This window comes from Tanticharoenia sakaeratensis NBRC 103193 (assembly GCF_000963885.1).
Taxonomy (GTDB): Bacteria; Pseudomonadota; Alphaproteobacteria; order Acetobacterales; family Acetobacteraceae; genus Tanticharoenia; species Tanticharoenia sakaeratensis.
The window spans coordinates 227,077-340,582 of the sequence record NZ_BALE01000010.1; the positions used below are offsets into that span (position 1 = coordinate 227,077).

Consider the following 113,506-nt stretch of genomic DNA (forward strand, 5'->3'; position numbering starts at 1 on the left):
GTGGCCGAGCGCGACTGCATCGTCGTCGATCCCATGCTGGCGACCGGCCACAGTGCTGCGGCCGCCATCGATCGCGTGAAGGCGGCCGGGGTCACGAACATCGTCTTCGTGTGTCTGCTTGCATCGCCGGAAGGCGTGGCACACATGAACGAACGCCATCCTGACGTGAAGATCGTGACCTGCGCCATCGATCGCGAGCTGGACGATCACGGCTATATCCGCCCCGGCCTGGGTGACGCAGGCGACCGGCTGTTCGGCACGAAGTAGGCGTGGTGCCATCCCGGCGATGGGTCAACGGCTTGGCGCATTTCTGGGCGCCGTGGGTGTCGGCGGCATCATCGCCTGTAGCGCGCACACCGATCATGACGATTGTCATGCTCTCAACGAAAAGACAGGCGCGAAGCGGGACTGCGATTGTTCCACCCAGATCGGCGGCAACGCCGTCTGGCCGTCCGGCAGGTCGCGCAATGATGACGACGACAAGGAACGCATCGCGTGAAGCGGCGAGTGACGCTGCGGCGTATTCGCGTTCTGCTTCGCCCCGACAGGGAAGCGGTGGCAGCGCGGATCAGATACGACTACGCCTGTCGCGCCGACGGCAGCCTGGCGCGAGGATGTCTGCTCCGTTTTATCGCGCCGTAACTCGGCGCTGTTGCGCAGGGCAATGAAACACTCCATTGCCTGTGTCTCGAGCTCGTGGGCGAGGCGGTTCGCGCGTCGCATGGGCTCGAGGCATTTCATATCCCGCCAACGATGCAGTCGGTCGTACGCGAGCCCTGGTGGCGACGGGATCCGTTCCTGATCGGGTGCTTCGATTTCGCGTGGAACGGCGGCGCGCCCAAGCTTATCGAATACAATGCCGACGCACACGCGACCCTGCCGGAAAGCACGCGGATGCAGTCGGTCTGGCACGCCGACAGGGCCGGCCCTTGGGCGCGCGTCGCTTGACGAACATGCGATTGCGGACCGGTTGAAACGGCTGCGTAAAAACGGTCGGGTCGGCGACGTTGTGCACGTCGTGCCGTATCCCGATAATCGCGAAGATCAGGCACGCGCGCGGGCATCGAGGCAGTGCCATGCGCATTGTGCGAGCTGCACATCTCGACCGACGGCCGACTGCTCTATCGCGGCCGGATCGCGCGCACGATGATCCGCATGTATCCGTGAGAACTGATGTTTCGTGATGCAGGCGCGCGTCATCTGCAAGACTGTGGATGCATTTTTCTCAATCCGCCTTGGACGTCGCTTCTGTCGAACAAGGCATTGCTGCCGGCGCTCTGGGACCGCCGCCCCGGGCATCCGCGCCTGCTGCGCGCCGGCGCAACGCCCAAGGGAATGGCGTCTTATGCGGAAAAGCCAATCCATGGGCGAGGTGGAGAAAATGTCGGCCTTGTAAGAGAGAGTTCCGAAGCGGTCTCGCGTGGTGGCGGCTACGGCGCCTATCCACGCATCTATCAGGCGCTGGCCGATCAGAGAGTCGATGGCGTACCCGCGTCAGTCGGCGCATGGATCGTGGGCAATGCATTCGCGGGCATCACGATGCGGGAAAACGCAGGCGGCATCGCCAGAAATGCCGTGATCTGCCACGATTCTCCGATCGTGCCGCACGTCATTCGCAGTGGGCCAGCCCGGCGTCTTATGGATATCCCGGCGCGCATGGCCAGACGCTTCGCATCGGGCGCACACTGAGCGCGCCATTGCAGGGGCCCACACAGGCACCGCGCTACCGGATGCGATCAAGAATCCACTCGAAAACCGACCGGACGATCTCCCTTCCGACCGTCACGACGCAAACCGTCAGATCACCTCGGGTTTCGCAATCGTTTCCGATGATGATGCAGCCCTGGGCCACGTCGAATTGTCTTGTCATTTCAAGAAAAAATTGTGGAGGCTGTTGCCATGTCCAGCTTATCGAGGGCGCGTCACCATGTGCGTGTCAGGGAAATATCTTGCCCACATCAGACGATTTCAAAGCGGAATTCGGATCGACCGGATCTGGCCGATACGTTTGCCGTCACGTTGCCGCGGCCGGTGGCCGATCTGCGTGCAAGCGTCGAGGCCGTCCTTGGAACGCCGCCAGGCTGGTTTCGCGTCCTGATCGGAATTCGCGATCGCATCGTGGCCCCCTTCGGCGTCGCAACATCGGCGATGCTTCGGCAGGAACTCGAAACGGCCGACCGGATCGACTTCTTTCCGGTTCTGCATGCCGGGCCCGATGAAGTCATGCTCGGTGCCCGGGACCGGCATCTCGATTTCCGTATTGCGTTTCGCAGGGTGCGGGCAAGGCAGGGCGAACTGATCGCCGCGACGACCGAAGTCTGGTGTCACAATACGCTGGGGCGCGTCTATCTCGCCCTTATCAGGCCGGCGCACCGGATTGTCGTGCGATCCATGCTCTCGCGGATGGCCCGCCAGAACCTTCAGGACGGGTCTGTCGACAGTCCGAGCCTGCGGTCGCGCGCCTGAACTGCCGCGAGGGCGGGCAGCGTTGCCAGGACGACCCAGAACTTGCCGACGACCTGACCGGCCAGAAGGTCGAGATTGCCGAATGCGAGTGTCAGGAACACGAGACTGTCGGCCACGAGGCCCGCAAGGCTGCTGGCGAGTGCTGCGATAACGAGGCCGCGTCTTTGCAGCGGCGTGTAGACCGCAAGGTCAAGCGTTTCGGAAACGGCGAAGGCCAGTGTCGATGCCAGGATCAGGGCAGGGGGCGCGAAGATCGCCGACAGGGCCGCGCCAACGCCGACCGCGACCGCCGACCAGGCAAGGCCGAGACGACGCTGCACGAGGTCGCGCAGGATCAGGGCCAGGCTTGCCGCCACGACGCCACTTGGCGCCATGAGGCCGGGTGCCACGGGCAGCACGCACGGTCCATGGGGAATGCACATCGTGCCGACATGCCCGATCAGCCAGTTCGCGAACGGCACGCAGGCGGCATATGCCGCGAACAGCACCATCCCTTCGACGCGACGACGGGTCTGCGGGCCTGTCATGACGCTGCGATGCCGCTCTGCGCACGGAACCGCTTCCAGCCTTCCGCGCGCAGTGCGCAGGCCGGGCAGGTGCCGCATCCATATCCCCAGTCATGGAGATGCGTGCGTTCGCCTTCGTAACAGGTGTGGGTTTCGCGTCGGATCAGTTCGACGAGAGCGGCGCCACCGGTTTCCTGCGCGAGCGTCCAGGTCTGGGCCTTGTCCCGCCACATGAGCGGGGTCTGCAGCACGAAGCGCGTGTCCATGCCGAGATTGAGCGCGACCTGCATGGCCTTGATCGTATCGTCGCGGCAATCGGGATAGCCGGAATAATCGGTCTCGCAGACGCCGGTGACGATATGGCGGGCACCCCTGCGGTAGGCGAGAGCCGCCGCGAAGGTTAGAAACAGAAGATTGCGACCGGGCACGAAAGTATTCGGAAGTCCGTTCGCCTGCATGGCGATCGTGACGTCACGCGTCATCGCGGTGTCGCTGATCTGCCCGAGGATCCCCAGATCCAGAACGTGGTCCGCGCCAAGTCGTTCGGACCAGTCGGCATCGAGTGCGCCCATCCGCGTGCGCACCGTATCGCGTACGTCGAGTTCGATCCGGTTGCGCTGGCCGTAGTCGAAACCGATCGTCTCGACATGGGCATGGCGCGCAAGAGCCCAGGCCAGGCAGGTCGCGGAATCCTGTCCGCCCGAAAACAGGACGAGTGCGGTATCTGAAGAGAGCATCATGTTCGCCCGGATACGATCGAAGACGTCAGCTCCGCCGCACCTTGTAGCGGGCAGCGAGCAGGGCCTGGATCTCATGCGCGTGGTCGGCGTCCCGCGCCTCGATCATCAGTTCGAGGTCGGCGGTCTGGACCGACGGGGCGGCGAACAGGCGCTGATGCCCCACTTCGATGATGTTGCCGCCGACGCCGCCGATGATCGCGGCAATGTCGGCCAGAACGCCCGGGCGATCGGGGATTTCAAGCACCAGACGCAGCAGGCGCCCGTCGCGATGCAGCGAGCGCAGCAGCGTGTTGGCCAGAATGCGGGTGCCGATATTGCCGCCGGTCACCGGCAGGGCCACGCGCTTGCCGCGAAAATAGGCCGGGTTGGCGATGACGGCCGCCAGCGCCGAGGCCGCGGCCCCTTCGCCAACCTGCTTGGCCCCTTCGGCAAGCGTCGTGATCGCGCTCTCGACCTCAAGTTCTGAGACAACGAACACGCGCGACAGGCGATCCGTCAGCGCGTCCATGCAGTGCCGCCCGACCTGCGTGACGGCGATGCCCTCTGCAATGGTGCCGCCGCCACGTGCGGCCGTCTCGGCGCCGGGGAAGCCGGCAAGCGACGCATAGGCCTCGACCTGAACGCCGATCAGCTCGAGGTCCGGCTGCAGATGGGCCGCCGCGATCGCGCAGCCCGAAATCAGGCCGCCGCCGCCGATCGGCACGACGAGGGCATCGAGCGGCCCTGCGTCTTCCAGCAGTTCCACGGCAAACGTGCCCTGACCCGCGATGACCGCGGGATCGTCATAGGGATGGATCAGCACCCGCCCTTCGCGCGCCTGAAGTTCGGCGGCATGGGCGAAGGCATCCGCCAGCGTTTCGCCGGCGAGGACGACCCGCGCGCCCCAGCTCCGGGTCCGCGCGACCTTGGCGACGGGCGTCTGGCTGGGCATGACGATGACCGCGTCGATCCCGAGCAGGCTCGCATGCCGGGCCACCCCTTGGGCGTGGTTCCCGGCCGAGACTGCAATGACGCCGCGTGCGCGCTCGGCTTCGCTCAGAAGCGAGAGGCGGTTGGCCGCCCCGCGTTCCTTGAAGGAGCCGATCGCCTGCAGGTTCTCGAGCTTGAGACTGATCGAGGCACCTGTAAGGCGCGAGAGCGTATGGCTTGCGACCGTCGGCGTGCGGACGATGTTCGGCGCGATGCGGGCGTGCGCCGCCGCGATATCGGCGAAGCCGAGCACCGCGCCTTCGGCCTGTTTCGCGGCCGACATGTCAGCGGTAGGCGACGGTCAGGATCTCGTATGTCCGATCGCCGCCGGGGGCGGGGACGGAGACGCTGTCGCCGACGCTCTTGCCGATCAGCGACTTGGCGAGCGGGCTCGAAATCGACAGCAGGCCCTGCTTGATGTCGGCCTCATGCACGCCGACGATCTGATAGGCGCTTTCCTTGTCCGTCTCTTCGTCCACGAGCTGGACGTGCGCGCCGAACTTCACCTGATCGCCTGAAAGCTGCGACGGGTCGATGACCTCGGCCGTCGAGATCAGTTCCTCGAGTTCCAGCACGCGTCCCTCGATGAAGGACTGCCGGTCGCGCGCTGCATGGTATTCCGCGTTTTCCGACAGGTCCCCATGCTCCCGCGCTTCCGCGATCGCGCGAATGACCGCCGGACGATCTTCCCCCTTGAGGCGGCGGAGCTCGTCTTCGAGACGGACGAGGCCGTTACGGGTCATGGGTATCTTCTGCACGATGTATCCTCAACAAACGGACCGGGGGCGATGCCTCTGGGAGCCGGGGCAGGCACTTTGCCCTTGCCGGACGGACATGGCCGGGCACGTGTGTAATAGCCAGAGCCCCACCAAAATCGGTCGGCAACGATATGCGAAGGACACGAAAATTTCAAGTGCGGCGCGGGTTTCGGATCGGTTCCGTGCCGATCCCGCATTACTTCGGCAGGTCATCGGCACGCGCGCAGGGTTCCGCAAGCGCGTCAATTTCGCGATGATAGGGTCCGATAAGTCTCTCGTCTTCCGGAATGTCGTGCATGGACTGGTTCTGTCTTTCCCATACGGGCCATCCGGTCGTGCTCGACCGGCAGCAGCAGGTGTTCAGATGCGTGCCCTGGGACCAGGCGGACCCGCAGGATTTGCTGCTGTGCGCGCCTCTGTCGGCAGCGCAGGGTCCGGTTTCGGTGCGCGACGACGCGGGCATTCCGCATGCCTTGGCCGGCTATCATACAATCGTGGCACAGCACGCCGGCGCGGCCGTGAGCGGACATCTGCTGGCTGATGCCCGGTTCGGCTGCGCACGTCGGCCGGGCGATGTGGTGACGTTCGATCGGGACGAGCCGCACGCGTGGGAGACGTTCATCTTCGCCCCGTGCGACTGGTTCGAGGCCCTGCGTTCGCGCCTGTCCGGACGGCTCCTGTCCATCGACCGCCACGAGTTGCTGACGATCGAGACCTCGATTGACGCGGGGCAACTGCGCACAGGGAATGCGCGGTTCGATCTGGTCACCAATCTCGAAGCGTTCGCGCAATTCGACCGGGCGCTGGTCCTGCGTCAGGAGGGATATCGGTTCTCGATGTTCCGCCGCTATCGGCCGCTGGTCTATTTTGCCTGTTCAGGCGAGCCGCCAGCGTTCGAGCTGTTGCGGGAGAGTTTGCGTTCGCTGACCCGGACCGGGCGGTATGACGGCGATATCTGCATCATCACCGACCGGATCGAACTCGCGGCCGGTCTCGCGGCCGATTTTCCCAATCCGATCACCGTCCTGTCCGTCGAGCTTCCCGACAGCGACGACTATTATTTCGCGCGCTACCGGATCTTCGACCTGCCGGATTTCGAAACGTACACCGCCGTACTTTATGTTGATACAGACGTCATTTTTCAGGACGACGTCCACATCCTGCTGCGAAGGATCTGTCTGTCGCACGGGATCTGCGTCGGCAGCGAGGAATACGAGGACATCATCGTCGTCCCGGTCTCGCTGATCGATGTCGCACCGTCTCTCGGAAGTCACCTGTTCGCAGGCGATCCTTTCCGGACCGGCTACCGATACGGGTTCAATTCCGGGATCATCGGCTTCGCGCCGTCGCCTGCCGTGGAGCAGGCGTTCCGGCTTGTCCTGGAGACGAAGGAAAGACTGCTGGCCGACGGGCGTCGGGAGCTGGACCAGCCAGTTTCGAACTACGTTTTTCGCAAATGCGAGCTGGTCGATTTCACGACCATCTCAGGCTATGTCGCCGTCGGTGCGAAGGATGCCATCCATTATCACGCACGGCCCGCCGAACGCTGCGTGATCGTGCATTTCTGGCGCGTGGCGGCAGCCGAACGCCACGCGGTCATGCAGCGCGTCAATGCGTATCTCGCTGCACGCCACGCCCTCGATGCGGATCTGGCGCTGCCGATTTTCTCGCCGCCCGCGCGGCGCTAGGGCAGTTCGGCAGATCCTGCCTGCGAACTGCCGTTGCTTCCTGTTTCGCCGACGGCGTGTGCTCCGCGGGGCGCGTCAGAACGCGCCCTTGAAGTAGGACTGGAGCGGCGCGACGTCGAGCGCTCCTTCGCGCATCGCCGAGATCGCATAGATCGCGGCACGCGCGCCGGCGGCGGTCGTGTAGTGCGGAACGCCTGCGGTCAGCGCGCAGCGACGGATGTCGAAGCTGTCGCGTACCGACTGCGATCCCTGCGCCGTATTGATGACCATCTGCACGTCGCCGGAGCGGATGGCATCCACGCAGTGCGGACGCCCTTCGAGCACCTTGTTGACCCGGGTGACGGCAATGCCCGCTTCCTCCAGACGCGCGGCAGTGCCGCGTGTCGCAAGGATTGAGAACCCGAGTTCGGTCAGCTTCCGGCCGAGTGCCGGCAGATGGCTCTTGTCGCTTTCGCGCACCGAGACGAACACGGCACCCGACATCGGCAGTTTCACGCCGGCTGCAAGCTGCGACTTGGCGAAGGCACGCTCGAAGCTGGAATCCAGCCCCATGACCTCGCCGGTCGAACGCATCTCGGGACCGAGGATCGTGTCCACGTCCGGGAAGCGGTTGAACGGGAAGACGGCTTCTTTCACGGCGACATGCGGCGCGATCGCACCACCGTCGAGGCGGAAATCGGCAAGTTTCGCGCCGGCCATGACACGCGCGCCGATCTTGGCCACCGGCACGCCCGTCGCCTTGGCGACGAACGGCACCGTGCGCGAGGCGCGCGGATTGACCTCGAGCACGAAGACTTCCGCATCCTTGATCGCATACTGGACGTTCATCAGGCCGACGATGCCCAGTTCCCGCGCCATGGCTTCCGTCTGGGCGCGCAGTTCGGTCACCAGCGCCGGCGAAAGCGTGTAGGGCGGCAGCGAACAGGCGCTGTCGCCCGAATGGATGCCGGCCTCCTCGATGTGCTCCATGACGCCCGCGACATAGACGGAAGCGCCGTCGGAAATGCAGTCCACGTCCGCTTCGATCGCATCGTTGAGATAGCGGTCGATCAGCACCGGCCCGGTCGCGATGTCATGCCCGGCAAGGCGCAGCACGTCACGCATGTAACGTGCAAGGCCGTTGCGGTCATAGACGATCTCCATCGCACGTCCGCCCAGCACGTAGGACGGCCGGACCACGACAGGATAGCCGATGCGTTCGGCGATCGCTTCGGCCTCTGCAGGCGAGCGGGCAATGCCGTTCTCGGGCTGACGCAGGCCGAGCTTGCGCAGCAGGGCCTGGAACCGCTCGCGATCCTCCGCGCGGTCGATCGCATCAGCCGGCGTGCCGAGGAGCGGAATGCCGGCCTCTTCCAGCGCACGCGACAGTTTCAGCGGCGTCTGGCCGCCATACTGCACGATGCAGCCGAGAACCTTGCCGCCCTGCTGTTCCCTGCGAATGAGCGCGATCACGTCTTCTGCCGTCAGCGGCTCGAAATAAAGCCGGTCGGATGTGTCGTAATCGGTCGAGACGGTCTCGGGATTGCAGTTGACCATGACCGTCTCGAAACCCGCCTCGCGTAGGGTGTAGGCGGCATGGACGCAGCAATAATCGAACTCGATGCCTTGGCCGATCCGGTTCGGGCCACCGCCGAGGATCACGATCTTGTCGCGCGCCGTCGGCCGGCTTTCACATTCCGGGGTGCCGTAGCCGCCTTCATAGGTCGAATAGAGATACGGCGTGTCGGATGCGAACTCGGCAGCGCACGTATCGATGCGCTTGTAGACCGGCAGCACGCCGAGCTTCTCGCGCGTCGCCGCGATGTCGAGGGCCTTGCCGTTCGTCAGCGCCGCGAGTTGCATGTCCGAGAAGCCCTGCGCCTTGATCCGGCGGAGCGAGTGCGCATCGGCGGGCAGGCCGCGCTCCGCGACGAAGCGTTCGGTCGCGACGATCGCCTCGAGCTGCCGCAGGAACCACGGCTCGAACTTGCAGGCTGCATGAATGTCCGCGAGCGGCAGGCCCGCGCGGATCGCCTGGGCCGCCATCAGGATACGCTCGGGACGCGGCTGCGAAAGGGCCGCGCGATAGGCGTCGAGCGAGCCGTCGCCCGGTGCCTCGACCGGATCGAGGCCGGTCAGCCCTGTTTCCATCGAGCGCAGGCCCTTCTGGAGCGCCTCGGCGAAGCTGCGGCCGACCGACATGGCTTCGCCGACGGACTTCATCGACGTCGAGAGCAGGGCCGGAGCGCCCGGGAATTTCTCGAACGTGAAGCGCGGGATCTTCACCACGACATAGTCGATCGTGGGCTCGAAGCTTGCGGGCGTGGTGCCGGTGATGTCGTTGGCGAGTTCATCCAGCGTGTAGCCGACGGCGAGCTTGGCCGCGATCTTGGCGATCGGAAAGCCCGTTGCCTTCGACGCGAGCGCCGAGGAGCGCGACACGCGCGGGTTCATCTCGATGACGACCATGCGCCCGTCGACCGGGTTGACGCCGAACTGGACGTTCGAGCCGCCCGTCTCGACGCCGATCTTCCGCAGGCATGCGAGCGAGGCGTCGCGCATCCGCTGGTATTCCTTGTCGGTCAGCGTCAGCGCCGGCGCGACCGTGATGGAATCACCCGTATGCACGCCCATCGGATCGATGTTCTCGATGGAGCAGATGATGATGCAGTTGTCCGCGACGTCGCGGACGACCTCCATCTCGAATTCCTTCCAGCCGAGCACCGATTCCTCGATCAGCACCTCGGTCGTGGGGGAGGCGTCGAGGCCGGAGGTCACGATCTGGTCGAATTCCGCCCGGTTGTAGGCGATGCCGCCGCCCGAACCGCCCATGGTGAAGGACGGGCGGATGACGGTCGGCAGGCCGATCTCGTCCAGCGCCGCGCGGGCCTCGGCGAGCGTGTGGGCAATGGCGGAACGCGGGCTCTCGATCCCGATCTCGTCCATCGCCTCGCGGAACTTCAGGCGGTCTTCGGCGCGGTCGATCACGTCGGCCTTGGCGCCGATCAGTTCGACACCGTGTGCCGTGAGGAAGCCGGACTTGTCGAGCGCCATGGCGGCGTTCAGCGCGGTCTGGCCGCCCATCGTCGGCAGGAGCGCGTCCGGCTTCTCGCGCAGGATGATGCGCTCGATGAATTCGGGCGTGATCGGCTCGATATAGGTCGCATCCGCGAGCCCCGGATCGGTCATGATCGTGGCGGGGTTCGAGTTGATGAGGATGACCCGGTAGCCTTCCTCGCGCAGCGCCTTGCAGGCCTGCGCGCCGGAATAGTCGAACTCGCAGGCCTGCCCGATGACGATGGGGCCGGCGCCGACGATCAGGATCGACTTGATGTCGTTACGTTTCGGCATGGGTCAGGCTCCCGCTTTCTCGTCCATGAGGGATACGAAACGCTCGAAGAGGTGGAAACTATCGGACGGTCCCGGGCTCGCCTCGGGATGGTACTGCACCGAAAACGCATCGTAGCGATCCGACCGGATGCCCTCGTTCGAGCCGTCGAACAGGCTGACATGCGTGATCGAGCAGCCTTCGGGCAGCGACTTGTCATCCACCGCGAAGCCATGGTTCTGGCTCGTGATCTCGACCTTGCCGGTGCTCAGATCCTTCACCGGCTGGTTGGCGCCGCGATGGCCGCGCTCGAGCTTGTAGGTGCGGGCACCGAGCGCCAGCGCCAGAAGCTGATGGCCCAGGCAGATGCCAAAGACGGGAAGACCTGCCTCCAGCACGCCGCGGATCGCAGGCACGGCATAGACGCCCGTCGCCGCCGGATCGCCCGGCCCGTTGGAGAGAAATACGCCTTCGGGCTTGTGCCGCAGGATGTCATCGGCGGTGGCATCGGCGGGCACGACCGTCACGTCGCAGCCGGCGCTTACCAGGCAGCGCAGGATGTTGCGCTTGGCGCCATAGTCCACGGCCACGACACGGCGGCGCACGGTACGCTCGGCATTGTTCCGCTCCCATACGCCCTGATCCCAGGTGTAGCTCTGCGTGCAGGTCACGACCTTCGAGAGGTCCATGCCCTCGAGCCCCGGCCATGCCGCGATCTTCGCGCGCAATGCATCGAGATCGAACCGGCCGTCCTGCGGATAGGCAAGGAGTGCCGTCTGTGGGCCGCCGTCGCGAAGGCGGCGTGTGACCGCGCGGGTATCGACGCCTGCGATGCCCGGCTTGCCTTCACGCGACAGCCATGTGTCGAGCGACGCGGTCGAGCGCCAGCTCGCGGGATCGGTCGGATCGCAGCGCACGACGGCGCCGAGAGCCGCGATCGCGCCGGCCTCGCAATCGTCATCGTTGGTTCCGACATTGCCGATATGAGGGAAGGTGAAGGTAATGATCTGGCCGGCGAAGGACGGATCGGTCAGCGTTTCCTGATAGCCGGTCAGCCCGGTCGAGAAGCACAGCTCGCCGACGGCGCCGTCGCTGTGCGCGCCGAACCCGCGGCCCCAGAACACGCTGCCGTCCGCGAGCAGAAGGGCAGCGGTGGCGCCATCCGGCGCCACGGTGGCATCGTCGGCCGGGGCATCGCCGGGATTGAGATCGGCCAGCGTGATCCCGGGCTGGCGCAGCAGCGTTGCCCAGTGCTTTGATGGGATCGCGCGGGCCTGTCTCCATTTGCGCACGGCCTCGAGCCCGACGCCGGTCAGCTTCGCGACCTGCTCCGCGCCACCTGCGCGTTCGATGATGATGTCGATATCGCCGTTCATCGTCGTCTGCTTGCTCCGCTGGTCACGTGGCCATAATTCACGCAGGTCATAGCGGCCTTCAGGCCGAATGGGAAGTTTTTTCCCACCGCTGCGGAGGTGGGATGTCGGGTGGGAAAACCCACCCTTTTCAAGGAATTAAGAAGATGTCTCTGCGTCAGACCATCAGCGACGACCTCAAGGCGGCCATGAAATCCGGTCAGAGCGAGCGTGTCGCCCAGATCCGCGGCATCACCGCGAAGATCAAGGATCTGGATGTCGCGGCCCGTGTGAAGGGAAATGAGGTCGGCGATGCCGAGATCGTCCCGATGCTGCGCTCGATGATCAAGTCGCGCACCGAATCGGCTGCGATGTATCGCGACGGCGGTCGTCCGGAGCTGGCGGAAAAGGAAGAGGCGGAAATCGCCACGATCCGCGCCTACCTGCCGCCGGAACTGTCGGACGAGCAGCTCGCCGAGGCCGTGGACGCCGCCATCGCCGAGACCGGTGCTGCCACGATGAAGGACATGGGTCGCGTCATGGGTATCCTGAAGACGCGTTTCGGTGCCGACCTCGACATGGGTCGGGCCAATGGCGTGGTGAAGGCGCGCCTGTCCTAAATCGATGGCGCTCGACCCCGCCTTTCTGGACGAACTGCGTGCTCGCCTGCCGATTGCATCCGTCATCGGCAGGCGCACGAAGCTCATTCGCTCGGGGCGCAATTTCAAGGCGTGCTGTCCGTTTCATGGCGAGAAGACACCGTCCTTCCACGTCTATGACGATCATTTCCACTGCTTCGGCTGTGGCGCGCATGGCGACATTATCTCCTTCGTCATGCAGAGCGAAGGTCGATCGTTCATCGAGGCGATCGAGCAGCTCGCAGGCGAAGCCGGGCTCGACGTGCCCAGGAGCAGCCCGGCGGCCGTTGCGGCGGCCCGCGCGCAGAAGACGCTGGGCGAAGTCCTGGACGCGGTTCAGGCCAGCTATCGGCGCAGGCTCTATATGCCTGAGGGACGCGAAGGCCTCACCTATCTCAGGAAGCGCGGCCTGTCGGACGCGACGATCGAAGCCTTCGGCCTCGGCTGGTCGGGAGACGGTCGCGGCAGCCTGATCGCGGAGCTGGAGGCACAGCAGATCACCCGCGCGCAGCTCGCCGAAGCCGGGATGATGCGGTTTGCCGAGGACGGCAGCCCGCGCGGCGAACTGTTCTTCAATCGCGTGACGTTTCCGATCCGCGACCGGCGCGGCCGTCTCGTCTCCTTCGGCGGGCGCACGCTGGGCGATGCGCAGCCCAAATACCTCAACGGGCCCGAAACCGCCGTCTTCTCCAAACGGCGCACCCTGTTCAATCTCGACCGTGCGCGCGAGGCCGTGCGCAAGGGCTGCGATCTCGTCGTGGTCGAAGGCTACATGGATGCCATCATGCTCCATCAGGCGGGCTTCGAGGCGGCGGTGGCGCCGCTCGGGACCGCCATGGGGGCGGAGCAGCTCGAGGCGTTGTGGCAGGTATCGCCCGATCCGATCCTGTGCCTCGACGGCGATGCGGCAGGGCAGCGCGCGACATTCCGCACCATCGAGACAGCGCTTCCTCTGCTGGGTGTCGAGAAGACACTGCGTGTGTGCCAGCTGCCGGAGCGCGACGATCCGGACAGTCTGATCGCGCGCGGCGGCCCCGAGGCCATGGCGGCGGCGCTGTCTGCCAGCGCCGAACTGGTCGATGCTCTCTACAGGGCGGTCGCGGCGGGGGCGGGGACTTCGCCGGAGGCCCGGGCGGGGCTTCGCGCGCGCCTCGTGGCGCTAGCCGGGCTTATTGCCGACAAGGGGCTGTCATCTGAATACCGGCGCGCGCTGCTGGATCGATACTTCGCGCAGAACAGGAAGCCGGACTACCGGAAGGGCGAACGTGGCGCCCGCCCGCAGGCCGATCTGCCGGTGGCGCGTCATGAGCCCGGACGGGGCAATGACGAGCGCCTGAACATGCTGACCGCCATCCTCCTGCGCCATCCCGACGTTCTGGGAGCGGTGGAGGCAGCTTACTGCCGGCTCGAGCTGCCCCCGGACCTGGCACTCCTGCGGGAGGCACTTCTGGAATGGTCGCACCAGTTTCCGCCGCCGGAGCCCGCGTCCTTCGCGGCCTGGATGGAAACCCAGGGTTTCGGCACGGCGGCCCGCGCGGTACTGGACAGCGACATGCCGCGGACGGCGCGTGTCGATGCGGATGACCTTCTGGCTATCGATCTGGCGGCCCAGTGGTGGCATTACTATGGGCTCCTCAATGTGGAGGCATTCGCGCGTGAAGTGGCCCACGATGTGGAGGCAGCCATCGCGCGGGCCTATGAGGGCGATGGCCTGGATGTCTGGCCCGAGGCGCTCGCAGCCCGCGTCCGGGCGCTCGATGCGTTGCGCCGGGGCAGCATGCCTGACGACGACGTCTGAGGGGACGTCCCGAAGCCCTTGACTTTGCGGCTCGGAGCGGCCACCTGCACGCTACCGTAATCCCATTGCTCCGGTTTTTTCGTCCCCGGCCGCTTCAAGGCGCAGTGTTCGCCTTGCTGACGTGCGTTCCGGGAGGCGTCGAGACGACACGGTGGCAGGGATCGGCGGCGTGGGACGGTGGGTTAGAGCTTGGAGTGCTAAATGGCGACGAAAACGGCCACGGGAGCGGAACGGAACGCGCAGGAGCAGGAGGGTGACACGACCCTGCTCGATACGCAGTCCGGAGCGGTCAAGCGGCTGATCGCCAAAGGGCGCGAGCGCGGATACATCACGTTCGACGAACTGAATGCGGTTCTCCCGCAGGACCAGATGTCCTCCGAGCAGATCGAGGACATCATGGCGGGGCTGTCCGAGATGGGCATCCAGGTTGTCGAGAACGAAGACAACGAGGAGCAGGAGGCCCCGCGCGAGGAGAAGGAAGCCGCCGAGACCGACAACGAGGAGCAGCAGAGCGGCAACGTCGATGCGGAGAGCGTCGGCCGCACTGACGATCCCGTTCGCATGTACCTGCGCGAGATGGGCTCGGTCGAGCTGCTCTCGCGCGAGGGCGAGATCGCGATCGCCAAGCGCATCGAGGCCGGCCGCGACGAGATGATCGGGGGCTTGTGCGAAAGCCCGCTGACCTTCCGCGCGATCATCTCCTGGCATGACCGTCTGAAAGACGGCGAGATGCTGCTGCGCGATATCGTCGATCTCGAGGCGACCCAGAGCGGCGGCGTCACGCCGGGCGAGGGAAATCCGGAAGCGGCGGGCGAAGCCGAGGCGGCGGAAGACAATTTCGATACCGAGACATCGGGCGAGGAGGGTTCGGAGCAGGAAGGCAGCGGGCTGTCCCTGTCGGCGCTCGAGGAAAAGCTCAAGCCCGAGATCCTGGCGCGTTTTGAGGCGATCGAGCCGCTCTATCACAAGCTGCGCAAGCTTCAGGTCAAGCGCATCGAGACGCTGACCAGCGGCGAGACGAGCTCGGACAAGTCGGAAAAGTCCTACGAGAAGCTTCGCGAGGAACTGGTCGGAATGGTTGAGCAGGTTCACCTGCATAACAACCGGATCGAGGAACTGGTGATGCAGCTCAAGCTGAATTTCCAGCAGCTCAACGGGCTGGAAGGGCGGATGCTGCGTCTGGCGGAGAGCTGTCGCGTCTCGCGCGAGGACTTCCTGATCAAGTATCGCAACCACGAACTGGATCCGAACTGGGTCGAGACCGTCTCGGCCCTGCCGGCCAAGTCGTGGAAGAATTTCGTCGCCCGCCATATGGATCAGGTGACGAACCTGCGTGCCCAGGTTGCCGATCTCAGCCATGAGGTTGGCCTGCCGGTCGGCGAATTCCGCCGTGTCTATGCGACAGTGTCGCGCGGCGAGCGTGACTCGACGCGCGCGAAGAAGGAGATGATCGAGGCCAACCTGCGTCTCGTGATCTCGATCGCCAAGAAGTACACCAATCGCGGGCTGCAGTTCCTGGACCTGATCCAGGAGGGCAACATCGGCCTGATGAAGGCGGTGGACAAGTTCGAGTATCGTCGCGGCTACAAGTTCTCGACCTACGCGACATGGTGGATCCGTCAGGCTATCACGCGATCGATCGCCGATCAGGCGCGCACGATCCGTATCCCGGTCCACATGATCGAGACGATCAACAAGCTCGTCCGCACCTCGCGGCAGATGCTGCACGAAATCGGCCGCGAGCCTGCGCCTGAGGAGCTTGCCGAGAAGCTCGGCATGCCGCTGGAGAAGGTCCGCAAGGTCCTGAAGATCGCCAAGGAGCCGATCAGCCTCGAGACGCCGATCGGCGACGAGGAAGACAGCCACCTGGGCGACTTCATCGAAGACAAGGCGGCCGTCATTCCGCTGGATGCCGCGATCCAGACCAATCTGCGCGAGGCGACGACACGTGTTCTGGCGTCGCTCACCCCGCGTGAGGAACGCGTGCTGCGGATGCGGTTCGGCATCGGCATGAACACCGACCACACACTCGAGGAAGTCGGTCAGCAGTTCAACGTGACCCGCGAGCGTATTCGCCAGATCGAGGCGAAGGCGCTGCGCAAGCTCAAGCATCCGAGCCGGTCCCGCAAGCTGCGGTCGTTCCTCGACGACAACTGATCGCCGTGCGCGGTCGCATCGCCGAGCCCGCCACGCGGATCGCGGTAGACGTCACGTTCCTGCGGATGCGTCATCCCCCGCGAACCGCGCCGAGGCCGCTGCCGCCCGGCTACACGGTGGAACGGATCGCGCATCCGTCGGTCTCGTTCTACCGGCAGCTCTATGATGGCGTCGGTGCGCCGTATTGCTGGTGGCTGCGCCGCGTCCTGAGTGACGCGGCACTGTCCGACGTGCTGAATGCTGCCCGCACGTCGGTCCATGTGCTTTGGCATTCGGCTGCGGCGGCTGGTTTCTACGAGCTCGATCGTCTCCCCGGACGCGAGATCAATCTCGCCTATTTCGGCCTGTTGCCGGCGGAGATCGGGCAGGGGGTTGGACGAGCCTTTCTCGATCATGCCATCGCGACCGCCTGGGCCGAAGAGCCCCGGATGCTTCGGGTCAACACCTGCACGGCCGATCATCCGCGCGCGCTTCCCACCTACCTGCGCGCGGGGTTCGAGCAGATTTCGCGAGTGCGCGAAATCTGGGACATCCCCGATGCGCTGGGTTTCGAGATCCCGGCCCGTCTCCGCGTGAAGTGAAGGCCGGGTGCTGCTGATCGTGCCGGCATTCGCATGCCAACAGTCAGGTGCGTGATGGTTTCCCGCAGGCAGTCCATGTCGATTGCCCGGCGCCTGCGAGGAGCACCACCTGCAGGCTGTGTCGCGGGGTCCGATCCGCTGCCCGCCGCTGCGAATGTTCCTTGCATTCCAAGGTCTGCTGTGCTTTACGGCACCACTTCCCTGCCGGGGCGATATGGCGTCGCGCCGGCTATACCTGTTCGCCTGGGAAGGCGAGTCGATCGGCACCCTCCGGTGCATCGACGGGGTTGAACCGATCCGAAGGGACATAGCATGCCATTGTACGAAACCGTGCTGATTGCGCGGAATGACGTTACGCAGGCTCAGGTCGAGAGCATCGTCGACGAAATGAACACCCTGCTCGAGCAGGATGGCGGCGCGATCAAGAAGCGCGAATACTGGGGCCTGCGTTCGCTGGCCTATCGCATCAAGAAGAACCGCAAGGGCCACTACATGCTCCTTGGCATCGATGCCAAGCCGGAGCAGGTTCGCGAGTTCGAGCGCCAGCTCGGCCTGAACGAGGACATCCTGCGTCTGCTGACGCTGCGCGTCGACGAGATCGACGAGGCGCCGTCGGCGATCCTGTCGCGTCGTGGTGACGATCGTGGCGAGCGCAGTGGCGGTGGCGGCGGTAATTTCCGCGGCGGTGCCAAGCCGGCTGGTCGCTTTGAAAGCGGTCGCGGCCCGCGTCGCAGCTACGACGATCGTGAGGAATACCGCGCGCGTGATGACGCTCGCGAGCCCGCGCCGCAGACCGCGAACTGATCGCAGCGCAGGAGGGAACAGTCATGTCCGAGACCACCACCGAGATCAATCCCGCCGCCCGCCGCACTGCGGTTGGAGCGCGCCGCCCGTTCTATCGTCGTCGCAAGTCCTGCCCGTTCTCCGGGCCGAACGCGCCGAAGATCGACTACAAGGACGTGCGTCTGCTGAGCCGCTTCCTGTCGGAGCGCGGCAAGATCGTGCCGTCGCGCATCACCGCCGTGTCGGCCAAGAAGCAGCGCGAGCTGGCGCAGGCGATCAAGCGCGCCCGCTTCCTCGCCCTTCTCCCCTACGTCGTGAACTGAGGAGGGCCTAGTCATGCCGCAAACAGAACTGATCCTGCTGCAGCGGGTCGAGCATCTGGGCCAGATGGGCGACGTCGTGCGCGTCAAGCCCGGCTATGCCCGCAACTATCTCCTGCCGCAGGGTCGCGCGCTGCGCGCCAATGCGCAGAACCGCGCCCGGTTCGAGACCGAGCGTGCGCAGCTCGAGGCGCAGAACATCAAGCGCCGCGAGGAGGCCGAGCGCCTCGCCGAGCGGATGCACGGTCTGTCGGTCACGATCATCCGCCAGGCGGGTGACAGCGGCAGCCTCTACGGCTCCGTCACCACGCGCGACATCGCGCAGGCGGCGACCGAGGCCGGCCTGACCATCGGCCGTCAGCAGGTCGAGCTCGACCAGCCGATCAAGGTTCTGGGCCTGCACGACGCGCGCGTCGCGCTGCATCCGGAAGTCTCGATCGGTGTGACCGTCAACGTCGCCCGCTCGGTCGAGGAAGCCGAGCGCCAGGCGCGCGGCGAGACGATCGGCGAGGAAGACGAGGACGAAGTCGAGACGTTCGGCGCCGAAGTCGAGAGCGACGAGACGCCGGCCGAGGACGCTCAGACCGAAGCCTGATCGTCTTTTCGACGCGAAAACCGGAAAACCCGGCATGGCGCAAGCCATGTCGGGTTTTTTGCGTTTCGGCGCAGGACTTTACGATACCCGGGCCTTTGGGCCATCATCCGCGCGCCAGAACAAGGGAGTTGGTCAATGCGTCGCGTCGTGGATGCCCTCATGCGTCGGTTCATCATGTTTGGCCGGCTGGACATCCTCTACAGCGACGGACAGCGCGTCACCTATCAGGGTCGTGGCGCGGAGCCGGCTGCCGCCATGCACCTCATGACGCCACGCGCTGAGCGGGCCATGGTCATCAATTCCGGGCTCGCATTCGGCGAGAGCTATATGGATGGAGAAATCGCGCCGCTCGACTGCTCGCTCGAAGAGCTCCTGTCGGTGCTGATGCTGAACATCAACCGGACCGGGCATATCGTGAACCGCCTCGAAGGGGCGACGCGCTATGCCACGCGCAAATGGGCACAGTTCAATACATTGGCCGGGTCCCGCCGCAACGTCGCCCATCATTACGATCTCAACGGTCGTCTCTACGATCTCTTCCTGGATCCTGATCGGCAGTATTCCTGCGCCTACTATGCACGTGACGACATGACGCTCGAGGAGGCGCAGGTTGCCAAGAAGCATCATATCGGCGCCAAGCTGAACCTCGATCGGCCGGGCCTGCGCGTTCTCGATATCGGGTGCGGATGGGGCGGCATGGCGCTGACGCTTGCACGCGACTACGGCGCGCAGGTAACGGGCATCACGCTGTCGAAAGAGCAGTTTGAGGTCGCCCGTGCCCGTGCCCGCGAAGCCGGCCTCGCCGATCGCATCACGATCGAGCTGCGCGACTATCGGGACGTCCGTCATCAATACGACCGTATCGTGTCCGTCGGCATGTTCGAACATGTGGGCGTCGGTCAGTTCGACCGCTTCTTCCGCGCCGTGCGCGAATGCCTGCTGCCGGACGGGGTGGCGCTGCTGCATTCGATCGGCCGCATGGATGGCCCGGGCTCGACCAATCCGTGGCTCGATAAATATATCTTTCCCGGTGGCTATTCACCCGCACTCAGCGAGACCATCGCCGCGATCGAGCGTGCGGATCTGTGGGTCACGGACTGCGAGATCCTGCGGCTTCATTATGCGAAGACGATCGCCGAATGGCGCCATCGGTTCGAAGCGCGTCGGGATGAGGTCGTCGAGATGTACGATGCGCGGTTCTACCGCATGTTCGACTTGTATCTCGTGGGCGCCGAACTTTCGTTCCGGGTTCAGGGCCACATGAATTTTCAGCTTCAGCTCACCAGATCCCAGACGGCGGTGCCGCTGACACGGGATTACATGGTCGATCGCGAACGCGCGGCCCCAGCACAAGGCTGACGGCGGCCGGTTCAGCGAGCCGTCAGGGCGGCGAGCGTTGCGAATTCCGCGACACTGAGCGTCTCCGCGCGACGTGTCGGATCGATCCCGGCGCGTCCCAGAAGCGCTTCCCCGCCGGCGGATTTCAGGGACGAGCGCAACATCTTGCGTCGCTGTCCGAAGGCGAGGGCCGTGACGCGTTCCATGGCCGCGAACAGGGCCGGAGCGGGCTGTTCGGCGTGCGGTCGGATCAGGACCACGGCCGAGTGAACCTTGGGCGGCGGTGAGAACGCGCCCGGCGGCACGTCCATCACGACGTGACACTCCGCGCACCATTGGGAAATGACGGCAAGGCGGCCATAGGCGGAATCGCCCGGGGCGGCGCAGATCCGCTCGGCAACTTCCGCTTGGAACATCAGGGTGAGCGCTTCCCACGACGCTGCCTGCCGCAGCCAGCCGATCAGAAGCGGCGTGCCGACATTGTAAGGCAGGTTGGCGATGATCTGCCGCGGCGCCGGGCACAATGCCGTGGCATCGAGGCCGACCGCATCCGCTTCGGTGATGCGCAGGCGACCCGGATAATGGATCGCCAGTTCATCCAGAAGGGGAATGGCGCGCTGGTCGAGTTCGACCGCATCGACCGATGTCGCCGACGTAGCCAGAAGCGCGCGTGTCAGGCCGCCCGGCCCTGGGCCGATTTCCACGATATGCCGTCCGGCAAGGTCACCCGGAAGCGAGGCGATGCGGGCGACGATCGTGGGATCGAGCAGGAAGTGCTGCCCCAGCGACTTGCGCGCGTCCAGGCCATGGGCGCGGATCGCGTCACGCAGGCTCGGCAGGGTGGCGGATGCGCCGGCTGTCACGGTCAGGAGGGGGCGCCATGCATGTTGATGACCGCCCGACGCTGCAGATCGCGGGTCAGCTGCCGCGATTCCTGCTCCACGCGATCGTTGACCAGCTCGTCGGCAATTTCGCTCGGCGTCTGTTGCGCGATGTTCTTTTCCTGCTTGGCGCAGATCATGAGGATCGCGATGCCTTCGCCGGACACGAGCGGGCGGCTTGGCTGACCCGGCGCCAGCGTGGCGAGAACCGAGCGCATCTGCGGGTTGAGACGCTCGAGCTGCACCGTTCCCGGATCGGTCTGGTGCTTCTCGCCGAGCTGCTTGTTGAGGGCCGCGAGCTCGTCGCAGGAATGGATCGAGCTGGCTGCCTGCGTTGCACGCTGGAGCATCTGCTTCTGCTGATCGGTCGGCGCCTGCGGGTTCAGCGGGGCATCAAACGGGAAGAAGGCCTGACGCAAGGACACCATGGTGCCGATCTGGTGGCCGATGGTGCGCTTGGCGGCGAGGGTCGCAATCACGTAGCCGCCCGCCACGCGGATCGGGTTCGAGATCGCGCCTTCCGGCATCTGGCGTACGATCGACACGACCTGGGGATCGAGCGCGTCTTCCTGCGTCCAGCCCATCTGACCGCCGTCCAGCGCACTCTCGCTTTGCGAGAACTCCGCAGCCACGATGGGGAACGGTGCGCCGTCACGCAGCTGCTGGATGATGGTCTGCGTGAACTTCAGCTCGGTTTCCGGATGACGCGGGTCGGCGACCGGGATGAAGATCTCGCTGATGAGATATTGCGGCTGGCCTTCATCGGCATGAAGGGCGGCTTCACGCTGGGCGATCTGTTCGGACGTCACGTGCCCGGTCGATCCGATCTCCTCGCGGAGCACCTGCATCCAGCCGAGCTGCACGCGGATCTGGTCGATCAGGGTCGTCAGCGACACGCCGTCCTGCGCGAGCTTGTCGCGCAGGGCGTTCTTGGGCATCCCGTTGCGGCTCTCGATGTTGCCGATCGCATCCGCAATCTGCTCCGGCGGGATATTGATGTGACGGGACAGGATTTCCTGCACCTTGAGGCGCTCGTCCACGAGCTGATGGACGATCTGGGGACGCAGGCGCGACATCAGCTCGGGGCTGATGTCCTGTCCGGTGGACAGCGCGAACAGGCGCCCACGGCTGTCCACGTCGCGCTGGGTCAGGACCTGCCCGTTGATGACGGCGACGATGGCGTCTTCCGGAGGATCCTCCGGAGCCGGGCTGGCAGCAGCCTTCGGCTGGGTCTTCGCATGCGCATGGTGATGATGGGCCGGCGTCTGGGCACGGGCGTGCTGGGTTGCCGCTGCGAACAGCGACGTGCCGAGCAGGAGGGCCAGACGGGCGGTGCGCCCCATGCGGCGATGAGGGCGAAGGCTGGGGGCAGGAACGGTCGTCATCACTCGCGTCATCTGGTCGGGCATGGTCCGGGCCGGCATCAGCCGTTGATCCCGAATGTGCCGATCGTCTTGAAGGTAAAGTTGAACAGGATCGTCATATTGCGCTGCTGTCCGCCGATGTACGTATATTGCTTGATCGCCAGGATGTCCAAGCCAAAGCAGTCGTTCGAATATCCCAGATCCCCGCCGACCGCGACAAATGCCTTCCGCGAGAGGCTGCGTCTCGCATAGGCGGACACGTGGTATTCCTTGTAGTGCGTCGAGAATCCGGCGGTCACCTCATTGGTCGGCGTGTAGTAAATGCTCGTCGGGCCCGAGACACGATAGTTCGTCGCATAGTAGTAATATGGCGTTACAGGCTGGTAGATGTAGCCGGCATTGACATGGAGCAGCGGAACGCCGGCGCTGAGAAGCCCTTCGCCGAAATCGACGCGCCCGTGCCAGGGATCGTAGCGCCCGCGGGCGGTCAGGTCGACGAAGCGGTTCGGCGTGAACCGTATGCGACCGACGGGATCGGACGCGTGATGCATCAGGCCGGAATAGGGCAACTGGTTGTGATCGATATGCTCCTGCAGACTTTCGCCGACCAGCATGTCGATGACATGTCCGCGCCAGGTCCAGTTGGTATGCAGGCCCACATTGCCGCGCAGGCCACCGTCGAGCCTGTCCGTGCCGAGATTGCGGTTGAGCGAGAACAGCGTGCTGTCCGTGAATTCGTAGGACAGGCTGTCTTCGTTCGGCAGATAGTCGTTGGCACTGTTGCCCGTGTTGGGTGCCGCGATCGCCTGCACGATAGGCTCGAGGATCTGTGTCCCGTTGCCGTGCGCGAAGGTGCGCAGGAACGGCCAGTTCATTTTCAGCGCGACCGTGGGCAGCACCTGCCCGGTGGTCTGGTTATGGCCCGTGCCGTAGTAGAGCGGCTGCTTGTAGAGCTCGTTGGCGCGGTAGACCATGGAATCCACCCGCAGCGTCAAGAGCCATTGCTGGCCGAGCCTGTTGTGGAACGGGCGGTTCCAGTTCATCTGCAACTGGGCGCGCTGATCCGACACACCGTCCGGCCGATACAGGTCGAAATCTGTCGACTGCGCGCTGAACCGTCCGCCGAGTACATCGGGCTGGCCCTGAAAGGCGTAGGTGAAGCGCGGCAGCACGAAGGGCAGGGCGCTGTCTGAAATGACGCCCTGGTTCAGTCCCTGGTAATACTGACTGTCGAGCCGCGCATAGGACCCGACGCCGAACCCTTCGAGATAGACGTTCGAGTTCAGCGTCTGCGAGCCGTATCCGGAGATGCGGTAATCGCGCATGTAGTTGGCGGAACTGGCAAGATTGACGTTGGCACCGGCCCGCCAGTTGCGGTTGATGTCGAACATCCCCTGCGCGAAGACATAGCCCTGCAGGCCGCGGTCGTCCTGAGCGCTGACGGAGTTGCCGAACGTGTTGGTGAACGCGCCCTGCCGGTGCGTGTCGTAGGCCACGGCACCCAGCACGCTGAGCGAGCCGAAATTCATCAGGTTGCGATACTGGCCGGTGATCTGCGGCCCGGTCCGGGTCGAGACCAGTCCCTGGACCGTCAGGTCCGACTGCTTGTCGATCGCCCAGAAATAGGGGACCGTCAGATAGGTGCCCAGGTAACGGTCATGCGGGCTGATGCCCGGCATGAGGAAGCCACTCTGACGCTTCACCGACGGATCCGACATCGAGAAGATCGGCATGTAGAACACCGGGTAGCCGAAGAATTCGAGCCATGCGTGGCTGAATTCGAGGCGCTGGTGCTCGTGATCCTGGGTCGCGTCGAAGGCCTGGAACTGCCAGAACGGCGCGCGTTCGGGGTGCTTGAGGCAGATCTCGCAGGCCGTATAGACCGCATGCGTCATGTCGTTGATCTGGCCCGCCGTCCGGCGCGAGCCGTTGGCGGCGAGCTTCGCGTTGTTCTGCATGCGGGCATACATCTGGGTCGTGATGCCGTCCTTCATGCCGTCGGACAGCTCGACATAATCGGAATAGGTCGTCGATCCGTCCGGTTCGGTGATCGCGACATGGCCCCGGGCAGCCAGAACGCCGGAATTGCGATCATAGGTGATCACGTCCGCGCGCATCGCCTGATCGCCCTGCCAGACCTGCACGTTGCCGGTCCACGTGGTGATGTTGGTCTTGGTGTCGGTCTGGACCTGATCGGCGACGAAGGTATCGGGTGCGTTCTTCGATGTCGGCTTGCCGACCACGACGATCGGCTGCTGCGCACGCTGCATCGCGGCATAGGCGTTTCTGTCCGGCAGGATGAGCGCCAGCGCGGCAGACACGCCCGCGAGCGTCGTCGCCGCGGCAAGTGCGCGCCGAGAGTCGATCGCGCCCGCGCGACGCCCCAGATGGGACATGACAAGGGCCGCGCCGATCAGCCCCCGGGACGGCGCGTGCGGACGCTCGCTCCGCGCGTAGGACGACGCGAAGGGAGGGGTCTGCACCTGCGTCTCCGCGCGGTCGTGTCGCACGGATCGGCGGCGCCTGCCATGCCGGCGGCCGGATCGCCTGGATCCCATCACCCATCCTCCAGATGCAGCAGCAGCGCCACCGCCAGACATAAACCAGCACCCGTCGGTGCCCACGCGGCCAGGATCGGCGGCAGGGCACCCGAATCACCGAACTGTTCAGCGATCTTCGAAACCATGAACAGCAGGAAGCCCGCGGATACGCCCGAGCCGATCATCCGTGCGACGCCGCCTCGGCGCGTCGGTCGCATGGAAAAACCCGCCGACACCAATGCCATCGTTCCGGCCAGAATGGGAAGCGCTAGAAGTGACTGAAAATGCAGGCGATGGCGGATCGAGGAGAAGCCCGACCGGTCGAGGAGCGAAATAAAGCCCGGCAGCATCCAGACCGAGAGCGTGTCGGGTGAGGCGAAGCTCTCCTGCACGCGGTCAACCGTCAGGTCCGTCGGCAATGTTATGTCACCAACCGTTACCGGAAGATGGTCGGGACGGATGGTCGATGCGGCATCCAGAACCCATTCATGATGCCCCAGATGCCCGTGAGGCGCCTCGATTCGCACCAGCAGGTCGTCATGATCGTCGAGCCGATAGACGCTGACCCCGCCAAGCTGGAGCACGCCGCCATCCATGTGGACGTTGGACGCATGCAGGATGGCAACGCCGTGCGGAACCAGAGAATGATCGACCTGCCGCAACCACAGCGCGCCGCCATTCAGCGTCAGCGGGCCGCCGCCGGTACGCAGATAGATCTCGTCGAGCGTTTCGGCCTGCCGATACATCGACGAAGAGAGCGGCGAGATCGCGGCGGTCGTCACGCCGCCGATCAGCAGCGCGCAGGCAAGGGGGGCCGCGAGAAACTGCCAGGCGGAAATGCCCGCCGCCCGCGCGACGATGAGTTCCGAGGTCCGGGTCAGCCGCCAGAAACAGACGATCCCGCCGATCAGCACCCCGAACGGCAGGATCATGATCATGTAGTACGGCACATGCAGGCCCGCGATTTCCATCACGAGGCTGGTCGGCACGTTCGGCCGCGTCGCGACGCGCCGCAGCAGGTCGATCGTGTCGAACAGCGAGACCATGCCGGTAAAGGCCGCGATCATGGCCAGCACCGAGAAGGTGAACTGGCGCGCGATATAGATGGACAGCGTGACGGAGACGCCGCCGCCGAACGATGATCTCGCGGAGCCGCGCGTAAGGTGCATGGACATCAGTTCGTCTGCCGCCGGCCCGACAGCATGGCCGCACCGATCTCGGCGCCGAACAGCATGATGCAGCAGACCGTGCCAGGCAGCAGGGCCGCGACCCACATCAGGGGCACGAGACTGGTGTTGCGTGACGCCAGGTTCTGCAGGGTCAGCGAAACGGCCAGAAGACCCACGACGCCCAGGATCGCAAACAGCGGACGCGTGATGCTGCCGTGGCGCGAGAAGGCGCCGCGCAGGATGGCCAGCAAGCCGATCATCGCAAACGAGAAGGCGGTCAGCGGCGAGGTCAGCCTGTGCCACGCCTCGACGGCGAACTTGCCCCGGTCACGCGGCGCGACTTCGTGCGGATCGGGGTGCAGCAGTTCGTGGAGCGACATCTCGGCCGCGTCGCGCAGTTCCGTCTGGTCGTGCTTCTGCCCGGTCAGATCCACCGTGTTGCGCGTGAACGTCAGGACGTTGAGCCGGCCCGTCTTGCGGTCAATCTCTTCGCGCGAGCCGTCATAGAGCACGACACGCGGCTGGTCGTGCACGATCACGATCGCCCCGTGGCGCGCGAGAATGGTGGCGGGGCTCTGCGGATCGCGGTCGTCCTCGACCAGCACGCCGTGCAGCGTGCCGTCGTTGTCGCGACTGCGCACGTAGACCGTCATCTGCCCCGAGACCTGATTGAACACGCCGTCCTGCAGCATGAAGGCGGCCATCCGGTTGCGGATCTGGAACTCGTACTGCCGGAATGAATGATAGGAGTCAGGCGCGATCCAGAGATTCAGCACGAAGCACAGGGCGGTTGCGACCATCGCGCAGACAAGGCCGGGGCGCGCCAGTTCGAGGGGCGACAGGCCAGCTGCGCGCATGACCGTCAGTTCCCGGTCGCCCGCCATGCGCTGATATCCGAACAGCACGACGAGAAACGTCGTGATGGGCAGGATGACGGCCACGAAGCCCGGGATCATCAGCGACGTGAGCTGCAGGAACACCCGCAGGCTCAGGCCGTGATCCACGATCAGCGGCACGAACCGCAGGGATTGCGTGAGCCAGATCAGCGCGACCAGACCACCCGTGCTGGCGAGCAGCCCGACGAAGAGCTGGCGCAGCACGTAGCGATCAAGTGTCGGCGGGCGGATCAGTTTGGCGAATGGAGAAGCCATTCCCGCTCATCTAGCCCATTTGCGCGTGCAGCGTCAGCCCGCCTTCGGCGACGAGGCCGGATCGGCAGGCAGCACCTTGCCGGGATTGAGACGCGAGGCCGGATCGAACGCCGTCCGGATGGCGCGCATCAGCGCAAGTTCGGTGCCGCCGCGCCAGTCTGGCATCATTTTCGTCTTGAGCTGTCCAACCCCGTGTTCCGCCGAGAACGACCCGTTGAGTGCGCGCACGACATCGTTTACGGCCGCCATCAGCGACGGGCTCAGCGCCAGAAAATCGGCACCGGCCGCGTCGGCAGGCTGGACCAGGTTGAAGTGGATATTACCGTCGCCCATGTGGCCGAACGGCACGCAGCGGATGCCCGGGCAAAGCGCCTCGCACGCGGCAGTCGCCCGCGCGATCAGTTCCGGGATGGCGGGAACCGGCACGGAGACATCGTTCTTGATCGAGGCGCCGGCCCGCTTCTGCGCCTCGGTATGTTCCTCGCGCAGACGCCACAATCCCTGGGATTGCGTCTCACTCTCGGCAAGAACGGCGTCGATCACCACGCCTCGATCGAGTGTGTCTTCCAGAACGGCTTCCATCAGGGTGCGCAGGTCGCGCGAGGGATCGCGCGTTCCGAGTTCGATCAGGACGTAATCCGACGTGCCGGGCGTTTCCGACAGGGGCCAGCCCACTTCCGGGATCATCTCGCACGTCAGCGCCATGCCGGCGCCGGACATGAACTCGAACGCCTCGACCGCCATTGGGTCGCGGGCGCGCAACGCTGCAAAGAGGTCGAGCGCCGCGCCCGCATCCGGGACGGCGCACAGTGCCACTTCGGTATGGGCGAGTTTCGGCTGAAGCTGGATGATGGCCCGCGTCACGATGCCGAGCGTGCCTTCCGATCCGATCAGAAGATGCTTGAGCGCGTAGCCCGTATTGTCCTTGCGCAGCGGGCGCATGAGATCCAGCACGTCGCCGTCGGCCGTGACGGCTTCGAGCCCAAGGGTCAGTTCGCGCATGTTGCCGTAGCGCACGGTCCGCGTGCCCCCTGCATTGGTCGCGATCAGGCCGCCGATCTGTGCGGTTCCTTCGGCTGCGATCGACAGCGGCAGCATGAGACCCGCATCACGCGCGGCATTCTGCGCGGCCGCGAGCGTCACCCCGGCTTCGACGACCATGGTCTGCCCCACGGGATCAATCGAGACGATCCGGTTCAGGCGCGACAGGACCAGAACGACATTGAGGCCATGGTCCGGCGGCGTGGCGCCGCCGCACAGGCCGGTGTTTCCACCTTGGGGCACGATCCGCGCACCATGAGCGGCACAGATCGTTACCGCGCGGGCCAGTTCCGCCGTATCGGCCGGCCGCATGACGGCGCAGGCCTCGCCATGGAACAGGCCGCGCCAGTCCGTGCAGTAGGGCGCGACGTCGCCTGCTTCGGTCAGCAGACCGCCCGGGGAAAGGTTTGCGGCGAGGTCTTCGAGCAGGGAAATGGAAGCAGGCATCGTCGTCCTGGTCACGGGTGGAGATAGGGAAGGTTGTCGGTCTGCGGCGGCAGTTCGAGCCGGTGGACGAACTGCGTGCTTGCGATGCCGACGAGCGTTCCGACCACGAACGCAATCGCTACCAGCGAATTGCGCAAGGGTGCGCGGTTGCGCATCGCGCTGAGCTGGCTCTGCAGCGTGGCGCGGGCCATGCGGGTCTGATCGAGTTCCGCGCGGAGTGATTCGCCTTGCGCGCGGGCGGTCCGCAGGTCGCGATCCAGCCGGCGCAGGTCGTTGGTCAGGGTCGTGATCTGGGCACGGGCGGCGGTCGACATGCCGCCGTCGCTGCCCGCGCTGTCGGCGCGCGCGCGGGCTCGGGTGCGGGCCGGCGGTTCCGGGGCGATGGCAATGAACAGGTTCTTGAGCGCACCGCCGGTGATCGCGTTGCGCCGGGCGCGCTTGCGCAGGGCGTCGAGCGCGTTGGACGAGGATCCGGGATGCTCCTCGAGGACGAGCGCCAGGATGTCCGCCAGAACCTTCAGTTCGCGTGGATCGAGCGCATTACTCATCGCACAAGCCCTCCGGTCCCTCTCCCGATCGCCGTGTCATCCCGCCGAACGCGGGCCCGCGGCGCGGCGCAGGCGATCGAGGATCGCAAGGCCCAGCCCGGTACGTGCGATGGGCTGTGCCGCGATGCCGGTCAGGCCGCGCCGCCGACCCTCGCCATCCAGAAAGCGCAGGCCCGCATACAGGCGCGAGGCCGCTTCCTCGAGGTCGCCGCTCTCGCTGAGATTCCAAGTCAGCCCGGCACCGGGCAGTGCGCGCCCGAAGGCGAGAAGGCCTTCCTGCGGAGAGACTTCATGGGCCTCCAGACGCAGGGGCAGATCGGGCGCATAGTGGGAAGCCAGACGACCGGGCGAGACAGGCGCCGCATCCTCATGATCGTCGGGATGGACGATCCGCCCGCAGACGTGGCGCAGTTCCTCAAGCGTCACGCCACCGGGACGCAACAGGACCGGCACCGTCCGGCTGAGGTCGAGCACCGTGCTCTCCAGTCCGACCGCACAGGGGCCGGAGTCCAGCACCGCGTCGATCCGGCCTTCGAGCGAACGAAGCACATGATACGCATTGGACGGGCTGATCAGGCCCGAGCGATTGGCCGACGGTCCAGCAACCGGCACGCCAGCCTCACGCAGGAAGCGTTGCGGCACGTCGCCGCGCGGCACACGGATCGCGACCGTCGGCAGCCCCGCCGCCGCCAGATCGGAAATGGTGCAATTCTCGCCGCGTGGCAGCACCATCGTCAGCGGGCCGGGCCAGAACGCGTCAGCCAGCGCGCGCGCCAGTGGCGTTTCCACAACCTGCGCGAAGGCTGCATCAGCATCGGGAAAATGGCTGATGAGGGGATTGAAGCGCGGGCGGCCCTTGGCTGCGAAAATCCGCGCAACCGCGGCGTCCGAGGTCGCATCGGCGCCAAGCCCGTAGACCGTCTCGGTTCCGAACGCGACGAGGCCGCCCTGGCGCACGAGGGCGGCTGCCTGCGCAATCCCGGCGTCGTCCGCGCGCAGAAGCTCCGTCATGATCCGGCCCCGTCGCTGCGGCCCATGCACAGGAAGTGCGGATTGCGCCAGCCCGTCTTGCCATAGCGCAGGTCCTGACCGTCATCCGTGACGATGCGTCCTCCGGCCGCCTCGACCACGGCCTGGGGGGCTGCGGTATCCCATTCCATCGTAGTGCCGAGGCGCGGGTAGAGATCGGCGGCACCCTCGGCGACCCGCACGAACTTCACGGAACTGCCCAGGTTGCGCGTCCAGGCGATGCGGCGCGCGCCGATCCAGGCGGCAAGCTGCGGATCGTCGGCGTAATGGCGCGAGGCGAGCACGCGCGCGCCATCGGCCGGCGGCACGCAGGCTTCGATGGCATGGGTTCCGTCCGCGTCGATCCGGAAGGCGCCGAGGCCTGCGCCGCCGTAATAGGTCTGCCCGTAGGCCGGAAGCGCCACGGCGCCGAGGACGGCGCGATCACCGCGCACGAGACCGATGTTGACGGTAAAATCGTCCCGGCCGGCGGCGAACTCGCGTGTGCCATCGAGTGGATCCACGAGCCAGAACATGTCGCCCGGCGCCATGGTCACGCCGGCTGCGAATTCTTCCTCTCCGATTGCGGGGATATCCGGCCGGGCGGCCCGGAGGCGCTGCAGGATATGAGCCTCCGCCGCGTGATCCGCCTCGGTGACCGGCGAGCGGTCGGCCTTGATCTCGGTTTCGAACCCGCGGGCACGGATCGTGTTGACGATCGCGGCAGCTTCCTGCGCCACGGTGGTCGCGAGCGACAGCAGGCTTGCGTCATCGGGATGGGGAGAGAGGCGGGCTTCGGTCATATCGGGATGAGGCGTTCGTATCGTTCGGGCCGGAGCACGTCGCACGGAGTCGCCGGCGTGCCTTGCAGGCCGTCGGGCTGATGTGACGCACCAGGGGAAAGGGGCGATTGGCAATCATACCGCAATGCCCCGGCCGCGTCATGTCCCGCCTGCCATCCGCCATGGCCGTCTTTCGGGGTGCAAACTCCGGCGCAACTTGTCAGGGGCGTTTGCGGGGCGGATATAGGCCACAACAGTTTCAGACGGATATCCTGCCATGCTCGACATCGCCCTGGCCCCCCGAACACTGCTCGATGCGGCGGCGGATCCGCAGGCTCCGCATTCGATTGCCCTTCTGGTCGATACCGCCTTCGCGGAAGCGCCAGCCTTTCGCGCTCTGGATGCGCGTCTCGGCGGTGCGCTGACGCGGGCAGCGCGCGTCGGGCGCTTTCTGGGCAAGGCTCGCGAGATCTGCAGCGTGCTCGCACCTGTGGACGGGATCGATGCCGTCATTCTGGCCGGATGCGGTCAGGCCGGGCATGTGGATGCACCAGCGGTCGAGGCCGCGGGGGCCAAGGCGTTGCGCGTGGCACCGCCGGCATCCGAACTGCTGATCGCAGGCGACGGGAGCACCGCGCCACTCGTGCTACGGGCCGGCTTCGGTGCCCTGCTCGGCTCATACCGTTTCACCCGCTATCACGGGAAAGCCACGGAAGACGGGGCCACCGCCGTCAGCCGGCGCGTGCGCATTCTGGTGGACGATCCGGAAGCGGCGCGTGCGGAGTGGACGGCGGCCGAGGCCCTGGCGCGTGGCGTGATCGCGGCGCGCGATCTGGTCAACGAGCCGCCCAATGTGCTGACGCCGGGCGAATTCTCGGATCGTATCGAGACACTCGGCACGCTCGGGGTCGAGGTGGAAGTGCTGGACGTGGCGGCGATGACCCGTCTCGGCTTCGGCGCGCTGCTCGGTGTCGCGCAGGGAAGCGCCAATGCGCCGCGCACCGTCATCATGCGCTACAGGGGCGCCGGTGCCTCGGGCGCGCCGCTCGCGTTCGTGGGCAAGGGCGTGACGTTTGATTCCGGCGGTCTGTCGCTCAAGACCGCGTCCGGCATGGAAGAGATGAAGACCGACATGGCGGGAGCCGCCGCCGTCGTCGGTGCGATGACGGCGCTTGCGGCGGCCAAGGCGCCGGTCGACGTGATCGGGATCGTGGGGCTGGTCGAGAACATGGTGTCCAGCCGCTCCCAGCGTCCGGGCGATGTTGTGCGCAGCCATTCCGGCCAGACGATCGAGGTGCTCAATACCGACGCCGAAGGCCGCCTCGTGCTGGCGGATCTGCTGTCCTACACGCGCGAGCGGTTCTCGCCGGCGCTGATGGTCGACCTCGCGACGTTGACGGGCGCCATCGTGGTCAGCCTCGGTGCGCATCACGCAGGCCTGTTCAGCAATGACGATGCTCTGGCGGACGATTTGCTCGTCTGCGGTCGCGAAACGGGGGAAGCGCTGTGGCGGATGCCAATGGGCGAAGCCTACAACCGCGCGCTGCGCTCGCCCATCGCCGACATGAAGAACATCGGCGGCCGCCCCGGCGGCGCCATCACGGCGGCCCAGTTCCTGGCCCGGTTCGTCGGCGACACGCCCTGGGCCCATCTCGATATCGCGGGCACGGCATGGGCGAGCGAACAGCAGGCGCTCTCGCCCAAAGGCGCGACCGGCTTCGGTGTTCGCCTGCTCGATGCGCTGGCCCGTGCGCGGACGCGCGCATGAGCGTCGCGTGACGGAGATCGGCTTCTACCATCTGACGCGCAGCACGCCGGAACAGGCACTGCCGGCGCTGCTGGGCCGGACATTGGACACGGGCGCGCGGGCCGTAGTGCGATGCGCGTCGGCCGAGCAGGTGCGGGCCCTTGATGCCGCCCTGTGGCGCTCGACCGATCCGGTCTGGCTGCCGCATGGTGCCTCGGGCGGTCCCAGCCCGGGCCGCCAGCCGATCTGGCTGACGGCCGGAGACGACGTGCCGAACGGGGCCACGTTCGCGTTTCTGCTCAGTGGCGTCGGCGAGGTGGCAGCCCTCGATGGTTTTGCCCGCGTGTTCGACCTGTTCGACGGTGGCGAAGAGGCGCAGGTCGCAGCCGCGCGCACACGCTGGACGGCGGCCAAGGCAGCCGGCTTCACTCTTGCCTACTGGCAGCAACAGCAGCGAGGGTGGAAACGCGCGCGATGATGGTTCTTGGAATGATGGGCCGCAGCATCGTGGCCGCGGCGCGCATGGCGTGGGTCCTTTGGCCCTGGACGCTTGGTCTTCTGGCGCTCGATCTCGCTCAGTCGTTCGCCGGCTATGTCGGCAAGACGCCGACGGCCGTCGCGCTGGTTCAGGTCGCAGGGTTTGCAGTGACGGCCCTTGTGACGCTGCGGTTCTATGCCGGTCATCTGGATGTCGACTGGCGCGCGGTCCTGGCCGACCGGGCGCAGAGAAGCCGGTTTGTCGCCTGGTACTGTTTTATCGGCCTTCTGGATCTGATCGGCCTGCCGCAGGGTCTCGCCGGGCACGTGCCGCCGCTGGCGGCGCTCGTGTGCGAGTTGGGCGCGTATTACTTCCTGCTGCGTCTGATCGCCGTTCTGCCGGCCGTCGTGGCGTGGCGTACCTGGCCGGGGGTGGATCGCATCTGGAATGCCGGCGGCGTCCTTGCCTGGCGGATCGCCCTGTTCTCGTTCGTGATGATGTTGATCGCGGGTACCCTCGTGACGCTGGCAGCCCTGGCGGTGCACCCGGACATGCATGCGCTGACGGCCGATAGGCAACGATTGGCGGCTAGCCTGGACAAGCTGGGCCCGACATGGCTGCTGGTCATGTCCGTCGTGACCGCTTTGATCGAGATGGTGTCGTTCGCCTTTGATGTCGCGTGTTTCCGCGTCGTGAGCAGCACTCCCACTCAACGCGCAACGTGAGCTTCCGCGCCGGCAGCGCTGTCGGCATCCGAAGGCGCGTGGGCTGGATCCAGCGTTCGGAACCTGCGGTGGTGCAGGCCTGTAATGTCGCTCATCGCGCCTGTGGTCCCGCTCCAGCCGGGAATCAAATGCGTATGGGCTTTCCGGACGGATACGTGGTTCAGGGCTATGTCCGCTGACCGATGGGGCCGGCATACCGTCCTGCCCGAACGGGTGGATTGCGCATCTGAAAATTCCTGGCCTCATGTCGTTGCCGAGGCGGATTCCACGCATTTTGAAGGGCGCCATTGGCCGCCTTTTTTTGTGCAATGCATGCATCATTCTGAGCGGCCGATTCATGGTCTGAAGAACCACGCCAAACCCGGCCTGACTCAGGCGCCGTGCGGAAAAGCCTCGGCTATGGCGGCATAAATCCGTGCGCGATCGGACCGACGACGGCTGGAACGGGCTGTCTGAGCTTCAACGGCGCCGTGGTCAGCGAGCGGCATGGCATTCGCAGCCCTGCGTGAAGGCGGCCCCGAATTCTGATGCCGGTCGCCGGCTTTTCCGGGAGCAGGGCTGTCATGCCCGAAAAAGACATGATCCGTCGTGCAAAACCGTTTGTCTCTTCATGCGCTGGAAACTCTGACATCGAATGACATGAAGAGAAAGGCGCCGGACCATGCCGGAAGACATCCAGAAAACCGTAAAGCTCAAGAACGGCACTGAACTGCCCGCGCTCGGCATGGGCACGTGGAACATCGGCGATCGGCGCGACCGGCGCAGCGACGAGATCGCAAGCCTGCGGGCCGGCATCGATCTGGGCCTGCGTGTGATCGACACGGCGGAAATGTACGGCTCCGGCCGGTCCGAGGATCTGGTGGGCGAGGCGATCGAGGGACGGCGCGACGACGTCTATCTCGTCAGCAAGGTCTTGCCGTCCAACGCGTCGTTCCAGGGCGTGCAGAAAGCGTGTCGCACGTCTCTCAGGCGCCTGAAGACCGACGTGATCGACCTCTATCTGCTGCACTGGCGCGGCGGCGTTCCGCTTGAAGAGACGGTGCGCGGCATGGAAGCGCTGCGTGACGAGGGCCTGATCCGGGACTGGGGCGTCTCCAATTTCGACACGGACGACATGGAGGAAATCGAGGAGGTGGGCAGCGACTGCATGGCCAACCAGATCCTCTACAGCCTCGAATATCGCGGCACGGAATACGATCTGCTCGAACATGATGCGTCCCGCGGCATTGTCACGATGGCATATTCTCCGCTGGGGCAGGGCGGCGACCTTCTGAAGCATCGTGTCATGCGCGAGATCGCCTCGCGGCATTCGACCAGTCTGGGCGAGGCCACCACGGCACAGATCGCACTCGCCTGGGTTCTGCGTCGCGAAAACATCCTCGCCATTCCGAAAGCGAGTTCGCCGGCACATCTCAGGGAAAACGCAGCCAGCCTCGAAATCGGCCTGACCGACGAGGATCTGGCAGCACTGGACGAGGCCTTTCCGCCGCCGCATCGCAAGACCCGCCTCGCCATGCTCTGAGGCGTAGCCCAAGCGATCAGGGATGATAACGCCCTTGTCCCTGATCGTGCAGCATTGACGCGATCGCGAGGCGTCGCCACAGGTAGGCTGCGTTCAAGCAGGGCCTCGTTTCGTCACGCCGTTCCACCGGCCCCGCATAGTTCAGGGAGGCCGCAGAACTGGCGATCGTGCCCGATATCGCGCTGATCGGCGGTGCCGTTGCGGTCTGCGCGAGCCTGCGCGGTCTTGCTGCGCTGCGTCTGGGTGCATGGCTCGCCGTCGCAGTCTGTGGCGTCGTCGGATTGTGTCTTGCCGGTCATCTCTCGACGGATCTGCCGGGCGAAGGCTGGTTGACGCTCTGGCCGGGCGCCTCGTTTGCCCTCGTCCTCGGCGGCCTCGTCGGGGCCCATTCCGCAATCCACATCGTGCCGGCGACGGAAGAGGGCATCTCGGGCCCATCCGCCGATCTCGCGCTGGCGCTTTCCCTTCTGTCGGTCGCGACCGGTGGACTGATCGCCTGCGCCGGTCTGGTGCTGGGTGCAGTCCTCGTGGTGCAGGCGGAGGGGCGCCGATGGGCTGCCCTGATGCTGGCCGGGCTGATGCCATGTCTGGATGGCGCGCAGGGCGTGTGGATGGGAGCGGCCCTCCTGTCCGCGACGCTCGCCTTTCCGGGCACAAGCCCAGTTCACGGGGGACGAACCCGAGGCATGCTTGCCGTGGCAGCCTGTCTCGTGGCCTGGCATGTCGGGTCTCCGCCTGTCTGGGTCGGCGTCATCGGAGCGGCGCTTGCCGTCGGTGGCGTATCGCTTCTGTTCAGCGATGCCGTGCCCGGGTGGCACATGCCTGACCGGTTGGCGATCGCCCATTCCCTCCTGTTGCTGGGGCTGGGTGCGGAAACCCGCGACACGATCGCGCCGTGGGTACTGTTCGTGCTCGGCTGGGGCGTATGGCCTGCGGGGCGTCCCCTGTGGCGGCTCGTCTGTCCGCCGATGCTCGGTGGCTGGTCGCTCTGGCTCGCACTGCATGATGCGCATGGCGTGGGCGATCCGATGGTCCGCGCGGGCCTGCTGGGTGCCTTGTTGGCGTGCGTCGCGCTCGAATGGATTGCATGCTGGCGTCTGATGGCCCGTCCTCAGGCTGCTGACCGGCCCTGGGACATCTTCGCAGGCTGTGTGTGCGCCGTGCCGGGCCTGGTTCTCGTGCTGGCGCGACCTCTGACCGGCGGCAGCAGACAGGATCCGTGGTCATTGACGGCTGTCGACGGGGCGGTCGTTCATCCCTGGCTTTTCGTGATGGCGGCCGCCGCTATCGGGTTCGGGCTCTGGCGGACAGGACATCTGGGTCCCGTAATCGTCCCATCGGGCGAGGCGCGGATCGCGGGTCCGCTGCCGAACGACCTGTTGCGTCTTGCCGTCCGCGTCCGGCGCGGTTGGCAGGCGGTCCGCAAGACGGGGACGACATTGGCTGGCTGGCGCGCAGACCGGCGTCCCGAGCGGTCCGCACTGCTTCTCTGGCTTGCGATGCTGGCGGCAGGATTGCTGTGGGAGACCGGGCGATGACCGGAGCGGCATTCGCCCGCGAGGTGGCAACGCTTCTGTCTCTTCTGATCTGTCTGCTGCTGGCGCCGTGGTGCGCCGGGATTGCGGCCGCCATCCGCGCCGTGCTGTCAGGCCAGTCTCCGGCGCCCCTCAGCGCGCCGGCCCGGGGTCTCAGTCGTGCGTTGACGGAGCTTCGGCGCGGCCGTTCGACGCCGTCCGGTATGTCGCCCGGGCTGGCACTGGGCGCGACTGCAACGCTTGCCGCGCTGGCTGTCGACGTGATGCCCGGGATGTTCGATCCGCTTCTGGCCGCGTTCCTGCTGTCCGGCGCGCGCGTGATGATGTGGCTCGACGTGCGGGATGGCCCGGCCCTGTGGTTTGCCCGGGCCCGGGAGCAGCGAGGGGCTCTCGTGGTCCTCATGCTCGTGGGCATGATGGCCGGATTCTCGACTGAAGACGGTCGGGCCAGCGTCGGAGACGTGCTCCTGGCGGGTGGCGTTCTGATCGCGCTTTCCGATGGCGTGCTCGGAGCGCGTGATCCGGTGCGCGTTTCGTCCCAAGGACGCGCATGGGCGCGCGGCGTGGCCGATCTGCTCGTGCTGGGATGGATATTGTGGCTGGCGCGGCTGGTCTGGCCGCATGTCACGGGCGGCCCATGGATGATGCCCGCATGGACGATCGCCCGCGCAGTCTGCATGGCCGTCGTTCTCGGGATTGCTCAGGGCATGTGGTTTCCGCGGGCGTCGGCGCGCCCGCTGGCGTCGGCCCTGTTGCTGGGAGGGCTGGCGCTCGTGCTGCTCGATCTCGGGGAAACCTCGGGATGAATGTGGGCATCGAGGGCATTCTCCTGCTCTGGAGTGTGGGTTCGCTCGGCCGCGACGGGCGCACGCTGCCCGTCCATGCGGTCCTGTGTGCCCTGTGCATGGCGCGGACGGGCCCGATCGGGGCTCTGGCGGGTGCCGTTCTGGTCGGTGCCGGACTGCTGGCCTGGGGCGCTTTGCGTCAACTCGCGCCGCAGGACACGGGAGTGACACATGCGCGCTGGTGGCCGGTCGTCTGCGCCGTGGTGCTGTCGGCGGCCGTGGTGAGGGGCGGTGTGGGCCTGCCACAGCAAGGCGCGCTCGTTGTCGCATCTGTCCTCGCGGGCCTCGTCGGTGTCGCGACCGCCTCGGAAGCTCTGGCAGGATGTGCCGCGATGCTGCGGACGCTGAATGCCTGCGTGGTGCTGGCCTGTCTGGGGGGGCATGTGCCGACCCTTCTGGTGGCCGGTGGCTTGTGGGTCTCGGTCGCGGCCGTGGCTCTGCTCGTGATGCCACGCCTGTCCTGGCTGCGGAGTAATGACCCGCATGAATGAGGCGCCTCTCTGGACCCTTCTGGCGGGCTGGCCGCTGCTGGCTGCCTGCGTGCTCGCACTGGTGCCGACCGCGCACCGCCGCGCGAGTGCCGCGACGCTTGCGACTACGGGTCTCGCGGCGACACTCGTCCTGGTGTGGCGCATGCCGGCTGATGCCGTGGCCAAGGCGGCGTGCGTCGGTCTAGGTGCGGCACTTGCGCTGCACTGGACGCTTGGACACGGTGCCTCCGCGCGGGCACGCGTCCTGCCGGTCTTCGCATCGGCCGGCATTCTGGGCCTGCTGGCCTGCGGGGCAGACCTGGCGATCTCGGCAGGTTTGCTGGGCGCTCAGGCCGTCTGCGTCGCAGCCGTCGGCTTGTCTGCCCGCAGGCGGGCCCGGCCCGGCTGGGAGGCGCTCCTGTCCGACCTCTCCGGCGCGGTCCTGCTGCTTGTCTCGTCAGGCGCGCCCGCCGCATCGTTCGCACCGGTCTGCGCATCCCTCGGCTTCGGCATGCTCGGCGGTCTCGGACCGCGCCCGCGCGGGGAAGAGCGCGACGACGAGAGCGAGGCGAGTCTCGCCCGCGCATTGCTGGGCGTGGGCGCCGTGATCGCCCTCGGGCGCAGCACGATGTTGATCTCCACCGACATCGTGCTCGGCCTGGGTGTCCTGACCGTCTGGCTGGCGGCCGTCTCGCCTGTGCCGCGTGGCGTGCGGATCCAGATCGCGCTTGCCGCGATGGCCGCTGTCCTCCCGCACGGTGCATGGGCGGCAGGCGTGTCATGCCTTCTGGCTCTGGGCCTCGGTGCGGCCAACTGGATGCCGAACAGGCTGGCAAGCGCCAACATGGTGCCGTGGCCGGGCTTCGTCGCGGCGCTATGGGTCATCGATGCGTGCTGGCGGCAGCCTGGCCCCGGCACCCTGATCGCGGCGCTCCTGCTCGCCGGGCTTGTTCTCGCGGCGCTGCGTCGAGGCGTCGCGCCGGTGCGTGCCGATGCCATGACGATCGGGCTCATGATGGCGTCCCTCGGGGCCGCTGTCGTGCTGGAGCAGGCGGGATGAGGCACGAGATCAGCCTCATCCGCAGTGGCGAGCGCGTGGCCGCCCGCCATTTCCGGCTGGACGAGGAGACATGGCGCACGCTGTGCGAAACGGCCCCCGGCCTGCCGCTCCTGGGTCTGTGGTGCGACGACGACGCGGTCTTCGCCCTGTTTCTCGAGGCCGATCGTCCGTTGCTGGCCAGCACGGCGCTGATCGGGGGACGGTATCACGCGCTCTCCGCCGTGATCGCCCCGGCTGCCCTGCACGAGCGGATCGCGCAGGATCTGTGGGGCGCGGAACCCATGAACGCGCGGGATGTCTCCTCGCTGTTCGATATCGGCACATGGCGGGCGACATGGCCTGCGAGCGCGCGGTCCGTCCCCGCACAGGCCGGGGCCCCCGCTGCTCCGCCTGATGCATCGCGGCCCATCGCGTTTCCGCCTGACGGGGCAATCGGTGCGCCATTGATGGCGCTGCAGGCGCGGCCGTGGTCCACCGGCCTTGCCGGTATGGCGATCGGTAGCGGTTACGCCCATCGAGGCATCGGTTCCCTGCTGCGCGGGCGCGCACCGGACGAGGCCATGCGTCTGATCGGCCGCGTGTCGGGTGCGGCCTATGTCGCGCATCCGCTCGCCTTCAGCCGCGCCGTGGAGCGCGCGCGCGGGCAGGCGGTCTCACCCGCGTTGCAGCGGGCGCGCGCCATCCTGGGGGAAATCGAGCGTATTTCCGCCCATCTCTATGATCTGGGCCGCACGGCCCGGGCGGCGAACGCCCCGCTGTTTGCGGCCCACACGGAGCAGGCACGCGAAACTCTGGCCGGGATCTGCACGGCCCATGACCTGCCGCGTCGTCTCACCGATCTCGTGGCGCCCTACAGCGTCCGTCATGCGGATCGGTTGGTCGGACTGGCTCGGTCTGTTGCCGACTGGGCGCCGGGGATGCTCGCGACGCTGGAGGGGCTGCTGCCGACGATGAAAGCCCGTCTCGTGGGGGTAGGACGGCTTGCCAGCGAACGTGCATATGCGTTCGGGATCGGCGGGCTCGTTGGGCGGGCATCGGGACGCGGGTTTGACCTGCGACGATTCGAGACGGGGTTCGACCCGCGCGTGCTCTCACCCGGCGGCCTCACGGGTGGCGATGCCTGGGCGCGCACCGCGCTGCGCCTGCGCGAAATCGATGGTGCGCGGCAGAGCCTGGGCGGCATGGCGGAAGGCTTCGATACCGGCGGCCCGCCGGAGAGTCGGGACGACGCCGCGGCGAGCGAATTCCGTGAAGGGATCGGCTTTGCGGAGGGCGCGCGCGGCGATATCTGGTACTGGGTGCGTCTGCGCGAGGGGAAGGTGGACGCCGCCTGGGTGCGTGATCCGGCGCTGCCCCTGTTGCCGCTGCTGCCGGAACTGCTGCGCGGTGGTGACCCGGAGACGATCGCGATCGTGCTTGCCTCGCTTGGCTGGTCGATGTCGGGAGCGGAACTATGATCGGCGGCATGAGCCTGTCGACAACATGGCATTTCGCCTTTCGAGAGTGGCTGCCGTGCTGATCCGTGCCTTGATCGAGGCGGCGCAGGGACATGCACGCGTGCCGCGCGGACGTCAGCCCTTGCGTCTGTTTCACATCGAGACGGCCGGATGCGAAGGATGCGGCATGGAAGTCGCAGCCCTGCGCGGTGCGGCCTATGGGCTTGCCCGGGCAGACATCGCCTTCGTCGATCGGCCCGAGGCGGCCGATTTCCTGCTCGTCACCGGCGCACTCAGCCGCGCCATGGCGCCGGAACTGGATCGCGCGTGGCAGGCGATGCCAGCGCGACGAGGCCTGATCGCGATTGGCGCCTGCGCGATCGATGGCGGTCCATTCGGGGAGACATACGCACTGCTCGGTGGCCTGTCGCGGCTGGCGCGGACGACGATCGACGTACCCGGCTGCCCAGCCGAACCCGCAGCCATCCTGGATGGCCTGCTGACGCTGGCAGTCCGGCGTGAGGACGAGGCCGCGGGCTAGAACTGCCGCGTCAGTTTCGGAAGTCGAGGACTACGCGGCCTTCGACATGGCCGTGCTCGAGATCGGCGAAGATCGCATTGATGTTCTCGAGGCGGTCCGGGCGGATCACTGAATGGACCTTGCCTTCGGTAAAGAACGAGAGTGCCTCGATCATGTCGAGCCGCGTGCCGACGATCGAGCCGCGCAGCGTCGTGCCGTTCATGACCATGTCGAAGATCGAGACCGGAAAGTCGCCCGGCGGCAGTCCGTTCAGGACGATCGTCCCGCCACGGCGCACCATTCCCATCGCCTGCGAGAACGCCGGGCGGGATACGGCAGTGACTAGTGCGCCATGGGCGCCGCCGACCTGTTTCTTCACGAAGGCGGCCGGATCATCGCTCTGGGCATTGACCACAAGGGCCGCGCCGAGCGTGCGGGCGGTCGCGAGCTTTGCTTCATCGATATCGACGGCAATCACGTTCAGGCCCATGGCGACGCCATACTGGACCGCCATCTGCCCGAGACCTCCGACACCCGAGACCACGACCCAGTCGCCGGGCTTCGTGTCCGTCATCTTCAGGCCCTTGTAGACGGTCACGCCCGCGCACAGGACCGGTGCGACCAGCAGGGGATCCGCGTCTTTCGGCAGATGCGCGACATAGTCCGGATCGGCCACCACGTATTCGGCAAAGCAGCCGTTGACCGAATATCCGGTGTCGTCCTGACGTTCGCACAGGGTCTCCCATCCGCCAAGACAATGCGCGCAATGTCCACATGCGCTGTAGAGCCAGGGGACCCCCACCACGTCGCCTTGCCGGACCCAGGAGACATCCGCGCCGACCGCCACGACGTGACCGACACCTTCGTGGCCGGGAATGAAAGGCAGGCGCGGCTTGACCGGCCAGTCGCCCTTCGCCGCGTGCAGGTCGGTATGACAGACCCCGCAGGCATCGATTTTCACGAGGATCTGGTGACGGTCGATCGCAGGAATATTCACCGTCTCGATCACGAGCGGGGCCCCGAATGCATGGACCATCGCGGCCTTCATCGTGTCAGCCATGTGCACTCATCTCCTGTCGATGCGCGTCATCCTTGAGGCCGGATCGGCTCCGGATGCGTTGATCCAGGTCAAGTGATACGCGCAAAGGGCGTGCACATTCCCGTCAGGATACGACGTCTTCCTCGACGTCCTCGGACAGGGCCTCCGCCTCGATCTTGAGGCGATGAAAGCTGCGTCGTGAAAATGGCAGCATCACGAGATAGATCACACCGGCCGCCGCCAGCGCACCCCAGGGATCGGCAACCAGCACGGCGGCATAGATGCCCGTGCCCAGCATGACCGGCAGCACATAGGCTGCCGGAACCTTGAAGTTCTTGAAGGACCAGACCGGCAGCGTCGAGACCAGCAGCAACGCGGTGCCGACGAGCACCAGCACCGATACCGCAGGCGCATGGGCGAAAGCATCAATTCGCGTCGCACCAAGCCGTTCCGCCTCGAGCCCGAGGAAGATCGGGAACATTGCCATGCCGGCACCGGCCGGAGCCGGAACGCCCGTGAAGAAGCTGTGCGAGTATTCCGGCTTGTCCGCGTCATCGAGGCTCGCATTGAACCGCGCGAGACGCAGCGCCATGCAGACGGTGAACAGGATGCACGGCACGTAGGCATAGCGCCCGGCGTTGTCGAGCGACCACAGGAACAGCAGGAGAGGCGGCGCCACGCCGAAGCACACGAAGTCCGACAGGCTGTCGAATTCGGCGCCGAATCGGCTGGTGCCCCGCAGCAGCCGCGCGATCCGTCCGTCCAGCCCGTCGATGCAGGCCGCGATCAGCAGGGCGGCCGCCGCCGAGGAGAACTGATGAACGAGGCCGAAGCGGATGCCCGAGAGCCCCGCGCACAGGCCGAGCATGGTCAGGATGTTCGGGATCAGCCGGTTGAACGACGGCCCGCGGACTCTTGGCCGGCGGACACGCCCGATCCGGCGCAGACGCCGTCTGATACGACGGCGGCGCTGACCGGGAGAGGGAGAAAGAGGCTTGGACGTGTCGTCAGCCACGACCGGGCGCGTCACGTCAGAGCTGCGCGAGAACGGTCTCGCCACCGATCATGGTCTGACCGACGCTGACTTTCGGCACCACGCCGTGCGGCAGATAGACATCCGTGCGGCTGCCGAAGCGGATCAGGCCGAAGCGTTCCCCCGTCTCGACGCGGTCGTTTTCCTCGACCGAGCACAGGATCCGACGCGCGATCAGGCCCGCGATCTGCACGACGCCGATGTTGCGGCCGTCGGGCAGCGCGATCGCGAGGCTGTTGCGCTCGTTCAGCTCCGAGGCCTTGTCGAGGCTCGCGTTCACGAACTGGCCGGGATGATAGACGATCTTCGTGATCGTGCCGGCGGCTGGAATACGGTTCACATGGACGTCCAGCACGGACAGGAACGTCGCGACCCGCCAGACCGGCTCGGTTCCGATATCCAGATCCGCAGGCGGCGGAACCAGTTCCACCGACGTCACGCGCCCGTCGGCAGATGCCACGACGAAATTGCCGCCGAACGGCGGCACGCGCTTGGGATCGCGGAAGAAATACAGGCAGAACCCGAAGAACAGGCCGCCCAGCGTTCCGACGAAGCGCGTCAGGCGCCACGGCGTGGCCCGGCCGAGCACGGCGACGAGGCCGCCCGCGAGCAGGAAGGGGCGGCCCGCGCGGTGCGGCGGGGCGAGAACGATCTTGAGCGACTGGATCAGGGACATGATGCGCAAAGTCATGGGGTCTTCGCCCGGTTCGGTCAAGCGCGAGGCGTGCGGGATCCGGACTCAGGCAAGTTCGAGAATGCGCCGTTTCAGGCGTCCGACGGCGCCTTCCGGGGCCAGCGGCATGGCGGCATAAACGTCCTTGCGGGCAACGACGACATGAACGCCTGCGAACCGTCGCCCTAGGATGCCCATTGCCCGGTCTCCCGCCCGTGCGGTGCGGCGGCCCAGATGCAGGGCCACCGGCGGGACGGCCAGCGCGCCGTCGAGGCGTTCGGCCCGGAACATCGATTGCTTCAGCGTGCGTTCGATCTGCCAGGCCGAATACGGCGCGCCATGGCCGAACGGCGTCATGTCACCATGCGCCCACAGACCGGTGCGATTCGGCAGGACGAGGACGAGGAAGCCGTCATCGGCCAGGACCTTCCAGATGGCACGCAGGGATTCGCGCGGATCGCGCATCAATTCGACGGCATGAACCGCCAGCACGAGATCGATGCTCAGGTCGTCGAACGGCAGGGCCGTCTCGTCGATCGCGCATTCCATCGCACTCCCGGCATATTGGGCCGTGATTCGCGTCAGCGGATTGTCCGGTCGTCCGCTGACGGTGCGCAGCGGGTCGCAGTCGAGCTGGTCGAGATAGGGCGATGCGAAGCCGAGCCCCAGAACCCGCCGTGCGCCAAGCGGCGGCAGCATTCGCCGCAACCGTTCGACAAGCAGCGTGCGGGTCAGTGCGCCGTGGGGCCCTGCATAGAAATCGGCGGCATGGAGGAGGCCACCGGATGGCCGTCGGATGGACATGGACGCGATCCTATCCGGCTTCATGAAACGCGATAGAGGTGTTCTGCTTTGAACGCCTGCCTGTCCAAGGAGATGCCGCTCATGACATTGATTGTCACACCTGTCCCGGTCCTGTCCGACAACTATGCCTGGATCCTTCGGGATTCAACGGATGGCACGATCGCCGTGGTCGACCCCGGGGAGGCGGCCCCGGTCGAACGTGCCCTGGCAGACGGGGGGAGGCTCGACCTGATCCTGCTGACCCACCATCACGCCGATCACACGGGCGGCGTCGAGGCGCTGCGTGCGCGGTTCGGGGCAAAGGTCGCGGGGCCGGCCTCCGAAGCATATCGGATGCCGGCGTTCGATCTCGCCCTGAATGACGGCGACGCGATCGCCGTTGGTTCGGTGAGGGGCGAGGTGCGTGCAACGCCCGGGCATGCCAACGGTCACCTGTCCTATATCCTGTTCGATGAACCCGCACCGCTGCTGTTCAGCGGAGACGCCCTGTTCTCGCTGGGGTGTGGGCGCATCATCGAAGGCACGGCGGAGCAGCTTCATGAAAGCCTGCATCGGTATGACGATCTGCCTGATACGACGCAGGTCTATGCAGGCCATGAATACACCGCAGGCAATGCGCGCTTCGCTTTGAGCGAAGATTCCGACAACGTCGCCCTCAAGGCACGGGCTGCCGAAGTCGAACGGCTGCGCGCGGCTGGCCGTCCGACGCTGCCGATTACGCTGGGCGAGGAGCGGGCGACGAACCCGTTTCTTCGCGCGCCCGATGCCGCCGCTTTCGCGGGACTTCGGGCGCGGAAGGATCGTTTCTGACGGCGTTCCGGCGCGCGGCTCAGGCTGCCTGACGCGCTGTTTCCGTCGGTGCGATGCTCACCCGATACGGGCCGGCGGCCGCGATCCTGAGGCCGAGGAGAGCCGTTCCGTGCGGCGCGCGGGACGGCAGCGGCAGCAGGGCATCGCCGCGCGTCCAGCGATAGGGGCCTTCCGCGTCATGCCAGCCGGGCGCCGCAATACCCGCGAGTTCAATCGCCTGCGTCTGGTCCGAATCCCACAGGGTCAGGCTCTCGAGCAGAACGCCCAACATGCGGCGGTCGTCCACGAACGGGCCGATCACCTCGTCCGGACGGCTGCTGCGTGAAACGATGCGGACACTGTCGCAGTCCTGCGGCAGGGCGAAGATCGCGTGGCCGTTGCGCATGCGAACGGGTGTCAGCACGGTGCCCTCGCGGGTGATCAGACGCAGATCGGACTCGTTCGTCATCTCGCCCGATGTGACCGGCTCGAACCCGAGCGCTTGGGCGCGGGCAACCAGACGCGCATGGATCGGCTCGACCACGGTGCGCGCGGTGGTGAGCGGCGCTGCGGCATCCTGCGCCCAGCTCTTCGCGGTGATGGCATGGAGCCGGGCAACGGGGCCGTGCTGCCGGAAAGTGTGACGGTTGCCGGTATCGAGATAGCTCTCGGTCGGCACGCCTTCCGCGAAGATGATCGAGTGGTCCTGCGTTTCGACGTGATAATACGTGTAGGCCGTGATGCTGCGATCGTAGGCAATGGTCGTGCCGTTCACGAGCATCCGCACAGGGATCAGGCCGCCGTCGATCTGCAGGCAGTGCTCGCTGGTGACGAGCAGGTCGCGCTGCGGCAGGCCGTCCGCAATCGCATTCCTGAGCACGCGCACGGGATAGCCGGCATCGGCCTCCGGAGCCGAGACGTTCACCTGCACATGCTGATGACCGCTCCAGACGACCGGACGCCCGATGCGGCCATCGGTCGTCTGCACCATCACGATGTCGCCCGGCACGAGCGTTTCGACCGCGACATCGCCGCGATCGGTGAGGATCAGCGTGCCTTCGAGAAAGCAGGCTGCCGTGTCGCTGGAGGCGGTTGTGGCCGTCGCCCCGTCGATGACGCTCCAGCTGCCGTCGGCGTTCACGCGGATCGTCGGCGTGCCCGGAACCGAGCCCGCGGCGAAGCTGATATTGGTCAGCTTGATGCCGTTGCCGTATGCGTCGAACTTGACGAAGAGCGTGTAGGTGCCGTCGCCGTTCTGCGTGAATGTCGCGCCGATGGCCGGCGTGCCGCCGTGATCGACGGTGATCACGGACGTGCTGTTGAAGCCATGGATCGCAGTCGTGAACGTCTGGTTGTAGTCGCTCAGGCAGAGCTGGCTTGCCGCCCCGTCCGAACCGAACGTGATGGAGGCGCCGCCGGTGCTGCCGTTCAGGTAGAGTGCCGCGCCATTGTCCAGCGTCGTGTTGAGCGTGCTGGCAAGCTGGACCGGGCTGCTCGCGCTGCCGATTGTCGAATTATCGAGATTGATCGTGCCGCTGCCGCTGATCGTGCCATAGCTGCCGAAGCTGACGGCGCTGTTGCCCGTGATGTTCAGCGTGCCGTTGATGGTCGCGTTCGAGCTGCCGAGCGTGATCGCGCTGGCGGTGTCGATGTTCAGCGTGCCATTCGCGTCTACCGTGACGCCGTTGACGTTCAGGACCGTGCCGCCCGACGTCGCCGTGACATCGAGCGTCGCATAGGCGCCGATCTTGAGACCGTTTGTCAGGGTGGCGCTGTTGGCCGTGTCGTACAGGACCGTAACGGGCGCGGTCAGCGTTCCCGCGATATAGGGCGGCTCATAGCTGATATTCTGCGGGACCTGTCCCGCGCTCCAGTTCCTGGCATCAAACCAGTTACCAGATGTTCCGCCAGTCCAAATATTGTTTGACACTGCACTACGCCTATTTCGGGATCTATACATGCCCATTGACGCGTCGTGTGCGGCGGCATGTTCCAAAGTGGCGCGGCAGATATCACGCTGAATGGGTATTTCTAACAGTAAAGTTTCGAAATCGGGTCGAATAATAAACTATTAACGCTTCCTATTCTTCTCTTATACTTTAACCGTTAAAGTGTCGTTAACGCAGTGCTGCAAAATCACCTTGGATGAGCGCGCGCAGCAGAATCGACGGGCGATGCCGCATTCGTCAGTGAACGAAGCGTATGCACGGAGCGCCATCATGGACCTGCCCGGCGGGCCGGAAAGGGAGGGCCCAGGCAAAGAAGTATGCGGATTTCAACGTTTGCTCAGCCCTGCATCGCGTCCTTGCCGCGTCAAGACGGCGGCGCAGCGGCTCCGGGGGTGCGATACGGGCGCGGCGGACTAATCATGCAGATGGCAATGTCAGGAACGAGCGCGGGCAGGGAAAACCGTGGCTGGAATCATCCAGCCGCCGGCCGAGCCCCGAAACTAAGTGTCTTACGGCGTATGCCGAATGGCCGTGCAGCTGGAAAGCGCCGGGTTTCGCAAAACTGCGCCTTCCAGATGCCGGCAGAGCGTCGATTACAGGTCGTAATTGACGCGCAGGTAATAGAACCCGCCATTGATCCCGAGCTGTGACGTGCTCGGGTAGTATTGCGGCGCGCCGAGATAGCGGTTCGCCGCCGGCACTTTCGTGGGATAGGAGGCAAAGATGTTGTTGCCGCCCAGCGTTGCCGTCCAGCGATCGGTCACGCGGTAGGAGACTTCCAGATTGGTCGTCCAGCGCGGCTCGTTATGCCACTGGCGATAGATATGATTGCCGTTCAGCGCCAGCGGCCCCGCATACCAGGTGAGTTCGTCCGTCGTCTGGCCCCAGCGGATCTCGTGCAGGCCGACCGTCCAGCGGTTCTGGGTCCAGCGACCGCCGAAGATGATCTTGCTGCGCGGATAAGCCGTTGTGAGATAGGCAACGCTCTGAGCGTCCAGCAGTGGCGCACCGCTTGCGCTGTCGGACTGATGACGCAGGCGCGTGCGGTTCAGGTTGATGGCCGCATCCCAGTCGATCCGCCCGTAATTTCCAAGGCGGGTCAGATACGTCGCCGTCAGGTCGAGCCCCTGGGTGCGCGTGGAGGCGACATTGGCGAACCAGTTGGCGGAGACCGCACCGGACCCCCAGGTCGCGGCGCTGGCCGGGAGGCTGAACCCGTCAAGTGCCAGGGCACTCTGGGCGGCGGAGCCGACGATGCTGCCGCCGGGAAGGATCCGGTCGCGCAGGTCGATCTGATAGACGTCAGCCGTGACGTGGAGGTTCTGGATCGGCTCGGCGATCACGCCGCCCTCGACGTTGGTCGAGCGCTCGGGCTTGAGAGCCGATGCGCCGTTCGCCACAGCGCCGGGCGAATTGACCGCGATCAGACCACGTGCCGCCGTGGGGGACACGTTCAGCGCGCTGTAATGCTCCTGCGCCAGCGTGGGCGCGTGGAAGCCGTTGCTGATCGTCGCCCGGAAGCCGAGCCTGCGATTGACGTCGTAGCGCGTGGCGATCTTGCCGGTCTGGGTGTTGCCGACGTCCGAATAGTGCTCGTAGCGGCCGGCGAGATCGACCTGCCAGGCGCGCGTCAGATGCGTCGAGAGATCGAGATAGCCTGCGGTGACATCGCGATTGGAATTGCCGGCATTGGCCGGGTTGGTGCCGGGCAGCGCATCGGCGCCGCTGCCATAGCCGTACGGCGTCGAGATGCTGTCGGGTGACCCGGTACCCACCGAGTAGGCTTCGTAGCGATACTCGGCGCCGCCTGCGACGTTGATCGCATAGGGCCAGAAGCCGAAATGCAGACGGCGCGACAGGTCGAAATTGTTCGTGATCGTCGTGTTGTTGAAGCCCATCACGTCGAAGCTCGTCGGCGTCCGTCCGGTCGCCGCGTAAAGCGCCGTATTGGTGGAATTCTCCAGGCCGATATCGTCGAAGTCGCGCGCATAGACGGATGACAGATCCCAGTGCCAGCCTGAATATTCACCACGCAGGCCCGCTTTCACCTCGACGTCGTTTTCATTCAACGTCTCCAGAGGCGAGTATCCGTAGGGATAGAGCGCGGCATAGCCAGGATAGGCGCTGAGCGACGAAGGCAGCCGGTAGTTCTGGTAGGATTGCGCATGCCGGTGGCCGTATGTGGCATCGCCGTAGAGCTGGATGGCGTCCGTCAGGTCGTAGCCCGCGTTGATCGCAACCGTTTCGCGCGTCTGTTCGGGCTGGCCGAGGATATTGTTGACGTAGGTGTTCGTGCGGTTGTCGCGCGCGCTGCGATATGTCGGATCCATATGGACGAAGTCGCCGCTGATATGGGCCCAGCCCCGCGATCCCAGCTTCAGGCCGCCATCCAGGTACACACCTTGCTGAAAGCCGTCGCCCTCCGAAGTGATGCCGCTGATGGACTGGGCATGAAACCCGCTCGGCTGCTTTTTGAGGATGATGTTCACGACACCCGCGACCGCATCGGAGCCGTACTGCGCGGATGCGCCGTCGCGCAGCACCTCCACATGGTCGATCGCCGCCATCGGGATCATGTCGATGTCGGGCGCGGTCGATCCCTGCTGGGGACCCGGATCGGCATAGATGTTGGCCGTGCTGTGACGGCGCTTGCCATCCACGAGAACGAGCGTCTCGTTGGGATTGAGACCGCGCAGGCTGATCGTGTCGGTCAGGGCGCCGGTATCGAACCCGCCGGTCGGCGTGGTGAGGGATGGTAGCAACAGGGACAGTGCATCGCGCAGGGTCGGCTGCCCGGTTGCCGCAAGCTGCTGGTGGCTGACGACATCAATCGGGGACAGGCTGTCGCGTGCACGGCGGCCGGTTTCACGCGTTCCGGTCACGACGATGCTTTCGCCGGATGAAGCCGGTGCCGGTGCCGATGCCGCCGGTCGGACGGGAGCGGACGAAGCGCGCGCACCCTGGGCGGTTGCCGAGGTGTTGGTCGTCGCGGGAGCCCGCGAGGGTGCGGCTGCTGCGCGGGTTCCGTGCGCGGAAGTGCTGCGCGTCGCATGTGCCGTCGACTGGGCTGTCGTTGCAGCGTCTGGCTCTGCTACGGCAAGGGCAGGCATCAGCGCCGTGCCGAGGAGCAGAAGTTGCCCCCGCCGCAACGCCTTGTGCACAACTGCCGATTTTTCATAGTATTTCATTTTATGCACACCGAAACGACGTGAAATATAGCCGCTTGGGTATTGCGCGCCGGCGGGAGCGTCAACGATTGCCGGGGGTGCTTTGTAAAGCTGCCTGTCGGATCTGGTATTTCTGCAACAGATCGATGGCGGGACGGGCGAGGGCGCCTGGAGCCTTTCGGCTCTCAGGTCGGCAGGGTCAGTGAGTGTGACCGAAGATCAGGAGCTTGAGCGCCTCGGCGCCGACCCCGACCGTGACCACGCCCGCGGCCCAGAGGCCGACGAACCAGAGCGTCTTGCGAAGAAGGCCGCCCGGGCGCTGGTCCGTCATGCTGTGATGCCTCAGTGGTAGTGTTGCTCCGCGGTCACTTTCCCGCGGAATACATAGTAGGAATAGAGCGTGTAACCGATGATCGTCGGCAGCAGGAACATCGCGCCGACCAGCACGAAGGCCTGGCTCGATGGCGGAGAGGAAGCCTGCCAGATCGTGATCGAGGGCGGCACGATATGCGGCCAGATGTTGATCCCGAGCCCGCTGAAGCACAGGAAGAACCAGCCGATCGCGCAGGCGAACGGCAGGATGTGAATGCTTGGCCGTGTCAGGCTCCAGCCAAGCACGATGCCGAGACCGACCACCGCGACAGGAACCGGCAGGACGAGCGCGATCTGCGGCCACTCGGTCCATTTCAGCATGTAGTCGGCGTGCAGATGAGGCGTCCACAGCGAGGCCAGCACGATCAGGGCGAAGACGACGGCCGCGAGCGGCATCGACACTTTCCGGAAGGTGTCATGCAGCTCACCGTCCGTGCGCCAGACGAGCCAGGTCGATCCCAGCAGCGCATAGCCGATGACGACAGCCACACCGCAGAACGCGGCAAAAGGCGTCGCCCAGTCGAGGGACCCGCCGACAAAGACGTTGTTTCGAACCGGAATGCCCTGAATCAGGGTGCCCAGGATCAGGCCCTGGCAGAACGCCGCGACGATCGAGCCGTAGCAGAACGCATTGTCCCACAGCCACTGGCTGCGTGCCGAGCGCATCTTGAAGCGGAACTCGAACCCGACGCCGCGCAGGATCAGCGCCAGCAGCATGCCGATGATCGGGAGATACAGCGCGGGCAGGATGATGCCGTAGGCGACGGGGAACACGCCGTAGAGCGCGGCGCCGCCGAAGATCATCCAGGTTTCGTTGCCGTCCCAGACGGGGGCGACCGTGTTGACCATCGTGTTGCGATGGTCGTGGTTGCGCTCGCCCAGGAACAGGATGCCGACGCCGAGATCGAAACCGTCCAGCAGGACGTAGATCAGGATCGCCATGGCCGCGAGCACGGCCCATATGACGGGGAGCCAGAAGGAAGGATCAACCATTCGGGCTTACTCCGCCATGCCGGTTTCGGGTTGATGGGAGACCTGCGTCATGCCTGCCGCGCGCTGCGGCTCATGCGTATCCGGGCCTGTCTCGCCTTCATGTGGCGCATCGCCGAACATGCGGAACAGGATCGTGACGCCCGCCACGAACACGATGAAATAGATGATCACGAAGCCGGTCATGGACGCGGCCATGTTCGGCAGGGCTACGGTCGAGACGCTGTCCGCCGTGCGCAGGAGGCCATAGACCGTAAACGGCTGCCGCCCGACCTCAGTGGTGATCCATCCGCACAGGAGGGCGACGAAGCCCGCCGGTCCCATCAGGATCGCCGCCCGCAGAAGCAGGGCGTTGCTGTAGAACGTGCCGCGCCACCGCAGGAACAGCGAATAGATCCCGAGCAGCGCCATGAGCATGCCCAGCGCCACCATGATGCGGAAGCTGAAGAACACGATCTGGGACGGCGCGCGGTCCTGCTTCGGGAAGTCCTTCAGGCCGGGAACCTTGCCATTCAGGCTGTGCGTCAGGATCAGCGAGCCGAGAAGCGGGATCTGGATCTTGTAGCGCGTGGTCTCGGCCTGCATGTCCGGAATGCCGAACAGGATCTCAGGCGCGTGGTCCTCGGAAACCCAGTCGCCTTCCATCGCGGCGATCTTCGCCGGCTGATACTCCAGCGTGTTCAGGCCCTGCGTATCACCGGCCAGAATCTGGATCGGGCTGACGATGGCCGCCATCCACATGGCCATCGAGAACATGACGCGGACGGCTTCCGGCGCGTGGGTGCCGGTGCGCTTCGCACGCAGCAGATGCCATGCACCGACCCCGCCCACGACGAAGGCGACGCACAGGAAGGCCGCGAGACCCATGTGGACAAGTCGGTAGGGGAACGACGGGTTGAAGACGATCTGGAACCAGTTCTTCGGCAGGAACCGGCCCGTCGCCGCGTCGATGATGTAGCCGCGCGGGGTCTGCATCCAAGAATTGGACGCCAGGATCCACGTCATCGAGATAAGGGTGCCGATGGAGACCAGACAGGTTGCCGCGAAGTGCAGGCGGCGGCCCACGCGGTCGAGCCCGAACATCATGACGCCGAGGAAGCCCGCCTCCAGGAAGAAGGCCGTCATGACCTCATAGGCCAGCATCGGTCCAAGGACCGGCCCGGCCTTCTGCGAGAACTGGGACCAGTTCGTGCCGAATTCATACGACATGACGAGGCCGGAGACGACGCCCATCGCGAACACGACGGAGAACACCTTCAGCCAGTATTTGAAGAGGTCGAGATAGACCCGTCGATCGGTCTTCAGCCACAGCGCTTCAAGGACCGCGAGGTAGGCGGCCAGCCCGATCGAGAACGCCGGAAAGACGATGTGGAAACCGACAGTGAACGCGAACTGCATTCGCGCGAGATGGTATGCCGTCAGAAAAGACATGGAATTGTGCCGCTCCGAGGTGAGAGAGGACCGGGCGGTGCATACGTTCAGGCAGGCGGCCACCGCAGAACAGACAGACGCCGCAGATCGTATCCCGGACTGAGATCCGGACCGAAATTATTGATCACATTTTCGTGTGATATTGCTGGAAAGTCAATGAGCACCTTGGGCGAGAGGCGGCGACGGCATGCCGCCCAGCACGCGCGTCACGTCATGCGCCCAAGGATTGCCGGGAAGGTCGAGCGCGCCCTGCCGGATCGTGACGGGCAGGTACAGGCGGTCCGGGCGACGAGGCGCCCGGGGGAGAAGACGGCGCACCGCGACGATGGTCGCAGGATCGAGGCGGATCGGAACCGTGTCATCATTGGGATGGCGAATGGCCCAGTCGAGCCAGCGGTCGAGCATCGCGTAGGCGCCGTCGACCTCCAGTGTTCCGTCGCCATCCGGCCAGCGCGGAGCTTGCGATGTCAGTGTCGGGCTTGCGAAGATTCCGGCGAACCGCGCCTGCGCGCCGCCGATCTCCGTCTGGAGGGACTGAACCAGCAGACGCCTTTTCGTTTCGCCAGTGCGCGGTGCGACGAGTGCGATCTGTGCCGCCGGCGCCGTCCAGGGCCAGGGACGCAACCAGGCGGGCAGGGCGTCCGAATTAAGCAGGGCCGCGTGCGCGTCGATTGCGGCGATCGTCGTATCGGGTGCGGCATGCGGACGCCACAGCACCATGCCTGCGACGCCCCAGAGCGTCGTGGTGACCGGCCGTCCCCCGTCGATCCATGTCACGGCCAGTCGCTCGAATGCCACGTGGGCGTCCGGATGCGTCGTGCTTACGCCGCGCAGATGCGCCCAGCTTTCGCCGGCCCTGATCCATAACCGGGGCTGTGTCCCGGGAGTGCCGTCAGGCGTGTAGGCAAGCGCCTGATCTGGGCTCGCGCCGACGGTCAATGTCGCAGGTGCCGACGGATCAATACGCAGGATCAGGCGTGTCGCCCCCCATGCAAGGGTTCCATGGGGCGTGGTCCCATCAGGAGCAGGACCATCGGGCATAGGATTCGTGCCGGGCGGCAATTGGACCGGGCCCGCAACCCGGGGCGCATCGAATGTGAGGATTGCGGCGAGCGGCCAGCCGCCGTGATGTCGGGCCTTGAACGAGACGCTGAAGCCGTCCCGGCGCAAGGTCGCGATCGTCTCCGCAGCGCGGGCATCGAGGACCTGTTCCGCACGATACCAGAGCGCTGTGGAAACGACTGAAATTGCGGTGAGAATCAGGGGCGCCGCCATGATCAGGCTACGACGGCTCACATTCTTGCGCATTTCATCCACAGGTTCGATCCACATGAGGTCCTGCCGACACTGTATCCCGGCAGCCGGGCGTCAAAAAATACCCAGGCAGACAGGCCGGGATTGACGATTTGGCAAGAAATGGCGCTTTTCTGCGGCGATCGGGCCGGGAAAGATCCGAAGGCGGACAGACATGCTCGTTGAAACTGCCTGGGACAAAGATAATTTCCAGTCCGTGCGTTTCTGCAAATTCAGAGGCTTCCGCCGGAATTCACCCTGTCTTCCGCAGGCGTGCCCACAGAGTTATCCACAGGACGGGATTGACTGGGGACAAGATTATGTGCCTGAGAGAGGGAGTCCCAGGCGCCCTGCAGAGCCGCGATCAGGACGGCGCGCGATGCGCCTTCTATCGGCTGACCGATCACGATGGCAAGACGGCCAGGGCGTTTCACAAATGCATTGCGCCCCCAGAACAGCCCGGAATTGGTCGCGACCGGCACCACGATCGGCGCATGCCGTGCCATTGCGACGATGCCGGGCTGGAGCGGCACGCGCTCTCCCGGCCGGGTCCGTGTGCCTTCGGGGAAAACAATGATCTGCCGTCTGTCCGCGATCGCGGCTTCCGTGCCGCGCAGAAGCCCGCGGAGAGCCGATGCGCCTGCGAGACGTTCCACAGGGATCATGCCCGACAGTAGCAGCATCGGGCCGACCAGCGGCACTTTCGTCAGCTCTTTCTTCATCACATAGGCCGGGCGCGGAACGAGGTTCATCCAGACCAGCGTGTCGAACGCCGACTGATGCTGCGACGCGATCAGGCAGGGCGCGTCTTCCGGCAGGTTCTCGGTGCCGATGAGTTCGAGTTCGATCCCGCAGATATGGTGCAAGCCCGCGATCGTGGCTGCCGTCCATGCCTGCGCATAGCGCAATGCACGCTCGCGGCTGCCCGTCAGCCGGACCGGGATCGCGCCGATTCCCATGACGATCGTCAGCAGCACGAAGTACGCGTTGAACACGCAGGAGCGGAAGAATGCCATGGGCGCGTTCTTAGGCCATCGGATTGCCGCGCGTCACCCCGACCCATGCGCCGAGCAGCTTTGTGTATTCTCGCAGAAGCAGGAATGCCGTGGCGCGGGTTGCCGGATGGCGCAGCGCCGGGGGCTGGACGGCATAGGCGGTAAACCGGACATCCGGCGCCGCCCGACGCAGTTCGACCAGCGCGCGACGGATATGATAGCCGGCCGTCACGACGATGACACTGTGCAGCGCGTTCGCATGTGCCCACTGGGCTGCCTCCATCGCATTGCCGATGGTCGTGATGGCATGGCGTCCCAATGTGATCCGGTCCGACAGCCGATAGATGCCGGGTTCGCCCAGCTGGGCCAGCGTCGCATGGGAGCCGACCCCGCTGATGAGAAGCTGCTGGCCATATCCGTCGCGCAGGAGCGTGAAGGCGGCCGAGATGCGGTCCTGACCGCCGGTAAGGACCGCGATCCCGTCACAGCGGGGCGGCGGCGAGGGCGGGGTCAGCGAATCGATTGCAAAGACTGCAAAGCCTGCTGCCCAGAGCACGAAGGCGAACAGCATCAGCCGCAGGGAGAACCGCTGCCACGACATGCGCGACCGGCTCACGGCAGGCGACGCAACCAGAGCCGCACGTTGCCCTGCGCGGTGACCCAGGCCAGAAGCGCGGACGCAACCGGCAAGGTGCTGAGTGCCCACATGAGGGGCGGCGGCAGCAGGGCGTCATGCCAGGACAGGGCAACGTGCATCGCAGCCGCCGCACCTTGCGACGTAACGTCCGGCCCGGGCTCTTCCGTGATCGGGGCCGCGAGCCGGGCTAGTGCCAGCAGCATTCCCCATGCGAACAGGGTGCCGGGAATGCCCCCGACGAGACCGAGAACGAGACCGCGGCGCGCGACGATGCCGGCAATGTAACCGTCGCTCGCGCCGAGGTCGTGGACGATCTCGATCGGCACGCGCCGCACTCTCAGGGCACCGCGTACGGCAACGCCGATCATCACGACCGCGATCGCAGCCACCAGGGCCACCACACAGAATGCGCACGCCTGGATGCTGCCGGCGAACAGTGACAGGCGCTGGGTCCAGTGCCGGTCTTCCGCGATCACGGCATCGGAAGCCTGGGCGTGGATCAGGCCCTGCAGATCGGCATCAGGGGCGTTTTCGTTGCGTCGCACCTCGATCACCGTCGGCAGTCCCGCCATCAATGCCGGTTCGGCTGCCGACCCGCTGCCAAGCCACGGGCCGAGCAGTCGTGCGACGTCATCGGTCGGCAGCACGCGCGCCGACATGATCCCGGGTGCGGCCTGCAGATTCTGGATCAGCGGGTCGATCTTCGTTCCCGTCTGCGCCGGAAGCTCCACCATGGCGATGCCGCGCGCATCTCCAAGCCAGGACATGGCCAGCAGACGCGCCGCGAATGCACCGCCCAGCGCCAGGCCCGCCAGCAGGGTCATGCCCAGGACCACGGCGATCAGGGCGCGGTCTGGCAGTGCACGACCAAGGCCCAGTGCGTCGCGCGTGCGGTTCATGGCGCGCTTTCCACCATCTGGCCGCGCCCGTCGAGCACGAGCGCGCGGGCCGGGACAAGGCGCGGAAGGGCAGGGTTATGGGTTGCGATCACGACCGTCGTGCCAAGTCCCGACAACTCCTCGAACAGGCGCACGAGACGCAGGGATTCGGTTTCGTCGAGGGCATTGGTGGGCTCGTCGGCCAGCAGCAGGCCGGGGCGCTTGACGAGTGCGCGCGCAATGGCCGTGCGCTGTTGCTCGCCGCCCGAGAGATAGCGTGGACTGCGGTCCCGCAGGGGCGAGATCCGCAGCCACGACAGGATGGCGTCCACCTCCTCGCGGATCGATCGCTCCGCCATGCCGTCGAGCCGGAGCGGCAGCGCCACGTTGTCGAACACGGAGAGTTCCGGAAGCAGGCGATAATCCTGATGCACGGCGCCGATCCGCCGTCGCAGGCGAGCGGTCGCCCGGCGCCCGGCATGGGCCGGATCCGCGCCGAGGACCTCGAGCGTGCCGCGTTCGGGGGGGTGCGCGAGCTGCAATGCGCGCAGGAGCGTGCTCTTGCCCGCGCCGGAGGGGCCGAGCAGCCACCTGAAGCCGCCCTGCGGGATGTCGCAGTTCGCCTGGTCGAGCACGATCCGGCCTCGGCCTCCGTTCGCGGCCCCGCCGACCGTCAGGCACAGGTTGCGCAGGCGGATCATGGCGCGGCCGCACGCCGGCGGCGCGCAGGCACTATGGTGCTGCATTTACTGTCCGTTAAGGACTGGCCTTGTAGGAGAGGAGCGCCCATGGCGGCAGATCCGAAAAGCTTATTGGTTCGGTGCGCAGGCACCGCCGTCAAGTCATGTCGTAGCCGGAGCGCCGATGCGTGTAACCTGTCCCCATTGTGCGGCGCTCTATGAAATTCCGGACATCCTAGCGGCCCGACGGCGCCGGATGCATTGCGCCTGCTGTGATACGGTGTGGAAGACGGACGCATTGCCCGCGCCTGCGACGGAGTGGGAAGTCCTGCCCGATCCCGTCGCCGAACCGGAGCGTGCGGCGGACGAGCCGCCACTTCGCACGCCTGAGCCGCCGATTTCACAGGAGACCGACCGGCCACGCCCCGTCGAAGTCGCTGTAACACCGCCATTTGGCGGGCCCCGCTTCTGGATGGTGGCCTGGGCGGGGTCGGCTGTTCTGATGGTCGGAACATGCGCGGCGTGCTGGCGCTGGCAGCTGCCGCTGTCTCATGCCTGGCCACCGCTTGCGCGCCTGTTCGCGGGTCTGCACGCCGTCTTCTGACGGCCATGTGGCACGCGGCCACGGTCATACGTCCGTGGCGAACGGCCCTGCGCCGACCATTTGGTGTCCTGCGGTCGGCCGGGGGCGACTTACATGTTGCGGGCGGCGAGAGCCGAGATCGTGGCGCCGATGGCTGCAAGCGCCATCAGGAGAAACCCGTCGAAGATCAGCGAGGACGGGGTCATGAGATGTCCGGCCAGCGTGATCTGCTGCGGGATGTTGCCGGCCACGTGATTCATGACGTCGCGGGCCTGTGGATCGGCGTTGGGCAGGCTGGTCGTGATGGCATCGACCACGTGCGGCAGAAGCGCCCAGCCGATCCCCAGGATCAGCACCAGAGGTGCCAGCAGCTCGGCGATCTGCTGGCCGAAGTAGAAAACGAAGTAGCAGACCGACCACAGCGCCATGCGCAGGATCGCAATGACATTCGGGTTGGAGCCCGTGTCGTTCACGCGCGGACGCATCATGCGGGTGCCATATCCTTCTGTCCCGTGCTCGCGAGGCGGCATGTCCATCGGTTCGGACCTTATTCTGGAGGCGTCATCAGGACGCGCCGTTCCGCGGCAGGGGCCGGTGCGGCTTGGGGCTTCAGACCTGTCATTTGTCGTGTGGAGGTAGCCGTCACGCGCGGCAAATGCAATCGTGGTCCCGATGTCTGACCTGCCGCACAAGCCTGGACCGCATGGAGCAGCCCCGGAGCCGGCGGGTGGATCAGGGCTCCCGGGAAGCGGCTCCGACCGGCTGGTGGTCACGGCGGCCGGACGCGTGGTGAGCCTTCCGCTTGCCGCCATACGGCGGATCGAGCCTGCCCATGTGTTCGCGATGCCGCGCGATCCCGCGCTCGACGACCGGCTCTGGCATGCCGTGGTGGGCATGGTCGCGGTGTTCGGCGTGGTTCACGGCGTTGTTTCCCTGACGGTCCTGCTGAGCGGTGTCATGGTGAAGGGACCCGAGGCGCGCGTCTTGTGCCTGTCGTCGCAATGGCTCACGCAGGTCGGTGCGGGCGGTCTGATGAGGCCCGGCCTGGCGCTTCTGGTCGATTCCGTGATCGACGTGCAGAGCGACGCTGCCGGAGGAGAAGACGCCGTGATCGATCTGGCTCGCCTTCTGGCGGATGACGTGGAACACGCAGCATGACCATTGCCCTGAGACTGCTGGCGGGGTTCGCCGTCGGTGTCGCGCTGCTGCTGCTCGTGGGCGTCTATGCGCTGTCGCAGATCCGCGATGTGCGGCAGGAGACGGCCCAGATCGTCAGCCGTGACTTCTACGTCTATCGCCAGCTCGATCGTGTGCGTGATTCGCAGGGCAAGCTTCTGGCGCAGCGCCTGCAGATCCTCTCAGCCTATGAATCGGGGACGCTCCGGGACGATCCGTCTCGTCTGGATGGAATGGTGGCCCGCTGGCGCCAGGAAGCCGCCAACAACGAGAGCCTGCTGCGCGATGCATGGCAGGGCACGCTGATCGCCAGCCAGGACAGCATGACCCAGCCGCGCCGGGCCGCGTATCGCGATGTATCGGCCACCCTGTCGCAAACGCTCGCCGTGCTGCGCAAGAGCGAGGAGGAAGCGGAGCATATCTTTGCCGCCGTCCGGTCGGGCGATGTCAGCGCGGCGCAGAGCGAAGCGGTCAACGACGAACATCTGGAAGCCCAGATCGACACCTTGCTGTCGACGGCGGGCCTGTCTCTCGAAGGTGCGGTCGCGGCGGGTCAGAACGCCAGCGGCGCCATGTACGATTTCTCGCGCCGGTCGCTCCTGGTGTTGCTGACGGCAGCGGTCGCGGTCGCGGTGCTGGTGACGTTCTGGACGCGCAATGCGATCCTCGGGCCTCTGCATTCGATCCTGCGGACGATGGAGCGTGCCGGGCAGGGGGATCTGACGGTGCGCGCGCAGGCGAGCCAGCGGATCCGGGACGAGCTGTCGCGTCTGGCCGAGGGGCTCAACCAGATGATCGACGGTCTGGCGGACATCGCAGGCCAGAGCCGCCTTCTGACGCACGATCTGGACAGGGCCGTCGCCGACATGCGCTCGGCGGCCCGTGCCCAGACGAGCAGTATCGACCGGCAGTTCGGCGCGGTGCGGGAGACGGCATCGAGCGTGGATGCAATCACGCGCTCCGGTGCGGAAATCAGCCGCCATGCGCGTGAGCTGATCGCCCAGGCGCGGGGCACCATCGACATGTCGGCAAGCGGGCTGCAGGCGGCCGGCGAGAACGCCCGCGCGATGAGTGAAATCCAGGCGGGGGGCGAAGTCCTGTCACGTAATATCGCCGATCTGTCCGAACGGACCGAAGCGATCGGCGAAATCATCTCAAGCGTCACGGATCTGTCGGAGCGCTCGCATCTCCTGGCGCTCAATGCGGCCATCGAGGCCGCGGCAGCGGGAGAGCATGGGCGCTCCTTTGGCGTCGTCGCAGCGGAGATGAAGGTTCTGGCCGACCAGTCCCGTGCGGCGACGCGGCATGTGCGGGCCATTCTGGGCGACGTTCAGCGCGGGATCGACACGGCGGTCACGCTGACCGAGGAATCGGGCAAGCGGGTCGCGGCGGGTCAGCATCAGACCGATCTCGCCTCCGGCGTGATCGCGCGGATGGCCTCCAGCATCGAGACGAGCGTCCTGGCATTCCAGGATATCGCGGCGTCCACTGCGCAGCAGCAGGCCGGCATCGAGCAGGTCATGCGGGCGCTGACCGGCATCCGGGAGGATAGCGAGAATGCGGCATCGGGGACGCGCGAACTCGATGGCGCCGCCGCGGCACTGGGCGAGCTGTCGCGCCAGATGCTGGTGCTGACCGAACGTTACCGGGTCTGAGGCGCGGCAGTGGACGCGCTGCGTCGCGAGCTGCTGGCGGTCTTCGAGGGCGAGTATCGCGCCCACATGCGCGTGCTGAAGGCGCTGACGGCCCGAACAAGCGTCGATCCAGCGATGACGGCCGATGTCTTTCGACGCGTCCATTCCCTGAAAGGCGCGGCGCGTGCCGTCGAATATGCGTCGATCGAGACGCTGGCACACGGGCTCGAAGCCAGGCTGCAGGTGCTGGTGCGCGCCAATCGGGGGCTCGACGAGGCAGCCTTGCGCGATCTCGAATGCGGGCTGGATGCGATCGAGGCCGAGATGGAGCAGCCGAAGGCCGCACCTGTGGCCGAGCTGGACGCAGGCGACGCGCAGCCCGACATCGCAGAGCGCTACGTGCAGTTGCCCCAGGCCAGAATCGACAGTTTCACGTCCTCCTTTCGGGCCGTGGTCGCGGCGGTCGAGGCACAGGGGCGGATCTGGTCCGCGCTCGATTCGCTGTTCCCCGAGCGGACGCGTCCCCCGGCTGGTGAACTCGGCCGCGTGCAGCGCGCATTCGACATGATCCGACGTGACCGGGAGCTGGCTGACGGCGCATTGCGTGATGCTCTGGCACATCTGCGCGAGGACATTCATGCAGCGGCCCTCATGCCGGTCGGCGACGTGTTCGCGCCCCTGGCCGGCATGGTCCGGCAGATGGCCCGTGACATCACGGGACGTGATGCGGTCGACGTAAAGTTGTCGGGCATGGAGTTGAGCATCGATCGTCATACGATCCAGGCCATGCGCGATCCGGTGATCCAGATGCTGCGCAATGCGATCGCGCACGGCGCGGAGCCGCCGGCTGCGCGCCGTGCGGCAGGCAAGCCCGAGACCATCCGCCTTGCCCTTTCTGCCTCTGTCGAAGCGTCCGTGCTGATGCTCGAGGTTATCGACGATGGGCGGGGTCCTGACGTTGCGGCAATCAGGGCGCGCGCGGAAGTTCTTGGCCTCGTGAAGCCTGATGTGCCTTTGACCGAAGAGGCGTTGTTCGCCTTCGTGTTCAGGCCCGGCTTCTCCACGCGCGGCCAGGCCGACGAAATCGCCGGGCGGGGCATGGGCCTGTCGATCGTGGCCGAGCGGGTCCGCGCGCTGGGCGGTCATGCGGTCATGGCGCGTGGGCAACCATGGGGCACGATTGTCCGCCTTGCTCTGCCGCTGCCGCGTCGCGAGCGGGCCGTGCTTCTGGTCCAGGTTGAGGGGCAGACATGGGGCCTGGATGGGCTCGCTGTCCGCAGGCTCGGGCGGGCGCGTTCCGGCGTGATCCGCCGGGTCGATGGACGTGATGTCTGGGATATCGACGCACTTGCGCCGCCATCCGAGGACGCGGTCCGCGACGGCGGAATGCGCGTGCCGCTGGTTCTGCTTTCAGGGCTGGTGGGACGAGACACGGATGCCGTCATGCCGGAGGAGGGATGGCTTGTTGTCGTGTTGTCGGCGGGCGCGATGACGGTCGGTTTGATCGTGGATGCGATTGCCGATGCCCGGGTGTTTCTGGCCGAACGGGCCGACTGGCCCGGTCTCGATCGGGCGCTGGCACCGGAACTGTGCTGGCCGTCTGCCGACGTGCCGGTCCTGCTGTTGGACACGCGCGTCCTTCTGGCGCGTGCCTCGACGCGGCGGGATATTCTGCCAGGGCGCGATGCCGGGCCGCAGCTCACGCGGCTTCTGGTCGTCGACGATGCCGCGACCGTCCGCGCCTTGTCCCGCGTGGTGCTTCGGGCCGAAGGGTTCGTGGTCATGTCGGCGTCCGATGGCGGGCAGGCCCTCGACCTGCTGCGAACGGTTGCGATCGACTGTGTCATTACCGATCTCGAGATGCCGGGGCTGGACGGTGCCGGCCTGCTGGCGGCCATGGCGGACGATCCCGCACTGGCAGGCGTTCCCGTCGTCGTCATGACGGGGCATGATCTGGCGCAGGAAGCCGGGAATGATCCGGCGTCGCTCGGGCCGAACGTGCGGGTTGTCATGGCAAAGCAGGGAACCGATCAAAGACGGTTGATTGCAACCGTCCGCAGGGTGTTGGCTGGGACACAGGCGGGCGTCGGATTGCCCGACGCAGAGGGAGATCGAACACGGTGAGCGAAATCGCACCGCACATCCTGCTGGTCGAGGATTCGCCGACGCAGGCGTTGCAGCTGCGACGGATGCTCGAGCGTCAGGGATTCCTGGTCGAACAGGCCGAAAGCGGCGAGAGCGCGCTCACCATGATGGATCGGGCCATCCCCGATCTGGTCCTCGCCGATTACCATTTGCCGGGCATGAACGGCGGCCAGATGGCCCGTCAGTTCCGCATGAACCCCGCCACGCGCTCCATCCCGGTCCTCATGCTGACGGAGGATGCGGCCCCCGGACTCGAGCGCGAGGGACTGGAATCCGGGGCTGACGCCTATATCTCGAAATCGGCGCACCCGGATCTGCTCGTCCTGCGTATCCGCGCGTTGTTGCGGGACGGCTCGGACCTGATCGCCGAGGAGGCGGGACGCTTCCGGCGCGCGCGGATCGTGATCGTCACCGGCGCGAGCGAAGAGCGCGTCTTCGACGACGAAGCAGCCGACGACGTGGGCGATCTCCCGGAAACGCACGAGACCTCGCTGGGCGAGCTTCTCTGGCGCGACGGGCATACCGTGACCACGATCGAGGCATCCGACGACCTCACGGAAGGGGCCTGGCTGAGCGGCGACGACGGGCCGGATTGCCTCGTCATCGACCTGTCGCATGCCCATCGCGAGGAAGACCGCCTGCGCGCGCTGCGCCACGACGTCGGCTTCTGCCGCCGGCTGGATGCGCGGCGTCAGGACATCCTTGATGCGGGCGGCATCCCGTTCCGGATGCTGGGCATCATCGATGCCGGAAGCTTCCGTCAGGAATCCTCGGCCGATCTCTTCGAAGCGGGTCTCGATGATCTCGTGCCGAGCGATATCGCACGGGATACGCTGGCACTGCGCATTCGCGTCATGGTGCGGCGCAAGCTGATCCAGGACGAATCGCGACAGGCGGAAATCGAGCGTCAGGTGCGTGAGGTGGCGCTCCAGACCGCCCAGAGCGAGGCGCAGGCGATCGCGGCCAAGGCCGCGCTGGCGGAGGCGCTGGCGCAGGCGAATGCGGAACTCGGCACGACCAATGCGCGGCTGATCGAGACGCAGGCCAAGCTGGTCCAGACGGCGAAAATGGCGTCGCTGGGTGAACTGGTCGCGGGGATCGCGCACGAGATCAACAATCCGCTCGCCTTCACGCTCGCGCATGAAGGGACCGTGACGCGGTCGCTGGACCGGCTCCGGCGGCTGGAAGGAACCGATGGTGCCCCCGATGGCACGGATGACCGGATGCGGGCCGAGCGACTGGCGCTGCTCGATCGTGCGGAGGCCCGGATAGGCTCGATGCGGCTCGGGCTGCAGCGCATCCAAAACCTCGTGCTCAGCCTGCGCCGCTTCTCGCGCCTTGACGAAGGAGCGTTCCAGGAAGTGGACGTGCCGGAATCGATCGAGACGGCGCTGGCCCTGCTGGCGCACAAGATCGGCGGAGAGATCGCGGTCAGCCGGACGCTGGATGCACCTGCGATGCTTTTCTGTCAGCCGGCCCTGTTGAACCAGGTCGTGATGAACATCATTGCCAATGCGATCGATGCGCTGCTGGGGCGTGAGGACGGACGCCATGGCGGGCATATCGCGATCCGAAGCTGGCTCACCCCGGCCGATGGTCAGGCGCGCATGCCCTCGGGCGATGGCGAGGCGCGCTACGTCATCTCCATCAGCGACGACGGTCCGGGGATTCCGGCCGAAATCCGTGCGCGCATCTTCGAGCCGTTCTTCACCACGAAACCCGTGGGATCGGGCACCGGCCTCGGACTTGCCATCGCTTACGGCGTGGTGGAGGCACATGCAGGGCAGATCGTGGTCGACGATGCGCCGAAGGGCGGCGCGCGCTTCACGTTGTCGGTCCCGGTGATGTTGACGCGCGAAGGCGCGAGTGTCGCGAGACAGGCGAATCGTCAAAGCGAGGAGATGACGGCGTGAGTCAGGCGGGTACGAACGCTGTGAACCGGCGCGAGGGGCATTATCCCCAACGGGCGCAGATACTTCTGGTCGATGACGAGCCCGAGATCCTGGTCGCGCTGGCCGATCTGTTCGAGGATGATTTCGACCTTCTGACCAGCACCGACCCGCTCGCAGCACTCGACCTGCTGGCCCGCAATCCCGATGTCGCCGTCATCGTGTCGGACCAGCGCATGCCGGGGCTGAACGGAGACGCATTCCTCGCCCGCGCACGGCAGGTTTCGGATGCGAAGGGCATCCTGCTGACCGGATATGCCGATCTGGCGTCCGTCGCCTCGGCGCTCAATCAGGGGCGCATCCAGTTCTATGCGCACAAGCCGTGGGAAGCGGAGACGCTGGGCGCCATGGTGCGCGAAGCGGCGGCACATCACCGGCTCGAGCGTGCCCTGCTGACCGAGCGCGTGCTGTTGCGTGGCCTGATGGACAATCTGCCGATGCGTCTCGTCTTCACCGACGAGCATGGCGTGAGCATGCGGCGCAACGATCGGCCGGCTGACGAGGCCACGGCGCTGCCGGAGGAAACGGGTGCGGCCCCGTGGGAACAGGCGCTGATCGGCATGATGCGGGCGCGCGTGAGCGATGTCGGACGCGACGAGCGGCTGGTTCAGGATCCGCAGAACGGTCACTGGCACGAGATCCTGCGCGTTGCGCTGCCATGGCCGGAAGGCGAGGAGGCGCTGCCGCATCATCCGGCCTGGCAGGTGAGCATTGATCGCGATGTCAGCGAGCGCGTGCAGCTCCAGACGCAGTTGCGTCAGTCAGAAAAGATGCGTGCGCTCGGAACGCTGGCGGGCGGCATTGCGCACGATTTCAACAACCTCCTGACGGCGGTGATCGGCTCGCTTGAGCTGCTGGACGATCTGCTGCCCGAAGATACGACCATGCGGCGCCTGCTGGAGAACGCGACCGGCTCGGCGCGGCGCGGCGCGACGCTGACACGGCGGCTGCTCGATTTCAGCCGGCCGACGCCGACCACGCTGCGTCCGGTGGATGTGGCACAGCTTCTGCGCAGCATGGAGGACCTGCTGGCGCAGAGCATGATCCGGCCCGGCATGGGCAGTGCCGCCGAGACGGCCTGCCGGGTCGTCATGGCGCCGGTGCTCGAAGCGGTCCCGCTGGTGCAGACGGATGCGAGCCAGCTGGAAATGGCGATCCTGAATTTGTGCATCAACGCCCGCGATGCCATGGACCAGGGCGGGACCATCACGATCGCCCTGCATCGGGGCGAGATGGGGGCGGGCGATCCGATCCTGGCCAGCGGGCCGTATGTGGTGCTGAGCGTGCGTGATCAGGGCTGCGGCATGACACGGGAGGTCGCCGAACGGGTTTTCGAGCCGTTCTTCACCACCAAGGGGACCGGGCGCGGAACGGGGCTGGGGCTGTCCACGATTTTCGGCTTCCTGCGCCAGAACGGGGGCGACATCCGTGTGGAGACCGCGCCGGGCGAAGGAACCGAGGTGCGTCTGTGGCTGCCGTTGGCCAAGGGCGTGCCGGGCGCGCAGAACACCGAGTTGCCGGATGCCGCGCATACCTGTGTCGGTCAGTGCCGTGTGCTGGTCGTCGATGACGAGGCCATGGTGCGCCTCGTGACCGAAGGCTTCCTGCGTCGCGAGGGGTATGTCGTGGAAGGCGTGGGGTCCGGCGAGGCGGCGTTGGCGCGTCTCGACAGCGGCCCGCCGGTCGATCTCGTCGTGCTCGACCTGCTGATGCCCGGCATGAACGGGCGCGATTGCGGTGCGGCGATCCGCGCACGCGGCGGCCGGATGCCGCGCATCATGTATGCCAGCGGCTATGCCGATGCCGCGAGCTGGCCGATGGATGCGCCGGTGCTGGCAAAGCCGTTCACGCCCGCCGCTCTCAACGAGGCCGTCCGGCGCGCATTGGCCTGAGCGGCGTCCGCAAGACTTGTGATCCGGGGCGTCTGCTCTATCTCTTGGCAATCATGCAAGGCACATCCCAAACCCACGATCCGGTCGGCTGGCACGGCACGACCATTCTCTGTGTACGGCGAGGCGGCCAGGTCGCCATGGCGGGCGACGGACAGGTCACCCTTGGGCAGACCGTCATCAAGGGCAACGCGCGCAAGGTGCGTCGTATCGGGCCCAAGGGGTCGATCCTTTCGGGTTTCGCAGGCGCCACGGCGGATGCGTTCACCCTGCTGGAACGGCTGGAGGCCAAGCTCGAGCGTTATCCGGACCAGCTCGAGCGCGCCTGCGTCGAGCTGGCAAAGGACTGGCGTACGGACCGCTACCTGCGCCGTCTGGAAGCGATGATGGCGGTGGCCGACGAGCACCGCTCGTTCACGCTGACCGGCAATGGCGACGTGCTGGAGCCCGAGGACGGCATCATCGCGATCGGCTCGGGCGGCAACTACGCCCTTTCGGCGGCGCGCGCGCTGGCGGAAATCGATGGACTGACCGCAGCCGACATCGCGCGGCGGGCCATGCGCATCGCGGGCGATATCTGCGTCTACACCAATCATTCCGTCATCGTTGAAACACTGGGCGATGAGCGGACAGGAGTCGCTCTGTGATGGACGTTCCGAACTATTCCCCGCGCGAGATCGTCTCGGAGCTCGACCGCTTCATCATCGGCCAGCACGACGCCAAGCGCGCGGTCGCGATCGCGATGCGCAACCGCTGGCGTCGTGCGCAGCTTGGCGACGAGATGCGCGACGAAGTCGTGCCGAAGAACATCCTGATGATCGGCCCGACGGGCTGCGGCAAGACCGAGATCGCGCGCCGGCTGGCGAGGCTTGCGCAATCGCCGTTCATGAAGGTCGAGGCGACGAAATTCACCGAGGTCGGCTATGTCGGCCGGGACGTCGAGCAGATCGTGCGTGATCTGGTCGAGGTCTCGCTGACCATGCTGCGCGACATCCGCCGCAAGGACGTTCAGGCGCAGGCCGAGCATGCAGCCGAAGCGCGCCTGATCGATGCGCTGGTGGGCGAGAAGTCGTCGGCCGACACGAAGCTCAAGTTCCGCCAGATGCTGCGCAACGGCGAGATGGAGCAGAAGGAAGTCGAGATCCACGTCCAGTCGGACGCGCCAGCCGGCGCGGGCGACATGCCGGGATTGCAGCCGGGCAACGTCATCAACTTCAACGACATGATGAAGGGGCTGATGAACCGCGCGCCGCAGCGCAAGCGCCTTACGGTTGCCGCTGCCCGCGAACATCTGGTGCGTGAGGAAGCAGACAAGCTTCTGGACAACGATGCGCTGACCCGCGAGGCCGTGGCCCATACGCAGGACCATGGCATCGTGTTCATCGACGAGATCGACAAGGTGTGCGCGCGCTCGTCGGAAGGCGGGTTCCGGGGCGGCGATGTTTCGCGCGAAGGCGTGCAGCGCGACCTGCTGCCGCTGATCGAGGGCACGACGGTCTCGACCAAGTATGGCCCGGTCAAGACGGACCACATCCTGTTCATCGCCTCCGGCGCGTTCCATCTCGCCAAGCCGTCCGATCTTCTGCCGGAACTGCAGGGGCGACTGCCGATCCGCGTCGAGCTGTCCGGGCTGTCGCGCAGCGATCTGAGGCGGATCCTGCAGGAGCCCGAGCACTCGCTGCTCAAGCAGTATGTCGCGTTGATGAGGACGGAAGGCGTCCTGCTCGACTTCGACGAATCCGCGGTCGAGGCGCTTGCCGATCTCGCGGCCGATATCAACGAGCGCGTCGAGAACATCGGCGCGCGTCGTCTCGCCACCGTGCTGGAGCGGCTTCTGGAAGAGGTGTCGTTCTCGGCGTCCGACCGTTCGGGCGAGACAGTGACGATCACGGCATCCGACGTGCGTGATCGCGTGGCGCCGCTGGCCCAGAAGGGCGATCTGAGCCGGTTCATTCTGTGAGCGGTGTGATTGACGGTCCCTGGGTCGCGCCGGAGGATGACACGGCATCGGCGGCGATCGCGGAGATCGGTGCCGAGCTGGACATGTTCGATGAGTGGATGGAGCGCTACCAGTACATCATCGAGCTCGGCCGGAAGCTGCCGCCGTTTCCATCCGACTGGATGAACGATGCCCATCGTGTGCCGGGCTGCCAGAGTCAGGTCTGGCTCGAGGCACGCGAGCAGGATGGACGCCTGTGGTTCGCGGGCGCGTCGGATGCGGCGATCGTCTCCGGGCTGGTGGCCCTTCTGCTGCGCGTCTATTCCGGCCGGCCGCAGTCGGAAATCCTGGAAACCTCCCCGCAGTTCCTGCGCGATCTCGGGCTGGTTCAGGCACTGTCCACCAACCGCGGAAACGGGGTCGAGGCGATGGCCGCCGCGATCCGGGCGCGGGCTGCGGCTGCCTGATGCGATTAACGCCCCGGCCGGTGGCGGCACTCGCTCTGCTGGCATGGGCGTCCGTTGCCTGTGCGGGCGGGTTCGACGTCACCGTGCTCGGCGCGCGGGGCGGGCTCGAGGATGGGAATCTCAGCGCCTATCTCGTTCAGCCGATCGGAGACGACCGCGCGGTTCTATGCGATGCGGGAACCGTCCTTGGAGGGCTGGAAGCGGCTCAGCGACAGGGGGCGCTCGACCATATCGCGATGCCGCAGGCAGCCGGTCTGACCAGGCCTGGCTATGTCGCGCGAACGATCGTCCGAGGGTATCTCATCAGTCACGCGCATCTGGACCATATCGCGGGTCTGGTCGCGATCGCGCCGGATGATGCGGCCAAGCCCATCTATGCGCTGCGCAGTGTCAATGACACGCTCGCGCGCAACGTCTTCAACTGGGCCGTGTGGCCCAATGCCGGCGATCGCGGCACGCCACCGCTGTTGCGCCAATATCACTACCAGGATCTCGTCGCCGGCCAGGGCGTGCCCGTGCGGGGAACGGCTCTCACGATCACGGCGTTCCCGCTCAGCCACGGCTCTGTCGAATCCACCGCGTTCCTGATCGAGGGCGGCCGCAATGCGATGCTCTATCTGGGTGACACCGGCGCCGATGCCATCGAGAAAAGCACCCATCTGCATGATGTCTGGCAGGCCGTGGCACCACTCATCCGGGCCAGACGACTTCGCGGCATCATCATCGAATGTTCCTATGACGATGCGCGGCCGGACCGGCTGCTGTTCGGCCACCTGACGCCTCGCTGGCTGACGAGCGAACTGGGCGACCTCCAGACGGTGGCGGGCGTTTCACTGCGCGGCCTGCCTGTGCTGGTAGCCCACATGAAGCCGTCGATGCGTGTCGGGCCACGCCCGGAAACCGTTATCATGTCCGAACTGGCGGCCCATGATACGACGGGTGTCAGGTTCATTCCCGCCGAGCAGGGGCTTCGGCTGCTGTGGAAATGATCCCAGGTATTTCCGATGTGCTTCAGAGCACGGATCTCATGAAGCGCCGGACGGTGCATGATGGCGCTGACAAGGTCGCATTCGATAAAGATATGGACCAAGTCGTGTTCTGGCGCTCCGGCGCGGGCGATCGGCCCGGCCGGAGCTGACAAGGCCGTCGGGTCTGCTGCCTCAGGCCGGGTTGGCACCGGCTGTCGAGCACTTGGTGAACTTGCCTTTGGCATCACGGCACTTGGTCGGCTTCTTCACGGTCTCGCACTTGGTGAACTTGCCCTTCGCGTCGCGACACGGTGCCGCATGCGCTGCGAGCGACGTGCTGGCCATGATGGCGGCGGAGGCGAAGACGAGAGCCAGCTTGCGGATCATCGGAATGATTTCCTTCAGTCGTGCAGTTGACGCGCGGGCCCGAGCCCAGGACGCGTGTTCGTTTCCGACAGGAAACGGAACGGATGGAAGAATTGTGGGGCGCGAAGCTTGTGTTTCACAAGTCCCCGGCTGCCGTATCAGTTGCCGAAACCGTCATCACGGGTGGAATTGGCCAACGCAAAACTGAAATGCGCCGAGTAGGTGGCGGAGACAGGCTGCTCGTTCTGCATGGCGGGATAGTAGCGGGCCCCATTGAGATAGGTGAGTACCGCCGCATCCAGATCGGAGTCGCTGCCGGTCGCCACGCAATCATGCGGCACGCCCTGTACATCGATCGTGCAATGGGCCTCGATCGAGCCGCGTGCGTCGCGGTCGATTGCGGCCTTCGGATAGACCAGACGATGGCTGTGCCAGTGGTCGAACAGGGGCAGATCGATCCGCTTCTGGACCGGCGTCAGACGGAATACGACCCGGATCGTCCTGTGACTGGGTTTCGCGACACCGTCTTCCAGAGAAGGCAGATAACGCGCTTCGCTGGCATAGAGCAGGGCAGGCTGGACAAAGACGGGATCGCTTGCGCCGGCCGGTGCGCACCGTGTCGCGCGTCCCTCTGCGGCGATGTCGCATTCCACGCTTCCCACGCCCTCCTGACGACGTTCGAGCGCTGCGGGCGGATAGGGGACCGTGTGACTGCGGGCATGGTCGATCCGCGCAATGTCATCGTTGCTGTCGTCATCATGGGCCTGCGCAACACCGAGCATCCAGCAGAACGGCAGGAGCCATAGTGCACGATACATGGGGCGTCCCTCTCATCGAGGCCAGGCCGACAGCGGCAGGCTCACGGTTTCATGCATAGTTTGTCACGATTGCACGGAAAAGGCGTCGATGCCGCCTTTCACAGGCACGTAAAGTACCGCAGGCGTTCGGGCGGCCGAAAGCGCTTCGCCCCGAGTTACTGACCGAACCCGTCATCCGGCGCCTGCTTCACGTTCACTGAAAACGGATGCACGTAGGGGGCCTCGACAGGCGCCCCGTCACGGATGGACGGGAAAAAGTGAGCGGTCGCGATGAACTGCGACAGCGATCTGGAAAATGCGGGCCAGTCCGAGGTGACCGAGCATTCCCGCTGGTGGCCGGACGCATCGACGATGCAATGCACCTGCGCATGGGCCCAGCCGGATGACGGCCCGGTGTCCTGTGCAGTCAGATGTGGGAGCGGCATCGGGGGCGATGCCATGTAGTCGATCGCAGGTTCAGTCTGCGTCCGGGCATGTTTCGGCCACGGATAGGCAAAGTTGATGAAGATTTCAGCGTGCCCAGGCACAGGCAGGCCATTGTGCAAGGCAGGCAGATAGCGAGCATGCAACGCGTATTGCAGCACCGTATCGGCGAAGATGGGCAGACTGGCGGACACCACCTTGCAGGCTGACGCGCGCCCGTCCGCGGTCACGTCGCAGCTGACCTTGGCCTCGCCTGCGACCTGTGCCGCAAGCGCCTGCGCCGGATAGGCCGGTGCAGGCGTCAGTGCCGGATTGATGCGCGCATTGTCCTCGTTGCTGCCGGCGTCGGCCAGCGCCACGCCACTCTGCGAAAGCGAGAGGCCGACGAGGGCAGCCCCCAGTGCCGTGCGATATCTCGCAGCCGGTGAAACGCCGGAGTCAGGAAGAAGAGTGGTGATGAAGCGCATGTGTTCTTTGTAATGGCTTCGTATCGTGACCACCAGATCCGGTCATTTTATTTCCGGACATAAAAAAGGCCCGCCTTTCGGCGGGCCTCTTCCGGATCCGGAGGATACTGGTCGGATCAGTGACCGTCGGGCAGCGCCCAGGCGATGAGGTAGTCGCCGAGCTTCGACGGGAACGACCCGTGTCCACCGACATACGAGACGATGTACTGCTTGCCGTTGACCGCATAGGTCATCGGCGTCGACTGGCCACCGGCCGGCAGCGACTGCTGCCAGAGCTGCTTGCCGTTCGTCACGTCATAGGCGCGGATGTAGTAGTCCATCGATGCCGTCAGGAAGGCGACGTTGCCTGCCGTGACCAGCGGACCACCCAGTGCCGGCACGCCGATCTTCACCGGCGGCAGCGTCACGGGCAGCGAGCTGCCATACATGCTGTTCTGCATGGTGCCGTTGCGGTGCTGCCAGATGATCTTGTTCGTGCGGAGGTCCATGGCTGCCATGTAGCCCCACGGCGGATTGCGGCACGGCATCTTCAATCCGACCTTGATCAGGATCGGGTCGAGGAACGGATCGAGCTCGACGGCATACGGAATGCCGTAGTTATGCTGGATGCCGTTCTCGCCACCCGGTGCCAGCGTGCCCTTCTGGGGCGGCCAGAGCGGGTTGTTCGATCCGCGCGGGATGAGCTGCGAGACGAAGGGCAGCGAAATCGGATCGCCGATCGCGATCTGACGCTGCGGATCGACTGCAAGGCCACCCCATTCGAACATGCCGAGGTTGCCCGGGAAGATCAGCGACCCTTGGGTCGACGGCGGCGTGAACGGGCCTTCATAGCGCAGCTGATGGAAGGCAACGCGGCAGATCAGCTGGTCGAACACCGTGCCGCCCCACATGTCCGCACCCGTCAGCGGTGCCTTCGGACGGAAGGTCAGCTGCGAGAAGGGCTGGGTCGGGGAGAGGTGATCACCAGGTGCTGCGCCCTGCGGCACGGGCGTCTCGGGCGCCGGGACGATCGGCTTGCCGGTGCGGCGGTCGAGCACGAAGATGTTGCCCGTCTTGGCCGGCGCATAGATCGCGGGAACGACGGTGCCGTCCTTCTGGGTGATGTCCACGAGGCTCGGCTGCGAGGGAATATCCATGTCCCACAGGTCATGGTGGACCGTCTGGTAGAACCAGGCGAGCTTGCCCGTGTCGGCGTTCAGCGCCAGCAGGCCCGAGGCATAACGCTCGGAATCCGCGTTGCGGTTGCCGCCCCATTCGTCAGGCGTCTGCACGCCGGTCGGAATGTAGATCAGGTTCAGATTGTGATCGTAGGACGAGGTGATCCACGAGTTCGGCGAATTCGGAACGAACTTGTGGTCCGGGCCCGGCATCTGGTTCGGGTCAGGGTTGCCCGTATCGAATACCCAGGTCAGCTTGCCTGTGTAGATGTCGTAGGCACGGGTCACGCCCGAAGGCTCATGCACCGAGTTGTTGTCGGTCACGGCACCCGACTGGATCACTAGCTTGTCGGTCACGACAGGGGGCGACGTGCCTTCCCATTCACCCGGCGTGGTGACTGTCATGCCTTCTTCGCGCAGGTCGAGTTCGCCGTTGTTGCCGAAGCTCGGGCAACGGCTGCCGTCGTCGGCATTGATGGCGAACATGCGGCCGTCATTGGTCGGCAGGAAGACGCGATGTGCGCATTCCGTCGGCGCAGGCTGGCCATCGATCGTCACCGCGTTCGCAGGCGTCGCATGATAGGTGACGCCGCGGCAGGTCAGATGCTGGAAGCCCGGGTTCACGTAAAGCTTCGGATCGAAGACCCACTTCGTCTTGCCGGTGGCGGCGTCGACAGCGAACAGCTTCTGATGCACCGAGCAGAAATACAGCGTCCCGTTCGCCATGACCGGGGTGGCTTCGTTGGTCGTCTCGCCGGGATCGTTCGCATTCTTCAGATCGCCGGTCCGCATGATCCAGGCAACCTTTAGGTTCTGGGCGTTCGACGAGTTGATCTGCTTCAGGGGCGAGAAACGGTCACCGTACTGCGTGCGGCCGTAGGCGTGCCATTCGCTGTCGGGAACCGTGCCGGAATCGCTCGGATTGGCATTGACGATCTGCGTCGGCAGGTTGCCGTCGAACGAATACGGATCCTGCGTGATCGAGAACAGGACGACGACGATCGCGAGCGCCACGCTGGCGGCAAGCGGTGCGATCGTGGCCCGGTTGGCGGCCAGCGGCCGCGTGATGAACGGCAGCAGGAGCCAGATGCCGAGAATGACGATGACGTCGCCACGCGGGACGAGCGACCAGAAGTCGAACCCGGCCTCGGCCACGGCCCAGATCAGGCTGCCGATCGTGATTGCGGCATAGACCCAGAGCGCTGATGCGCGGCCACGATACAAAAGGAACGCGGTCGCGAACATCGCGAGGCCGCAGATGAGATAATAAGGAGTGTCACCGTAAGAGAGGAGCCAGACCCCGCCGACGGCAAGATAGGCGCCAATCAGTGCCGTGACGACGGCTGTCAGCAGGACCAGTGGCCTTGCCCGTGTGTGCGTGTTCATATGATTCCCAGATGTTCTGGAGGACGTCGAACGATCGAACTTCTTACAAAAAGCACATGTTTGGGGTGTATGGTCAACAGGACGTGATCGCCGCCGACAATGCCCTCTTGAACATGGGGTAGCCCTCGTCTATGAGGGCCGCTTCGCTGCGTGGGTACGGGCATTGCGCCATGTCATCCATGCAGGTCTGAACGTCTGAGTCACCGCACGCGACCGGGCCGATTGCGGCATGCCCGGCCGTGCGTCTGCGCGCATCTTCCCGATAACGGTTGAGTGCGCGTGTCCCGCAAGGGCGTCAGAAATGGCGTCCGTGGAGAAGAGGAGATCGAAATGCCCAAGATGAAGACCAAGTCGTCGGTCAAGAAGCGGTTCAAGATCACCGCGACCGGCAAGGTGATGTGCGGCCCGGGCAACAAGCGCCATGGCCTCATCAACCGCCCGCAGAAGATGAAGCGCACCAATCGCGGCCCGCAGACCATGACGGACATGGATGCGAAGACCGTGAAGCAGTGGGCCCCCTACGGGCTGGCGTGAGGAGATAGGCAATGGCACGAGTCAAACGCGGCGTTACGACGCACGCCCGTCACAAGAAGGTTCTCGAGCTCGCGAAGGGTTATCGCGGCCGGTCCTCGACCAACTACCGTATCGCGCTCGAGCGCGTCGAGAAGGCGCTGCGCTATGCGTATCGCGATCGTCGCAACAAGAAGCGCGACTTCCGCGCCCTGTGGATCCAGCGCATCAACGCTGCCGTGCGCGAGCACGGGCTGACCTACAGCAAGTTCATCAACGGTCTGGACAAGGCCGGGATCGAGATCGACCGCAAGGTGCTCGCCGCCATCGCCTATGACGATGCGGCTGCCTTCGCCGAGATCGTGAAGAAGGCGCAGGCGGCACTCGCCTGATCCTTCTTACTCGCGCGCCGTTGCAATGTCCTTCGGGAGGTTGCGGCGGCTTCGCGAAGATGGTTGAAACGGGCCGTTTCCCAGCGACTGGGAAGCGGCCCGTTTTCGTTTTGGCGCGGCTGTCCGGTCGGTTTCTGGGCGGTATGATGGAACGGGAGGCCGCGCAGGGCCTGCGCGGGGGCAGTTAGATGAGCGACGATCTCGACGCATTGCGCAGCCAGACGCTTTCAGCGCTTGCCGGGGCAGCCGACATGCAGGCCTGGGATGCGATCCGCGTCGCGACACTTGGCAAATCCGGCGCGCTGACCGGCATGCTCAAGCAGCTCGGCCGCATGGGACCGGACGAACGTCGGGCACGCGGGGCTGCGCTGAACCGGTTGCGCGATGAACTGCAGTTGGCGATTGCCGATCGCGGTGCCGCTATCGAGGCACAGGCGCTGGACGCCCGGTTGAGCGCAGAGCGCGTGGACGTCACGGCTCCTGTGACGGAGTCGCCGTCCGGTCTGATCCACCCGATCAGCCGGACGGTCGAGGAAATGACGGCGATCTTCGGCGCGATGGGCTTCTCGGTGGCCGAAGGACCGGACATCGAGACGCAGTGGCATAACTTCTCGGCGCTCAATACGCCCGACCATCATCCGGCCCGCACGGAACACGACACGTTCTATCTGCCGCCATCCCCGGGTTCCAACCTGCCGCGCGTGTTGCGGACGCAGACGTCGGGCGTGCAGGTGCGTACAATGCTGGACCGGGAGCCGCCGATCCGGATCATCGCGCCGGGCCGGACATATCGTGCGGATCACGACGCAACCCATTCTCCGATGTTCCACCAGTGCGAGGGGCTCGTCATCGACCGCGGGATCACGCTGGGGCATCTGAAAGGCTGCTTGATCGAATTCCTGCGCGTGTTCTTCGACAAGCCGTCGCTCCCGGTGCGCTTCCGGGCATCCTATTTCCCGTTCACCGAGCCCTCGATGGAGGTCGATATCGGGTGGTCGCGCAAGACCGGCGAGATCGGGGGCGGGTCGGACTGGCTGGAAGTCCTGGGCTCCGGCATGGTGCACCCGCGCGTGCTGGCGAACTGCGGCATCGATCCTGAAGTCTGGCAGGGCTTCGCGTTCGGGATGGGGATCGAGCGGCTGACGATGCTGAAGAACGGTATTCCGGATCTGCGCTCATTCTACGAGAGCGATGTGCGCTGGCTGCGTCACTACGGGACGTCGCCCCTGTCGCCGGCCAATCTGGCGGAGGGAATCTGATGCCCATGAAGTTCACCCTGTCCTGGCTGCGCGAGCACCTGGACTTCACGGCGTCCCTCGACGAGATCTGCACGAAGCTCAACAGCATCGGGCTCGAGGTCGAAAGCGTCGAAAACCCCGGCGACAAGCTGCGAGGCTTCCGGACGGCCAAGATCGTGGAGGCGCACAAGCATCCCGACGCCGACCGTCTGCGGGTCTGCCGTGTCGCGGCCGGCGGTGACTTCCCGGACGTCCAGGTCGTCTGCGGCGCGCCGAATGCGCGCAGCGGGCTGAACGTGATCTTCGCGGCACCCGGCACGTTCATTCCGGGCTCGGGCATCACGATCAAGGCAGGCGCAATCCGGGGGCAGAAGAGCGAGGGGATGCTGTGCTCCCTGCGCGAGCTTGGCCTGGGTGAAGAGCATGACGGCATCGCCGAACTGCCGGAAGGCAGTGTGATCGGCGAGGATTACGCGACCTTTGCAAAGCTCGACGATCCGGTCATCGAAATTGCGATCACGCCGAACCGAGGCGACGCGCTGTCAGTGCGCGGGATCGCACGTGACCTCGCGGCAGCGGGGATCGGGCATCTCAAGCCGTTCCTGATCGACACGGTCGACGGGGAATTCCCATCGCCGATTTCCTGGCGGATCGACTATCCCGAGGCCTGTCCCTATGTGCTGGGCCGGCTGGTGCGCGGTGTGCGCAACGGTCCGAGCCCCGACTGGCTGCGGCGTCGTCTGGAATCGGTCGGTGTGAAGTCGATTTCGGCGCTGGTCGATGTGACGAATCTGCTGGCCTATGATCTTGGTCGGCCACTGCACGTGTTCGATGCACGCAAGCTCGCAGGCGATACGCTTGCGATCTGCCGCGCGGCGCGGGAGACGTTCACCGGGCTCGACGGCCGCGAGCATGTGCTCGGCACCGACGACATGGTGATCGTCGATGCGCATGGCGTTCAGTCGCTGGCGGGCATCATGGGCGGCGCTGCCAGCGGATGCGATCTGGAGACCACGGATGTCTTCATCGAGTCCGCGCTGTTCGATCCGATCCGCATCGCGCTGACCGGGCGTCGGCTGGCCATTCACACCGATGCACGCGCGCGTTTCGAACGCGGGGTCGATCCGGCCCTGCCGCTGTCAGGGCTGGAGCAGGCAACGCGTCTGATCATCGAGCTGTGCGGCGGCGAGGCGAGCGAGATCGTCTCGGCAGGTGAGCCGCCGGCGTGGGAGCGTCAGGCGACGTTGCGGTTTGAGCGGATCAGCGCGCTGGGCGGCATCGAGATCGCGCCGGATGACGCCGTGACGACGCTCGAGCATCTGGGCTTTTCGGTGCGCGCGCGCGATGCGGAGGCGGCAACGTTCGCCGTGCCGTCGTGGCGCAACGATATCGCCGTAGCCCCCGTGCTGGATCAGGCGGCGACACTCGATGCCGACGTTGCGGCCTCGGCGTCGGCGTCCGTGGCACGCATCGAGGCAGAGTGCGACCTGATCGAGGAAGTACTTCGCCTGCATGGTCTCGATGTGATCCCGCCCGTGGGCCTGCCGCAGACGCAGATCGTGCCTCAGGCGGCGCTCTCTGCCGAACAGACACGCGGTATGCTCGCGCGCCGGATCTGTGCGTCCCGCGGTCTGCTGGAGATGGTCGGATTCTCGTTCGTCTCGGGCGAGGACGCGGCCCTGTTCGGCGGGGTGGACGAATCATTGCGTCTGCTGAATCCGATCGCGACCGATCTGGATCAGCTGCGCCCGACACCGCTGGTCAATCTGGCGCGGGCGTTCGGCCGGAATGCCGCACGCGGGGCCAGCGATGCGGCCCTGTTCGAGCTGGGGGCGGCCTTTGCTGCCGACGGACAGACCCTCGTACTGGCTGGCCTGCGCGGCGGGCTGTCGCCCCGCGCGCCGGGTGTCGCTGCGCGCGAGCCGTCGGTCTGGGATGCCAAGGCCGATTTCTGGGCCGTGCTTGAGGCGCTGGGTGCAGCCTCCGACGGGCTGACGGTGACGGCCGATGCGCCCGGCCACTATCACCCGGGCCGGTCGGGGCAGGTGCGTCAGGGACCGAAGCTGGTGCTCGGGCGGTTCGGCGAACTGCATCCAAAGATCGCGCGGGAGCTCGGTCTGGATGGCACGATTGCCTGTTTCGAGCTGTTCCTCGATGCGGTGCCGCTGCCGAAGAAGCGCCGCCGTGCAGCACCCGTTCTGTCGGCGCTGCAGCCGGTGCATCGGGATTTCGCATTCGTCGTGGCACCCGGCGTGGAAGCACAGGCCGTCCTGCGGGCGGCGCGCGGCGCGGAACGCAATCTGATCTCAGGCGTGCGTCTGTTCGATATCTATGAGGGCGTCGGTCTTCCCGAAGGTCACCGTTCTCTCGGCGTCGAGGTGGTGCTGCAGCCGGGCGAGGCGAGCCTGACGGATGCGGAGATCGAGGCCGTCTCGGCGAAGATCATCGCCGCCGTGGCCAAGGCAACCGGAGCCACGTTGCGCTGATGCCCACCGATCCGCGCGTCATCTGGATCATGGCCGGAGAGGCCAGCGGGGACATTCTGGGCGCGCGGCTCATGGAGGCGATACGACGGCGCAGTCCAAGCATCGCCTTCGCCGGCATCGGCGGCCCGCGCATGGAGGCGTTGGGCCTGCATTCGCTGTTCCCGATGCGTGACCTCTCGGTCATGGGACTGGTCGAGGTGCTGCCGCGCCTGCGGTTTCTCAGGCGCCGGCTGAACGAGGCGGTGCGGGATATCGAACTGCGGCGTCCCGACCTGATCGTGACGATCGACAGCCCTGGGTTCGCCCTGCGCCTGCTGCGCCGGATCAAGAATCTCGGGATACCCCGGGTGCATTACGTGGCACCGCAGGTCTGGGCATGGCGGGAACACCGGGTGAAGGAATTCCCCGGCCTCTGGGATCGCCTGCTCTGCCTTCTGCCGTTCGAGCAGGACTACTTCTCGGAATTCGATCTCGATGGCCGCTTCGTCGGCCATCCGGTCCTGCAGTCCGAAGCCGATCAGGGGGACGCGGATCGCTTCCGCAGGCGCCACGACATCCGTCCCGATGCGCCCGTTCTGATCCTGATGCCCGGCAGCCGTCACTCCGAGGCGCCGCGGCTGATGCCGGTGTTCGGCCGGATGCTGGCTCTTCTGAAGCGGCGCTATCCGACATTGGTCCCGGTTCTCCCGGTCTCGTCCGGGATTGCGGACAGCGTGCGGGCCCAGGCCGCGCGCTGGCCGATCGCGCCCGTCATCGTAACCGATTTGCACGACAAGCATGACGCGTTTGCCGCTGCCGGAGCTGCCCTGACCAAGTCCGGCACGTCGACGCTGGAACTGGCGCTGGCGGGCGTGCCGATGGCCGTGACGTACCGGGTCAATCCGCTGACGGCCGCGGCCGTGCGCCGGATGATCAAGGTGGGCCATGTGGCGATGGTCAACCTGCTTGCCGGGCGGACCATCGTGCCGGAACTGCTTCAGGAAAACTGCCGCCCGGACATTCTTGCCGAGACGGTGTCGAAGCTCCTGTCCGACCCGGCAGTCGCGAATGCCCAGCGTGGGGCGTTCGCCGAAGTGCTCGCAAGCCTCAGGCCGGAAACGGGAACACCGGCGGATGCGGCGGCGGATGCCGTGATGGAGCTGCTTCCGCGCTGATCGAAGCGCGAGCGCGCAGCGGGATCAATCCTGCATGCGGTGCAGGGCGCAGAGCTTGTTGTCGTCCGGATCGCGGAGATAGGCGAGATAGAGCCTGCCGAGGCCGCTCTGCCTGACGCCGGGCAGGTTTTCGATAGCCTCGCCGCCATGGGCAATCCCCGCTTCGTGCCAAGCGTCAGTGATTTCCGGGCTCGCAGACGCAAAGCCGATCGTCATGCCGTTGCCGACCGTTGCCGGATGACCGTCGATCAGCCTCATGACCAGCAGAACCTGACCGTCATGGCGGTAGACGACGCGGGCCATGGAATCAAACACGCCCGGTGCACATCCCGTCGTGCCCAATATCGCGTCGTAGAAGATTTTCGCCCGGTCGAGGGCGTTGCTTTGGACCGCTGAACGCCCGGTAGCTCCTTTGAAGTTCAGGGAAGAGGGTCGTGACGGCTGCTTTAAAAGGAGCCCTTAAGACGCGGCGGTGGCATCACATGATGTCTGGCCGGCGATCGCGATCATTCCGGGTGATCGTGGTCGGCGCTGACGTCGCCCTCCGTGATGCGATCCATCCACGCAAAGATCAGGCCGGAGATGATGAAGGCAAGATGCAGCCCGACGCTCCAGGCGAGCACGCGGTCGCTGATCTGATCGACACGGATGAAATCGGCCAGAACATGGATCGCCGACATGGCGACGATGGAGGCCATCAGCTTGAGCTTGATGTCCCCGAACGTCACGTGGCCGATCCAGCGTGGGAAATCGGGATGCTCGCGCACGTCCAGACGGGAGACGAAATTCTCGTAGCCCGCGAACATGACGATCAGCAGAAGGTTCGCCAGCAGGACGAGATCGATCAGGTCCAGAACGCCGACGAACACATCGTCGAAGTCGATCACCCAGGCATGGGCCAGCAGATGCCAGGCCACCTGCGCGAACTTGATCGGAACGACGATCAGCCCGATTCCAAGGCCCAGATAGAGCGGGGCGGCGAGCCACCGCATGTTGAAGAAGCAGGCTTCGGCGATCGCCTCGAAGGCGCGGGCGGTCTTGTTGCTCATGAGGTCTTTCTGTAGGCGCAACATCCCCGGGCTGGAAAGCCCTGAAGCAGGCATACGCACCTGCCGTGCGCAACGAGGATACGGGGCAATGACGACTGACGCGGAGGGCCATCCGCACTGGCAGCGAAATCTGGGCATCGCCATGTTCGGCGCGTTCACGACCGTCCTGGCCACGACGCTTCTCGTCCCGTTCCTGCCGCTCTATGTCGAGACGCTGGGCGTTCATGGCCACGAAGCCGTGGCGGAATGGTCGGCGATCGCCTTTGGCGCGACGTTCCTGAGCGCGGGATTGACGGCGCCGCTGTGGGGCATGGTCGCGGATCGCTTCGGGCGCAAGATCATCCTCGTGCGGGCCAGCCTCGGCATGGCGGTGTGCATCGCCCTGACGGGTATGGTGCACAGCATCGGCCAGCTCGTTGCGATCCGCCTGCTGACAGGGCTGGTCGGCGGTTACGGCTCCGGCGCGCTGATCCTGGTTGCGACCCAGACGCCGAAGGCCCGGAGCGGCTGGGCGCTGGGGCTGTTCGCGTCGGCGACGACGGCCGGCACGCTGTTCGGCCCGCTCGCGGGCGGCATCATGCCGGGTCTCGTGGGCATCCGCGCCACGTTCTTTGTGGCCTCGGCCCTGATCGCCGTGGCGTTCGTGGCGACCGTACTGTTCATCCGCGAGCCCGAGCGACCTGTCCGGTCTCGTGCGGCGGTATCGGAGCTGCGCGTGCCCGACCGGGCCCTCGTCGCAAAGCTTCTGGTCCTGTCGTCGATGGTGACGATCGCGAACTTCTCGATCGAGCCTGTCATCCCGATCTATGCCGCACATCTGCTGGCCCATGCGGGCGAGGCCGTCGTGCTGTCGCCGCATGCGACGTTTCTGGCGGGCCTCGTGATGGCCGCGTCAGCGCTCGGCAGCGTAGTGGCAAGTCCACGTATCGGGCATCTGTCGGACCGGATCGGTCGTGCGCGGGTCCTGACGGCGAGCCTTCTCGCCGGGGCCGTGTTGCTGATCCCGCAGGCGTTTGTCACGGCGGGCTGGCAGCTCGTGATCCTGCGGTTCCTCATGGGCGTCGCGCTGGCGGGCCTGCTACCCGGCGTGAATGCGATGCTGCGGCACGCTGCGCCTGCCGCGATCGCAGGGCGCGTCATGGCGCTGGGGACGTCGGCGTTTTACGCCGGACAGGTCGCGGGGCCGTTGATCGGCGGGTTTGTGTTCGGTGAAAGCGGCGGCGGCATGTCCGGCCTGCGGACCGTTTTCTTCATCACCGCAAGCGTCATGCTGCTGGGCGCGGGCATCGCGACGACGCTCAGGCAACGGGCCTGAGCACCCCGGAAAGTCGCCTGCAGGTCAGCGCCCGTAAAGTGCTTCCTGGCTGATTTCTGGCGCGGACGTATCGACAAAGCCTTCGGGGCGCATGGCACGATAGAAGCATGACCGGCGACCCGTATGGCAGGCGACGCCCTTCTGATTCACGAGCAGAAGGACGGCATCGCCGTCACAGTCCAGACGCGCCTCGACCAGATGCTGCACCTGGCCCGAGGTTTCACCTTTCCGCCACAGTCCCTTCCGGCTGCGCGACCAGTAGCAGACGCGGCCGGTTTCCAGCGTCTCGCGCAGGGCGTCCCGGTTCATCCAGGCTAGCATCAGCACCTCGTTGGTGCCGTCCGCCTGCGCGATCGCCGCAATCAGGCCGTCGTCATTGAAACGGACCGCATCGAGCAATGTCTCGATGGTCATGCCGCCTTCTCCTTGAGGACGAGCCAGTCGGGACGCCGTACTTCGAGTGTCGAGCCGTCCGGTGCAGTCAACGTTTTCTCCCATGCTTCGGTCCGCACGAAGGCGAGTCCGCGATCGTCGAGATGCGTGCCCATCGTCCCCACGGTCTTGCCGTCGCAGTGTAGCTCTGTGCCGGGTTCCGGCAGGGCGCTGCCGGTAACGGCGACAAGGCGGCGACGGACGAGCCCGCGGTAATGCGTCCGGGCGGTCAGTTCCTGGCCCATGTAGCAGCCCTTGGTCCAGGAGACGCCGTGCAGCAGGTCGAAATTGGCCTCGAGCAACAGCGTGCGGTCGGATTCGCAATCGCGCGGATCGGGGAGGGCGAGGGCCAGCCGATGGCGCTCATAGGCATCGGGCGACGCGGCATCGTCCGGAGCCGCGCGCTCGACAAGTGCGCGCCAGCCGGCCTCGGGGAGACGCGGATCGACGGCACTCAGCGCATGATCCGGTCGAGGCGCGTCATCCCAGCCCGCCACGACGTCCAAACCGACTGGCGCAATCGCCACATCGGCGCGCAGGCGGAAGCGGGACAGCCGGGTCCGCAGCATCTCGGCATGCATCTTCGGCACGTCGAGCAGGAGACGTGTGCCGTCGGAGAAGATGAAGAAATCGCTGAGCCATTTGCCCTGCGGCGTCAGAAGCGCCGCCCAGATGGCGCATGACGGCGCGGCGAGCGTCACGTCGTTGCTCACGAGGCCCTGGAGAAACGTCACGCGGTCCGCGCCGGTTATGGCAAGGACGGCGCGGTCGGGAAGGCGGGCATGCATGGATATGTCCCATCCTGGCACAAAAAGTTCGGATCGATGGCGGCAATGTCGGATTGCAGGCCCGGAAGGTAAACCCCGGATCGGCGCATTGCTGTTTTGACGCAAGAGCCGACGCACGCGATAAGCTCTGTTACGTCCGATCCTTCAGGAGAATGGGGTGCCGTCCTACGAGATCGTCGACCCGTCGCAACGACGCAGCCAGGAGCGGCGGCATATCTTCTGGCGGCTTGGCGGTCCGGTACTGGGTGTCATCGCCGTCATCGCCGCCATCATCGCGACCGCGATGCACTCCTACACGACCAGTCGCGAGGGCGCGCTGTCGCTGACGCGGGATCTTCTCCAGTCCCAGCAGCACTACATCACGCAGGAAGTGGCGGACTATCTCGCCCCCGCGTCGAGCGGCGTCGTGATCGCGCACGACCTTCTGCATGCGGCCAACCCGTCCGAAACACCGCGCATGTTTTCGGATTTCAGCGTTTCAGCCCTGCGCCACGTGCCTCAGGTCGCAAGTCTCTATCTCGCGGATGCGAAAGGCACGTTCTGGCTCGTCGAGCGCGACCGCGCGGGCGGCCCGGGCTGGGAGACGACGCATCTCGAGACCGACCACGACAAGCGGATCTTCCGCCACTGGTATTACGACGACGCCGGACACCTGACGAAGATCACGACGGCGCCGGCCGGCACGTTCGATCCGACCAAGGAGGTCTGGTTCGGGGGGGCGGCGAACCAGCCCGGCGTCGCGCATGACGACGACAAGCTGTTCTGGTCGCAGCCCTATCCGTTCCCGCCGACGAAACAGCCGATCATCACGTCGTCGCTCGCCTACAGGCAGCCGGACGGAACGGTTTCGGTTCTGGCGATGAACATCCTGCTGCAGCAGATGTCGGGCTTTCTCGACAAGATGAACATCGGCCGCAGCGGCAAGGCCGTGATCGTCGACAATGACGGGCAGGTCATCGCAGGCCCCGGGATGCCGACAACGGCCGATCCGCAGACCTGGGATGCCCAGCGGGTCAAGCTCGATGCCCACACGCAACCGGTCTTTCAGCGCACGCTTGCGATGTACCGTGTCTATGGCCCCGGGGGGCGCGCGATGACGGTCGGCAAGACCCGTTACGTGACGATCGCCGCCAACGTGCCGTTGACCGACAGCAATCGCTGGATCCTGCTGCTGAATGCGCCTGCCAGCGATTTCGCGGGGTTCGCGATCGCCGCGCGCAAGCAGACCTTCATCTTCTCGATCGTCATCGTGGGGCTGGCATCCGGCCTCGCCCTGTTCCTGATCCTGCAGGAACGCAAGACGGATCGGGTGCAGGGGCGTCTGGATGCATTGCGGACCGCGATCGATCGCAGGCACCGCGCATTGCAGCAGGTGGTAGGCGCGCATGACCTGTTCGACGCCACGCATGACGTGCCGAAGCTAACGGAAGTTCTGGCCGAAATCGCGGTTGCGCGGCGGGCCAGCATCTGGCGCTTCCTCGACGACGGAGGAAGGCTGGTCTGCGAGGACGCGTTCGATACCCAGCGCGATGCCCACAGCACCGGGGTCGAGTTGTCCGGGCCGGAATTCGCGGCGTTCCTCAAAACGGCGCATTCCGGCCAGCCGTTCGACGTCTCGGATATGTCGCACGACGATTCGCTGCGTGCCTTCTATCGCATCGTCATGCGGCCGGCGGGTTTCTCGCATCTGGTCGTAGCACCTGTCATGAGCGGGGACCGCGTGCTGGGCATCATCACGCTCGAGGACGCGCGCGAGACGGCGGAGGCCGAGCCCTTCACGCGGGTCATTGCCGACGTGGTTGCAATTCGCCTGCGTCATGCGGGAGTGCAGCAGAGCGCGGCCGAGCAGTCCGGCGGAGAGGCGCCACAGCATGTGACCGAGGCCATGCGTTTCGGCGACGACTTTCTTCTGCTCCCTGATGGACGCGATGACGGGGACGGCACGCTTCCGAGCGGACGCTATCCCATGGTGCCCGTCCTCATGGTCACGTTCGACGAACCCGTCGGTGCGGAGACGATCGACCCGGAAAAGATGCTGCCCATCGTCCGGCAGCTTGCCGACCACGTGCAGGATATTGCCCGGTCCGAAAACATGTTCGCGGTCCGGGTCGTCGGGCGCCGGCTGCTGGTCATCGGCGCCTGTGCGGAAGAGCCCGATCCGGACGCCGCGGTGCGCGTGGCCGATGCGGCACTGGCCATCCGGGAGGCCTGCCTCACGACGCTCGCGGATGCCGACGTGGACCCCATCTTCCGCATGGGCATCGATGTCGCCCAGGCCTTCGGGGACCATTTCGGCAACGATCCGAAAGTGTTCAATCTCTGGGGCGACAGTGTCGCAGGCGCCGAACTGATGGCGGAAGCTGCCCCGCAGCCCGGCACGATCCAGGTCAGTGAAAACGCCTACACGCTGCTGCGGGCGCACTACCTGTTTCGTCCCCGCGGGCTGTTCTACCGGCCGCGGCTGGGCATCACCCGGACATTCATCCTGGCCGGGCGGCGATGATCCGATCCTTGAGCGCCTGGATGCTGGAATGGGCCGTGTCGCGCGGGCTTGCCGGCCCGCGCCGGATGCTTGCGCTGCTGGGCGCCGTGACCCGCCGCCAGACACGGTTCTCGCTGATGCTGATCGCGGCCAGCTGGTCCGTCCTGCGCGAGGCGGTGCGGCCCAACACATGGCGCCGGACCGTGCGCTACGAGTTCCGCCACATGCTGACGCAGGCCATCGGCGGTGGGCTTTACAGCACGCTGTTCACCGCGGCGCTGACCGGGTTCGGCATCGTGACGCAGGCGGTGTACTGGCTCGGCATTGCCGGCATGGCGCAGCTCACCGGATCGCTGATGGTCACGGTTCTGGTCCGCGAGATCGCACCGGTGCTGGTCGGTGTCATCCTGCTGGGCCGTTCCGGCATGTTGATGCTCACGCGCGTCTCGCGCCTGACGCTGGGCGGGCAGATGCGGACACTTCAGGCACAAGGGATCGATCCGTTCATAACCCTCGCCCTGCCGCGCACGCTCGCCATGATGGTGGCCGGGTTCGCACTGGGCATGATCTTCGGCACGACGGCTTTGCTGGCAGGCTATGCCGTCTGCCGCGTGCAGGGGGTCATCAACGGCTCGATCTGGACGTTCTTCAATGACGTCGTGGATGCAATGCGTCCGCTGGACTACGTGGTCGTGCCGGCGAAATGCGTGCTGAGCGGCTTCTTCGTCGGCCTGTGCGCCTGCCTGACGGGGCTCGATGCCACGCGCGAGGACGATCTGGGCACGCTCCTGCCGCGGGGCTTCGTGCGCGGTATCCTTGCCGTCATGGTCGTCAATACCGTGCTGAGCGTGAGTTTCTCATCATGAGCGCCGAAGGGGGCACCGAGGGCGCGATCCTCGAACTGGTCGGCGCGCGGCCGATGTTCGACGAAAGCGGGCTGACGGCCCGTCGCTACGACCTGCGCGTGATGCCGGGAGACTGCGTCCTGATCGAGGCGCGCGAGCCGGAGCGGGCCTCGCTGTTCGCGGATCTTTGCTCGGGGATCGTGCCGCTCGCCGACGGGACGGCGCGCTGCATGGGGCTCGACTGGGCCAATCTGGGCGAGCGTGAAGCATGCGCCCTGCGTGGCCGGATCGGCAGGATTTCGTCGCGTGCTCCGTGGATCGATTTCTACGGCACGCATCTGAACATCATGATGCCGCAACTGCACCACACGCGTCGGCCGAGCACCGAGATCGAAGGCAACGCACTGGATCTCTGCCGGCGCTTCGGTCTGCCGGGACTGCCGACATTGCCGCCCGGACGGCTGTCGGACACGGATCTGGCCCGCAGCGCATGCGTGCGGGCCTTCATGGGCGCGCCGTCGCTTCTGCTGCTCGAGGATCCCGTGACAGGGGAACCGCCGGATCTCTACAGCACGTTCCTGCGGGAGATCACGGCGTCCCGCGAGCGGGGGACGTCGGTCGTCTGGTTTTCGGCGGCGCCGGAACGGTTCCGGGACTACCGGCCCTTTGCGAGCCAGCGGTTCAGGCTGATGGAGGAAGGGCTGTTTTCCATGCATGACAGGCGGGGAACGTCATGAAGATTTTCAATGGCGCACGGCATGAGCGCGCGGCCCCCCTGTTGCGACTGCGCTTCGCCGACGAATGGGTCGGGTTGCTGGTAATCGGATGTGTCGCGCTTTTCGTCGCGGCAATCGCCGAGGCCGGTATCCTGAGGGCGTGGCTGACACCGCCGGGGAAACTCTATCTCGAACTGCCCCAGAACGGTCTCGCAGGCATCGCATCGGGTGACGATGTGCAGGTCATGGGGATCCATGCAGGCACGATCCGTTATGTCAAACTGTCCGACGCATCCCGGATGTATGCGGTCGCGGAGATCGATCCGAGCATGGAGAAACTGATCCGCAGCGACAGCGTGGCGACGATCCGGCGGCAGTTCGTGGTGGCAGGCGCGACCTATATCGACCTGAGCCGCGGGCGTGGCGCTGCACTGGACTGGAAATTCGCCGAGCTGGGGGCCAAGGCCGAGGCCAATCCGGCGGACGAGATCACCCAGACGCTTGCCGATGTGCGGCGCAACATCGTGCCTGCGACCCAGAACGCCCGCGACATCACGGCACAACTCGACGGAATGATCCGTGACATGCGCGCAGGCAAGGGCACGGTCGGCGACCTGCTGACGCGCGATACGCTGATCGCCCAGGCGCAGCAGGTGCTCGATACGCTGAACAAGGCGATGGCGCATCTGGAGCCGATCGAGGGGCAGGTCTCGGGCGTCCTGACCAAGGGAGACCATGCGATGAGCAACGTTCAGGCGGCGACTTCGGACCTGAGGCGCCAGATGCCCAAGATCGGGGCCGTGGCCGATCACGTGAACGAAAGCACGGCCGAATTGCCTGCGCTCATCACGCAGGCGCAGACGGCTGCTGCGAGCCTCGAGAAACTGTCCAATCAGCTGCGCAGCCTGTGGCTTCTGGGTGGAGGGGGCCAGAAGGCCCCGGGGCACCGGCTGTCTCCGGGTGATGTAGCGCCATGAAGCGTCTGATCTGGGTGCCGCTTCTGCTGCTCGCGGGATGTGGCGGTGGCGGCACGAAGGGGCCGACGCCTGATCCGGTCTATGACAATGCGATCGATGCCGGACGAAGCGCCTTCGGCCTCGCACGCTACGATCAGGCCGCCGTGCAATATGAGGATGCCTATCGGGTGGCCCTGCGCCGGGATGATGCGGGCGCCATGGCCGATGCCGCCTATGACCTCGCGGCGGCGCGGCTCGGCGCCGGGAAGCCTGCATCCACGCTGACAGCCCTTGATCGGGCAAAGACCGATCTGGCGATCCGGGGCCATGGGGAACCCGCATCCCTCCGTCTTGCACGGGCAGCCGCCCAGTTGCGCCTGAATGATCCGCTGGACGCGCGGACGACGGCTGCGGCGGTCATGAGCGACCCGGATGCCGGTATCGCCGAGCGGGCTGCGTTCCTGAACGGGGTTGCGGCGGCCCGTCTGGGCGATGGCGCGGGGCTTGAGGCGGCATTGTCGCGCATCGGTACCGGTCCGAAAATCGATCCGCTCTGGGCCGCGGACCGGACCGAGCTGTCCGCGCGGCTGGCGCTTCTGCGAGGGGATCTGGCAGGCGCACAACGGCAGGCAGCCGATGCGGCATCGCAGCGGCAGGCTCTGCTCGATTATCGCGGCATGCGGGACAGTCTTGGTGTCGAGGCGGATGCAGCGCAGCGCGCGGGTAATATGATGCTGGCAGCGGCTCTGCGTCAGCAGGTTGCACAAAGTGCGGCGTCGGAAACGCAGGCTCCGACCCAATCCACGGTGCAGATCCACAGCTCGGGCGCCGGCGCTGACTGAGGCCGATCCGCCGATCTGCCCGGTCTGCGGACGGCCGATTCCCGATGAAGCGCGGTCGTCGCGGCATCACCTGACGCCCAAGCTGAAGGGCGGTGCCCGCGGCGAGACCGTGCGCCTGCATCAACTGTGTCATGCCGCGATCCATGCCCGTTTTTCGGAAGCCGAAATCGCACGCCGGCTGGCGAGCCCCGAGGCGCTTCAGGCCGACGAGGAGCTGGCGCGTTTCATTGCCTGGGTTCGCAAGCGGCCGGACGATTTCCATGCGCCCACGCGCCGGTCGAAAGGCAAGCGCGGCCCGAAACGGGGGAAGGGTGCGTAAACGATACGCGATCCATCGTCGTGCCGGCCCTGACGCCTGGCGGGCGAGGCCCATGAGCGTTCGTCCGAACAGGGCCTGCGCAACCAAGGGTGTTGCGGTCGCATTGACCTGAAGGCGGACCACGCTGGCGGGCATTGTTCCATATTCGCGCAACCGCGGAAGCAGGCATGTGGAAACGACGAAAGGCACCGGCTTGCTCAGCGATGAGGCCAACGTTTCGGAGGGGTTGAGGAATGTGCTCATGACCGGCCAGGCGACAAATGCTGCCAATCGGAGCGACAGGACCGAACGCCATGCGGGCGGTATCATCGAGCGACACCGAAGGCGCATTCATCGTCGTTTGCGCAGTCTTGCGTTCAGCGCCCTCGTGTTGGCGGCGGCAGGATCGAGGGATGCCAATGCCGCCCCTTTGCCTTCCGTCCCGCCCGGTTTTGCGCTCTCGGTTCTGACCGATCAGGTACCCGGCGCGCGCGAAATCGCGCTCGGGCCTCCGGGCGTTCTGTTCATCGGAACGATGGGCGCGGGCCAGGTCTATGCCGTGCGGTTCGATCCTGCCGCGCCAAAGCCTGTGGCGAAGGTCACGACGATTGCCTCCGATCTCGAAGCGCCTGCGGGCGTCGCCTATCACAATGGCGATCTGTTCATTTCCGCGACGACGCGGATCATGGTGCTCCGCAATATCGCAGAGCACCTGGACGAGCCGCCAAAGCCGGAAGTGCTGATCGATCATCTTCCGTGGCGCTCGGGCGATCACGACTGGAAGTTCATCGCATTCGGGCCGGACCGGCGCCTCTACATCCCGATCGGCTCGCCCTGCAATGTGTGTGACATCGGGCATGCATTCGGCAAGCTGATGCGGGCGGAGGCGGACGGCAGCCATCTGGAAGATGTAGCCTATGGTCTGCGCAACAGCGTCGGATTCACATGGCAACCGCAGGGGAACGGATCGTTTCCGATTTTCCTGACGGATAACGGGCGCGACTGGCTGGGCGACGACATTCCGAGCGACGAACTCAACCGGGTCGATCATGTGGGGCAGGATTTCGGCTTTCCCCACTGCCATCAGGGCGACATTGCCGACCCCAAATTTGGCGCCGGTCATCCCTGCTCGGGCTACACGCCGCCGATTGTCAAGCTGGGTGCCCATGTGGCGGCATTAGGCTTGCGGTTCTATGATGGAACGGCGCTGCCGGAGCCGTTGCGTGGCAGCCTGATCGTTGCCGAACACGGCTCCTGGAATCGCTCGACGCCGTCAGGATATCGCGTGGTCGCAGTCACGATACGCGATGGAAAACCCACCGGGCAGCAGGATGTGCTGTTCAATGGGTTGAGTGGCCGGACGCCGCTTGCGCGCCCGGCGGATGTCCAGCCTCTGCCGGATGGCTCCATCCTGATTTCGGACGAGCTGTATGGTCGTCTCTACCGGCTCAGCTGGCAGGGGCGCTGAGCCGGTCCAGACGTTTCAGGCCGCAAAGACCTTCGAGATTGCGGCCTGTGCCTCTTCCTGAATGGCCTTCAGGTGCTCGGGGCTTTTGAAGCTTTCGGCATAGATCTTGTAGACGTCCTCGGTGCCTGAGGGACGCGCTGCAAACCAGCCGTTTTCGGTCGTGACTTTCAGTCCGCCGATCGCAGCGCCATTGCCGGGAGCCTTGGTGAGCTTGGCGGTAATCTTCTCGCCGGCCAGTTCCTCAAGCGGGAACTGTTCGGGCGCAAGCTTGCTCAGCTTGGCCTTCTGTTCGGCGTTCGCGGCCGCATCGATACGCTCGTAATACGGCGTGCCGAGCCTGGCTGCGATCTCGTGATAATGGACGCTCGGATTCTTGCCGGTCTTCGCGGTGATCTCGGCGGCAAGCAGGCCGAGGATCAGGCCGTCCTTGTCGGTCGTCCAGACCGTGCCGTCGCGACGCAGGAAGGTCGCGCCTGCGCTCTCCTCACCACCGAAACCGAGCGAGCCGTCGATCAGGCCGGGGACGAACCATTTCAGGCCGACCGGCACTTCGACCAGCTTGCGGCCCATGTCGGCCGTGACCCGGTCGATCAGGCTGGAGCTGACCAGCGTCTTGCCGACGCCGAGATCCGCGCCCCATTCCGGGCGGTTGCGGAACAGGTAGGAAATCGCGACTGCCAGATAGTGATTCGGGTTCATCAGCCCGTCAGGCTGGGCGACGATCCCGTGGCGATCGGCGTCGGTGTCGTTGGCAAACGCCACGTCGAACTGGCTGCCCATGTCGATCAGACGCGCCATCGCATAGGGGGACGAGCAGTCCATGCGGATCTGTCCGTCCCAGTCGGCCGTCATGAAGCCGAAGGCCGGATCGACCTCGTCACTGACGACGGTGGCATTCAGGCCGTATTTGTCGATGATCGGCTTCCAGTAACGGACGGCGGCACCGCCGAGCGGGTCGATGCCGATCTTCACGCCGGCTTCGCGGATTGCGTCCATGTCGATGACGGAGGCGAGATCGTCCACATAGGGCGTGATGAAATCGTAGCCCCTGATCGTGGGCACCTTGCGGGCCTCGTCGTAGGGCAGGCGTTTCACGTCCTTCAGGCCATTGGCGAGAAAATCGTTCGCCATGTCCTGGACCGCCTTGGTGATGGCGGTATCGGCCGGGCCGCCATTGGGCGGATTGTATTTGAAGCCGCCATCGGTCGGCGGATTATGGGACGGCGTGACGACGACACCATCGGCGAGGCCCGTCGTGCGGCCTTTGTTGTATGTCAGGATAGCATGCGAGATCACGGGCGTGGGCGTGTAGCCGTCATGTTCGTCGATTCGGACGTCGATGCCGTGGGCCGCGAACACCTCGATCGCCGATTTCTGGGCCGGCGCCGAAAGCGCGTGGGAATCGATGCCGATGAACAGCGGCCCGTCGATGCCCTCAGCCTTGCGATGGCGGCAGATCGCCTCGCAGATCGCGAGGATGTGGTCCTCGTTGAAACTGGTGTGCAGCGGCGAGCCACGATGGCCCGACGTGCCGAAGGAGACGCGCTGCGTTGCGACCGAGGCATCCGGCTTGCGGTCGTAATAGGCGGCGATCAGGGCCGGGATGTCCGCGCGCTGCGAAGGATCGAGCGTCTTGCCGGCCAGGGGGCTGATATGGGCCATGGGTCGATTGGGTCCTCGAAATTCCGATGATCGGCAGTCAGAACACGCAAGCGCGGTCCCCGGTTCAGCAAAACATTCTTCGCGGCCTTGCGTCCAGCCGGCCTCGGCTGGACGCAAGGCCGCGGGGCGTGCCGTTCAGGCAACGCTCATCGGCGTCATGCCGAGGCGCGAGAGCAGGGCGCGGTCGCGGTGCTCTGCGGGATTGGGAGTCGTCAGCAGCTTCTCGCCGCAGAAGATGGAGTTCGCGCCGGCCAGGAAGCAAAGCGCGTGGGCTTCGTCGCTCATGGCTTCGCGGCCGGCGGCAAGGCGGACATGGCTTGCCGGCATGGTGATGCGGGCCGCCGCGATCACGCGAACGAAGGTGATCGGATCGACGGCTTCGGCGGCTGCGAGCGGCGTGCCCTCGACGCGGACGAGGAGGTTGATCGGAACGCTTTCCGGGTGCTGTGGAAGGCTCGCGAGCGTCGCGATCAGGCCTGCGCGGTCGGCTTCGTCCTCGCCCATGCCGACGATCCCGCCGCAGCACACGTTGATGCCGGCATCCCGGACGTTTGCCAGCGTATCGAGCCGGTCCTGGTATGTGCGGGTCGTGATGATCTCGCCGTAGAATTCCTCGGACGTGTCGAGGTTGTGGTTGTAGTAGTCGAGGCCGGCATCGCGGAGCTGCCGCGACTGGGCGGCGTCGAGCATTCCGAGCGTCACGCAGGTCTCGAGCCCAAGCGCCTTGACGCCTTCGACCATGGCGCAGACCGTATCGAGGTCGTGCTGCTTCGGCGAGCGCCAGGCAGCCCCCATGCAGAAACGCCCCGCCCCCGCGTCCCGTGCTCGCTTCGCATCCGCCAGCACGCGCTCGACCGCCATCAGGCGCTCGGCCTTCACGCCATCCTCATGGCGCGCGCTCTGCGGGCAATAGGCGCAATCTTCCGGGCAGCCGCCGGTCTTGATCGACAGCAGCGTCGACAGCTGCATCTTCGTCGGATCGAAATGCATGCGATGCGCGGTCTGCGCCTGATACAGCAGGTCGGGGAAGGGGAGGTTCAGCAGGGCCTGAACTTCGTCGCGTGTCCAGTCATGCCGGATCGCGCCGACGGTTCGTGCGGGCATGTCCATGAGGGCAACCTTCTCCTGTCATCTGCAAGCTGTCGTTGAAGACGGTTGCTGTGGCACGAAAACGGCACGCCTGTCATGTGGCGGCTGCCGATGCTAGATGTCATGGATTCGTCATGCAGCGGATGCTGAACAGACACGGGTTACGATGAAGCACTGGCATATTGATCAGATGGACTGGGCGGCCTTCGATCCCTCGCGGGTGGATCCGGAGATCGTGCCGCTGGTCAAGGCGGCGTCCGTCGTGGAGCGCAACGGCAAGGACTATGCGGTCTATCTGGCCAACGTCTTCGCAGGCGACCCCGACTTCGCCCAGGCCGCCGACAACTGGGCGATCGAGGAAGTCCAGCACGGCGATGCGCTCGGGCGCTGGGCGATGCTGGCCGACCCGGCATGGGACTACCCGGCGGCGTTTGCGCGCTATCGCGACAGCTACAAGCTCGAACTGGACGTGGATGCATCGATCCGGGGCTCACGCACGGGCGAGCTGATTGCGCGCTGCATGGTCGAGACCGGCACATCGTCCTTCTATACGGCGCTGGCCGATGCGACGAACGAACCGGTCCTGAAGGCCATCTGCAAGCAGATCGCAGCGGATGAATATCGCCATTTCAAGCTGTTCTACGATCACATGCATCGCTATCTGCGGCGCGAGAAGCTTGGCGTGATCGCCCGCGCCCGGATCGCGCTCGGCCGTGTGACCGAGAGCGAGGATGATGAACTCGCATCCGCCTATCACACGACGAACGAGCCTGCCGACACGCCCTACGATCATGGACGGTGCATCGCGGCCTACATGTCGCGTGCCATCGGGTTCTATCAGCCGCGCCATATCGATCGCGTGACGAGCATGATCTTCAAGACGATCGGCTTCAACCCGCACGGACGTGTGCGGGCCCTGGCGTCAAAAGGCGTCTATCGTATGATGCAGGCGCGCAGGCGCCGCTTTCTCAAGCAGGTTGCCGCCTAGCGGATTGTGCGCCCCGCCGCGTCAGTGGTGAATGAAGCCCATTCCCGTCTGCAGCGCCGTCCGTGCCAGTTCCGACCAAAGCGATCCGCCCGGGCCGCCGCCATGGGACGAGCCACTGCCGTTCGTATCGGAGGGGCGGCTGTCGTTCCGGGCGTCATCGCCATCGGCCATGTCCGCCGGTGCCCGGCTTGCGCAGCCGATCAGAGAGAATCCGGTGAGCAGCAGGCAGAGAGCGGGCAACGGTCTGTATCGCATCCGTTCATTACGCCATACAATCGACGCCGCCCGTGTGGCGGATCGTGAAAAAACGTAAGGCGCTGCCGTATGCAGCCTGTCTTGTGGCAAACCATGACCGGACTGCGCCGCGTGAATGCATCGCGTCAGCTGTCGTCGCGTTATGGTCCGCGAGTTGAGTGTGCAAGGCGGTAAAAATTGAGGTCGGGGAGGGGATGATGGAACGAGGAATGATCCGCGGCGCATTGCTGGCAGCGGGGGTCGTGAGCGGTTGTGCGGCAGGCGTTACGTCCGTGGCCCACGCGGCTCCGTGGCAGGTGCCGATTGCGTCCAGCTATGGCGCGCCGGGCAGCCTGCCCGCCGATCCGATGATGACAGGCGCGCGGCAGCTTGAGGCGCAGGTCGGGCCTGCGGCGTTCACCGCACCGGATTTTCATCCCGGTGTGATCCGTCACATGGTCATGTTCCGCTACAAGCCGGCCACGACGGACGCACAGCGTGCCGAAGTTACCGCGCGTTTCCTTCACCTCGTGCAGGATTCGCGCCGTCCGGACGGCAGCCGGTTCGTGCAGTCGATCGAGACGGGTGTGCAGGACAGCGGAGAGGGCAACGACGCCGGACTGCAGCAGGCGTTCCTCGTGACGTTCAAGTCCGAAGGCGACCGCAATTTCTATGTGGGGCGGCCCGTCGTGACCGATCCGGCCTACTTCGATCCCGCACACGAGGCCTTCAAGCAGTTTGCCGCACCCTATCTGGCTGGGGTCGTTGTGTTCGATTATCCGGTGACGCTGGTGGATACGGCACATCCCACGCCCGCGCCTCATCATCGCCGTCGGTCCTGAGCGTATCGTTTCCACGTTGCGGGACGGTTCGCTCGCGCGGACGTGACGGCGGGTGAACATTGTTTTAACCGGCGCTGCCTCACGGTGCGGGAAACCAGCGTGGCATGGTGTCCGCCAGTTGAAGACTGGCCAAGTGCCCCTGCCTCAAAGGACGTAACTGTTTGTCCCGCATTCTTTCCCGATCCCGCTTCTTGGGCGCCATGCTCGCGGCAGGCAGTGCCCTTTCACTGACACCGGCATGGGCCGCGCCCGGTACGCCTGCGACGGCACCGGCGCAGCCCGGCGGTCCGAGCGGCATCGATTCGCTCCCGCCTGCGCTGCGGGGATATGGGCATTTCGGCCTGAACACCGCGGCGATGGACACGGCGGTCAAGCCCGGAGACGACTTCTTCGAATACGGCAACGGCACGTATCTGAAGGATCTCGTGATCCCGCCGGACCTCACGTCCTTCGGTCCGTTCGTGATCCTCATGGAGAACGCCCGCGCACAGGTGCGGACGCTTCTGGCCGACCTTGGCGCTCATCCGTCAGCCGATCCGAAGACGACGGACGAGAAGCTCGGCGTGTATTACGCAACCTTCCTCGACCAGAAGACGGTGGACGGTCTGGGGACGAAGCCGCTCGAGGCGGATCTCAATGCCGTGCGCGGTGTGCACGACGCAGCCAGCCTCTCGCATCTGTTCGGTCAGGCTCAGGCCTCGTTTCAGTTCACACCGTTCGGCATCGGCATTCAGCCGGACGACCGCGATCCGACGAAGTTCTCGATCAGTCTTGGCCAGGGCGGTCTCGGCATGCCTGACCGCGACTACTATCTGAAGCCCGGCTTTGCCGAGAAGAAGACGGCCTATCAGGCCTATATCGCCAAGATGCTTGGCCTGCTGAGCTGGCCGGATGCCGATGCGCAGGCGGCCAGGATCGTGGCGTTCGAGACGCAGATCGCGCAGGCACACTGGGCGCGCGATGCGATGCGCGATCCGGTGAAGGCCTACAATCCCATGACGGTGGCGCAGTTGCAGAAGGCAGCGCCGGGAATCGACTGGACTGGTCTGCTGACCACGGCAGGCATCCCGGCGAGCGGACTTGAAAAGCGCGTTCTGGTCGTGGGGCAGCCATCCGCGATCAGTGCGGAGGCGAAGCTTCTGCAGACGACGGACATGGCGACGGTCCGCGCGTGGCTTGCCTTCCATCTCGCCGATAATGCGGCGACCTATCTGTCGCAGCCGTTCACCGATGCGTCGTTCGAATTCAACGGGCATGTCCTGTCCGGCCAGCCGATGCAGCAGGAGCGCTGGAAGCGCGCTGTGCGCGTCTCGAACGAGGCACTGGGCTGGGCAATCGGGCAGGCTTACTCGGAGCGCTATTTCCCGGCGTCCTCCAAGGCTGAGATTACCAAGCTCGTTGCCGAGGTGAAGGCCGCGTTCAAGGTCCGGCTGCAGCACAACGCCTGGATGGAGCCCGCAACGCGCGCCATGGCGCTGCGCAAGATCGACAATTTCGAGATCGAGGTCGGCTATCCGAAGACATGGCGCGACTATAGCGGCCTGAAGATCGTCCCGGGCGATGCGTACGGCAACGCCGAGCGCGCGATGGGTTACGAGTGGGCCTTCTGGCTGCATCAGCTGGGCCACAGGGTCGACCGCAGCATGTGGTTCGACATGACGCCGCAGACGGTCAATGCCGAGAATCTGCCGAACTTCGTGGAGGTCGTGTTTCCGGCAGCCATCCTGCAGCCGCCCTTCTTCGACCCAAAGGCGGATCCGGCGGTCAATTATGGTGCGATCGGCGGTGTGATCGGTCATGAAATGACCCATTCTTTCGACGATCAGGGCCGCCAGTATGACGAGCACGGACGTCTGCACGACTGGTGGACCAAGGCGGACGAGAAGAAGTTCACGGCGCTCGCCGACCGGTTCGGCGCGCAGTATGGCGCGTTCACCGTGCAGGGCGTTCATCTGAACCCGAAGCTGACGATGGGCGAGAACATCGCCGATCTCGGCGGTCTGACGCTCGGACTGGATGCATATCATGCGTCCCTGCACGGCAAGCCGGCGCCTGTGATCGACGGTCTGACGGGCGATCAGCGGGTGTTCCTGGCATGGGCGCAGGTCTGGCGGCAGAAGCTGCGTCCCGATGCGGAGCGCGCACGCGTGACGGTCGATCCGCATTCGCCCCCGAAGGCGCGCGTGAACCTGCCGATGCACAATATCGATGCATGGTATGACGCGTTCGGCGTGCAGCCGGGGCAGGCTCTGTATCTGCCGCCGAGCGAACGCGTAAAAATCTGGTGAGCATCATGACGGAAATGACGATCGGCCATTTGCGCACCGGCTGTGATGCCGGTTGCGCCTCGGCCGTCGCGCGGGTTCTGGAGGCCCACGAGGTCGAGGTCGCGTTCCTCGACCTGGATCGTGACGAGCGCGCGGCCGCACTGGCGGCGGGGCGTGTGGATCTTCTGGTCTCCGCATGGATGCCGCGTGACCTCGGCCTGGCCGGATCGGGCGCGCGGGTGATCGGGGGGCTGTATCGTCCATCCTATGTCTGGGCGTTCACCGGCGCCCTGCCGGCCGGACAGGCGCTGCTGTCCCATGCGGGCACGCTGGACGTCGCGCGGATCATCACCACGCCGGACTTGGAGGAGCGTCTGTCCGCTCTGCTGGGAACGGACGCAGTCGGTGGCTGCCGGGCATCGGTCGAACTGTGCGAGCCCGACGCGCTGCATGATCGCGTACGTCATGCCGTGGCCCAGGGCGAGCGCGCGATCGTAGCGGTCGAGCAGCCGCATGCGATCTTCCACGACGCCGGGTTTTCCGTTCTCGAGGATCCTGCGGGTGCGCTCGGCGGCGAGATGGAAGCGCGGATGATTCTCGGCCCGGAAGCCGCGCGCGAGTGCGAACCCGATCTGCTGGATGAGCTGGACGAGATGATGCTCGGCAACAAGGTCATGAGCGCGCTCGACCATGCGATCACGGTCGATGACATGGACCCTGAAGATGCTGCCGAAGCGTGGCAGCGTGGACGGCTCCTGCCGCGCTGATGGCGCGTTCGAGTTGCTCGCCGGACATCTATGTCGTCTTTGGGGCGGCGCCTGATCCAACGGGTGGCCCGAGCCGGGCCATGCGCGATCGGATCAAAACGACTGCGGCGGTGCTGCATGCGCAGCCCGATGCGGTGGCGCTGCTGAGCGGCGGATTTGCCAAGGGGCGACGCGACGGCCTTCCGGAGGCCTTGATGATGGCGGATCTTCTGAGGGATGCCGGGATTGCGCCCCACCGCATCTGGCAGGAGCCGATGGCCGCCGATACGCTCGATTCCGCACTCTTCTGTTCTCGAATTCTCCGTGCCCGCGGCTATCGCGGGTGCGTCGGCGTCATCACCAGTGCGTTTCACATGCCGCGCTGTGTCGTTCTCATGCGGATCATGGGGTGGCGGGCCCTGCCTGTGCCGCCGGTCGGCGATACGCGCGCCATTTCGCGTGCACGCAGGTGGTATTGGCGGGCACGCGAGGTTCCGGCAATCATATGGGACGGTGCGCTGGCGTCAGCGCACCGTGTGATTGCGCGGCTGATGCGCAGATAAGGGTTTTCGATGTACCAGGCTCCGGGCGCATCTGCGGTCTTTGAAACATTTCGCGGTTGCAGCGACGAGGACTGGCTGAACGTTCTCGTTTCATCGCTGCGCGTCCCGGAAATCGAAGGCGCGCAGATGCCCGTTTTCCCGGACGACGAGCTGCAGCGGGAAATCCACGGCCATAGCGGCGAGGTATCGCTGCATGAGGCGCATGCGTTCTATCGCGAGATCAAATCCTACTGTGCCTATGCCGGGCGGCCGCTGATGCCGCATCATGGGCTGCTGGATTTCGGCTGTGGATGGGGCCGGATGACGCGACTGTTCATGAAGGACGTGCGGCCGGAGCGTCTGTTCGGGGTCGATTCGACGTCACGGTTCCTCATCGAGGCGCGACGCTGCAATCCGGCGTTGAATTTCCTCAGCTGTGAACTGGTGCCGCCGCTGATCATCGGTGACGGCGCCTTTGACCTGGTCACGTCATGGTCGGTCTTCTCCCATTTCGATGAATTCCTAGCCAACCACTGGATCCGCGAATTCCATCGGCTGCTCCGTCCGGGCGGGCTCGTGATGCTCACGACGCAGAGCCGCCGGTTCATCTCGTTCTGTGCCGAGATGCGGGCCCGACGGGCTGCGGGCATGAAGCTGGAACACGGTTGGTATGAAGCGTGTGCCGACAGCTTCACCGACGAGGCCGCTGCCAATTCCCGCTACGAGGCCGGGCTCTTTCTCCATGCGGCTTCCGTTCGGCCGCCGCATCCGCAATCCCACTATGGCGAGGCGATCATCCCGCGCGGCTATGTCACGAAGCAATGGGGGCATCTGTTCCGGCTGGTCGAGTTCCTGGACAACCCCGTGCGCCTGCCGCAGGCGATGATCGTGCTCCAGAAGATCGACGGCTGATCCAGCGTGTCGCGTGGTGCGGCTCGGGTCATGAGCGTCTGTGTCCCGTAACCCGCATGGCAGACCACGCAAGCGAAGAGAGATCGCCCGAAACCGGCACACGGCCCGCCGAACCCTCGTGCAAGTGGCGTGATGCAGTAGCAGCCGCGCGACATGTCGGGCGGTGCCTGCCGGAGTGGGGGCAGCGCAGGATTTAGGCTTTTGAAGTCGGCACAGCGCACGCGTACTTTGCGTGTCCGAAGTCACAAGGGCCGCTGAACCGTTCTGCCGGGTAGCCAGTTCGTCATGCTGCAAGCCGTTTCGAACGTGTTTCACTGACCCGGCATGGCGGTAACGATGCGGGATGCAGGGCCGCAAAAGCGCGCGGTCACCCACGATGTCACGAATACAGCCCGCGCGCAGTTGCTTCATGAAATCGCGGCCTCATTCCGGCTTGGCGCATCTGCATTCGTGCCGTGTCTGGAAGGGCGCATGAATTCGGTTGGCGACCGGGTCGCGTGCCCGTTCTGCTGTCACGGGCGTATCCGAATTGACATGTACGCTGCCGCTGGCCATCACGCGCCTGATTTCTTTTCCGATGACAACAAGCGACAGGCAGGCGGTATGACGGCGGTTCATGCATTTGTGTTTCCCGGGCAGGGCAGTCAGGCGGTGGGCATGGGGCAGGCGCTTCATGATGCCTTTCCTGCCGCGCGCGCGGTGTTCCAGGAGGTGGACGACGCGCTGGGGCAGCACCTCTCGACGTTGATGTTCACGGGCGACGCCGCGGAACTGACCCGGACCGAGAATGCGCAGCCGGCGCTGATGGCCGTTTCGATCGCGACGCTGCGCGCGCTGGAGCATGAAGGTGGGTTCCGGCTTGCCGACAAGGCGGCGTTGGTCGCCGGTCACTCGCTTGGCGAGTATTCGGCTCTTGCGGCGACCGGTGCTTTCGGGCTGGCCGAGACGGCGCGGTTGCTGCGTCTGCGGGGGCAGGCCATGCAGCGGGCCGTACCCGAGGGCATCGGCGGCATGGCGGCGCTGATCGGCGTCGATCCCGATCAGGCGCGCGCGATCTGCGAGGCGGCGGCGGTCGTGCCGGTTGACGACGGCGCCGAACCTGCCCGCGAGGTCATCGAACTTGCGAACGACAATGGCGGCGGTCAGATCGTCGTGTCAGGTGCCATCGGCGCAGTCGAGCGGGCGATCGCAATCGCCAAGGAGCGGGGGGTCAAGCGGGCCGTGTTGCTGCCGGTTTCGGCGCCTTTCCATTGTTCGCTGATGAAGCCCGCGGCCGATGCCATGGGCGAGGCGCTGGAGCGCGCGAACATTGCGGAGCCCGTCGTGCCCGTGGTGGCGAACGTCACGGCCGCGAAGATGCGGACGCCGGCCGAGATCCGCGACCTTCTGGTCCGCCAGGTGACGGGGTCGGTGCGGTGGCGCGAAAGCGTCATGGCCATGGCGGGCATGGGCGTGACGTCCGTGGTCGAACTCGGCGCGGGCCGTGTGCTCGCGGGACTGGTGCGCCGGATCGACAGCTCTCTTGCGACGGCGTCTGCCGGGACGCCGGATGAGATCGAAGCGCTGCTCAAGACGTTCTGAGGGAGGAAATTGATGTTTTCAATGGAAGGCAAGGTCGCTCTGGTGACCGGAGCGTCAGGCGGGATCGGGGCTGCGATCGCCCGCGCGTTGCATGGGCAGGGCGCGCATGTCGTGCTGTCCGGGCGCGGTGCGGACAAGCTCGAGGCGCTGGCGGCCGAGCTGGGCGAGCGTGCGAGCGTGTGCGTTGCCGATCTTTCGGACCCGTCGGCGGCCGATGCACTGGTCGGCGAGGCCGAAGCCGCCGCAGGCAAGCCGATCGACATCCTGGTCAACAATGCCGGGCTGACACGCGACACGCTCGCGATCCGCATGAAGGACGCGGACTGGGACGAGGTCATGTCGGTCGATCTGGCATCGCCTTTCCGGCTTTGCCGCGCGGCGCTCAAGGGCATGCTGCGTCGCCGCAGCGGGCGTATCGTGAGCATCGCGTCCATCGTCGGTGTCACGGGCAACGCAGGGCAGGCGAACTACGCCGCGGCGAAGGCCGGGATGATCGGCATGAGCAAGTCTCTGGCACAGGAAGCGGGATCGCGCGGGGTCACGGTCAACGTCGTGGCGCCGGGGTTCGTACAGACGGCCATGACGGACGTTCTGGCGGATGCGCAGCGCGAGAAGCTGCTGGGCTCCATTCCACTGGGCCGGATGGGAACGCCTGAGGACATCGCGGGCGCCGTGGTCTATCTTGCATCCGACGCTGCGGCGTGGGTGACCGGGGCGACCCTGCACGTGAACGGTGGCATGGCAATGAGCTGAACCGACGGGCGCACCTGTCGCCCGTTGTGGCCGGAAGGCAACGGTTTGCACGACAAGCGAGCCGGTGCTTGGCGGTCGTCATAAAACCGTGCTAATCGCCCGCAGCTTCGTCCGGCGTGCGGGCTGGAACATCTCGCCCGTCGGCCGTATTTCGCATCAGTGATGCGGAATGTGCGTGCGACCGGGTCCAGGGACGCCAGAGTCGAGGACGAGTGAGTTTCGAACCGCCCGCAACAAGTTTGGGCACACAGGAAGCGAAGACAGATGAGCGAAATCGCCGATAAGGTTAAGAAGATCGTGGTCGAGCACCTCGGCGTCGAGGAAAGCAAGGTAACGCCGGACGCGTCCTTCATCGACGATCTGGGTGCCGACAGCCTCGATACGGTCGAGCTGGTCATGGCGTTCGAAGAGGCGTTCAGCGTCGAGATCCCCGAGGACGCGGCCGAGAAGATCTCGACCGTCAAGGATGCGATCGACTACATCGAGAAGCAGAAGGCGGCCTGATCTTCCAGGCTTCAGGAGTGCGGCGCCGTCGCGCTCCGGGCGCGCGGCGTCATGTGACGGCCGCGCCCTTTCGGACGCCTCTGCTTCGGGCGTCCCTCTACAGTTCGACAGGAGCGGGGTTGAGCGCATGATCGGAGCCTTGGCGGGTGCAACTCCGCGACGGGTTGTCGTCACCGGACTTGGAATGGTCAGTCCGCTGGGCGTCGGCGTGGACACCACATGGTCGCGGCTGATCGCGGGCCAGAGTGGCATCGGGTCCATCAAGTGCTTCGATGCGAGCGATCTGCCTGCGCAGGTGGCCGGCGAAGTGCCGGAAGGTCCGACTGACGAAGGCAAGCTCACGCTCGCCGAGTGGGTCCCGGTCAAGGACCAGAAGAAGATGGATCGCTTTATCCATCTTGGCATGGTTGCGGCGATCCAGGCGGTAACGGATTCGGGCTGGGTGCCGGAAACCGAGGAAGACCGTTGCGCGACCGGCGTGATGATCGGATCGGGTATCGGCGGACTCCAGACGATCTATGAAGCGTCGCTGACCGTATCATCCGGTCGTGCGCGCAGGCTCTCGCCCTTCTTCATTCCCTCCGCCCTGATCAATCTGATTTCGGGCCATGTTTCGATCAGATACGGCTTCAAGGGGCCGAACCATTCGGCGGTCACGGCGTGTGCCACGGGCGTGCATGCCATCGGCGATGCCGCGCGGCTGATCGCGCTTGGCGACGCCAATGTCATGGTGGCCGGCGGTGCGGAAGCGGCCGTCTGCGAGCTGGGAATCGGTGGGTTCTGTGCAGCGCGCGCGCTGTCGACCGAATTCAACGCGACGCCGGAGCGGGCATCCCGCCCTTGGGATCGCGATCGCGACGGGTTCGTCATGGGTGAAGGCGCGGGCGTCGTCGTGCTCGAGGAATACGAGCATGCGAAGCGGCGTGGCGCCAAGATCTACGGCGAAATCGTAGGCTATGGCATGTCGGGCGACGCGCACCACATCACGGCACCTGCCGAGGGACATGAGGGTGCGTTCCGCGCGATGAAGAACGCGCTCCGTGACGGCGGCGTCGATGTTTCCGACATCGACTATGTGAATGCGCACGGCACATCGACGATGGCGGATGATCTGGAACTCGACGCGGTCGAGCGTCTGTTCGGCGACCACGGATCGAAGATCGCGATGTCTTCCACCAAGTCGGCGATCGGCCATCTGCTGGGTGCCGCCGGTGCTGTGGAAGCCATCTTCTCGATGCTGGCGATCCGCGACAATGTGGCACCGCCGACGCTCAACCTGGACAATCCCGCGCGTGAGAGCCGGATCGATCGCGTGGCGCATGAGGCGCAGCGTCGTCCGATCCGCATGGCGCTGTCCAACAGCTTCGGCTTCGGCGGCACGAATGCCTGCCTGATCGTGCGCGGCGCGCCTTAAGTCGGTTTTTTCGATGCGTGCGCTTGCGGTTTTACTCTGCGTGTTGCTGGGGGCAGGTGGCGCGTGGCTCGGCGCGCGATATCTTTACGATGCACCGGGCCCCCTGCCTGCCACGCGTGACGTTCTGGTTCATCACGGCGACAGCGCCGTGGTTGCCGCGTCGCTCCAGCGCGGAGGCGTGGTGCAGCCGGGACGTTGGGGACGTCTTGCGTTTCAGGTGGCAGCTCGCCTGACACGAGGCGACGGTGCGCTCCATGCGGCCGAGTTCGCTTTTCCGGCTCACGCGTCCCTGCGCGAGACTCTCTCCATTCTACGACATGCCCATCCGGTGCAGCATCCTCTGACCGTTCCAGAGGGGCTGACGGCGATGCAGATCGCGTCATTGCTGCGTGCTGCACCGTTTCTTGCGGGCGATGTGCCGGCAATTGCGGAAGGCAGTGTGCTGCCGCAGACGATTTCCTACGAATACGGCACATCACGGGCGAAGCTGGTCGCAAGGCTGCAAGGCATGATGACGGTGGCGCTCGCCAAGGTCTGGGCGGAGCGGGAACCTGATCCGTCTGTGCCCGATCCGCAGGCCTTGTTGACGCTCGCCTCCATGGTGGAGCGTGAAACGGCGACGGCGGCGGAGCGGCCACTGGTTGCACGCGTATTTCTCAACCGGTTGCGCGACCACATGCGGCTTCAGTCCGACCCGACGGTGATTTATGCGGTCACTCATGGAGCGCAGACAGGCGGCACGTTGGCTGACGACGCCGGAGGGCGCGCGGCCCTGACCCACGCGGACCTTTCGTTCGTATCGCCGTACAATACCTATACGGTCGAAGGATTACCGCCGGGGCCCATCTGTTCGCCCGGGCTTGCGTCCCTTGAAGCCGCGGCTCATCCGGCCCGGAGCGATGCGGAATATTTCGTGGCCAATGGCTCGGGCGCCACGAGCTTTGCGACGACGCTTGATGCCCACAACCGCAACGTCGCGCTCCGCAGGCAAGGCGGCAAGTAGGCGGCCGGGATTACAGACGCGCAGTGTCGCGGCGACGGGAAAAGGGGCTCATGGTCGATCAGGCCGACGCCGTGGCTGAAGAATGCGGGGATCGGGCGCTCCGGGAAGAGACGATAAAGTTCGCCGAACAGGCTGCGCTGGAAGAGCGGAAGATGATGACCGCCGGCATGTCGTCCACAGCGTCATCCAGCGTGTTCATTGCAGTCATAGGCGGGTTGTCGCTCAAGATCGATGAGGCCGCCCGTTTCATTTATCTGTATGTGCGCGACATGGCGGTCGCCACGTTCTTCTTCCCGGCCGTTCTGCTGTTCTTCTACCTGTTTTTTCTGGCCGCCGGCGCGATCTGGACAGTTCTCGGCCTGACACAGATCAAGCTGAAATCAGCTGATTTCTATGAACCCGATCAGGCCGCGCTTTCGATTGCGGAAGATGCGAGCCATGATCCTTGGAAAGCCCGACTGCACGCCTGCCAGGCAATGGTCGCGACCAACAGGACTCTGCGTCAGGCTCTGATGCGCAAGCGATCGCAGGACCGGATCACGACGGCTCTGCTGTATGCCAGCGTCGCCTGTCTCGTCTTCGGGATGGCCGCTGCTGCGACCCATTTGGCGCACCGCTAGCGCCGCACCGGCCGGCGCGACGCTGCGCAGGACAATTTTTGCCCGCCAGGGGTGACCAGAGCCGGTCTTGGCGTATCGATCAGTGCGTCGGCGGAAGCGACTGGCTTTGCACGCCGGGAACCCGCGTGCCATAGGCGCGGCTGCTGTCGTAATTCGTAGGATAGGGACTGGTGCTTGTCCCTGCGGCGGGCGTCGTGGGGCTTGTCATTGGCCCTGACGGGGGAACGGGTGTCGTCGGAGCAGGCGTGACCTGACTGAGGATGCGGCGGAGCGGGTCCGCGCCGGGATTGTTCACGCGCATGGTGACGACGATGTCTTCCGGCCCGACCGACTGGTTATAGTAGCTGCGATTGGCGCCGCTGTTGACCGTCAGCTTGGAGCCGCCCAGGGCCGCGCCTGCGAACAGGCCGCGCGATTTCTGCAGCGCAAGGATGTCCGTGTTCGAAACACCGGCCGTGCTGTCCTCGATGCCGGTTCCAAGCGTCGCAAAGGAGGCGCCCGCGCCGGCATTGAACTTGAACTGGCTGTCGAGCAGGGCCTGCAGGCCGCGGGCGCTCATGACGAACAGGATCATCTCCGAATCGTCCATGCCGAGCTGAACGCCGATCGAGCCCGAGGAGAGCGTATAGAACGCAGGATCCGACCACGAGCCGCGTGCGTCGCGCGAGACCAGCACGCAGCCGCCGCCGGAACCGCCGATGCCGATCGACATGCGGAAGATCGAAGGGCAGACCATGACGGCGCGCGCCCTTGCGAGATAGCGCTGTGCGCGACTGTTGGCGTTCGCCGACTGGAACATGTCCTGGACCGTCAGGGTCGCCCGGTCGACGAGCGCCTGCTGGGTGCCGTGGGCTGCCTGCGCCATGGGTGCCGCAAGCGCCAATGGGGCTGCAAGCAGGATGGGGGTGAACCGGAAACGTGTGGACATGGAGAAGTCCTGTCTGGATGAGGTCATCAATGATCGTGCAACGATTGCGCCGGATTGTGACCGGAGCGTGGTTTCAGGACAACGGTACGCCGACCGCATCCGACAGGGCATCCGCAATTCCGGGTGCGGCCACGAGGAGCGTGGCACCCCCGGTCAGTCCACCGTCCCGAAGGAACGGCGATGCGCGGCCTCCGGCTTCCTCGAGCAGCACAAGGGCCGCGGCCACATCCCACAGGTTGATGACGATCTCGAGATAACCATCGAGACGGCCGCTGGCGACATCCGCGATGGCGAGCGCGCCGGAGCCCCCGGAACGCGGCATGGCACCGAGCCTCATGATCGCGTCCATCTTGCTGATGAAGGTCTCGCGCGGCACGCGTCCGCTCCAGCCCATCTCGATCATGGACGTCTTCGTGTCCGATACGGGCGAGGCGCGCAGGGGCTTGCCGTTCAGGGTCGCGCCCGCACCCTTGCGGGCGACGTAGGTTTCCTGCAGCGCCGGGGCCGCGATCACGCCTGCGACCGGCACGTCGCCGTCCATGAGCCCTAGCGATACGCACCAGCGATCCCGCCCGCGCGCATAGTTCGATGTGCCGTCGATCGGATCGACCACCCATGTCAGCGCACCCGACCGCGCCCGGCCGCCTTCTTCCCCCATGAAGCCGTCATCGGGAAACAGGGTACCGATTCGTTCGGAAATCAGGCGTTCGACCGCACCATCAGCCTCGGTCAGATAATCCTGCATGCCTTTCTGCGTTCCCGTCGGGCCGCCCGGCGGCGGCCTCATGGCCATGGCGAGACCGGCGGCATCGTGCACCACGCTGCGGGCAGCGGCGAGCCTGCGATCGATTTCGATGGTGGCTGACACGGCGGGCTGAGGCATGCGGGTGTGCTCCGTGAGGCAAGGAAAGGGACGATCGGATGCCATCCAGCATCGCGGGCCGTCTGGCGTCAATTCGGCCCGGGTGGTCGGGTCAGGGCAGGAGGTCTCGCAGACGCTCGATTTCGCTTTCGGCGAAAACCGCAATCCCGTGCTGACGAAGCAAGGCGGCCGTGACGCCCTGGCCGTGGTGACGTCGACCTGCGAACGCGCCGTCATAAATGAAGCGGCTGCCGCAGGACGGGCTGCCGTCCGTCAGCAGCGCAAATCGGCACCCATGCTGCAGTGCGGTCGCCAAGGCGCTGCGTGCGCCCCGTTCGTAAAGCGCGGTGACATTGCGACCGGTGTCTTCGACGACATGGGCCTGTCCGGACAGTACGTCGTCGCCGGACTGGGCGTTCTGGATTTCGGCAGGCGGACGCGGCGTGGAAAAGCCGGCTTCCAGTTCGGGGCATGTCGGCACGATACGCTCCTCTGTCTGCCAGCGCGCCAGCAGATCATGGGCAAGGGTTTTTGCCGATCCGTTGTAGCGGACCGGACGGCCGAGGAGGCAGGCACTGACCAGGATTCTGGCCTGTGGTTTGGTGGAATGCGTCATGGCTGCGTCAGTCGGCCCGACGCGCGGCGCGCAGGGAAGCCGTGACCGCAGGATCCTCGAGCGCCGCGAGGCGGAGTGCTGCATCGCGGGCAAAACGCTGCTGCAGGGCCCGCCGGCGCGCGGGCGGCAGGCGATGATCCGGTGTCGTGCGGATGATCGCGCATTCGGCAACGTAGCCGGAAGCGGGGGCGACCATGCCGGTTGCGGCGACGATGATGCCGAGGTCGTCCGGCAGGAGGGTCTGCGGAAAGCGTTCGTCGATCGCGATGAACAGCCGATCGGACCAGTCCCGGTATTCCGGCCATTTACGGTCCGTCAGGTAGTCCCGCGGACCGGATTTCACCTCGATGCAGATGAAGCTTCCGTCCGCCGCCAGCGCCATGATGTCGCAGCGGCGGCCCGACGGGAGCGTGAACTCGTTGAGCGGTGCCCAGTCATGCTGTCGGCACAGGGCCAGGCAGGCGCGCCGGATCGCGAGCTGGTTTTCCGGCAGGAGCACGGGGGCGAGCGACATGCACCTATTGTGGCAAAAGCGATGCACACGCGCTACCGCTGCAGCCGAACTCTTCGATGGAGGCGATGTGCCGTTCTTTCGCACCGATCACTGGCGTTGTGCCGTCGTGGATGCGCCGTTTGCCGACATCGTTTCCGCAGGCACGCTTGAGGGGTTCCCGGTCACAGCCCTGCCGGAGGTCGGAGCGATGCGGTTCCTGGCTGATCCGTTCGGACTGTGGCGCGACGGTGCCCTTCATGTGTTTGCCGAGGCTTATGATTATCGCGACAGGCACGGAGTTATTGTCCGGCTGAAGCTGAACCGCGATTTCTGGCCGGTCGAGCAACGTGTCGTGCTGCGCACGGCGACCCATCTGTCTTATCCCGTGCCGATCGAAGCGGATGGCGAGGCGTATCTCCTGCCCGAGGCCAGCAAGTCAGGACGGCTCTCGTTGTATCGGGCGCAAGGCTCGCTCGATTCGTGGGCTCCGTGTGAAGAGTTTTCGTTCCCCATTGCTGCGATCGACGCGTCGCCGATCTTTCACGATGGACTCTGGTGGATGTTCTACACGCCGCCCGGGGGCACGAAAGCGTCGCGGCAAGGCACGCTCTGCGCTGCCTGGGCCGAGAATCTGACAGGGCCGTGGACCGAACATCCAGCCAATCCGTTGCTGTGCGACCGTGCGGGTGCCCGCCCGGGAGGACAGCCAGTCTCCCTAGGCGGCGCGATCATCCTGCCGGTGCAGGATTGCGTTGGAACCTATGGCGCTGCCGTGCGCCTTCTGCATCTCGCGATCGACCGGGAGCGCGTCGAGATACGGACCGGTGCGCGCCTTGCGGCGCCGTCCGCGCTGGGGCCGCTGACCGATGGTCTGCACACGTTGTCCGCCGCGGGCGATGTTACGCTGATCGATGTGAAACGCGTGGGTATCGGGCCCGGACGCCATTGGTTCGATCTGCGGCGGGCGGTCGCGCGGCGTTCAGGAGCTATGCCGCCTGTCAGGTGGTGAGGGCTGCGACGCGGTCGATGATGCGGCTTCCGGTCCGGTCGAAAGCCTCGGCGCCGAAGCGTGCGAGGACCCGCGTGCGGGCGCGCGCTCCCATCTCGGCAAGGTTCTGGGGCTGACTGAGCAGGGTATGCAGGGCTCCGGCGAGGGCACGCGGATTTTTTGGAGGCACGATCAGGCCGGTCTTGCCGGGTTCCACGGTGTAGGGGATCTCGCCGGCATTCGACGCCACGACGGGCAAGCCGCACAGCATGGCCTCATGGGCGGCGAGGCAAAGCCCCTCCCAGTGTGACGGCTGGGCATAGAGATGCAGTGTCCGCAGATAGTCGAGCGGGTTTGCGCAGTAGCCGGTGAACGTGACGTCCACACCGCGTGCTTGGGCCAAGGCCTCGAGCCGTCCTCGTTCCGCGCCTTCGCCCGCGATGCTGAACGACAGGGGCGGCAGGGCGGATGTCTCGCGCAGGAGGGCCGCAGCCTCGATCAGCGCATCGAAGCCCTTGACGGGATGCAGTCGTCCCAGTGTGCCGATGCGGACCGGCTCGCCCGGCTGCCACGGCCTGGCGACCGGGGTGGCGGGATCGGCACGGAAGATCGGCCAGATCACGAGGTCGTCCGCCGGAATGCGAAGTGTCTTGATCGTCTGGGCCGCGACGGATGATGAATCCGCGATCCACAGCAACGAGCGATGACGCCGTGCGCGCAACAGGAAGGCATTTGCCGGCTTCAGGCGCGCGGAGTGCTGCCAGCTGACAACCGGCAGATGCAGGCGTTGTCCGGCGATCTGGCCAAGAAGTGTCGCGCGGGACAGGGACGTCCAGAGAAGGGTCGGCTGCCAGTCCCTGAGTTCACGCAGGAGCCAGCGCAACGCCGATACATGATCGCGCACACCGCCCTCGCGTACATCGACGCCAAGGCCCGATGCGACCATGGGGACGATGGCGCGCCCGTCACGCCGGGTCAGGGCAAAGACCCGGACCTCGTGACCAAGCCGGCGCATGAGTCTCGTGACATCGGGAACCGGCAGGGCTGCGCCGCCACCTTCGACGGAATTGATGATGTAGGCGATTCTCAAGGGATCAGGACGTCGAGGACAAGCTGTCTGCGGAACGGGACATGGCGGCGGCATCTGCCAGATGCCGGGTCACGAGCGCAAGATCGGCCGGTTTGTCGACATCGACCGCTGCCCATCCATTGTCGATCGGAATGAGGGCGGGACGCGCGCCGGTCAGCCGCGTGATCCGTGCGCACAGGGCATCCGAGGTCAGTGTGCGGGTGAGCGCGCGTGCCAGAAGGCCGGGCCCGAGCAGGGCAGCCATCTTCAGCGGCTGCTTGCGAGCATGTTCGATTCGCTGCCACAGCGCGAGGACGGCGGCGGCGCGCGGCGTGCGCGCGAGGAACAGGTTGCAGCCCGAGAACACCATGTCGCGCAGGGTGATGTAGGTTCGCCGCGTTCCCGGAACATCGCGCTCGATCACCGTGCGCGTGGCAATGCCGATGGCGAAATCGCAGGACGGGGTCAGCATCGCGGCACGCGCGACGAAGGCCGTGATCCATTCCGGGCGGAGCAGCGGATGATCGGCGGTCGTGATCAGCATGGGCGCACCGAGGGCATCCAGGCCTTCGGCAATGCTCTGGCTCGGACCGGCTGCCGCCGGCAGCACCGCGATATCCTCGCCGAACAGGGCTTCGACCGGAGCTGGGGTCTCGATGCTGACCGCAATCCGGCCGATACCGGTCGTGGCACGCAGGGCATCGACGACGCGCGCCAGCATCGGCCGTCCGTTCACAGGCAGGAGGGCTTTGTGACGCACGCCATATGCGCGTGCCATCGGATCGTCTGCGCCGGCGCGCGTGCCTGCGAGTATGAGGGCAGCGAGCGCCATGATGGATCAGGCCGGCGGTGTCGAACGCGGCGGCTGACTGCCAGCGGGGCGGTCACGCGGCGGCGCGCCAGTCAGTTTCATCACCCAGGGAAAACGCCCGGCCATCGTGAGATCGTAACCAAGGTTGAAGACGGACGCGCTCCGTCCCCGGTCGCGGGCCGCACCGTAGTAGCTGCCGAACAGGCGATCGGGCAGGTAGTTGGTAATCCCGTAATTCCCGTCCTCGTC

Annotated in this window: 108 protein-coding genes and 1 pseudogene (2 of these 109 running past the window's edge); 61 read left to right on the forward strand and 48 right to left on the reverse strand. The window is 65.7% G+C overall.

Translation table 11 applies throughout. The annotated features are described in order from the left end of the window. The 5 genes and pseudogenes from upp to B8446_RS04940 form a co-directional block, all read left to right on the forward strand. Positions 1-267 carry the 3' portion of a uracil phosphoribosyltransferase gene (gene upp, locus B8446_RS04925; RefSeq protein ID WP_048847795.1) on the forward strand. 399 nt of this gene lie to the left of the window's left edge, so the window shows 267 of its 666 coding nt (coding positions 400-666); its start codon lies beyond the left edge, outside the window; its stop codon occupies positions 265-267. Between the two features lie 19 nt (positions 268-286). Next, positions 287-499 (forward strand): hypothetical protein, encoded by a 213-nt coding sequence (locus tag B8446_RS04930; protein ID WP_048847797.1) that lies wholly within the window; start codon positions 287-289, stop codon positions 497-499. Positions 500-669: 170 nt separating this feature from the next. Next, positions 670-948: pseudogene (locus B8446_RS16540) on the forward strand (glutathionylspermidine synthase family protein); the annotation flags it as partial. Positions 949-1,173: 225 nt separating this feature from the next. Next, positions 1,174-1,689, forward strand: coding sequence for a glutathionylspermidine synthase family protein (locus tag B8446_RS16545; RefSeq protein ID WP_241767634.1), 516 nt, complete (start codon positions 1,174-1,176; stop codon positions 1,687-1,689). Between the two features lie 210 nt (positions 1,690-1,899). Then, complete coding sequence (locus B8446_RS04940) at positions 1,900-2,466, forward strand: DUF2867 domain-containing protein (protein ID WP_084712076.1); 567 nt, start codon at positions 1,900-1,902, stop codon at positions 2,464-2,466. Here the strand turns inward: B8446_RS04940 and B8446_RS04945 are convergent. From B8446_RS04945 to greA, 4 genes are read right to left on the reverse strand one after another with little or no spacing between them, the layout of a single operon-like run. Then, complete coding sequence (locus tag B8446_RS04945; RefSeq protein WP_048847802.1) at positions 2,421-2,993, reverse strand: VUT family protein; 573 nt, start codon at positions 2,991-2,993, stop codon at positions 2,421-2,423. The two genes, B8446_RS04940 and B8446_RS04945, sit on opposite strands and share 46 nt — an antisense overlap. Further along, positions 2,990-3,712, reverse strand: coding sequence for a 7-cyano-7-deazaguanine synthase QueC (queC, locus tag B8446_RS04950; protein WP_048847804.1), 723 nt, complete (start codon positions 3,710-3,712; stop codon positions 2,990-2,992). Before queC ends, B8446_RS04945 begins: the two co-directional genes overlap by 4 nt. A 25-nt stretch (positions 3,713-3,737) precedes the next feature. Continuing rightward, on the reverse strand, positions 3,738-4,964 hold the full coding sequence (locus B8446_RS04955) for a threonine ammonia-lyase (RefSeq protein ID WP_264921594.1): 1,227 nt from the start codon (positions 4,962-4,964) through the stop codon (positions 3,738-3,740). A 1-nt stretch (position 4,965) separates the two neighbouring features. After that, positions 4,966-5,439 carry a transcription elongation factor GreA gene (greA, locus tag B8446_RS04960; protein WP_048847806.1) on the reverse strand — a complete coding sequence of 158 codons (474 nt, stop codon included), beginning with the start codon at positions 5,437-5,439 and terminating at the stop codon, positions 4,966-4,968. A 296-nt stretch (positions 5,440-5,735) separates the two neighbouring features. On the opposite strand from greA, the gene B8446_RS04965 reads away from it, so the two are divergent. Further along, complete coding sequence (locus tag B8446_RS04965) at positions 5,736-7,127, forward strand: glycosyltransferase family protein (protein WP_048847808.1); 1,392 nt, start codon at positions 5,736-5,738, stop codon at positions 7,125-7,127. A gap of 75 nt (positions 7,128-7,202) precedes the next feature. Here B8446_RS04965 and carB read toward each other — a convergent pair whose 3' ends face one another. Together carB and carA are read right to left on the reverse strand one after the other, a co-directional pair. Then, complete coding sequence (carB, locus tag B8446_RS04970; protein WP_048847810.1) at positions 7,203-10,457, reverse strand: carbamoyl-phosphate synthase large subunit; 3,255 nt, start codon at positions 10,455-10,457, stop codon at positions 7,203-7,205. Positions 10,458-10,460: 3 nt separating this feature from the next. Continuing rightward, on the reverse strand, positions 10,461-11,810 hold the full coding sequence (gene carA, locus B8446_RS04975) for a glutamine-hydrolyzing carbamoyl-phosphate synthase small subunit (RefSeq protein WP_048847812.1): 1,350 nt from the start codon (positions 11,808-11,810) through the stop codon (positions 10,461-10,463). A gap of 143 nt (positions 11,811-11,953) precedes the next feature. On the opposite strand from carA, the gene B8446_RS04980 reads away from it, so the two are divergent. From B8446_RS04980 to B8446_RS05015, 8 genes are all read left to right on the forward strand, one after another. Then, the gene (locus B8446_RS04980; RefSeq protein WP_048847814.1) at positions 11,954-12,406 is read left to right on the forward strand and encodes a GatB/YqeY domain-containing protein; all 453 of its coding nucleotides are present in this window, start codon (positions 11,954-11,956) and stop codon (positions 12,404-12,406) included. Between the two features lie 4 nt (positions 12,407-12,410). Continuing rightward, positions 12,411-14,222: a DNA primase gene (gene dnaG / locus B8446_RS04985; protein WP_048847815.1), complete on the forward strand. Its 1,812-nt coding sequence runs from the start codon at positions 12,411-12,413 to the stop codon at positions 14,220-14,222. A gap of 201 nt (positions 14,223-14,423) precedes the next feature. Then, on the forward strand, positions 14,424-16,379 hold the full coding sequence (rpoD, locus tag B8446_RS04990) for an RNA polymerase sigma factor RpoD (protein ID WP_048847816.1): 1,956 nt from the start codon (positions 14,424-14,426) through the stop codon (positions 16,377-16,379). After that, the gene (locus B8446_RS04995) at positions 16,379-16,960 is read left to right on the forward strand and encodes a GNAT family N-acetyltransferase (protein WP_373277128.1); all 582 of its coding nucleotides are present in this window, start codon (positions 16,379-16,381) and stop codon (positions 16,958-16,960) included. Before rpoD ends, B8446_RS04995 begins: the two co-directional genes overlap by 1 nt. 312 nt (positions 16,961-17,272) lie before the next feature. Further along, positions 17,273-17,764, forward strand: a complete 492-nt coding sequence (gene rpsF / locus B8446_RS05000; protein WP_048847818.1) for a 30S ribosomal protein S6 — start codon at positions 17,273-17,275, stop codon at positions 17,762-17,764. Positions 17,765-17,787: 23 nt separating this feature from the next. Then, on the forward strand, positions 17,788-18,066 hold the full coding sequence (gene rpsR / locus B8446_RS05005) for a 30S ribosomal protein S18 (protein ID WP_048847819.1): 279 nt from the start codon (positions 17,788-17,790) through the stop codon (positions 18,064-18,066). A gap of 13 nt (positions 18,067-18,079) precedes the next feature. Further along, complete coding sequence (gene rplI / locus B8446_RS05010; protein ID WP_048847820.1) at positions 18,080-18,658, forward strand: 50S ribosomal protein L9; 579 nt, start codon at positions 18,080-18,082, stop codon at positions 18,656-18,658. A 135-nt stretch (positions 18,659-18,793) separates the two neighbouring features. Further along, positions 18,794-20,017: an SAM-dependent methyltransferase gene (locus B8446_RS05015; protein ID WP_048847822.1), complete on the forward strand. Its 1,224-nt coding sequence runs from the start codon at positions 18,794-18,796 to the stop codon at positions 20,015-20,017. 11 nt (positions 20,018-20,028) lie between these two features. Here B8446_RS05015 and rsmA read toward each other — a convergent pair whose 3' ends face one another. From rsmA to B8446_RS05060, 9 genes are all read right to left on the reverse strand, one after another. Beyond that, the gene (gene rsmA / locus B8446_RS05020; protein WP_148505841.1) at positions 20,029-20,865 is read right to left on the reverse strand and encodes a 16S rRNA (adenine(1518)-N(6)/adenine(1519)-N(6))-dimethyltransferase RsmA; all 837 of its coding nucleotides are present in this window, start codon (positions 20,863-20,865) and stop codon (positions 20,029-20,031) included. After that, the gene (locus B8446_RS05025) at positions 20,862-22,262 is read right to left on the reverse strand and encodes a peptidylprolyl isomerase (RefSeq protein ID WP_241767635.1); all 1,401 of its coding nucleotides are present in this window, start codon (positions 22,260-22,262) and stop codon (positions 20,862-20,864) included. Before B8446_RS05025 ends, rsmA begins: the two co-directional genes overlap by 4 nt. Positions 22,263-22,300: 38 nt before the next feature. Then, complete coding sequence (locus tag B8446_RS05030; protein WP_048848057.1) at positions 22,301-24,637, reverse strand: LPS-assembly protein LptD; 2,337 nt, start codon at positions 24,635-24,637, stop codon at positions 22,301-22,303. Between the two features lie 161 nt (positions 24,638-24,798). Continuing rightward, on the reverse strand, positions 24,799-25,956 hold the full coding sequence (gene lptG / locus B8446_RS05035) for an LPS export ABC transporter permease LptG (RefSeq protein ID WP_241767636.1): 1,158 nt from the start codon (positions 25,954-25,956) through the stop codon (positions 24,799-24,801). Beyond that, positions 25,956-27,101 carry an LPS export ABC transporter permease LptF gene (lptF, locus tag B8446_RS05040; protein WP_048847827.1) on the reverse strand — a complete coding sequence of 382 codons (1,146 nt, stop codon included), beginning with the start codon at positions 27,099-27,101 and terminating at the stop codon, positions 25,956-25,958. The genes lptG and lptF overlap by 1 nt, the downstream gene beginning before the upstream one ends. 33 nt (positions 27,102-27,134) lie before the next feature. Next, positions 27,135-28,589, reverse strand: a complete 1,455-nt coding sequence (locus B8446_RS05045) for an FAD-binding oxidoreductase (protein WP_048847829.1) — start codon at positions 28,587-28,589, stop codon at positions 27,135-27,137. Positions 28,590-28,600: 11 nt separating this feature from the next. Then, a complete protein-coding gene (locus B8446_RS05050) occupies positions 28,601-29,137 on the reverse strand; it encodes a hypothetical protein (protein ID WP_048847830.1) in 537 nt (178 codons plus the stop codon). A gap of 36 nt (positions 29,138-29,173) precedes the next feature. Further along, on the reverse strand, positions 29,174-30,148 hold the full coding sequence (locus B8446_RS05055) for an L-threonylcarbamoyladenylate synthase (protein WP_048847832.1): 975 nt from the start codon (positions 30,146-30,148) through the stop codon (positions 29,174-29,176). Continuing rightward, positions 30,145-30,948: a 3'(2'),5'-bisphosphate nucleotidase CysQ family protein gene (locus B8446_RS05060; RefSeq protein WP_048847834.1), complete on the reverse strand. Its 804-nt coding sequence runs from the start codon at positions 30,946-30,948 to the stop codon at positions 30,145-30,147. The genes B8446_RS05055 and B8446_RS05060 overlap by 4 nt, the downstream gene beginning before the upstream one ends. A 256-nt stretch (positions 30,949-31,204) precedes the next feature. Between B8446_RS05060 and B8446_RS05065 the strand changes: the two genes are divergently transcribed. The 10 genes from B8446_RS05065 to B8446_RS05110 all read left to right on the forward strand — a co-directional run bounded on the left by B8446_RS05065 (position 31,205) and on the right by B8446_RS05110 (position 41,286). After that, complete coding sequence (locus B8446_RS05065) at positions 31,205-32,695, forward strand: leucyl aminopeptidase (protein WP_048847836.1); 1,491 nt, start codon at positions 31,205-31,207, stop codon at positions 32,693-32,695. A gap of 7 nt (positions 32,696-32,702) precedes the next feature. After that, positions 32,703-33,152: a DNA polymerase III subunit chi gene (locus B8446_RS05070; RefSeq protein WP_048848061.1), complete on the forward strand. Its 450-nt coding sequence runs from the start codon at positions 32,703-32,705 to the stop codon at positions 33,150-33,152. Continuing rightward, complete coding sequence (locus B8446_RS05075) at positions 33,149-33,877, forward strand: hypothetical protein (protein ID WP_048847839.1); 729 nt, start codon at positions 33,149-33,151, stop codon at positions 33,875-33,877. Before B8446_RS05070 ends, B8446_RS05075 begins: the two co-directional genes overlap by 4 nt. Before the next feature lie 661 nt (positions 33,878-34,538). Further along, a complete protein-coding gene (locus B8446_RS05080) occupies positions 34,539-35,399 on the forward strand; it encodes an aldo/keto reductase (protein ID WP_048847841.1) in 861 nt (286 codons plus the stop codon). Positions 35,400-35,566: 167 nt separating this feature from the next. Continuing rightward, positions 35,567-36,937: a hypothetical protein gene (locus tag B8446_RS05085; RefSeq protein WP_048847843.1), complete on the forward strand. Its 1,371-nt coding sequence runs from the start codon at positions 35,567-35,569 to the stop codon at positions 36,935-36,937. Further along, complete coding sequence (locus tag B8446_RS05090; protein WP_048847845.1) at positions 36,934-37,740, forward strand: hypothetical protein; 807 nt, start codon at positions 36,934-36,936, stop codon at positions 37,738-37,740. Before B8446_RS05085 ends, B8446_RS05090 begins: the two co-directional genes overlap by 4 nt. After that, positions 37,737-38,270, forward strand: a complete 534-nt coding sequence (locus tag B8446_RS05095; RefSeq protein ID WP_048847848.1) for a hypothetical protein — start codon at positions 37,737-37,739, stop codon at positions 38,268-38,270. The genes B8446_RS05090 and B8446_RS05095 overlap by 4 nt, the downstream gene beginning before the upstream one ends. Further along, positions 38,263-39,309 carry a hypothetical protein gene (locus tag B8446_RS16225; protein ID WP_048847849.1) on the forward strand — a complete coding sequence of 349 codons (1,047 nt, stop codon included), beginning with the start codon at positions 38,263-38,265 and terminating at the stop codon, positions 39,307-39,309. The genes B8446_RS05095 and B8446_RS16225 overlap by 8 nt, the downstream gene beginning before the upstream one ends. Further along, complete coding sequence (locus tag B8446_RS05105) at positions 39,306-40,766, forward strand: NADH-quinone oxidoreductase subunit D-related protein (protein WP_048847852.1); 1,461 nt, start codon at positions 39,306-39,308, stop codon at positions 40,764-40,766. The genes B8446_RS16225 and B8446_RS05105 overlap by 4 nt, the downstream gene beginning before the upstream one ends. A 25-nt stretch (positions 40,767-40,791) precedes the next feature. Then, on the forward strand, positions 40,792-41,286 hold the full coding sequence (locus B8446_RS05110; protein ID WP_048847853.1) for an NADH-quinone oxidoreductase subunit B family protein: 495 nt from the start codon (positions 40,792-40,794) through the stop codon (positions 41,284-41,286). 10 nt (positions 41,287-41,296) lie between these two features. Here B8446_RS05110 and B8446_RS05115 read toward each other — a convergent pair whose 3' ends face one another. The 4 genes from B8446_RS05115 to B8446_RS05130 all read right to left on the reverse strand — a co-directional run bounded on the left by B8446_RS05115 (position 41,297) and on the right by B8446_RS05130 (position 44,814). After that, a complete protein-coding gene (locus B8446_RS05115; protein WP_048847855.1) occupies positions 41,297-42,325 on the reverse strand; it encodes a zinc-dependent alcohol dehydrogenase in 1,029 nt (342 codons plus the stop codon). A 103-nt stretch (positions 42,326-42,428) separates the two neighbouring features. Next, positions 42,429-43,334, reverse strand: a complete 906-nt coding sequence (locus B8446_RS05120; protein WP_084712079.1) for a CDP-alcohol phosphatidyltransferase family protein — start codon at positions 43,332-43,334, stop codon at positions 42,429-42,431. 1 nt (position 43,335) lies between these two features. Next, positions 43,336-44,028, reverse strand: a complete 693-nt coding sequence (locus tag B8446_RS05125; RefSeq protein ID WP_264921584.1) for a phosphatidylserine decarboxylase — start codon at positions 44,026-44,028, stop codon at positions 43,336-43,338. A gap of 48 nt (positions 44,029-44,076) precedes the next feature. Continuing rightward, positions 44,077-44,814 carry a methyltransferase domain-containing protein gene (locus tag B8446_RS05130; protein WP_048847857.1) on the reverse strand — a complete coding sequence of 246 codons (738 nt, stop codon included), beginning with the start codon at positions 44,812-44,814 and terminating at the stop codon, positions 44,077-44,079. Positions 44,815-44,895: 81 nt separating this feature from the next. On the opposite strand from B8446_RS05130, the gene gloB reads away from it, so the two are divergent. Then, on the forward strand, positions 44,896-45,624 hold the full coding sequence (gene gloB, locus B8446_RS05135) for a hydroxyacylglutathione hydrolase (RefSeq protein WP_048848068.1): 729 nt from the start codon (positions 44,896-44,898) through the stop codon (positions 45,622-45,624). A 19-nt stretch (positions 45,625-45,643) separates the two neighbouring features. On the opposite strand, the gene B8446_RS05140 is transcribed toward gloB, so the two are convergent. From B8446_RS05140 to B8446_RS05180, 10 genes are all read right to left on the reverse strand, one after another. Next, on the reverse strand, positions 45,644-47,533 hold the full coding sequence (locus tag B8446_RS05140) for a Hint domain-containing protein (RefSeq protein ID WP_158507523.1): 1,890 nt from the start codon (positions 47,531-47,533) through the stop codon (positions 45,644-45,646). 612 nt (positions 47,534-48,145) lie between these two features. Further along, on the reverse strand, positions 48,146-50,662 hold the full coding sequence (locus B8446_RS05145) for a TonB-dependent receptor plug domain-containing protein (protein WP_148505856.1): 2,517 nt from the start codon (positions 50,660-50,662) through the stop codon (positions 48,146-48,148). 256 nt (positions 50,663-50,918) lie between these two features. Further along, positions 50,919-51,050, reverse strand: a complete 132-nt coding sequence (locus B8446_RS16410) for a DUF2474 domain-containing protein (RefSeq protein WP_199484045.1) — start codon at positions 51,048-51,050, stop codon at positions 50,919-50,921. A gap of 11 nt (positions 51,051-51,061) precedes the next feature. Then, a complete protein-coding gene (cydB, locus tag B8446_RS05150) occupies positions 51,062-52,084 on the reverse strand; it encodes a cytochrome d ubiquinol oxidase subunit II (protein WP_048847861.1) in 1,023 nt (340 codons plus the stop codon). A 6-nt stretch (positions 52,085-52,090) separates the two neighbouring features. Next, positions 52,091-53,512: a cytochrome ubiquinol oxidase subunit I gene (locus tag B8446_RS05155; RefSeq protein WP_048847863.1), complete on the reverse strand. Its 1,422-nt coding sequence runs from the start codon at positions 53,510-53,512 to the stop codon at positions 52,091-52,093. 153 nt (positions 53,513-53,665) lie between these two features. Then, positions 53,666-54,808: a DUF2125 domain-containing protein gene (locus B8446_RS05160; RefSeq protein WP_158507524.1), complete on the reverse strand. Its 1,143-nt coding sequence runs from the start codon at positions 54,806-54,808 to the stop codon at positions 53,666-53,668. Between the two features lie 230 nt (positions 54,809-55,038). Beyond that, entirely contained in the window at positions 55,039-55,821 is a 783-nt protein-coding gene (locus B8446_RS05165) for a lysophospholipid acyltransferase family protein (protein WP_048847867.1), read from the reverse strand. A 10-nt stretch (positions 55,822-55,831) separates the two neighbouring features. Next, a complete protein-coding gene (locus tag B8446_RS05170) occupies positions 55,832-56,401 on the reverse strand; it encodes a YdcF family protein (protein ID WP_048847869.1) in 570 nt (189 codons plus the stop codon). Positions 56,402-56,412: 11 nt separating this feature from the next. After that, the gene (locus tag B8446_RS05175) at positions 56,413-57,336 is read right to left on the reverse strand and encodes a cell division protein FtsX (protein WP_048847871.1); all 924 of its coding nucleotides are present in this window, start codon (positions 57,334-57,336) and stop codon (positions 56,413-56,415) included. Next, on the reverse strand, positions 57,333-58,016 hold the full coding sequence (locus tag B8446_RS05180) for a cell division ATP-binding protein FtsE (protein ID WP_048848071.1): 684 nt from the start codon (positions 58,014-58,016) through the stop codon (positions 57,333-57,335). Before B8446_RS05180 ends, B8446_RS05175 begins: the two co-directional genes overlap by 4 nt. Positions 58,017-58,179: 163 nt before the next feature. Between B8446_RS05180 and B8446_RS16230 the strand changes: the two genes are divergently transcribed. Then, positions 58,180-58,599: a zinc-ribbon domain-containing protein gene (locus tag B8446_RS16230; protein ID WP_158507525.1), complete on the forward strand. Its 420-nt coding sequence runs from the start codon at positions 58,180-58,182 to the stop codon at positions 58,597-58,599. An 89-nt stretch (positions 58,600-58,688) separates the two neighbouring features. On the opposite strand, the gene B8446_RS05190 is transcribed toward B8446_RS16230, so the two are convergent. Continuing rightward, on the reverse strand, positions 58,689-59,063 hold the full coding sequence (locus tag B8446_RS05190; RefSeq protein WP_373277129.1) for a hypothetical protein: 375 nt from the start codon (positions 59,061-59,063) through the stop codon (positions 58,689-58,691). Between the two features lie 187 nt (positions 59,064-59,250). Here B8446_RS05190 and B8446_RS05195 point away from each other — a divergent pair, with 187 nt between their 5' ends. Genes B8446_RS05195 through B8446_RS05235 form a run of 9 tightly spaced genes read left to right on the forward strand, consistent with a single transcriptional unit; the run spans position 59,251 to position 70,766 of the window. Continuing rightward, the gene (locus tag B8446_RS05195) at positions 59,251-59,736 is read left to right on the forward strand and encodes a hypothetical protein (protein WP_148505844.1); all 486 of its coding nucleotides are present in this window, start codon (positions 59,251-59,253) and stop codon (positions 59,734-59,736) included. After that, positions 59,733-61,409, forward strand: coding sequence for a methyl-accepting chemotaxis protein (locus B8446_RS05200; protein ID WP_048847878.1), 1,677 nt, complete (start codon positions 59,733-59,735; stop codon positions 61,407-61,409). The genes B8446_RS05195 and B8446_RS05200 overlap by 4 nt, the downstream gene beginning before the upstream one ends. Positions 61,410-61,418: 9 nt before the next feature. Continuing rightward, entirely contained in the window at positions 61,419-63,512 is a 2,094-nt protein-coding gene (locus B8446_RS05205; RefSeq protein WP_048847880.1) for an ATP-binding response regulator, read from the forward strand. Continuing rightward, the gene (locus B8446_RS05210) at positions 63,509-65,446 is read left to right on the forward strand and encodes an ATP-binding protein (protein WP_241767638.1); all 1,938 of its coding nucleotides are present in this window, start codon (positions 63,509-63,511) and stop codon (positions 65,444-65,446) included. Before B8446_RS05205 ends, B8446_RS05210 begins: the two co-directional genes overlap by 4 nt. Then, a complete protein-coding gene (locus B8446_RS05215) occupies positions 65,443-67,374 on the forward strand; it encodes a response regulator (protein ID WP_241767639.1) in 1,932 nt (643 codons plus the stop codon). Before B8446_RS05210 ends, B8446_RS05215 begins: the two co-directional genes overlap by 4 nt. A gap of 53 nt (positions 67,375-67,427) precedes the next feature. Next, on the forward strand, positions 67,428-68,018 hold the full coding sequence (gene hslV, locus B8446_RS05220) for an ATP-dependent protease subunit HslV (RefSeq protein ID WP_048848075.1): 591 nt from the start codon (positions 67,428-67,430) through the stop codon (positions 68,016-68,018). Next, entirely contained in the window at positions 68,018-69,331 is a 1,314-nt protein-coding gene (gene hslU, locus B8446_RS05225) for an ATP-dependent protease ATPase subunit HslU (RefSeq protein ID WP_048847883.1), read from the forward strand. Before hslV ends, hslU begins: the two co-directional genes overlap by 1 nt. Before the next feature lie 5 nt (positions 69,332-69,336). Continuing rightward, positions 69,337-69,777: a SufE family protein gene (locus B8446_RS05230; protein WP_084712096.1), complete on the forward strand. Its 441-nt coding sequence runs from the start codon at positions 69,337-69,339 to the stop codon at positions 69,775-69,777. Continuing rightward, positions 69,777-70,766 carry an MBL fold metallo-hydrolase gene (locus B8446_RS05235; RefSeq protein WP_048847886.1) on the forward strand — a complete coding sequence of 330 codons (990 nt, stop codon included), beginning with the start codon at positions 69,777-69,779 and terminating at the stop codon, positions 70,764-70,766. The genes B8446_RS05230 and B8446_RS05235 overlap by 1 nt, the downstream gene beginning before the upstream one ends. Before the next feature lie 171 nt (positions 70,767-70,937). On the opposite strand, the gene B8446_RS05240 is transcribed toward B8446_RS05235, so the two are convergent. From B8446_RS05240 to B8446_RS05255, 4 genes are all read right to left on the reverse strand, one after another. Then, complete coding sequence (locus B8446_RS05240; protein ID WP_048847888.1) at positions 70,938-71,132, reverse strand: hypothetical protein; 195 nt, start codon at positions 71,130-71,132, stop codon at positions 70,938-70,940. A gap of 137 nt (positions 71,133-71,269) precedes the next feature. Beyond that, positions 71,270-71,929, reverse strand: a complete 660-nt coding sequence (locus tag B8446_RS05245) for an energy transducer TonB (protein WP_048847890.1) — start codon at positions 71,927-71,929, stop codon at positions 71,270-71,272. Positions 71,930-72,084: 155 nt separating this feature from the next. Continuing rightward, the gene (locus tag B8446_RS05250) at positions 72,085-72,819 is read right to left on the reverse strand and encodes an energy transducer TonB (protein WP_048847892.1); all 735 of its coding nucleotides are present in this window, start codon (positions 72,817-72,819) and stop codon (positions 72,085-72,087) included. Positions 72,820-72,935: 116 nt separating this feature from the next. Further along, positions 72,936-75,362 carry a glucose/quinate/shikimate family membrane-bound PQQ-dependent dehydrogenase gene (locus B8446_RS05255; RefSeq protein ID WP_048847895.1) on the reverse strand — a complete coding sequence of 809 codons (2,427 nt, stop codon included), beginning with the start codon at positions 75,360-75,362 and terminating at the stop codon, positions 72,936-72,938. Positions 75,363-75,692: 330 nt separating this feature from the next. Between B8446_RS05255 and rpmI the strand changes: the two genes are divergently transcribed. The 5 genes from rpmI to lpxB all read left to right on the forward strand — a co-directional run bounded on the left by rpmI (position 75,693) and on the right by lpxB (position 81,142). Continuing rightward, a complete protein-coding gene (rpmI, locus tag B8446_RS05260) occupies positions 75,693-75,896 on the forward strand; it encodes a 50S ribosomal protein L35 (RefSeq protein ID WP_023978115.1) in 204 nt (67 codons plus the stop codon). A gap of 11 nt (positions 75,897-75,907) precedes the next feature. Beyond that, positions 75,908-76,264, forward strand: a complete 357-nt coding sequence (gene rplT, locus B8446_RS05265) for a 50S ribosomal protein L20 (protein ID WP_048847897.1) — start codon at positions 75,908-75,910, stop codon at positions 76,262-76,264. Positions 76,265-76,452: 188 nt separating this feature from the next. After that, complete coding sequence (gene pheS / locus B8446_RS05270) at positions 76,453-77,523, forward strand: phenylalanine--tRNA ligase subunit alpha (RefSeq protein WP_048847900.1); 1,071 nt, start codon at positions 76,453-76,455, stop codon at positions 77,521-77,523. 5 nt (positions 77,524-77,528) lie between these two features. After that, complete coding sequence (gene pheT / locus B8446_RS05275; RefSeq protein WP_048848081.1) at positions 77,529-79,988, forward strand: phenylalanine--tRNA ligase subunit beta; 2,460 nt, start codon at positions 77,529-77,531, stop codon at positions 79,986-79,988. Beyond that, on the forward strand, positions 79,988-81,142 hold the full coding sequence (lpxB, locus tag B8446_RS05280) for a lipid-A-disaccharide synthase (RefSeq protein WP_048847902.1): 1,155 nt from the start codon (positions 79,988-79,990) through the stop codon (positions 81,140-81,142). Before pheT ends, lpxB begins: the two co-directional genes overlap by 1 nt. A gap of 24 nt (positions 81,143-81,166) precedes the next feature. Here the strand turns inward: lpxB and B8446_RS05285 are convergent, their stop codons facing one another. After that, entirely contained in the window at positions 81,167-81,457 is a 291-nt protein-coding gene (locus tag B8446_RS05285; protein WP_306301101.1) for a VOC family protein, read from the reverse strand. A gap of 191 nt (positions 81,458-81,648) precedes the next feature. Continuing rightward, the gene (locus B8446_RS05290; RefSeq protein WP_048847906.1) at positions 81,649-82,191 is read right to left on the reverse strand and encodes a TIGR00645 family protein; all 543 of its coding nucleotides are present in this window, start codon (positions 82,189-82,191) and stop codon (positions 81,649-81,651) included. A gap of 88 nt (positions 82,192-82,279) precedes the next feature. On the opposite strand from B8446_RS05290, the gene B8446_RS05295 reads away from it, so the two are divergent. Further along, positions 82,280-83,506 (forward strand): MFS transporter, encoded by a 1,227-nt coding sequence (locus tag B8446_RS05295; RefSeq protein ID WP_048847908.1) that lies wholly within the window; start codon positions 82,280-82,282, stop codon positions 83,504-83,506. A 24-nt stretch (positions 83,507-83,530) separates the two neighbouring features. Here B8446_RS05295 and hisI read toward each other — a convergent pair whose 3' ends face one another. Both hisI and ygfZ read right to left on the reverse strand, forming a co-directional pair. Further along, positions 83,531-83,920: a phosphoribosyl-AMP cyclohydrolase gene (gene hisI, locus B8446_RS05300; RefSeq protein WP_048847909.1), complete on the reverse strand. Its 390-nt coding sequence runs from the start codon at positions 83,918-83,920 to the stop codon at positions 83,531-83,533. Continuing rightward, positions 83,917-84,726 (reverse strand): CAF17-like 4Fe-4S cluster assembly/insertion protein YgfZ, encoded by an 810-nt coding sequence (ygfZ, locus tag B8446_RS05305; protein WP_048847910.1) that lies wholly within the window; start codon positions 84,724-84,726, stop codon positions 83,917-83,919. Before ygfZ ends, hisI begins: the two co-directional genes overlap by 4 nt. 157 nt (positions 84,727-84,883) lie before the next feature. Between ygfZ and B8446_RS05310 the strand changes: the two genes are divergently transcribed. The 7 genes from B8446_RS05310 (at position 84,884) to B8446_RS05340 (ending at position 92,333) form a co-directional block, all read left to right on the forward strand. Next, positions 84,884-87,229 (forward strand): cache domain-containing protein, encoded by a 2,346-nt coding sequence (locus tag B8446_RS05310; RefSeq protein WP_048847912.1) that lies wholly within the window; start codon positions 84,884-84,886, stop codon positions 87,227-87,229. A gap of 20 nt (positions 87,230-87,249) precedes the next feature. Then, complete coding sequence (locus tag B8446_RS05315; RefSeq protein ID WP_053053712.1) at positions 87,250-88,074, forward strand: MlaE family ABC transporter permease; 825 nt, start codon at positions 87,250-87,252, stop codon at positions 88,072-88,074. Then, on the forward strand, positions 88,071-88,790 hold the full coding sequence (locus tag B8446_RS05320; RefSeq protein WP_048847914.1) for a P-loop NTPase family protein: 720 nt from the start codon (positions 88,071-88,073) through the stop codon (positions 88,788-88,790). Before B8446_RS05315 ends, B8446_RS05320 begins: the two co-directional genes overlap by 4 nt. Then, a complete protein-coding gene (locus B8446_RS05325; protein ID WP_048847915.1) occupies positions 88,787-89,746 on the forward strand; it encodes an MlaD family protein in 960 nt (319 codons plus the stop codon). The genes B8446_RS05320 and B8446_RS05325 overlap by 4 nt, the downstream gene beginning before the upstream one ends. Continuing rightward, a complete protein-coding gene (locus B8446_RS05330; RefSeq protein WP_048847916.1) occupies positions 89,743-90,567 on the forward strand; it encodes a coiled-coil domain-containing protein in 825 nt (274 codons plus the stop codon). Before B8446_RS05325 ends, B8446_RS05330 begins: the two co-directional genes overlap by 4 nt. A gap of 109 nt (positions 90,568-90,676) precedes the next feature. Beyond that, positions 90,677-90,886 (forward strand): hypothetical protein, encoded by a 210-nt coding sequence (locus B8446_RS05335; protein ID WP_241767640.1) that lies wholly within the window; start codon positions 90,677-90,679, stop codon positions 90,884-90,886. Positions 90,887-91,127: 241 nt separating this feature from the next. Beyond that, a complete protein-coding gene (locus B8446_RS05340) occupies positions 91,128-92,333 on the forward strand; it encodes a PQQ-dependent sugar dehydrogenase (RefSeq protein WP_084712097.1) in 1,206 nt (401 codons plus the stop codon). Positions 92,334-92,348: 15 nt separating this feature from the next. Here the strand turns inward: B8446_RS05340 and pgm are convergent, their stop codons facing one another. Together pgm and bioB are read right to left on the reverse strand one after the other, a co-directional pair. Beyond that, the gene (gene pgm, locus B8446_RS05345; protein WP_048847918.1) at positions 92,349-93,995 is read right to left on the reverse strand and encodes a phosphoglucomutase (alpha-D-glucose-1,6-bisphosphate-dependent); all 1,647 of its coding nucleotides are present in this window, start codon (positions 93,993-93,995) and stop codon (positions 92,349-92,351) included. A 135-nt stretch (positions 93,996-94,130) separates the two neighbouring features. Further along, positions 94,131-95,105, reverse strand: a complete 975-nt coding sequence (gene bioB / locus B8446_RS05350) for a biotin synthase BioB (RefSeq protein ID WP_048847920.1) — start codon at positions 95,103-95,105, stop codon at positions 94,131-94,133. A gap of 145 nt (positions 95,106-95,250) precedes the next feature. Between bioB and B8446_RS05355 the strand changes: the two genes are divergently transcribed. Beyond that, positions 95,251-96,072, forward strand: a complete 822-nt coding sequence (locus tag B8446_RS05355; RefSeq protein ID WP_048848089.1) for an acyl-ACP desaturase — start codon at positions 95,251-95,253, stop codon at positions 96,070-96,072. 21 nt (positions 96,073-96,093) lie between these two features. On the opposite strand, the gene B8446_RS05360 is transcribed toward B8446_RS05355, so the two are convergent. After that, entirely contained in the window at positions 96,094-96,312 is a 219-nt protein-coding gene (locus tag B8446_RS05360; protein ID WP_241767641.1) for a hypothetical protein, read from the reverse strand. A gap of 224 nt (positions 96,313-96,536) precedes the next feature. Here B8446_RS05360 and B8446_RS05365 point away from each other — a divergent pair, with 224 nt between their 5' ends. The 11 genes from B8446_RS05365 (at position 96,537) to B8446_RS05415 (ending at position 107,490) form a co-directional block, all read left to right on the forward strand. Next, a complete protein-coding gene (locus B8446_RS05365; protein WP_084712083.1) occupies positions 96,537-97,148 on the forward strand; it encodes a Dabb family protein in 612 nt (203 codons plus the stop codon). A gap of 161 nt (positions 97,149-97,309) precedes the next feature. Then, entirely contained in the window at positions 97,310-99,436 is a 2,127-nt protein-coding gene (locus B8446_RS05370) for a M13 family metallopeptidase (RefSeq protein ID WP_084712084.1), read from the forward strand. A 5-nt stretch (positions 99,437-99,441) separates the two neighbouring features. Next, positions 99,442-100,182, forward strand: a complete 741-nt coding sequence (locus B8446_RS05375; protein WP_048848091.1) for a glycine betaine ABC transporter substrate-binding protein — start codon at positions 99,442-99,444, stop codon at positions 100,180-100,182. Then, positions 100,182-100,724, forward strand: coding sequence for a YdcF family protein (locus B8446_RS05380; RefSeq protein ID WP_148505845.1), 543 nt, complete (start codon positions 100,182-100,184; stop codon positions 100,722-100,724). The genes B8446_RS05375 and B8446_RS05380 overlap by 1 nt, the downstream gene beginning before the upstream one ends. 9 nt (positions 100,725-100,733) lie before the next feature. After that, positions 100,734-101,615 (forward strand): class I SAM-dependent methyltransferase, encoded by an 882-nt coding sequence (locus B8446_RS05385; RefSeq protein ID WP_048847932.1) that lies wholly within the window; start codon positions 100,734-100,736, stop codon positions 101,613-101,615. 603 nt (positions 101,616-102,218) lie between these two features. Then, positions 102,219-103,196, forward strand: coding sequence for an ACP S-malonyltransferase (fabD, locus tag B8446_RS05390; RefSeq protein ID WP_048848093.1), 978 nt, complete (start codon positions 102,219-102,221; stop codon positions 103,194-103,196). A 12-nt stretch (positions 103,197-103,208) separates the two neighbouring features. Continuing rightward, positions 103,209-103,949, forward strand: coding sequence for a 3-oxoacyl-[acyl-carrier-protein] reductase (gene fabG / locus B8446_RS05395; protein WP_048847934.1), 741 nt, complete (start codon positions 103,209-103,211; stop codon positions 103,947-103,949). Between the two features lie 264 nt (positions 103,950-104,213). Then, positions 104,214-104,453 (forward strand): acyl carrier protein, encoded by a 240-nt coding sequence (locus B8446_RS05400; RefSeq protein WP_048847936.1) that lies wholly within the window; start codon positions 104,214-104,216, stop codon positions 104,451-104,453. Between the two features lie 127 nt (positions 104,454-104,580). Continuing rightward, positions 104,581-105,867, forward strand: a complete 1,287-nt coding sequence (gene fabF / locus B8446_RS05405) for a beta-ketoacyl-ACP synthase II (protein ID WP_048847938.1) — start codon at positions 104,581-104,583, stop codon at positions 105,865-105,867. Between the two features lie 13 nt (positions 105,868-105,880). Further along, positions 105,881-106,870: an endolytic transglycosylase MltG gene (gene mltG, locus B8446_RS05410; protein WP_048847939.1), complete on the forward strand. Its 990-nt coding sequence runs from the start codon at positions 105,881-105,883 to the stop codon at positions 106,868-106,870. A 50-nt stretch (positions 106,871-106,920) separates the two neighbouring features. Continuing rightward, positions 106,921-107,490, forward strand: a complete 570-nt coding sequence (locus tag B8446_RS05415; protein WP_048847941.1) for a hypothetical protein — start codon at positions 106,921-106,923, stop codon at positions 107,488-107,490. Between the two features lie 79 nt (positions 107,491-107,569). Here the strand turns inward: B8446_RS05415 and B8446_RS05420 are convergent, their stop codons facing one another. The 4 genes from B8446_RS05420 to B8446_RS05435 all read right to left on the reverse strand — a co-directional run bounded on the left by B8446_RS05420 (position 107,570) and on the right by B8446_RS05435 (position 110,410). Continuing rightward, on the reverse strand, positions 107,570-108,418 hold the full coding sequence (locus tag B8446_RS05420; RefSeq protein WP_048847943.1) for a lipid-binding SYLF domain-containing protein: 849 nt from the start codon (positions 108,416-108,418) through the stop codon (positions 107,570-107,572). A gap of 73 nt (positions 108,419-108,491) precedes the next feature. Beyond that, positions 108,492-109,301 (reverse strand): inositol monophosphatase family protein, encoded by an 810-nt coding sequence (locus B8446_RS05425; RefSeq protein WP_048847945.1) that lies wholly within the window; start codon positions 109,299-109,301, stop codon positions 108,492-108,494. A 91-nt stretch (positions 109,302-109,392) separates the two neighbouring features. Then, entirely contained in the window at positions 109,393-109,896 is a 504-nt protein-coding gene (locus B8446_RS05430; RefSeq protein WP_048847947.1) for a DUF523 domain-containing protein, read from the reverse strand. 7 nt (positions 109,897-109,903) lie between these two features. Continuing rightward, positions 109,904-110,410: an MmcB family DNA repair protein gene (locus B8446_RS05435; RefSeq protein ID WP_048847949.1), complete on the reverse strand. Its 507-nt coding sequence runs from the start codon at positions 110,408-110,410 to the stop codon at positions 109,904-109,906. Positions 110,411-110,477: 67 nt separating this feature from the next. Here B8446_RS05435 and B8446_RS05440 point away from each other — a divergent pair, with 67 nt between their 5' ends. Further along, positions 110,478-111,398, forward strand: coding sequence for a glucosamine inositolphosphorylceramide transferase family protein (locus tag B8446_RS05440; RefSeq protein WP_048848095.1), 921 nt, complete (start codon positions 110,478-110,480; stop codon positions 111,396-111,398). Here the strand turns inward: B8446_RS05440 and B8446_RS05445 are convergent. The 3 genes in view from B8446_RS05445 to B8446_RS05455 are tightly spaced (at most 6 nt apart) and all read right to left on the reverse strand, a layout consistent with a single transcriptional unit that may run on beyond the window. Next, positions 111,388-112,467 (reverse strand): glycosyltransferase family 4 protein, encoded by a 1,080-nt coding sequence (locus tag B8446_RS05445; RefSeq protein WP_199484046.1) that lies wholly within the window; start codon positions 112,465-112,467, stop codon positions 111,388-111,390. The two genes, B8446_RS05440 and B8446_RS05445, sit on opposite strands and share 11 nt — an antisense overlap. A 4-nt stretch (positions 112,468-112,471) precedes the next feature. Beyond that, complete coding sequence (locus B8446_RS05450) at positions 112,472-113,278, reverse strand: nucleotidyltransferase family protein (RefSeq protein WP_048847952.1); 807 nt, start codon at positions 113,276-113,278, stop codon at positions 112,472-112,474. A 6-nt stretch (positions 113,279-113,284) separates the two neighbouring features. Further along, positions 113,285-113,506: the 3' end of a sterol desaturase family protein gene (locus tag B8446_RS05455; protein ID WP_241767650.1), read on the reverse strand. It continues 504 nt past the right edge of the window; 222 of the gene's 726 nt are visible here — the last part of the coding sequence; the start codon falls outside the window, past its right edge — the gene reads right to left on this strand; its stop codon occupies positions 113,285-113,287.

What these genes read in the sequence shown, in the direction of transcription:
- rplI (WP_048847820.1), top strand. Translation starts at nt 18,080, where the DNA reads ATGCCGCAAACAGAACTGATCCTGCTGCAGCGGGTCGAGCATCTGGGC.
- fabF (WP_048847938.1), top strand. Translation starts at nt 104,581, where the DNA reads ATGATCGGAGCCTTGGCGGGTGCAACTCCGCGACGGGTTGTCGTCACC.
- B8446_RS05245 (WP_048847890.1), bottom strand. Translation starts at nt 71,929, where the DNA reads ATGTATCGTGCACTATGGCTCCTGCCGTTCTGCTGGATGCTCGGTGTT.
- B8446_RS05420 (WP_048847943.1), bottom strand. Translation starts at nt 108,418, where the DNA reads ATGTCCACACGTTTCCGGTTCACCCCCATCCTGCTTGCAGCCCCATTG.
- B8446_RS04965 (WP_048847808.1), top strand. Translation starts at nt 5,736, where the DNA reads ATGGACTGGTTCTGTCTTTCCCATACGGGCCATCCGGTCGTGCTCGAC.
- B8446_RS05330 (WP_048847916.1), top strand. Translation starts at nt 89,743, where the DNA reads ATGAAGCGTCTGATCTGGGTGCCGCTTCTGCTGCTCGCGGGATGTGGC.
- B8446_RS05125 (WP_264921584.1), bottom strand. Translation starts at nt 44,028, where the DNA reads ATGACTTTGCGCATCATGTCCCTGATCCAGTCGCTCAAGATCGTTCTC.
- pheT (WP_048848081.1), top strand. Translation starts at nt 77,529, where the DNA reads ATGAAGTTCACCCTGTCCTGGCTGCGCGAGCACCTGGACTTCACGGCG.
- rpoD (WP_048847816.1), top strand. Translation starts at nt 14,424, where the DNA reads ATGGCGACGAAAACGGCCACGGGAGCGGAACGGAACGCGCAGGAGCAG.
- B8446_RS05090 (WP_048847845.1), top strand. Translation starts at nt 36,934, where the DNA reads ATGACCGGAGCGGCATTCGCCCGCGAGGTGGCAACGCTTCTGTCTCTT.
- B8446_RS04980 (WP_048847814.1), top strand. Translation starts at nt 11,954, where the DNA reads ATGTCTCTGCGTCAGACCATCAGCGACGACCTCAAGGCGGCCATGAAA.
- B8446_RS05045 (WP_048847829.1), bottom strand. Translation starts at nt 28,589, where the DNA reads ATGCCTGCTTCCATTTCCCTGCTCGAAGACCTCGCCGCAAACCTTTCC.
- B8446_RS05320 (WP_048847914.1), top strand. Translation starts at nt 88,071, where the DNA reads ATGAGCGCCGAAGGGGGCACCGAGGGCGCGATCCTCGAACTGGTCGGC.
- B8446_RS05250 (WP_048847892.1), bottom strand. Translation starts at nt 72,819, where the DNA reads ATGCGCTTCATCACCACTCTTCTTCCTGACTCCGGCGTTTCACCGGCT.
- B8446_RS05165 (WP_048847867.1), bottom strand. Translation starts at nt 55,821, where the DNA reads ATGGCATTCTTCCGCTCCTGCGTGTTCAACGCGTACTTCGTGCTGCTG.
- cydB (WP_048847861.1), bottom strand. Translation starts at nt 52,084, where the DNA reads ATGGTTGATCCTTCCTTCTGGCTCCCCGTCATATGGGCCGTGCTCGCG.
- B8446_RS16230 (WP_158507525.1), top strand. Translation starts at nt 58,180, where the DNA reads ATGCGTGTAACCTGTCCCCATTGTGCGGCGCTCTATGAAATTCCGGAC.
- B8446_RS05115 (WP_048847855.1), bottom strand. Translation starts at nt 42,325, where the DNA reads ATGGCTGACACGATGAAGGCCGCGATGGTCCATGCATTCGGGGCCCCG.
- B8446_RS05365 (WP_084712083.1), top strand. Translation starts at nt 96,537, where the DNA reads ATGATCCGCGGCGCATTGCTGGCAGCGGGGGTCGTGAGCGGTTGTGCG.
- pgm (WP_048847918.1), bottom strand. Translation starts at nt 93,995, where the DNA reads ATGGCCCATATCAGCCCCCTGGCCGGCAAGACGCTCGATCCTTCGCAG.
- dnaG (WP_048847815.1), top strand. Translation starts at nt 12,411, where the DNA reads ATGGCGCTCGACCCCGCCTTTCTGGACGAACTGCGTGCTCGCCTGCCG.
- B8446_RS05240 (WP_048847888.1), bottom strand. Translation starts at nt 71,132, where the DNA reads ATGATCCGCAAGCTGGCTCTCGTCTTCGCCTCCGCCGCCATCATGGCC.
- B8446_RS05080 (WP_048847841.1), top strand. Translation starts at nt 34,539, where the DNA reads ATGCCGGAAGACATCCAGAAAACCGTAAAGCTCAAGAACGGCACTGAA.
- B8446_RS05355 (WP_048848089.1), top strand. Translation starts at nt 95,251, where the DNA reads ATGAAGCACTGGCATATTGATCAGATGGACTGGGCGGCCTTCGATCCC.
- B8446_RS16225 (WP_048847849.1), top strand. Translation starts at nt 38,263, where the DNA reads ATGAATGAGGCGCCTCTCTGGACCCTTCTGGCGGGCTGGCCGCTGCTG.
- carB (WP_048847810.1), bottom strand. Translation starts at nt 10,457, where the DNA reads ATGCCGAAACGTAACGACATCAAGTCGATCCTGATCGTCGGCGCCGGC.
- B8446_RS05450 (WP_048847952.1), bottom strand. Translation starts at nt 113,278, where the DNA reads ATGGCGCTCGCTGCCCTCATACTCGCAGGCACGCGCGCCGGCGCAGAC.
- B8446_RS05050 (WP_048847830.1), bottom strand. Translation starts at nt 29,137, where the DNA reads ATGAGTAATGCGCTCGATCCACGCGAACTGAAGGTTCTGGCGGACATC.
- B8446_RS05295 (WP_048847908.1), top strand. Translation starts at nt 82,280, where the DNA reads ATGACGACTGACGCGGAGGGCCATCCGCACTGGCAGCGAAATCTGGGC.
- B8446_RS05130 (WP_048847857.1), bottom strand. Translation starts at nt 44,814, where the DNA reads ATGTCCATCCGACGGCCATCCGGTGGCCTCCTCCATGCCGCCGATTTC.
- B8446_RS05290 (WP_048847906.1), bottom strand. Translation starts at nt 82,191, where the DNA reads ATGAGCAACAAGACCGCCCGCGCCTTCGAGGCGATCGCCGAAGCCTGC.
- B8446_RS05015 (WP_048847822.1), top strand. Translation starts at nt 18,794, where the DNA reads ATGCGTCGCGTCGTGGATGCCCTCATGCGTCGGTTCATCATGTTTGGC.
- B8446_RS05175 (WP_048847871.1), bottom strand. Translation starts at nt 57,336, where the DNA reads ATGAACCGCACGCGCGACGCACTGGGCCTTGGTCGTGCACTGCCAGAC.
- B8446_RS05255 (WP_048847895.1), bottom strand. Translation starts at nt 75,362, where the DNA reads ATGAACACGCACACACGGGCAAGGCCACTGGTCCTGCTGACAGCCGTC.
- B8446_RS05170 (WP_048847869.1), bottom strand. Translation starts at nt 56,401, where the DNA reads ATGTCGTGGCAGCGGTTCTCCCTGCGGCTGATGCTGTTCGCCTTCGTG.
- B8446_RS05095 (WP_048847848.1), top strand. Translation starts at nt 37,737, where the DNA reads ATGAATGTGGGCATCGAGGGCATTCTCCTGCTCTGGAGTGTGGGTTCG.
- lpxB (WP_048847902.1), top strand. Translation starts at nt 79,988, where the DNA reads ATGCCCACCGATCCGCGCGTCATCTGGATCATGGCCGGAGAGGCCAGC.
- hslU (WP_048847883.1), top strand. Translation starts at nt 68,018, where the DNA reads ATGGACGTTCCGAACTATTCCCCGCGCGAGATCGTCTCGGAGCTCGAC.
- B8446_RS05375 (WP_048848091.1), top strand. Translation starts at nt 99,442, where the DNA reads ATGACGGAAATGACGATCGGCCATTTGCGCACCGGCTGTGATGCCGGT.
- B8446_RS05105 (WP_048847852.1), top strand. Translation starts at nt 39,306, where the DNA reads ATGAGGCACGAGATCAGCCTCATCCGCAGTGGCGAGCGCGTGGCCGCC.
- fabG (WP_048847934.1), top strand. Translation starts at nt 103,209, where the DNA reads ATGTTTTCAATGGAAGGCAAGGTCGCTCTGGTGACCGGAGCGTCAGGC.
- B8446_RS05030 (WP_048848057.1), bottom strand. Translation starts at nt 24,637, where the DNA reads ATGTCCCATCTGGGGCGTCGCGCGGGCGCGATCGACTCTCGGCGCGCA.
- B8446_RS05425 (WP_048847945.1), bottom strand. Translation starts at nt 109,301, where the DNA reads ATGCCTCAGCCCGCCGTGTCAGCCACCATCGAAATCGATCGCAGGCTC.
- B8446_RS05155 (WP_048847863.1), bottom strand. Translation starts at nt 53,512, where the DNA reads ATGTCTTTTCTGACGGCATACCATCTCGCGCGAATGCAGTTCGCGTTC.
- B8446_RS05190 (WP_373277129.1), bottom strand. Translation starts at nt 59,063, where the DNA reads ATGCGTCCGCGCGTGAACGACACGGGCTCCAACCCGAATGTCATTGCG.
- carA (WP_048847812.1), bottom strand. Translation starts at nt 11,810, where the DNA reads ATGAACGGCGATATCGACATCATCATCGAACGCGCAGGTGGCGCGGAG.
- lptF (WP_048847827.1), bottom strand. Translation starts at nt 27,101, where the DNA reads ATGGCTTCTCCATTCGCCAAACTGATCCGCCCGCCGACACTTGATCGC.
- B8446_RS05195 (WP_148505844.1), top strand. Translation starts at nt 59,251, where the DNA reads ATGTCTGACCTGCCGCACAAGCCTGGACCGCATGGAGCAGCCCCGGAG.
- B8446_RS05380 (WP_148505845.1), top strand. Translation starts at nt 100,182, where the DNA reads ATGGCGCGTTCGAGTTGCTCGCCGGACATCTATGTCGTCTTTGGGGCG.
- B8446_RS04945 (WP_048847802.1), bottom strand. Translation starts at nt 2,993, where the DNA reads ATGACAGGCCCGCAGACCCGTCGTCGCGTCGAAGGGATGGTGCTGTTC.
- B8446_RS05065 (WP_048847836.1), top strand. Translation starts at nt 31,205, where the DNA reads ATGCTCGACATCGCCCTGGCCCCCCGAACACTGCTCGATGCGGCGGCG.
- hisI (WP_048847909.1), bottom strand. Translation starts at nt 83,920, where the DNA reads ATGACCATCGAGACATTGCTCGATGCGGTCCGTTTCAATGACGACGGC.
- hslV (WP_048848075.1), top strand. Translation starts at nt 67,428, where the DNA reads ATGCAAGGCACATCCCAAACCCACGATCCGGTCGGCTGGCACGGCACG.
- B8446_RS05385 (WP_048847932.1), top strand. Translation starts at nt 100,734, where the DNA reads ATGTACCAGGCTCCGGGCGCATCTGCGGTCTTTGAAACATTTCGCGGT.
- B8446_RS05200 (WP_048847878.1), top strand. Translation starts at nt 59,733, where the DNA reads ATGACCATTGCCCTGAGACTGCTGGCGGGGTTCGCCGTCGGTGTCGCG.
- queC (WP_048847804.1), bottom strand. Translation starts at nt 3,712, where the DNA reads ATGATGCTCTCTTCAGATACCGCACTCGTCCTGTTTTCGGGCGGACAG.
- mltG (WP_048847939.1), top strand. Translation starts at nt 105,881, where the DNA reads ATGCGTGCGCTTGCGGTTTTACTCTGCGTGTTGCTGGGGGCAGGTGGC.
- B8446_RS05025 (WP_241767635.1), bottom strand. Translation starts at nt 22,262, where the DNA reads ATGACGACCGTTCCTGCCCCCAGCCTTCGCCCTCATCGCCGCATGGGG.
- B8446_RS05235 (WP_048847886.1), top strand. Translation starts at nt 69,777, where the DNA reads ATGCGATTAACGCCCCGGCCGGTGGCGGCACTCGCTCTGCTGGCATGG.
- rpmI (WP_023978115.1), top strand. Translation starts at nt 75,693, where the DNA reads ATGCCCAAGATGAAGACCAAGTCGTCGGTCAAGAAGCGGTTCAAGATC.
- B8446_RS05400 (WP_048847936.1), top strand. Translation starts at nt 104,214, where the DNA reads ATGAGCGAAATCGCCGATAAGGTTAAGAAGATCGTGGTCGAGCACCTC.
- B8446_RS05415 (WP_048847941.1), top strand. Translation starts at nt 106,921, where the DNA reads ATGGTCGATCAGGCCGACGCCGTGGCTGAAGAATGCGGGGATCGGGCG.
- B8446_RS05145 (WP_148505856.1), bottom strand. Translation starts at nt 50,662, where the DNA reads ATGCCTGCCCTTGCCGTAGCAGAGCCAGACGCTGCAACGACAGCCCAG.
- rpsF (WP_048847818.1), top strand. Translation starts at nt 17,273, where the DNA reads ATGCCATTGTACGAAACCGTGCTGATTGCGCGGAATGACGTTACGCAG.
- B8446_RS04955 (WP_264921594.1), bottom strand. Translation starts at nt 4,964, where the DNA reads ATGTCGGCCGCGAAACAGGCCGAAGGCGCGGTGCTCGGCTTCGCCGAT.
- B8446_RS16545 (WP_241767634.1), top strand. Translation starts at nt 1,174, where the DNA reads ATGTTTCGTGATGCAGGCGCGCGTCATCTGCAAGACTGTGGATGCATT.
- rplT (WP_048847897.1), top strand. Translation starts at nt 75,908, where the DNA reads ATGGCACGAGTCAAACGCGGCGTTACGACGCACGCCCGTCACAAGAAG.
- B8446_RS05435 (WP_048847949.1), bottom strand. Translation starts at nt 110,410, where the DNA reads ATGTCGCTCGCCCCCGTGCTCCTGCCGGAAAACCAGCTCGCGATCCGG.
- B8446_RS04930 (WP_048847797.1), top strand. Translation starts at nt 287, where the DNA reads ATGGGTCAACGGCTTGGCGCATTTCTGGGCGCCGTGGGTGTCGGCGGC.
- B8446_RS05315 (WP_053053712.1), top strand. Translation starts at nt 87,250, where the DNA reads ATGCTGGAATGGGCCGTGTCGCGCGGGCTTGCCGGCCCGCGCCGGATG.
- B8446_RS05110 (WP_048847853.1), top strand. Translation starts at nt 40,792, where the DNA reads ATGGCATTTCGCCTTTCGAGAGTGGCTGCCGTGCTGATCCGTGCCTTG.
- pheS (WP_048847900.1), top strand. Translation starts at nt 76,453, where the DNA reads ATGAGCGACGATCTCGACGCATTGCGCAGCCAGACGCTTTCAGCGCTT.
- B8446_RS04940 (WP_084712076.1), top strand. Translation starts at nt 1,900, where the DNA reads ATGTCCAGCTTATCGAGGGCGCGTCACCATGTGCGTGTCAGGGAAATA.
- B8446_RS05180 (WP_048848071.1), bottom strand. Translation starts at nt 58,016, where the DNA reads ATGATCCGCCTGCGCAACCTGTGCCTGACGGTCGGCGGGGCCGCGAAC.
- B8446_RS05325 (WP_048847915.1), top strand. Translation starts at nt 88,787, where the DNA reads ATGAAGATTTTCAATGGCGCACGGCATGAGCGCGCGGCCCCCCTGTTG.
- B8446_RS05340 (WP_084712097.1), top strand. Translation starts at nt 91,128, where the DNA reads ATGACCGGCCAGGCGACAAATGCTGCCAATCGGAGCGACAGGACCGAA.
- rpsR (WP_048847819.1), top strand. Translation starts at nt 17,788, where the DNA reads ATGTCCGAGACCACCACCGAGATCAATCCCGCCGCCCGCCGCACTGCG.
- ygfZ (WP_048847910.1), bottom strand. Translation starts at nt 84,726, where the DNA reads ATGCATGCCCGCCTTCCCGACCGCGCCGTCCTTGCCATAACCGGCGCG.
- B8446_RS05075 (WP_048847839.1), top strand. Translation starts at nt 33,149, where the DNA reads ATGATGGTTCTTGGAATGATGGGCCGCAGCATCGTGGCCGCGGCGCGC.
- B8446_RS05060 (WP_048847834.1), bottom strand. Translation starts at nt 30,948, where the DNA reads ATGACCGAAGCCCGCCTCTCTCCCCATCCCGATGACGCAAGCCTGCTG.
- fabD (WP_048848093.1), top strand. Translation starts at nt 102,219, where the DNA reads ATGACGGCGGTTCATGCATTTGTGTTTCCCGGGCAGGGCAGTCAGGCG.
- B8446_RS05055 (WP_048847832.1), bottom strand. Translation starts at nt 30,148, where the DNA reads ATGACGGAGCTTCTGCGCGCGGACGACGCCGGGATTGCGCAGGCAGCC.
- lptG (WP_241767636.1), bottom strand. Translation starts at nt 25,956, where the DNA reads ATGTCCATGCACCTTACGCGCGGCTCCGCGAGATCATCGTTCGGCGGC.
- B8446_RS05430 (WP_048847947.1), bottom strand. Translation starts at nt 109,896, where the DNA reads ATGACGCATTCCACCAAACCACAGGCCAGAATCCTGGTCAGTGCCTGC.
- B8446_RS16410 (WP_199484045.1), bottom strand. Translation starts at nt 51,050, where the DNA reads ATGACGGACCAGCGCCCGGGCGGCCTTCTTCGCAAGACGCTCTGGTTC.
- bioB (WP_048847920.1), bottom strand. Translation starts at nt 95,105, where the DNA reads ATGGACATGCCCGCACGAACCGTCGGCGCGATCCGGCATGACTGGACA.
- gloB (WP_048848068.1), top strand. Translation starts at nt 44,896, where the DNA reads ATGACATTGATTGTCACACCTGTCCCGGTCCTGTCCGACAACTATGCC.